Source organism: Herbaspirillum sp. BH-1, from assembly GCF_002870055.1.
Taxonomy (GTDB): Bacteria; Pseudomonadota; Gammaproteobacteria; order Burkholderiales; family Burkholderiaceae_D; genus Herbaspirillum; species Herbaspirillum frisingense.
Genome location: NZ_PKOI01000009.1, coordinates 57672 through 173014 on the forward strand (window position 1 = coordinate 57672; position 115343 = coordinate 173014).

The following is a 115343-nucleotide window of genomic DNA, read 5'->3' on the forward strand; positions in this document are numbered from 1 at the left end:
TATCCGGATCACCGCGCCGCCAAAGGCCGCCAGGTCCAGCAGGGTGCCTGGTACGATGGCGACGATCGCCTTGGCGACGTAGAACAGACCATGCGCCAGCAGCACATAACGCAATTGCACCGCGCCCACGCTGAGCGATGCGCCATGCGGTCGCAACAGGTGACTGGCGCGCAGCGTGACGGCGGCGATCATCAATGACTGCACGCCCAGCATCACCCGTGACCACCAGGGTTGCGCAGGCAGGCACAACATCACCAGCCACAGCAGTGCCAGGAGCCACCAGCGGTGCGAGAGCCGGGTGCGGGTAAACCACGCCACGCCGGCCAGGAAGCAGGCGTGCGCGGCGATCAGCATGCCATTGGCGAACCAGATGCCGATGAGCAGGTAGCCGCGCGAGCGCAGCAATGCCAGGAAGGAACCGAGGGCGATGATGGCGAAGCCGCTGCTCCAGAGCAGGAGCGAGCGTTCGCGCACTACGCCCCATTCCACCGCCAGGTAGAGTGCAGCGGCCGCCGCCAGGGCGATGGTGAGGATGAGCAGGGTGGAGGGATCGAGAGCCATGGGGTGATACGGCACCGGCAGGCAGTACGAACGATGCGAGCGGTGCAAACGGTGCAAACGGTGGGAAGGGCAGGAACAGCCGCTATTGTAGCCGTCGTCCCGCATCCTGGCCGTGTCACCTCCATAGCGGCCCGGCCCCGGCCCCGGGCGCGCCGGTCAGGCCGGTTCGGTCGATGGCCCGGTCGCCGTCGGGGAGGGGGGCGGCAGTTCGTCACCGCCGGGGATCTGCTGGGGCGAGAACAGCGGCAGCTTCTTCTTCACCAGTGGCAGGTTTTCGCGTTCGGTGCCGTCCGGCAACACGGCCTGCTCGGCCGATAACCAGTTTCCATTGTCGGTGCTCATGTCGCTCATTTTGTTTTCCTCGGGGTTGCGGAAGGGCCAGCTTGTCCGTTTTGGGTAAATGCCTCGTTGATGCAACGCAACCGGGACAGGTTTTGATGAGAATTCTTCTTGTCGCTTGGATAATACGGTCCGGCTCGCGTACTATGCTTCCCATCCGGTGGTCATGCCGGACCAGCCTTGTCAGGCGGCAATTCCAGGACGCAACAGGAACACCATGTCACACCAGCAGAACTCGCAAGCCTCTCACACTGACCCGGCCCATGCCGTGTCCCTGCGGCAACTGATCCGTTCCGATCAGCTCATGGCGCTGCGCCAGACCGTGCTGCTGTCCATGCCGGTCAACATGCTGCTGGGCGTGATCTCGACCTTCGTGGCATGGCGCTCGGGCAAACTCTCCATCGCCCTGATCTGGCTGGCCTGCTCGGGGCTGGTCAATGTGTTGCGCATCCTGGCCTGCCGCATCCCGGTGGAGCGTCTGGCAGCGGCGCTGCCGTTGCTGGGTGCTCGCACTGTCGGCGATGGCGATCGCGTCACCGAACTCAACCTTCGGCTGCACTGCATCCTGGCCCTGATGTCGGGCATCGTGTGGGCCGGCGTCCCGCTGCTGTGCGCAGGCTATACCACGCCCGAGACTCTTTTCTATCTGACCTGCGTATGTGGCATCACGGCCGGCGCGGTGACCCACGGCTTTGCATTTGCTCGCATTCCGATCTGTTTCATCACGCCGCCGCTGCTGTCCATCATCTTTTGCCTGGCCACCATCGAGACCAGCGCCACCCGCATGGCACTGGCCGCAGCGGTGCTGCTCTACCTGGCCGCGCTGATCCGGGGCTCCAAGGTCAGCGAAGGCCTGGTCTCGCACGCCAGCGCGCTGAAGAACGAGGCCACCACCGCCAAGCAGGCGCTGGAAGTGGCCCACCAGGACCTGCACCGCTTCGCACAGAAGATGCAATATCAGGCCGAGCATGACCTGCTGACCGGACTGCTGGGCCGCGCCGGTTTCATGGAAGTGGCGCCGCGCATGATGGCGCGGCAGGAGCATGCCTTGTGCATGATGTTCCTCGACCTGGATGGCTTCAAGGTGATCAACGATGCCTACGGCCACGATGCCGGCGACCAGGTGCTGGTCGAGGTGGCACGGCGGCTGCAGGCCAGCGTGCCCGAGACCGCCACGCTGGCACGCCTGGGGGGCGACGAGTTCGTGATCCTGTACCCGCTGGCGCCGCAGGCGGAACCGCCGGAACAGCTGGCCCGGCGGCTCATCGCCGCCATCCGCCAGCCCTTCGCCCGTCTGGCGCACCGGCACATCGGCCTGAGCCTGGGCATCACCATCACCCGCAGCGATGACATCAACGAGATGCTGGTCTGCTCCGATGCCGCCATGTACGAGGCCAAACGCCGTGGCCGCAACCAGTTCCATGTGTTCAACGACGACCTCAACGCACACCTGCAAATGAAGCGCGATGTGGAGCGCGACCTGGCCGATGCCCTGGCGCGGCGCCAGCTGGAGGTCTGGTTCCAGCCCATCATCCAGCATGATGGCCGCACCCTGGATGGCTTCGAAGCCCTGCTGCGCTGGCGTCATCCGCGCCACGGCGCCATCGCGCCGCCCGACCTGATCGAGATCGCCGCGCTGGCTGGTCTGTCGGAGGAGTTGCTGCGCTTCATCATCGGCGAGACCGGGGCCATGATCGCCTTCCTGCAGGCCAGCGGCCGCCCGGACCTGCGGGTATCGATGAACATTTCGCCACGGGAGATGGAGCGTATCAGCGTCGATGAACTGGTGACGGAGATGCTGAAGTCGCGCCAGCTGCCGGCCCGGATGCTGGAAATCGAGATCACCGAAGAAACCGCCCTTGACCTGCAGGCCGCCAGCCAGAGCCTGGTGGCGCTGGCGATGCAGGGCGTGAGCATCGCCATCGATGACTTCGGCGTGGGCTACTCCTCGCTGGGCTTCCTGCGCCAGATGCGGGTATCGCGCGTGAAGATCGACCGCAGCTTCGTCACCGGCCTGACCGAGCAGACCGAAAACCAGGCGCTGGTGGCCGCAGTGCTGCAGTTGTCGGGGTCTTTCGGCTTCCAGGTGGTGGCCGAGGGCGTCGAGAGCGAGGACGACCTGCGCACCCTGCAAGCCCTGCAGTGCCATGCCATGCAGGGTTTCTATTTCTCCCGCCCGATGCCGGCGGACCAGGCACGCCGCATGGTCAGTGCCCTGGCGCAGGTGTAGGCGCCCAATCCCCAATCCTCATGTGGCTCCATGCGCCGTGATGACGCGGCGCTGACAAACTTGAAGCAGATCAAGCTTTGTCCGATCAGGGCGCCGCTCCCATCCCGGGGCGGATATGCTGCGACACAACAAGCATGCCCAGTGTCTCGTCATCGCCTCCCGGAGAATGCCATGTTCCCACCCGCCCAGGCCTCGCCTGCGCAGCGCTACGACCAACTCATCCGCGACGCCCTCGGTGCCCGGCCCATGCGGGTCGCCGTGGTCCATCCCTGTTCGGTCGAGGCCTTGCAAGGGGCGCTGGAAGCGCGCGACGAAGGCCTGCTCGAGCCAGTGCTGGTCGGCCCCGAAGCCAGGATACGTCGCATCGCCGAGCAGGCCGGCCTGTCGCTGCAGGGTTTGCCTATCGAAGCGGTCGAGCACAGCCATGCGGCCGCTGCCCGCGCCGTCGAGCTGGCCGTGCAGGGCAGGGTGGGCGCCCTGATGAAGGGCAGTCTGCATAGCGATGAATTGCTGGGCGCGGTCGTCGCCGCCGGCTCCGGCCTGCGTACCGAACGTCGCATCAGCCACGTGTACGCGATGGCCATCCCCACCTATTCCAAACCGCTGGTCATCACCGACGCCGCCATCAACATCGCGCCCACGCTGGCGCACAAGCGCGACATCTGCCAGAACGCCATCGACCTGCTGCACGTGATGGGCGTGCCCCGTCCCCATGTGGCGGTGCTGGCGGCGGTGGAGACCGTCAATCCGGCCATGCCGTCCACGCTGGATGCCGCCGCGCTGACGGTGATGGCGACGCGCCACCAGATCACCGGCGCGCTGGTGGATGGCCCGCTGGCCTTTGACAACGCCATCAGCCTGGAGGCCGCCACCATCAAGGGGATAGCCTCACCGGTGGCCGGCAGTGTGGACATCCTGCTGGTGCCGGACCTGGAGGCCGGCAACATACTGGCCAAGCAACTGATCTACCTGGCGCAAGCCGATGCCGCAGGCCTGGTGCTGGGCGCACGCGTGCCGGTGATTCTCACCAGCCGCGCCGACAGCCTGCGGGTGCGCCTGGCATCGTCCGCGCTGGCCCGGCTGGTGGCGGCACGGGCCGCCGTGCAGGTATCCCCTCAGGAGGACGCATGAACCGCTGGCTGCTCACCTTCAATGCAGGCTCGTCTTCGATCAAGCTGGGCGTGTTTCGCCTGGATGACGCCCGCGCCACCAGGATCGGGCAGGGGCAACTCGACCTGCACCTGACGCCGCTGCAATTGCGCCTGGAGATCGATGGCGTCCGTTCGGCCATCGAGATCAAGGCCGACCCGGTAGCGTCGATGGACAAGGTGCTCGAAGAAGTGCTGCACCAGCTGGAAGTCGGCCATGAGCAGGGCGCCCTGTGCGCGGTCGGGCACCGCGTGGTGCATGGCGGCCTGCACCTGTCGCGCCCGGTGCTGCTGGAGCCCGCCGTCGAAGCCACGCTGGAAGCCCTGGCGCCGCTGGCCCCCTTGCATCAGCCGCAGAACCTGCGGCTGATCCGCGCCATCGAGCGTTTGCGTCCCGGGTTGCCGCAGACCGCCACCTTCGACACTGCGTTCCACGCCACCCAGGATGCGCTGGCGCGCCGCTTTGCCCTGCCCCGCAAGCTGCATGACGAAGGTGTGCTGCGTTACGGCTTCCACGGTATTTCCTACAGCTATATCGCCGATGAGCTGCGTCGGCGCGGCCTGCCCGAGGCACACGGCAACGTGGTGGTCGCGCACCTGGGCAATGGCGCCAGTCTGTGTGCGCTCCAGAACGGCCGCAGTGTCGATGCCAGCACCGGTTTCTCCACGCTGGAAGGCGTCCCCATGGGCACGCGTTGCGGCGCGCTTGATCCCGGCGTGTTGCTGTACCTGTTGCAGCAGGGGATGACCCCGGCCGCGCTGGAAGACCTGCTGTATCACCAGAGCGGCCTGCTGGGGGTATCCGGCGTGAGCGCCGATGTGCGCACGCTGCAGCAGAGCGAGTCCATCCCGGCCCGTGAAGCATTGGAGCTGTTCGCGCTGCGCTGCGCCGGCGAGGCGGCACGGCTGGCCACCACCCTGGGCGGCATGGATGCACTGGTCTTCACCGCCGGCATCGGCGAGCATGACGCCCGCATGCGCGCCGCCATCTGCCGCCGGCTTGGCTGGCTGGGCATCAGGCTGGACCCGGCCGCCAATGATCAGCATCTGGAGTGCATCAGCAGCCAGGCCAGCCGCCTGCGGGTGCTGGTGATCCCGACCAATGAGGAACAGGTCATTGCCGACGACGCGGCCAGATTGCTGATGGGGAAGGAGCGATGAGGGTGTTCGCGCAAGGCGTGGAGCCAATGGCGTCAACAGGGGTGGCGTCGACAGCGACGGCGCGCTAGTCGCCGGCCGCTGCAACTTTCTTGCGGGGACGGGGCGGCTTCTTTGCAGCGACAGCCGATGGAGCGGCCGTGGTGGCGGTCACCGCCACGGAGGCCTTCATGAACCACGCCAGTACCGACTCGGCAGTCTTGCCGTCCACGATGTGCGGCACGCAGCGGTAGGAGAAGCTGACGCCCTCGCACAGCGCCATCAGGCCGATGGCGATCTCGCGCGCCGGTGCGGCAGGGGTGACCCCGGTCAGGTCGCAATAGGCCTGCACGAAGCAGGTGATCTGGCGGTAACGCTCTTCCAGGTAGACATCGAGCTGCAGGCGGAACTTCTCGTCGCGCAGGGCTACGATGCGCGCCTCCATCCACAGCAGGCTGCACTTGTCGTCGCGATAGAGCGCCGAATACTGCTCGGCCAGCGCGTCGCGCAGGGCATCGGGATCGGTCACTGCGCCATCGAGCAGGCGCTGGAAGCCACGGTCGATGCTTTCGCCTTCGCGCCGGAGCAACTCGAAGAACAGCTCGGTCTTGTCGTCGAAGTTGGAATAGAACGCGCCCCGGGAGTAGCCCGCCGCCGTGCTGATATCCTCCACGCTGGTAAGCGCATATCCCTTTTGCATGAAGACCGCGTGCGCCGCCTCCAGCAGCCTTGCGCGGGTCTGCTCGCGACTTTGCTCGCGGCTCAGTCGTTGGCGTGGTGGGCTTGGTTCGCGTGTCATGGGGCAGGATTCTAACACTGTTGTATTCAAATACAGGATTGCATCTGAATTCATATCTGCATTAGAATCGCTGAACTTTTGTAAAGACCACCCTCGAGGATGCGGAGCGCCCGGCGATCCGACCCTACCTTCCTGAAAGGAAAGCTGTGAAGCCCGATCCGCGTCCCCGTGTCCTTCCTCTGCCTCTGTCGCTACCCCGGCGCATGCCGCTCGGCCTGGCCGCGGCGGCCCTGGTGCTGACCCTGTCGGCCTGCAGCAAGCCGGCGCCGGTGGCCGATGCCCCGCGCGAAGTGGTGATCCTGCAGCCGCAGGAACGGGACGGCGGACAGCCTTTGCATCTCCCGGCCGAGGTGCAGTCGCGCTATGTGACCTCGATGTCCTTCCGTGTCGCCGGCCAGCTGGTGGAGCGTCGCGTGCACCTGGGCGACGTGGTGCGCAAGGGCCAGGTGCTGGCCCGCCTGGATCCGTCGGATGCCGACCAGAATGCCGCCTCCGCCCGCGCCGAACTGGCCTCGGCACGCCAGCACCTGGACGCCGCCGAGAAACAGTTGCAGCGCGATACCGCCCAGGCCCGCGAACAACTGATCAGCGCCCAGCAACTGGAACAGAGCCAGGATGCGCGCGCCGCTGCACTGGCGCAGTTCCAGGCGGCCCAGGCACGTGCCTCGGTGGCCGGCAACCAGCGCGACTACACCACCCTGGTGGCCCAGCATGACGGCGTCATCAGTGCCGAACAGGCCAATACCGGCGACGTGCTCAACCCCGGCCAGCCGGTCTATTCGCTGGCCTGGTCGGGCGCGGTGGATGTGGTGACCGATGTCGCCGACCGCCAGCTGGCCGGCCTGCAACCTGGCCAGCCCGCCACCGTCACGCTGGCCGCGTTGCCGGGCAAGACCTTCAAGGGCAAGGTGCGCGAAGTCAGTCCCGCCGCCGACCTGCAGAGCCGCACCTACCGCGTCAAGGTCACCCTGGAACAACCCGACGCCAGCGTGCGCCTGGGCATGACCGGCGATGTCGTGATCACGCCTGAGCTCAAATCCGGCCAGGCCAAGGTATTGCTGCTGCCGGCGACTGCGCTGTTCCATCAAGGCGGCAAGCCGGCGGTCTGGATCGTCAGCGGCGAAGGCAAGCTGGAACTGCGTCCGGTGACGGTATCGGCCTATGGCGAGCGCAGCATTTCGCTGTCGCAGGGCGTGGCCGCGGCTGACAAGGTGGTGGTGCAGGGCGTCCATACCCTGACCGCTGGCGAGAAGGTCAAGCCGGTCGCCCCGCTGCACGCCGAGGACTTCGCCCTATGAGCGCGCCCGGCCGTTTCAATCTTTCCGCCTGGACGCTGCAGCACCAGGCGCTGGTGACCTTCATCCTGGCGCTGGTGACGCTGCTGGGCATGGGCTCCTACAACCGGCTCTCGCAGTCCGAAGACCCGCCCTTCACCTTCAAGGTCATGGTGATCCAGACCGACTGGCCCGGTGCCACCGCGCGCCAGGTTCAGGAGCAGATCACCGACCGCATCGCCCGCAAGCTGCAGGAAACGCCGGATGTGGATTTCCTGCGCAGCTATTCCCGTGCCGGCCAGTCGCAGCTGTTCTTCACCATCAAGGACACCGCGCCCGCTTCGCAGGTGCCGCAGACCTGGTACCAGGTGCGCAAGAAGGTCGGCGACGTCGCCGCCACCCTGCCGCAAGGCGTCAAGGGACCTTACTTCAATGACGAATTCGGCGACGTCTACACCAACATCTATGCACTGGCCGGCGACGGCTTCACGCCCGCACAACTGCGCGACTATGCCGACCAGTTGCGCGGCGAACTGCTGCACGTGCCGGGCGTGGCCAAGATCGATTACTTCGGCGAGCGCCAGGAACACATCTACATCGACATCGGCAATGCCCGCATGACGCGCCTGGGCATCAGCCCGCAGCAACTGGCCGATGCCATCGGCGGTCAGAACGCCGTGGTGCCGGGCGGCCTGATCACCACCGGCAACGACCGCGTCTATGTGCGTCCTACCGGCCAGTTCGACAACCTGCGGGCACTGGAAGACAAGGTCATCCACCTCAACAACCGCAATTTCCGGCTGGGTGACATCGCCACCATCCACCGTGGCTACGACGAACCCCAGGAACAGGAGATGCGCGCCAACGGCCAGCCGGTGCTGGGCATCGGCGTGACCATGCAGCCCGGTGGCGACGTCATCCGCCTGGGCAAGGCTCTGGATGCGCGTACCGAAGAATTGCGCAAGCGCCTGCCGGCCGGCCTGACCCTGACGGCGGTCTCCAGCATGCCGCACGCCGTGGAAAAATCGGTCGACGATTTCCTCGAAGCCGTGGCCGAGGCTGTCGCCATCGTGCTGGTGGTGAGCCTGGTCTCGCTGGGCATCCGTACCGGCATGGTGGTGGTGATCTCGATTCCCATCGTGCTGGCAGTGACCTCGCTGTTCATGTACATGTTCGACATCGGCCTGCACAAGGTCTCGCTGGGCACCCTGGTGCTGGCATTGGGCCTGCTGGTGGATGACGCCATCATCGCCGTCGAGATGATGGCGGTGAAGCTGGAGCAGGGCTGGAACCGCCGCCGCGCCGCCGCCTTCGCCTATACCAGTACCGCCTTCCCGATGCTCACCGGCACCCTGGTGACGGTGGCCGGCTTCCTGCCGATCGCCCTGGCCAAGTCCGGGACCGGCGAATACACCCGTTCCATCTTCGAGGTCTCGGCCATCGCGCTGCTGCTGTCGTGGCTGGCGGCAGTGGTGCTGATCCCGCTGCTGGGCTATCACATGCTCAAGGAAAAGCCGGGCGCGCTCACCGACGAACAGATCGCCGCCAATCCCCATGCCGGCCATGACGAGGAAGACCATGATCACCCCATCTACCAGACCCGCATCTACACCCTGCTGCGGCGTTCGGTGTCCTGGTGCGTGGCCTTCCGTGGCCGCGTGGTGATCGCCACCACCTTGCTCTTCATCGGTTCGCTGGCCGCCTTCGCGCTGGTGCCGCAACAGTTCTTCCCCAGCTCCGACCGGCCCGAACTGCTGATCGACATGCACCTGCCCGAGCGCGCCTCCTTTGAGGCCACCCAGCGCGAAGCCATCCGCATGGAAGCCCTGCTCAAGGACCGGCCGCAGATCGATCACTACATCAGCTTCGTCGGTGTCGGCGCGCCGCGCTTCTACCTGCCGCTGGACCAGCAACTGGCCAGCCCCAACTTTGCCCAGTTCGTGGTCACCGCCAAGTCGGTGGAAGATCGGGAAGCTCTGGCAAAGGCGCTGGAAGAGCCGCTGCGCAAGCAGTTCAGCGGCGTGCGCACCCGCATGACGCGCCTGGAAAACGGTCCGCCGGTAGGCTTCCCGGTGCAGTTCCGCATCAGTGGCGAGCAGATTCCCAAGGTGCGCGCCATCGCCGAACAGGTTGCCGCCGAAATGCGCAAGGAGACCCGTGCCACCAATATCCAGTTCGACTGGGATGAACCGGCGCAGCGTTCGGTCTCCTTCGAGATCGACCAGAAACGCGCCGGTGAGCTGGGCCTGAGCAGCCAGCAGATTTCCAACTTCCTGGCCATGCAACTGTCGGGCTATACCATCACCCAGTACCGCGAGCGCGACAAGCTCATCAGCGTCGATCTGCGCGCCCCGCGCAGCGAACGCGTCGATCCCTCGCGCCTGGCCACGCTGTCCATGCCCACTCCCAACGGCCCGGTGCCGCTGGCGACCCTGGGCAAGTTCCACAACACGCTGGAATACGGCGTCATCTGGGAACGCAATCGCCAGCCCACCATCACCGTGCTGGCCGATGTGCGAGCAGGCGTGCAGGGTATCGACGTGACCAACGATGTCAACCAGAAGCTCGACGCGCTGCGCGCCGAGCTGCCGGTGGGCTACCGTATCGACGTCGGCGGCCCGGTGGAAGAAAACGCCAAGGCACAGTCCTCGATCTCGGCGCAGATGCCGCTGATGTTCATCGCCGTACTGCTGTTGCTCATGGTGCAGCTGCAAAGCTTCGGCCGTACCCTGATGGTGGTGATGACCGCCCCGCTGGGTCTGATCGGTGTGGTCGGCGCGTTGCTGCTGTTCGGCCAGCCTTTCGGCTTCGTCGCCATGCTGGGGACCATCGCCATGCTGGGCATCATCATGCGCAACTCGGTGATCCTGGTGGACCAGATCGAGCAGGACATCGCCGCCGGCCGTGGCCGCTTCGACGCCATCGTCGGTGCCACCGTGCGCCGCTTCCGCCCGATTACGCTGACTGCGGCCGCCGCCGTGCTGGCGCTGATCCCGCTGTTGCGCAGCAACTTCTTCGGCCCGATGGCCACCGCCCTGATGGGCGGCATCACCATCGCCACCATCCTGACCCTGTTCTACCTGCCGGCCCTGTATGCGCTGTGCTACCGGGTCAAGCCGGATGAAACCCATCATCGAGACAACGCCGCGCAAGGGAGCCACTGATGAGCGCCGTCCGTTTTTCCCCCGCCCCGCGCACCCTGGCGCTGGCCGCAGCGCTGCTGGTCTCCGGTTGCGCCCTGGGTCCGACCGGCGAGGCACCGGCCTCGCCCCAGCCGGCCCACTATGCCGTTGATGCCACACCCGCCACCCTGGGGCCGCAGGAGGCGCGTCAGAAATTCGTGCTCGGCCAGCGCGCCGTGCCGCAGTGGTGGCGTGCCTATGGCTCGCAGGAGCTGTCGGCATGGGTGGAGGAAGCCTTGCGCAGCAACCATTCGCTGGCCCAGGCCGATCGCAACCTGGCCGCCGCCCGCCTGCAGTTGCGCGCCCAGATCGATGAATCGCTGTGGCCCACCATCGATGCGGTCGGCCAGGCCCAGCGCCAGCGCGCCCTGGGGCTGCCCAATCTGGGGCCGACCACCAACCTGTACAACGTCTTCGCCGGCCAGATTCGCGCCAGCTATACCTTCGACCTGTTTGGCGTGGAGCGCTTCGCCAACTCGGCGGCTGCAGCCCAGGTGGATGCGCAGTCCTACCAGTTCGACGCGGCACGCCGCTCGGTGGCGGCCAATGTGGTGATCACGGCCATCAATGCGGCTTCCCTGCACGCGCAGGTGATGCATACCGAACGCCTGGTGGCGCTGGCCGATGCCGATGTCGAGGAGATGCAGCGCCGGCTGGCGCTGGGTGCGGTGTCACAGGATGAGTTGTTGTCGGCGCAGGCCAGCGCGCAGTCGCTGCGCGCCAGCCTGCCCGCCATGAAAGCGCAGTGGCAGGCCTCGCGCCATGCGCTGGCGGTGCTGATGGGACGCACCCCGGACGCTGCGCCTGCCGACCTGGATATCTCCCGTCTGCAACTACCCGGCGAAGTGCCGCTGGCCTTGCCCTCGGAACTGCTGCGCCAGCGGCCCGATATCCTGGCCGCCGACGCCGCATTGAAGGTGGCTGCCGCCGAGCAAGCCCTGGCCACGGCCGAGATGTTCCCCAGCCTGTCCATCAGCGCCTCCTTCGGCCAGTCCGGTTTTTCCTGGGCCAAGGCGACCAGCGGGGCGGGTGCGGTGTGGGGACTGGGGGCTTCGCTGACGCAGCCGCTGTTCCACGGCGGCGCCCTCAGCGCCCGGCGTGACGCCTCCAAGGAGGCCTATCTCGCGGCCGAGGCCAATTATCGCCAGACCGTGTTGAATGCTTTCCAGAACGTGGCCGATAGCCTGGTGGCGCTGACCCAGGATGCCGACGCCCTGCAGGCCTCGACGGCGGCGCGCGCGGCCAGCGAGCAGGGCTGGCGCAATGCCCAGCGACGCGCCCAGCTGGGCGCCTACCCGGCCAGTGCCGCACGCGCAGGCGAGCGCCAGTATCTCAATGCCAGGCTGGGCGAAGTGCGTGCCACGGCCAGCCGCATGAGCGATACCGCCACGCTGTTCCAGGCCATGGGCGTGGGCATCGAAACACCGCCCCAGCAGGCAGCGGCCAAGCCCTGAACGGACAGGAAGGGAGCACCCAGCGGGCGCTCCCTTCCCTATCCCATCCTCTCCTCAACCGCCCACGTACTGCTGGAACAGGTGGCTGAACAGCCGGGTCAGGTCCTTCATCAGCATCGCCCCGCCGCGACCGGCGTGGGCTTCGAACGCGATGCTCATCGTACCGATGAAGACGGCCAGGCGCAGGGTGGTGGTGTGCATGATAGGCTCCTTGTGGTGGCGGATTGCTGTGTCGATGGAGTCATCTTGCGCCGCTACTGTCATGCCCGGATGTCAAAAAGCGACGCCCGCATTTCAGTTGAAATAATTTTTCTCCGCTGTCAGTTATTCGTCAGTCAACCGGCAAACAGCTCAGCTATATTCTCGCGTGGTGGTAGGTCTTCAGGGGTAGCGTTATCGCCGCCACGAACCACAACAACAATGAAATCCGCGCGAGCGGACAGAAGAGAATCGGGGAATCCATGTCGAGAATGCTGGTATGCCTTGCAGCACTGCTGCTGGGTGGTTGTGCCTCCATCACGGGCACGCAGACGCAACCCATTTCAGTCATTGCCAACCAGGGCAGCCAGATCATCTCGGGTGCCAGCTGCACGCTGAGCAACGACGTCGGCAAGTGGTACGTCAAGACCCCTGGCAGCGTGGCCATCAAGAAGAGCACGGGTGATTTGCTGGTGGAATGCGCCAAGGACGGTGTGAGCGGTCAGCAGAACGTGGTCTCGCGCGCCAACACCAATGTGTGGGGAAACCTGCTGCTGGGTGGCCCGATCGGCTATGTGGTCGATCGCAGCAGCGGTGCCGGGTTCGATTATCCTGACTCGGTTACGGTGACGCTGGGCAGCCGTCTCGGCGTCCTGCCTTCGGCGGGCGTCGCGGGCGGTACGGCCAGTCCCGATCCGACCCCGCCTGATGGCCGCTGGCGTGCCGTCATGTCCTGCGATGCCAACCGCTTCAACAAGGATTCCAAGCCGTTCCAGGCAAATTTCATCGCCGAGGTGGATGGCAACCGGGTGAGCCTCAAGCGCCGTACCCAGATTGCAGAGGAGGTGATGTCCGGCACCATCATGGGCGAATCGCTGAGCCTGGATGGCATGGGTTACCGCTTCGAGAATCCCGCCAACACCTGGACCTTCAAGATCGATGGCGTCTTCATGGGCAATGCCAAGATCTATAACGGCAAGGGTCCGCAACTGGCCAAGAATGGCATGGTGGCGCGACAGTGCACGGTATTGATGATCCACACCGATGTGCCGCCGCCATCGCCCAAGAGCGGGCCCCCCGAGGTGGCCGCGACGCCTGCTGCCGCCCAATAGGCGCAGCGGGCTCAGCCCTTGCTGGCCCCGAAGGTGAGGCCGGCCACGAATTGCTTCTGCATCACAAAGAACAGGATCACCGAGGGCAGTGCCGCCAGGATGGAACCGGCCGAGACCAGGTTCCAGGCGGTGGTCCACTGTCCGCGCAGGGCCGCCACGCCCACCGTGATGGGCGCCACGTCGTCCCCCTGGGTCAGCACCAGCGCCCAGAAGTAATCGTTCCAGACGAAGGTGAAGACCAGCACCGCCAGGGCCGCCAGCGCGGGCCGGATCAGCGGCAGCACGATGCGGTAGAACACGGTCCACTCGCTGGCGCCTTCGATGCGGGCCGCCTCGATCATCTCGAAGGGCAGCTGCTTGATGAAATTGCGCAGGAACAGCGTGCAGAAGCCGGTCTGCATGGCGATGTGGAACAGCATCATCCCGGTGATGGTGTTGAACAGGCCCAGCGACAGCGACAGGTCCCGTACCGGGATCATCAGGATCTGCTGCGGCACGAAGTTGCAGGCCACGAAGGTGGCGAAGAGCACCGTATTGCCCCGGAACTGGTAGGTCGACAGCGCAAAGCCGGCCATCGCCGCCAGCGAGATCGCACCGATCACCGAGGGAATGGTGATGAGGCAGCTGTTCCAGAAGTAATGCAGCATGGGCGAGGCGGTCAGCGCTTCGCGGTAGTTCTCCAGCATGGCGAAGTCCTGCGGCCAACCCCAGTAGTTGCCGGCCATCAGTTCATCGTTGGAGCGCACCGAGGTCACCAGCGCGGTCAGCATCGGCAGCAGCCAGATCAGCAGGGCCACCGGCACCGAGATACGGTACAGCGCCCGGTTGAACGGCTTCCATTTTTCTATCGGCATGGGAAACATGGCGATCCCTCTTTTCTTCGTTAGCGTTCGGCGCGCAGCATGCGGCGCAGTTGGTAGATGATGTAGATCAGCATGATGGCGAACAGCGTCACTGCCACCGCGGCCGAGTAACCCTGGCGGTAATACTTGATGGCCTGGTCGTAGGCGTAGTAGGCCAGCACGGTCGAACTCTCGTAGGGTCCGCCGCTGGTCATCACCGAGATCAGGTCGAAGCTGCGCAACGCGCCGATGATGCTGACCACGAAGGCCATGAAGGTGGTCGAGCGCAGCTGCGGCAGGATCACGTAGCGCAGCATGCTCCAGCCCCTGGCGCCTTCCATGCGCGCCGCTTCCACCTGGTCGTGGTTCAGTGCCGTCAGCCCGGTGAGATAGAGGATCATGCAATAGGCAGTCTGCGGCCACAGTGCCGCGAAGATGATGCCGAAGGTGGCGTAGCGGGCGTCACCCAGCACCGGTACGCCTTGCCCCAGGATCAGCGACAGCAGGCCGAAGCTGGGATCATAGAACCAGCTGTAGATCAGTCCCACCACCACCCCCGAGAGCACGAAGGGCGCGAAGAACAGCGACTTCACCACGCGCATGCCACGCATCTTCTGGTTCAGGTAGAGCGCGATGGCCAGCCCCATGGGCGGCGCCAGCAGGAACATCAGCAGCCATAGCACATTGTTCTTGAGCGCCGTGTAGAAGGTCGGCGCGTGGAACAGTTCGACGTAGTTGGCCAGGCCGACGAACCTGGGATCGGTCATGCCATCCCAGCTGAAGAAGCTGAGATAGATGGTGTACAGGATCGGATAGAGCACATAGACCAGCGTCATCACGCAGGCCGGTGCCAGGAACCAGAAGGCGGCACGGTTGCGACGGGCGGCGCTGCGCTGCGGGCTGCTGGCCGGGGTGGCTGATACCGCAGATGTGGCAGATGTGGCCGTTGCATCGGTCGCAGGCGGCTGCGCGGCGGAAGTGGGCGCGAGCATGGCGGGGTCTCCTTCAATTTCTGCGGGCCATTCGCGCCGCCGTCGGCGACCGGAATGGCCCGGGTGGGTCACTATCTGCCAACGCTCAGGACTTCTTGTAGATGCGCTTGCGGGCCTGTTCCAGATCGTTGAGGACATCATCGAGCTTGTTCGGATCGCTGACGAACTTCTGCATGCCCTTCATGCCTTCATCGGCCATTTCCTTGGTCATGTCGCGATCATAGAACTGCGAGATACCGCCCTTGGCATTGGACAGGATCTCGAAGCCGATGCGCGAGATCGGGTCGCTCGGTGCCGGCGACTTGCTGTTGGCCGGCAGCGATCCCAGGCCCTCGGCCAGCTTGGCGCTGATGGCGGGCGTTCCCACGAAGGCGATGAAGCGGTGCGCATCGGCCTTGTTGCGTGCCTTGGCCGGGATGTGGATCGATTCGGTCGGACCTTCCTCGGCCGTCGGCACGGCGGCATCGATGATGGGGAACTGGAAGTAACCCATCTCCGGCGCCAGCTTGGCCGGGAAGCCCTTGGCGATGAAGGTACCCATGAGCATCATGGCGGCCTTGCCCTGGAACAGGAAAGGCTGGGCGCCGTCCAGGTCGTAGGACAGGGCGTTGTCGATGAAGACCTTGTTGTCGATCAGGCTCTTCCAGGCGGTATAGACCTTTTTCACGCGCGGGTCGGTGTAGGCCACGTCGCCTGCCATCAGTTGCTGGTGGAAGGCATTGCCGTTGATGCGCAGGTCGAGGTAATCGAACCAGCCGGCCAGGGTCCAGGCGTCGCGACCACCGACGGCGACCGGAGCGATGCCGGCGGCCTTGAGTTTCTTGCAGGCCTCCAGGAATTCATCCCAGGTCTTGGGTTCGCTGGCGATGCCGACCTTCTTGAACAGGTCCTTGCGGTAGAACATGCCCCAGGAGTAGTACACGGTCGGTGCCGAATACTGCTTGCCCTGCCAAGACGAGGCTTCCTTGGTGGAAGCATAGGTGCTGTCCCAGCCGTTCTTCTTCCAGTCTTCGCTCAGGTCTTCCAGCAGGCCGCGGCTGGCGTAGAACGCCATGCGCTCGCCGTTGTGCCAGTTGATGATGTCCGGCGCCTGGGTCGACAGCCAGCCCGGCAATTGCACCTTGTAGGCCTCTTCCTCGATGAAGGAAGCCTTGATGTCCACGTCCGGGTTGGCCTTCTTGAATTCATCCATCGTCGATTGCCATACCGCCCGCTGGACCGCCCCCTTGTAGGCGATGTTGACGGCCAGGGTGCCGGCCAGGGCGGCGCTGCTCCAGGCGGATGCGGCCAGGCAGCCGGCGATCACGGTCATGCGAATCATCTTGTTCATTGTCGTCTCCGAATGTTGGTTTCAAAACAGCTGCGTTGTCGATGCTGTGACCGACCTGCGCAGTTTCTTTTCAGTTCTGCCAGGTTCTTTGCCCATCTTGCGCAGGTCTCTTGCCTGCTTGTGCGCGGCAGCCGCGGCTGCCGTGCGTTCTTCCAGAGTGAGGCCGGCGTCCTGCCTAATCGGGTTTGCTGCTGCGATAGATCGCCACGCCCTGCGGTTCCAGGCGGGCCTGTCCCACCAGGAACTGTGCGGTATCGGTCTGCGGCAGCGGTATCGGCGCATCGCTGTAGTTGAAGGCGAATTGCAGGCCGCCGCGCTGCTGCAGGCGCAGGCCTTCCGGCAGACGCTGAGGGGTCAACCCGGCGGCGCGCGCGACCTCTTCGAAATAGCGCGTGGTCAACCCGCTATCGAAGATGCCGGCCAGATAATGGGCCCGTTCCTTGCGCACGATGGCGGGATGGCCATCCCCGAAGCGGGCGATGGTTTGCAGACCATCGCCATCGGCTTCGATCAGGTCGCGCCAGTAGCGGCCCTGTCCTTGTTCGCTCCCCCATTGCACCGGTTCGCTGACGTTGGGACGCATCGATTCCACGCGCCAGACGCGCATCGGCAGCAACTCTTGCAGCGGTCCCGGCGGCAGCGTGTGGGGGATCTGCAGCGAGCCCGTCTTGGAACCGCTGCGCGGTCCGAACACCGCCTGTGCGCCGCTTTTTGCAATGCGCCCCGGCAGGTCGTCCGGCACGATGGGCAGCGGCGGCACCACGATCATGGCATAGCCTTGCAGGTCCGCGTGCAGTGGCACGATGTCCACATCCAGGCCCAGTGCGCGCAGGGTGGAGTAATAGTCGAAGGCGAAGTGGGCGTATTCGAAGTCGATGCCCTGGAAATGGATCTCGAAGAGCCACTTGGCATCGTAGTCGAACAACAGCGCCACCTTGCCGCGTGGCTGTGCCAGCGTGCCATGGGTGGCTTCGACCGCGAGGATTTCCTGGGCCACGCGCTCGGCTTCCGATCCGCCGACGTCGAGGCGATTGTCGGGACGGTTCAGGCCGGCGTGCATCTGTTCCTGTGCAAACGGGCACTGGCGCCAGCGGAAGTAGGACACGCAGCCGGCGCCGTGGGCGAAGGCTTCCCAGCTCCACAGGCGCACCATGCCCGGCAGCGGATGCGGGTTCCAATGTGCCCAGTTCACCGGCCCCGGCTGCTGCTCCATCACCCAGAAGGGCTGGGCCGACATGCCGCGATAGAGGTCATGGTTGAAGCTGGCGAAATCCGGATGGCCGGTGCGCAGCCAGCGCGCCTTGGTGTCCTGGTCGAACCACATCACCTCCAGCGCGCCCAGCGGATAGCTATCCCAGGTGGCCACGTCCAGGTCGGCCGCGACCGGATAGTGATCGAACTCCAGGAACATCTGCATGAAGTTGTGCACCATCAAGCGACCCGGCGAGAGCGGACGCAAAATCTCGACCTGCATGCGGTTGTAGCGCACCACCTCGTCGGAGGCGAAGCGGCGGTAGTCCAGGCGATGCGAAGGATGGGCTTCGGTCACCGTGCCGATGGGCGCATCGATCTCATCGAAGCTGCGATATTCCATGCTCCAGAACACCGTACCCCAGGCGCTGTTGAGCGCGTCGATGCTGCCGTAGCGCTGGCGCAGCCACTGGCGGAAGCGGCGCTGCGCCGACGGTGAATAGCTGACCACGGTCTGGTGGCAGCCGTATTCGTTGTCCAGCTGCCAGGCGGTCACGGCCGGGTGCTGGCCATAACGCTCGCCCAGCAGGCGCACGATGCGTTGTGATTCTTCGTAATAGGAGTCGGACGAGAAATCATAGTGACGACGCGAACCGAAGGCGCGCTGGCGACCCTGGGCATCGACTGCCAGCACATCGTCATGGCGGTCGATGAGCCACTTGGGAGGCGTCGCAGTCGGGGTGCACATCACCACCTCCAGACCATGCCCGGCCAGCACCTCGATGGCGCGGTCCAGCCAGTCCCAGCGCAGGTCACCGGGCGACGGTTCGATGCGGCTCCAGGCGAATTCGCCGATGCGCACCTGCTTGATGCCCAGCGCCTGCATGCGTTGCGCATCGCTTTCCCACATGGCCTCGGGCCAATGTTCAGGGTAGTAACAGACTCCCAATCGTAACGACATGGTCGTGATTCCTTAGCGGTAGTGAAGCGTGGAAGGAGAGGTGCGGCGGTGGTCGCGGCCACAGCCCGTGGTTCAGGCCGCCGCAGCCAGACCGGGAGCCGGCTGCCTGCGCGCCAGCGCCACGCCGTCCTGGTCGAAGAGATAGGTGCAGTCGGGAGACACCGAGACGCGCAGGCGTTCGCCCCGGCTGATGCGGGCATCTCCCGGGGCCTTGGCCACCAGCGGCTGGCCGGCTGGCTCATCCAGATGCACGTAGGTCTGCTCGCCCAGGCGTTCCACCAACACCACCTCGCGGGTGATGCCGTACGGGCTCTGCTGGCCAGCAGGGCTGCCATGGCCGATCTCCATATGTTCGGGACGCACGCCCAGCGTCAGCATCTGGCCCGGCTGTACGACGCCCTGCGCGCCCACCAGCACGGTCTCGTCGCTGCTGGTCAGGCGCACCAGGATGCCCTGGTCCTGCACGCCGACCACCTCCACCGGCAGGAAGTTCATGCGCGGTGAACCGATGAAGCCGGCCACGAAGCGGTTACGCGGATGGTGGTACAGCTCCATGGGTGTACCGACCTGGGCGATGCTGCCGAAGCGTTGCGTGTCGGCTCCGGCATGCAGCAGCACGATGCGATCTGCCAGGGTCATCGCCTCGACCTGATCGTGCGTGACATAGACCACGCTGGCCTGTTCGAACTGGCGGTGCAGACGGGCGATCTCGATGCGGGTCTGGCTGCGCAGCGTGGCATCCAGATTGGACAGCGGTTCGTCGAACAGGAACACGCCCGGACGTCGCACGATGGCACGTCCGATCGCCACCCGCTGGCGCTGGCCCCCCGACAATTCCTTGGGCTTGCGCTGCAGCAGTTCTTCCAGCTGCAGGATGCGTGCGGCCTCGCGCACCTTCTGCTCGATCTCGACCTTGGGCAGCTTGGCCAGGGTCAGCCCGAAGCTCATGTTCTCGAACACCGTCATGTGCGGGAACAGCGCATAGCTCTGGAACACCATGGCCACCGAGCGCTGTGCCGACGGCACATCGTTGACACGGCGCCCACCGATGAAGAGATCACCGGAGGAGAGGTCTTCCAGCCCCGCGATCACCCGCAGCAGGGTCGACTTGCCACAGCCGGAAGGGCCGAGGAAGACGCAGAATTCATGCTCGCCAATGTCGAGGTCCACATTGCGGATCACCGGCGGGGCATCGCCGTAGGCTTTTTGTGCTGCACGCAAGCTGATGCTGGCCATCACGTCTTCCTTACAGAAATGGATTGCAGGGCAGGACGCCGCAAGGGCAGGGCGGACGTCAGGTCGAGCCTAAGGTTAAGCGCTTAATCAAACTATCCAAAAAAAAGATCGCCTGAGTTTCCTGTGTGCAATCGGGGTTGTCTCCACGTCGTTGTTCTGATCGTGTTGCCGCCTTGGTGGTGGCAAATAATTTCGGTCGATCATACCCATCTTGAATCGGCCCTGCAACAACAATCCTGTAACCGCAGGCCGACAGGAAATTGTCAGCTGCCGCGCTATCGGCACGCGCCGTGATGGTGGACTGCGTTGACAAGCCCGACATAAGCGGATTGAATGCGAGGGCTTCCAACTCCATGCAGCCATGACCACCTTATCCGAAGTCGCCCGTCTGGCCGGTGTTACCTCGGCCACCGTCTCCAACGTCCTGCGCCAGCGCGGCAAGGTCGGCGAGCAGACCCGCCAGCGTGTGCTGGACGCAGTTGCCCAGCTCGGCTATCGGCCGCACCTGACAGCGCGCGCACTGGCCGAGGGACGGGCGCCGACGCTGGCGCTGGTGGTCTCCAGCATCGCCAACCCCTTCTATCCCGAGTTCGCCCTGGCCGCCGAACGTGCCGCGCGTGACCATGGCCGCTTCCTGATCGTCTGCAACACCAATGACGATCCCGATATTGGCCGCGCCTATCTGGACCAGATCGCCGGCACCTTGTCCGATGGCGTGCTGATCATGAATGCCAACCTGCCCATGGATGAGCTGCGCAAGACCGAACAGCGCGGTGCACCGGTCGTGCTGTGCATGTGGGAAAAGCCCGATGCGCCGCCGGAGCTGCCCTGCATCGCAGTGGACTTCCACGAGGCCGGCGCGATCGCCGCACGTCATCTGCTGGGACTGGGTCACCAGTGTTTCGCCGCGCTGGTGGGCAGCAAGAAAAGCGGCATCCATGCCGAACGCTATCGCGGCTTTGCCAGCGCCTGCGCGCAGGCCGGTCACAAGCACCCGCTGCAGCGCACGCGCTACATCAACGACACCGTCGAGGCCGGCTATCGCGCCACCATGGAATTGCTCAAGGAACATCCACAGGTGACCGCCATCTTTGCCAGCAATGACTTGCCGGCACTGGGCGCGATGAATGCCATCGCCGATCTCGGGCTGAACGTGCCGCGTGACATTTCCGTCACCGGCATCACCGATATCCAGTGGGCGCGGGTCTCGCGTCCGGCCTTGACCACGGTGGCAGTGCCGACCGAGGAGGCGGCGCGCATGTCCATCGATCTGCTGCTGGCGCTGATCGAGCGCCGCAGCCCTTCGCCGGTGATGCGGGTGACCGCCACGCCGCAACTGGTGGAGCGCGCCTCGACCGCAGCGCCACGCAAGCGCAAGGGCTGATCAGCGCACCTGCAGGCTCTCCAGATACGCACAGAACATGTCGGCCATGGCTTCGCCATAGGCGCGGACGGCCTTGGGCTGTTGCGCGCTGCGCGAGAGATGTTCACCCACCGAAGAGAGCGTGGTCATCACCAGTTCGCCAGCGCGCTTGCGTCGCGGTGTCGGCACGCCCGGCAGGGCCTCGCGCATGAAGGCGGCGATGATCGCATCCCACTCCTGGATCAAGGCTTCGGACTCCACCGCATCGCGATAGAGCGGCGCCGCATCGGCCAGCGCCAGCCGGACCTGGGCTTCCTCGAATTCGCTGCGGATGAAGGCATGCACCAGTTCCCGCAGCCGCCTGGCCGGCGGCTTGCGCTGGTCCTGCAGCAACTGGCGCACCATCCCGGTGGTCTGCTGCCATTCGTCGGCCTGCAGACGGAACAGGATGGCCGCCTTGTTGGGGAAATACTGGTACACCGATCCCACGCTCACACCGGCCCGCTCGGCCACCCGCGCCGTCGTGAACCGCTGCGCCCCTTCGCGTAGCAAAACCTGAACAGCCGCTTCGAGAATGGCGGCGACCAGCTCGGTCGAGCGGGCCTGCTGCGGCGTCTTGCGCAGGGAAATCTGGGGGCGGCGGGGCTTGGGCATGGTGCAGGAAGTGGTCGTAGGGAATGCGAATGGAAAACCTGACGAAATGATCGCATACTGCGAATCGACAGGATGTGACGGATTCGTCGCATTCTAGCCCGGGTGGCTGCGACCTTCAATCGGAACGGCGCAGGCCCGGCAGGCATCCTCATCTCGTCTATCTCCAAGGACACACCATGACTATCAAACCGGCTGACAAGCCTGCTTCCCTGACGCCGCTGGCCAGCACCGGCGCGCCGTCCTTCGTCGTCTTTCTCAGGCTCGCCCCGCTGACGCTGGCGGTCTTCATCGCCTTTCTCACCATCGGCCTGCAGTTGCCGGTACTGCCCCTGCATCTGAAGGATGCCCTGGGCATGAATGCCACCATGGTCGGCGTGGTGGTCGGCGCACAGTTCGCGGCAGCCCTGTTGTCCCGTGCCTGGGCCGGCAACCAGGCCGACCTGCACGGGGCCAAGCGCGCGGTGGTCATGGGCTTCATGGCCGCTGCGGTTTCGGCGCTGATCTATCTTGCTTCCCTGGCCCTGCTGGATCGACCTGCGCTGTCGGTGCTGGTCCTGCTCGCCGGCCGCGTGGTGCTGGCCCTGGGCGAGAGCCTGGTGGTCACCGGCGCCATGAGCTGGGGCTGGCCCTGTCCAGTGTCGGATTCGGCGTCATCACGGCGTTCATCGCGCTGCTGTTCGCCGCGCGTGGCTGGGGCGACTCTTCGCTGGCCTTTACCAGCTTCGGCGTGGCCTTCATCATCGCCCGCCTGCTGTTTGCGCATCTGCCTGATCGTATCGGTGGCGCCAGGGTGGCACTGGTCTGCGTGCTGATCGAAGCCCTGGGTCAGTTGCTGATCTGGCAGGCCGATGCCAGCGCGCTGGCCTATGCCGGTGCAGCGTTGACCGGCTTCGGCTATTCGCTGGCCTTCCCCGGCTTCGGCGTGGAGGCGATGCGTCGCGCACCACCCCAGACCCGCGGCCTGGCCATGGGCGCCTACGTGGCCTTCCTTGATCTGTCGCTGGGCGTCACCAGCCCCCTGGCCGGCGCATTGGCCAGCCAGGTGGGTGTGCAGGGTGTATATCTGGCGGGAGCGGTCCTGGTGGGATTGTCGATGCTGGTGGCGCTGCATCTGATGCGCTCACCCGGCGAGGGCACATGAGCACCGTCGGGTAGCGCGTCAGGTGCTAGGGCGCTGACATGAAAACGCCGCTGTCTGTGCAGCGGCGTCATTCGTTTGCAGCGGCTCCTGCAGACTTCAGGCGTTGCGCGGATTGCGGCCGTGCTTGCGTTGGTACATGGCCTGGTCGGCCGCATGCAGCAGTGCGCTGAAGTCGCACATTTCAGAGGGCGTCACAGTGGCTGCGCCCAGGCTGATCTCGATATCGGTATGCGGCCACTTCACCCGTGCCACTGCCTGCTTGATGCGATCGGCAACCTGCTGAGCGCCGGTCTCGTCGGTATCGGGCAGGATCAGCGCAAACTCGTCGCCGCCGTAGCGGGCCAGGAAATCGCTGGCACGCAGTGGCGAACGCAGCACCCCTGCCAGTTGCTGCAGCATGGCATCGCCTGCCGGGTGACCGTAGGTGTCGTTGTACTGCTTGAAATAATCCACGTCCACCATCAGCATCGACAGCGGTCGCGCGTTACGCAGGTGGCGGGTCCATTCTTCGCGCAGGCGCGAATCGAAGCTGCGACGATTGCCGATGCCGGTCAGGGAATCGGTCATGGTCTGCTGCTCCAGCTTCTGCATGGCACGATGGCTGTCGAGCAGGGCTTCGAGCTGGCGGCCCAGCTTCAGGAAGGCATCACGTTGCGTAGCGGTCAGGCCGCGTGGTTCGCGATCCATCACGCACAGCGTGCCCATGATGTCGCCATTGCCCGACACCAGCGGCACGGCGGCGTAGAAGCGCACCGGCGGGGTGCCATTGGCCAGGGCACTGACAGCAAAACGTTCGACGGTACGCAGATCGGTGATCTCGGTCACCACGCCCGGCGTGCGGGCCGCCATGTCACACAAGGAAAAGTCCACCGCATTGCGCAGCACGCCGGTCTGGCCGGGGAAGTGCCACCACTGGTTGCGGCTGTCGCCACGGCCGTTGATCACCGACAGATAGGGTTGCTGCAGGCCGATGTCGGGATGCAGCTGGCTGAACATGCCCATGGGAGTACCGCACACGCTGGAGGCCAGCGAGATGAAGTCGGAGAGTGCCGGTTCCAGCCAGGCGTCGGCATCGCTGTCGGTGTGCGCCAGTTCGACGCGGGTGTTGGTCAGTCCGCGCTGGCGGCCTTGGGTACGCTGGAAGAGGGAGCGTTCGGGAGTGTACTGGGCGTGCAAATCTCGAATGTTCATGGCGCGTTGCTCGTGAGGGTTGGGTTTCGTTTTATTTGGTTCACCGTCGGTGCTTCGTGTGAGGCAGTGGGGAGGACGGTGCAGGATGTTCTGGTGGTCTGGTGCGCGGACGGAAATATTTTTCTTCTTCATCAACCGTACATCACCGCACATCATGTTGCCCTGCGACATCAAGGTAGCAGATCACGTCCCGAAGTAAACCGCTTTGGAACATCCGCTTACAATTTATACCTCCTTGTAGCGGAAACGATGCCATTCCGATCACATAAGAACAGCTTCGCTGATCATGCCGACAATTGACGTTTTGCCAGTGTCTTCACGGCGATGCGTAACAATAAATTGCACCCTCGGAAATGCCCATCGGACAGCGCCACTTTCGCGTGTCAGCGGATTCTTATATTGCTCTGCAATAGAGCGAAAAAAGGCGACATTCAGGCGTCGCCATGAGGCGACAAAAACATGTCGCCACAAGGTGACGATTAATGCTTGCAAAGCTGCGCGGTCGTAAATAAACTCTGCCGTTCCTTGTAGTGCCTGTTCACATCCGCAATCGGATATCAGGTGTGAACAGGTCCTAGATCCGATCAACGTTTTTGAAAGCAGAGATGTCGACCCAGCCCAAAGCAGGCGCAGTCCTGTTCGCCAAAGATGTAGCCCGCCTCGCCGCGTTCTATGCGCAGGTGCTGGCGGTGGCTCCCAAGCATGCCCATGCAGAAAAGGTAGTGATCGAGGCCGAGGATTTCCTGTTGGTGATCCATGCCATTCCGCCCGCCGCAGCAGCCACGTTGGAAATCAGCGCGCCACCGGTGTTGCGTGAGAACGTGCCGGTCAAGCTGTTCCTGCCGGTGCGCTCGCTGGCCCAGGCCAGGTTGAGCACGCAACAGCTCGGCGGTGGCATGAAGCCCGCCGATGCCGAATGGAGCGGTCCGGACTTCCGTGCCTGCGACGGCTTCGATCCGGAAGGCAATGTGGTGCAATTCCGCGAAGTCGCACGCGAGCCGGCGCTGGCTTCCTGAGGGCATTGCTGCTGACCTTGCAGAAGAACAATACCGGTCAGCGCACCCTCATCGACAGCACCAAAAAAGAAGCCGTCCGGCAGACACCGGACGGCTTTTTCGTTCCTGCATCCCTGCACCCACGCAGCGCAAGGGAGCACTTCTACCCTCGCATGTCGTGAGCTGCTGCCGCGCTTACTGCACGGCAAGCTTGAAGTAGGTCTCGCGCTGCATGTCCACCACGTCCACCGTGATCTGCACCTGGGTCTGTGCTGGCCAGCTCTGGTCCTTCTGGATGGCCGCGCCCAGCAGGTCGGCGACCTGCTTCTTTTCTTCCAGCGTGCGGCCGGTCAGGATGGACAGGCGCAGTGCCACGAAGGCGCGCTTGGCATCGGCGGCGGTGCCGACGAGGTAGTCATCCAGACGCACGGCGCGCGCCTTGATGGCGTTTTCGTCAAAGTGTCCGCTGGCCACCAGTGCCTGGTTGAGCTTGAGCAGGGTGGGCTGTACGTCGAGGGTGAGATTGCCGGTGTATTCCACAACGAGATGGGGCATGGTGGTTCCAATCCTTGTTAGGTAGATGAGGGGTGTGCGGGCTAAGGCTGCCTGCGACTGTAAGCCAAAACCGCCGACGATGATATTGGTGTAAACGATTAGCCGGCCAGGTAAGCCGAAAGCTTGCCCAGGTCCACATTGCCGCCGCTGATGATCACGCCCACCCGCTTGCCCTGCAACTGGTCCTTTAACTTGCGGGCGGCAGCAAAGCCCAGGCAGCCGGTCGGCTCCACTACCATCTTCATGCGTTCGGCGAAGAAGCGCAGGCCGGCAATCAGTTCTGCGTCGCTGACGGTGTGGATGTCGTCCACCAGCTGGCGGATCACCTCGAAGGTGTACTTGCCCAGGTGCTGGGTCTGCGCGCCATCGGCGATGGTCTTGGGGGTCTCGATATGGACCACATGACCGGCGCGCAGCGATTGCTGGCCATCGTTGCCGGCCTCCGGTTCCACGCCGTAGATCTTGCAGTCCGGCGCCAGCGCGCGGGCCGCCAGTGCCGCACCCGACAGCAGGCCGCCGCCACCTACACAGACGAACAGCGCATCCAGCGGTCCGGTCTCCTGCAGCAGTTCCAGCGTGGCCGTGCCCTGGCCGGCCATCACGTGCGGATGATCGTAGGGCGGGATCAGCGTCATCTTGCGCTCGGCCGCCAGGCGCGCACCGATGGCTTCGCGGTCTTCGGTGTAGCGGTCATAGGTGACCACTTCGGCGCCATAGCCACGGGTGGCGGCGACCTTGGCCGCCGGCGCATCCTGCGGCATCACGATCACTGCGGGGATGCCCAGCAACTGCGCGGCCAGCGCCGTCCCCTGCGCGTGATTGCCGGAAGAGAAGGTGATCACCCCATGGCGACCCTGGTCTGCATCGAACTGCGACAGCGCATTCATCGCCCCACGGAACTTGAAGGCGCCCATGCGCTGGAAGTTTTCGCACTTGAAGAACAGTTGCGCGCCAAGCTCGGCGTCCGCAGTGCGCGAACGCAGCACCGGCGTCCTGTGCGCCCAGGGCTTGATGCGTTCGGCGGCCAGCAGGACATCGGCGAAGCTGGGCAATTCGGTGGCGCTGGAAACGGGGATCATGATTTTCCTTTGGAAGGCAGGGTGGAGTCGATAGGAGTCGGAGGGATTCGATAGTGCAATCAGAAGGAGGAGCCGACGTCGGTGCGGGGCGGGTCAGTCCTTCTCGTCGTTGTAGACCGTCGCACGCGAGACGCCCAGGTGCGCTGCCACGATCTCGGCCGCCCGGCGCACATCCATGCAGCCGCTCTGGCGCAGCTCGCGCATCAACTGGCGGCGGTCCTCGGCCTTGAGGCTGCGCGGCGTGGTCGACAGGCGCGTCGCAAAATCGTCGATGCGGCCGCGCAGGGCGTCTGCACCGGCCGGCTCCAGCGTCTCGGCCACGCGCACCGCGCCATCGATGCCGCCGAACTGGCGCAGCATGCCCTGCAAGGCGCCGAACAGCGTCAGGTCGATGTTCATGCACAGCGCCGCCACGTACTTGCCATCGGCGTCCTTGATGCCGATCGACGTGCTCTTGGCCTGGCGACCGTCGGGCAGGGTGTTGGCGTAGTTGGTCAGCACTTGCGGATAGCGCTCGTCGGCGATGCGCGCCAGGCCCAGTTCGGTGGTGGCGTCGCCCACTTCGCGCCCGGACAGGTTGTTGTGCAAGGCCACGATGGAGTGGTCCGCGTCGCGCAGGTCGTGCAGCACCACTTCGCAGAAGGGCGCGAAGGTCTCGCCCAGCCCAAGGGCCACCTGCTGCAATTGCGACAGCAGCAGGGCATGGTCGGGACGGTCGGGTTTCTTTTTGCGGGAGCGTGAGGTCATGCAATACATATTATCTAAAATTAGACTTTACGTATACTTCGCCGCAGCTTGCCTTGCGCAGCCCGGGCAGGCGCTTGCTATCATGAGCATCCGTTCATACGAGGTTGGCGATGCTGACGACCTCCCGTTCCGAGAGTCCGGCCCATGCGAGACCTGCCCCCCACCGCCACCTTGCGCGCCTTCGAAGTCGCGACCCGGCACGCCACCTTCACCGCCGCCTCCGAGGAATTGCACGTCACCCAGAGCGCGGTCAGCCACCAGCTGCGGCATCTGGAAGAACTGTGGGGTGTGCAGTTGTTCCAGCGTGGCAAGTCGCTCACGCTGACCCCGGCCGGCGCGGCGCTGGCGCCGGTGGTGCGGGAGTTCTTCATGAAGCTGGAAACCACCCTGGGCGAACTGCGTGAGCAGAATGGACGCGTCAGGCTCAAGGTCAGTACCACCTATTCCTTCGCGCTCAAGTGGCTGCTGCCGCGTCTTCCTGATCTGGCGCAGGCCCATCCCGACATCCTGGTCACGCTGGAGACTACCGACGCCGCCATCCGCTTCATGCCCGGCGAGCCGGACGTGGCCATCCGCTTTGGTACCGGACCCTATCCGGGCCTGTTCTCCGAGTTCCTGTTCCGCGAACAGATCTTCCCGGTGGTCAGCCCGGGCTTGCTGCAGCGCCTGGGCAAGCCGCGCAAGCCGGCCGACCTGCTGCGCTATCCCCTGCTCACCCGTGCCGGGGCCGACATGGTACCGAAGTGGGACCTGTGGTTCCAGCAGGCCGGCGTGACGGCACCGGCCCTGCGCGAGAACGTACGCCTGGCCGATACCAACATGACCATCGAAGCAGCCCTGCTGGGCCAGGGCGTGGCACTGGCCCGCAGCGGCCATGTGGAACAGGAGCTGGCCAGCGGCAGTCTGGTCAGGCTGTTCACCCTGGCCCTGCCTTCGCCCCTGGCCTACTACTTCGTCTGTCCCCAGGGCGTGGAGGCGCAGTCGCATGTGGCCAGCTTCCGCGAATGGATGATGGCGCAATCCCGGCAGGCTGCACAAGGCTATTGACCTTGATGGCCGCGTAGCATGAGCTCTTGCTCATGCCGGGATGAGGAGACTTCGCTTGGGTCCGCGCCCGGTCGTGCTTACCATGGCGCATGTCCCTGCCCATCGTATTGCTCATCCTCTTCGCCGCCTTCCTGCATGCCGCCTGGAACGCCTTGCTGCGTGCCGGCGGCGACCGCCTCTGGTCGATGACCGTAATGTGCATGGCAGTGGCGCTGGCCAGCCTCGCTGCCATGCCCTTCCTGGCTTCGCCGCTAGCGGCCAGCTGGCCCTATGCAGCCGGCTCGGCGTTGCTGCATGTGGGCTACAACCTGTTTCTGGTGCGCAGCTATCGCGCCGGTGAGCTGGGCCAGACCTACCCGATCGCACGCGGATGTTCGCCGGTGCTGGTGACCCTGGGTGCCGCCGTCTTCGCAGGTGAACAGATGAGCGCGGTGGTTCTGCTGGGTATCGTACTGGTGTCGGGTGGCATCGTGGCCCTGGCGTTTCGCCGAGGCGGGCTGGCGCTGCCGGGCCTGCCTTATGCGCTGGCGACCGGTTGTTTCATTGCTGCCTACAGCGTGGTCGATGGCATCGGCGTGCGTCTTTCGGGGGCGCCGCTGGCCTATACCGCGTGGATGTCAGCGGGCTGGGGGCTGCTCATGCCGCTGGTCTACCTCGCGCTGCGCCGTCCACGCGGACCGCGTGTGCTCTTCATGTTGCAGCCGGGATTCGCTCGCGCCTTTGCCGGTGGACTGGTCTCGCTGCTGGCCTATGGCATCGTCATCTACGCCATGGACCTGGCACCGATGGGTGCGGTCTCGGCACTGCGCGAGACCAGCGTGCTGTTCGCGGCGCTCATCGGCTACCTGTTCCTGGGCGAATCCCTTGGCCTGGCGCGCCTGCTGGCGTGCGCCGCCATCGCTGCCGGCACGGTCCTGATCGGCTGAAGCGGACATGGGCTCCAGGCACCGCCAGACAGGTTTCACGTTTTACTTTTTCGGAGAACGACCATGTCCGTCCCTTCTTCATCTCCTCTGATTCTCATCACCGGCGGCAGCCGTGGCATGGGCGCCGCCACGGCCCGGCTGGCGGCTGCACGTGGCTACGATGTCGCGCTGAGCTACCTCGCCAACGAACAGGCGGCGCAATCCGTCGCAGACGACGTGCGCAGGCTGGGCCAGCGCGCCCTGGCGGTGCAGGCCGACAGCGCCGATCCGGAGCAGGTGGCCAGGCTCTTCGCTGCCATCGATGACAGCTTCGGACGCATCGATGTGCTGGTCAACAATGCCGCGATGCTGGAGCGCCAGTCACGGCTGGAAGACCTGGGCTACGCGCGCATGCAGCGTGTCTTCGCGGTCAACGCCATCGGTCCCATGCTGTGCGCCCAGCAGGCGCTGCGGCGCATGGCCTATCGCTACCAGGGACGCGGCGGCGCGGTGGTCAATATTTCCTCGGCCTCCGCCCGGCTCGGCAGCCCCAATGAATATGTCGACTACGCTGCCTCCAAGGGCGCGCTGGAGACCTTCACCACCGGTTTCGCCAAAGAAGTCGCACGTGAAGGTATCCGCGTGAACTGCGTCCGGCCGGGACACATCTATACCGAGATGCATGCCAGTGGTGGCGAGCCGGATCGGGTCAACCGGGTCAGGGAAAGTATCCCGATGGGCCGGGGCGGCCAGCCTGAGGAGGTGGCGCGCGCAGTGCTGTGGCTGGCCGGCGAAGAAGCATCGTTCATCACCGGGACCTTTCTTGACGTCACCGGCGGCAAGTGAGCCGCCGGCCCACCGGGAAAGTGCCAGGGGGCAGGCGCTGAGGGCGGCTCGTCTCAGGCCGCGATCTTGTGCACCCGCGACAGGAAGGCGCGCGTCGCCGCCTGGGTCGGCGCATCGATGACCTGGGCCGGTGGGCCGGCCTCGACCACCACGCCATCGCGCATGAAGATCACCTTGTCGGCGACCTCCCGGGCGAAGGCGATCTCGTGCGTGACCAGGATCATGGTCATGCCACGCTCGGCCAGTTGCTTGATCACGTTGAGGACTTCCCCGACCAGTTCCGGATCCAGCGCCGAGGTCGCCTCGTCGAACAACATCACCTCCGGGTCCATCGCCAGCGCTCGGGCGATGGCCACGCGCTGCTTCTGCCCGCCGGAGAGCTTCTCGGGATACATCTCGGCCTTCTCCGCCAGGCCGACCTGCGCCAACAGCTTCATGGCCTGCGCGCGTGCATGCGCCCTGGGGCGCCGCAACACGGTCACCGGACCTTCCATGACGTTCTGCACCACCGTCATGTGCGGGAACAGGTTGAAGTGCTGGAACACCATGCCGGTCTGTGCACGAAACTGCGCCATGGCGCGGTCGCTCACCTTTGCCGGTACCGTCTGGTCGAAGTCGAAGCACTCGCTGCCGATCTTGATGACGCCATGGTTGGGTGCGGCCAGCAGGTTCAGGCAACGCAGCAGCGTCGATTTGCCTGAACCGGAAGGCCCGATCAGGGCGACCACTTCACCCCTGGCGATTTCCAGATTGATATCCTTGAGGACTTCCTGCTGACCAAAGGACTTCTTCAGGCCGCGTACCGAAATCATGATGGGTTTGCTCATGGACGCTTTCTCAGGTCTTGATCTGATGCAGTTCCAGGCGCTTGGCCAGTACCGTCGCGGGGAACAGGATGATGAAATAGAGCAGCGCCACCAGCGTGTAGATCTCCAGTGGCCGATAGGTATCATGCGCGATCAGTTGCCCCTGATAGACCAGGTCCGGCACCGCCAGTACCGACAGTAGCGAGGTATTCTTCAACTGCATGATGGATTGGCTGACCAGTGGCGGCGTCATGCGCCGGAACGCCTGCGGCAGCACCAGGCGGCGCATGACCTGCCAGCGGGTCATGCCGATGGCCTGGCCGGCCTCGGTCTGTCCGCTGTCGATGGAAACGATCCCGCCCCGTACGATTTCCGAATAGAACGCGCCGCCGTAGAGCGTCAGTGCCAACGCTGCCGCCATCCAGGGAGACAGTTCGATGCCCATGAGTACCGGCAAGGCGTAGTAGAACCAGATCAGTTGCACCAGCACCGGCGTACAGCGGAACAGCTCCACGTAGCCGCGCAGCACGCTGCACAGGATGCGGTTGGACGAAACCCGGCCCAGTCCCACGATGATGCCCACGGCCATGCCGGTGATGACGACCACGATGGTAAACAGCACCGTGGTGATCACCCCCGAGACGATGATGCTGCGGTACTGCCACAGCATCCCGAAATCCCAGCTGTACATGGGCGGCCTCTCAGAACTTGAGCTGCGGCGGGAAGGCGGTCGCCGGTACCTTGGCCAGGCTTTCCATGTTGGATACGATGATCTCGCGAATGCGGCCGGCCTTGCGTGCCTCTTCCAGCCAGCCATTGACGGCGGTCACGAAGCCCTGATCGGCCTGTTTGCGGATGCCAACGTTGGTGGGCGCGGTTTCGTCCGGCGTGGGGAAGACGATGTGGCCGATGTTGGGCAGCTTCACCAGCAGCGAGGTCGACAGCAAGACCACCAGCACCTGGCAGTCGGCACGACCCGATTGCAGCGCCATGGTGGCCGCCGCTGAAGTCTCGAAGCGCAGGATGGTGGCCTTGGGCAGGATGCGGGTGACCAGCTGGTCGTGGGAAGAACCGACATCGACCGCCACCTTGATCTCCGGCCGGTTGAGTTCTTCCCAGGTCTTGAACTCCAATCCCTTGCGGGCGACCACAGTGTTGATGTTGTTGTACAGCGGGTTGCTGAAATCGACCACCTCGCGACGTTGCGGGGTGGGTGCCATCGCCAGTTGTGCATCGATCTTGTTGGTCTGCACATCCAGGACCGCATTGCCCCAGGTGGTCTCGACCCATTCCACTTCGGCCTTCAGATGCTTGGCCAGGTCGCGCCCGAAGTCGGCACAGAATCCTTTCCATTCCTGTGTTACCAGATCCTTGTTGAAATAGGGGGTGGCGCCGTTGATCGCGCCCAGTCGCAGCTTGCCGGTACGCTTGATGCGTGCCATGGTCGATTCGATGTCTTGAGCGAAGACCTCGGGCAACGTCAGTACTGCGCTGCCGGCCAGTGCCGATTGGATGAAGTGTCTGCGGGATATGCTCATGCGGGTCTCCTGGTGGGATGGGTGGTGGTCGATGGGTACAGTGGTGCGACGTCAAGCCATGCCGATGCCTGCGGTCCGTGTTGCCTGCTGCACGGTGCAGTTCCACGCCGCTGTTGCATGCTTGCCGCCTTTCATTGCGATGAAAAAATCCGGGAAGAATTTCGCTGCACAACGTCAGGACATCTAGCGATTTTCATGCCACCGTCCGCACTGCCGAAAGCATGCCGGACACCTTGTGAATGCCTTTGCCTCGCTGCTTTGTCCTCTCCACGCCAGCGATGCTGCACCGCCATCGGTCGCGCCTGCACCAAAGTGATGGAATCGCAGCGGAAGGGGAGGCTCCATGTCTTCTTCGTTATCGTTGTGGTCGTTGTCGCCGCAGCGTGTTTCGAAAATTTTCTAAATAATTATCTCGCGTCACGGAGGGCCCAGCACGCTGCATTGCAAACATGCGTCCCGGTACATCGCGGCGACAGGTGCATTCAGGGCACATCCAGCGACCACGCGCGGCCATCATGGTGGCGTACCGGTAGAGCGGCCAGCCAGAGGCAGGCGTCGTCCACGCAGCGCACGTTGACGTTGATCTGGGCTGGCGCCGAGCGCGGATGACAATGAGTAGGCGTGCCGCACAGACGGCAGAAGAAATGGGTGGCGCGCAGCGTACCGAAGCGGTATCGGGTCAGCATTGCTGCGCCTTCCACCAGGGTGAAGCGCTGCGCATCGACGCGGTGGTGCAGTGCCGCCTTGCGCAGGCAGTAGGAACAATTGCATTGGACCACCTCCTCGATATGCGAGAGGAAACGGAAACGCACCGCGCCACAGTGACAACTGGCGTGATGCATGCGCAGACCAGGCGGGGCGCCATGCGGCAGGATGGCATCGGAATCAGGCATGGCCACCACCCGGTCCCCGGACTCAGGCGTAGACCTGGCCGAAGCGATTGGCGAGGAAGTCCGGTAGTCCGATCGCCTCCTGGCTGATGAAGCCGCGCTGCGGCAGCTTGCCGTTGCGGAACAGGTCCACGGCCGTGCAGACGCCGGCGGCGGTGGTGCTCTGGATGGCGCTTTCGTAGTGACCTTCTTCGTGGATGGCGAAGATCTTGCGGGTGAACACTTCCTGCACGAACTTGTCGCCACGCATGCCGCTGACGGTAACGAATACCAGTACCACGTCCTGCATGGTGGTGGGTACGGCCTTGCGCAGGATGTTCTTGAGCAGTTCCTGGTCATGCTTGAGACCGAGGTCGCTGAGCAGGAACTTCATGCGCTGCTGGTGACCGGGATAGCGCACCGACTTGTAGTCGAGATTGCGGATGCGTCCGGCCAGGGTCTCGCACAAGGTACCCAGTCCGCCGGACGTGTTGAAGGCCTCGTATTCCACGCCGTCCAGCGAGAAATGCTCGATGTCGGCCAGCGGATCGACCGCGACCTTGGCACCGTCACGCAGGGCTTCGCAGGGATGGCAATACTCGTTGACCAGGCCATCGACACTCCAGGTCAGGTTGTATTTGAGTTCGTTGGTGGGATATTGCGGCAGCGCGCCCACGCGCATCTTGACGTCGTGTACTTCGTCGAAGGAGCCTGCCAGGTGATGTGCGGCAATGCCGATGAAGCCCGGTGCCAGTCCGCATTGCGGCATGAATGCCACTGCTGCGTCGGCGGCCAGTGCCGCGATGGCGCGGGTGGCCTGCACGTCCTCGGTCAGGTCGAAGTAATGCGTGCCGGTATTGCGGGCAGCGCCGGCGACCTTCACTGCCATGTGATAGGGCAGGGCATTGATGACGATGTCGGCCGGACGCAGCAACTGCTCCAGTGCCTGGGCATCGGAAGAATCGACGACGGCCTTTTCGATGTTGAGTGCCGAGACCGCCTTCAGGGCCTGGGCATCGCGGTCGGCGATGGTGACGTTGTAGTCGCCGCTCTCGGAGAGCAGACGTGCAATCGTTTGGCCGATGTGGCCGGAACCCAATAGGACCGTGCGCATGATGAAACTCCTGAATGAAGACACGAAAAGTTAGTCCTCATTCTAGGGAGCTTTGCAGACGGATTAAATTGCCAAATAGTCAGAAAGCAGTGTCAATCGCGGCATTATGTATCGAAATTTCGTCAATATGCTCCATGCGCCTGTCCTGCGGCCGCTCTGCGGGACCGTCAGGAGGTCCTGGGCGCATCGCCGCGATCGATCTTGCGTGCCAGTACCACCGAGGTGGTGGTCTTGATGACGCCATCCATCTCGCCGATCTCATCGAGGATGCGATCCAGCTGTTCCGGAGTGCTCACGCGCAGCCAGGCCACGTAGTCGAACTCGCCGCTGACCGCGCACAGCTGGTGGACTTCGGGCATGCGATTGAAACGCCGCACCACATCCTTCCCCGCCTTGGGCTGCAGTGTGATGCCGACATAGGCCTGCAGGCTCGGGTCAAGCACGTCGCGTCCCAGCTTGACGGTATAGCCGGAGATGATGCCGGCCTTCTCCAGTCGCTCCATGCGGGCGATGATGGTGGTGCGCGCCAGGTCCAACCTGCGGGCCAGGTCGGCCACTGGCGCGCGTGCATTCATCTGCAGTTCGGAAATGATCTGGCGGTCGATGTCGTCCAGCTGGTCCAGTCTGATCATGGATAGTGCTCCCTGATGCCTTGCGAAAAGAGAGGAAAAAGGCGCCGACACTGCAAAAAGACGAGGCGACGCGTCATTGCGTCAGTTTAGAACAGTATTTCGACGTTCTCGCCCTTTTTTGTGTCAGCGCGAAACCCTAGACTGCGCTCTGCATGTCGATGACCTGATCGGTTCATCCTTCTCTCCCATCCTTTTGCAGGTGAACCGCACATGAAAGTCGTCATCATCGGAGGTGGCATCATCGGCACCGCCACTGCCTACTGGCTGGCCCTGCAGCGGGCCGAGGTGATCCTCATCGAGCGCGAGCCCGACGTCGCCTGCCAGACCAGCGCCGGCAATGCCGGCGTGATCGCACCCGGTTATGTGACGCCGTGGGCGGCCCCGGGTATGCCGGCCAAGGTCCTGAAGTATCTCTTCAAGGCCACTTCGCCAGTGGTGTTCCGGCCCCGCATGAGCTTGCGCCAATGGCGCTGGATCGGCCAGTGGCTGGGCAACTGCGAGCTGGAGCGCTATCGCCGCAACAAGCTGCGCATGCAGCGCATCGCCTATTACAGCCGCGACTGCCTGCATGAATTCCTGGGACGGCATCCCTTCGACTACGGTCGCAGCCAGGGCTACCTGCAGTTGTTCCGCAGTCGCTTCGACGAGCAGATGGCCGCACCCGCGCTGGCCTTGTTGCAGGAGGCCGGCATTGCTCATCGGCAGCTGACCGCAGCCCAATGCCTGGCCGTCGAGCCCGGTCTGCGCCATGCGCGCGTGCAGGTCCGCTCCGGGCTTTATCTGCCCGATGACGAGGCTGGCGATTGCGCTGCCTTCGCGCGCCAGTTGCGCCGCCTGTGCGAAGAAATGGGCGTGCAGTTCCGCTTCGATACGGTGGTCAGCGACATAGCGGTCGAAGCAGGTCAGGTACGCGGGCTGCAACTGCACACTGGCGGCTTGCGCGAGCAGATCGACTGCGCGGCGCTGGTGGTGGCCGCCGGCGTGGACAGTCATGCGCTGCTGGCTCCGTTGGGTATCCGGGTGCCGCTGTATCCGGTCAAGGGCTATTCCGCCACCATCCCCATTCTCGATACCGAGGCCGCGCCGCGCGCGGCAGTCATGGACGAATCGTTCAAGACCGCCATGACCCGCATGGATGGCGTGGTGCGCGTGGCCGGTACCGCCGAACTGGGCGACGAGGGCCTGCAGCTGCGCCAGGCTTGCCTGCGTACGCTGCGCCAGGTGATGCAGGACTGGTTTCCCCGCGCAGGCGAGCTTGGTGCGGCGCGCTTCTGGGTCGGACGCCGCCCGATGACCCCGGATGGCCCACCCTTGCTGGGGCCTACGCCGATAGGCCGACTGTTCCTGAATCTGGGCCATGGCTCGACCGGCTGGGCGATGTCGCTCGGTTCCGGCCGGGTGGTGGCCGATCTGGTGACCGGCCGTACGCCGGCCATCGACATCGATGGCCTGACCCTGGCCCGCTATCGGTGAGCAGCACGGCCAAGGTCTCAATCGAACCCAACCGAACCCAACTGAAACGGAGAAAAAATGACTGGTGCAGACGTGCTCGTGCAACTGCTGGAAGACTATGGCGTGGAGCTCATCTTCGGCGTTCCCGGCGATACCAATGTGGCCTTCTACAAGGCCCTGAGCCGCTCCGGCAAGCTGCGCCACGTGATGGCGCGCGACGAACGCTCCGCCCTCTATATGGCCGACGCCTATGCCCGCTTCAGCGGCAAGCCGGGCGTGGCCGAATGTCCCAGCGGCGCTGGCGCGATGTACTCGTTGCCGGGCATGGCCGAGGCCAACAGTTCTTCCATCCCCCTGATCCTGCTGACCAGCGATATTCCGCTCAAGGGCGAGGGGCGCGGCATGATTACCGAACTGGACAACGCCAAGCTGTTCGAGCCGGTTTCCAAGCTCTCCTTCCAGGTCAAGACCACGGCCAAGATTCCGGAGGCGGTGCGACGCGCCTTCCGTACCGCCACCTCGGGCCGCCCGGGGACGGTGCACATGACCTTTCCGGAAGATATCCTGGCGCAGGATTCCGACAGTACCCCGGAAGAGATCTACGCCGAACCGGAGTGCCGCCATTTCCCTGCCTTCCCGGTGCGCCCCGATGCGGCCCTGGTGCGACAACTGGCCGGCCTGCTCAATGCGGCCCGGCGCCCGGTGCTGGTGGCCGGTGGCGGCGTGATGCACTCCAATGCCGGCGCGCAGTTGTTGGCGCTGGCCGAGAAGGCCAATGCCATCGTGGTGACCACCATCACCGGACAGGGCGCCGTCCCCGACGAGCACCCGCTGGCACTGGGTGTGATCGGCGACAACGGTTTCCATCCGCATGCGGCACGGGCGGTCGAGGAAAGTGACCTGCTGGTCTACCTGGGCTGCAAGATGGGATCGGTGGTCACCATCGGCTGGACCTTCCCCAGCAGCAAGCAGCCGCGCCAGCGTGTACAGGTCGACATCGATCCCGCCGTGCTGGGCAATACCGGCCGTAACGATCTCAATATCGCCGGTGATGTCCGTTCGGTACTGGAGGACCTGGCGCCGCTGGTGCTGGATCATGAACCACGTGCCTGGAACGGCGAACTCAACCGCGTACGCAGCCGCTTCTGGGAACAGGCACAGGCTGACCTCTGCAGCGACGCCCTGCCGCTGAAGCCACAGCGCGTGGTGCAGGAGCTGAACCGGCGCCTGCCGCCGCGTGCCGTGATGGTATCGGACGCCGGTACCCCGACGCCGCACATGACCCGCTATCTGCGCCTGCCGGGCGACGGTTCGCGGCTGGTGATCCCGCGTGCCTTCGGCGGCCTGGGCTATGCGATTCCTGCTGTGGTCGGTGCCTGGCTGGCGCGCCCCGATGTGCGACCTATCGGTCTGTTTGGCGATGGCTCCTTCTCGATGTCTTGCGGCGAACTGGAAACCCTGGCCCGTCTGAAGGTGCCCGCCATCCTGCTGCATTTCAACAATGGCTGCTTCGGCTGGATCAAGGCGCTGCAGAAACTGCACAACGATGCGCAGTATCTGTCGGTCGATTTCACCCGGCTGGACGTGGCACGCATCGCCGAGGGTTTCGGCCTGAAGGGATTGCGTGCCGGCTCGGGTGCCGAACTGGTGAGCGCGCTGGAAGAGGCCTTTGCCAGCGAGGGGCCGGTCCTCATCGACATTGTCTGCGAATCGATCGTCGATGAATGCCCGCCGGTCTATTCCTGGATCAAGGCCATGGGCCAGGACCCGCTGGCCGTCGGCTGAGCCGGCGCGGGATTGGTTAGAATGCCGGCACCCACTCACTTTTCCAGAGGCTCCGCATGCTCGGCATCGTCATGCTCGATACCGTCTTTCCGCGTCCGCTTGGCGATATCGGCAACCCGGCCACCTTTCCCTTTCCCACGCGGCTGCACAAGGTCAGCCGGGCCTCACCGCAGAAGGTGATCTTCGAGCGTGCCAGCGGCATGGTGGACGATTTCGTCCAGGCCGCCCGCGACCTGGAATCGCAAGGTTGCAAGGCCATCGTCACCAGCTGCGGCTTCCTGGCGCTGCACCAGCAGATCATCGCCGCTGCGGTGCAGGTTCCCTTCGCCAGCTCCAGCCTGTGCTGGCTGCCCACGCTGTACCTGGCATTCGGAGGCGCGCGTCATGTCGGCATCCTCACCGCCTCCAGTGCCAACCTGGGGCCGGCGCATCTGGCTGCGCTCGGCGGCAGCATGGATTCTCCGATTGCCGGCATGCCGGTTGATTCCGAATTCGCGCGCGTGATCGTGGGTAACCAGCCCCAGGGTGACATGCAACGCATCCACGCCGAGATGCTGGCGTTGGCCGATGATCTGGTGGCCACGCAGCCGCAGGTACGCGCCATCCTGCTGGAGTGCACCAACATGCCGCCGGTTGCGCAGGCCATTGCGCAGCGCACCGGCCGGCCGGTGTTCGACCTGGTGGGACTGGCCAGGCAGTTGATGGCCTAGACCGTCCATGCCGGCGATGGCAACCCGTGCCAAGTCCGCTCATCGAGCGGCGGCGCGGCCACTGTCATCATGCGGACACAGCGTGCCATTACCCTGCGCAACTTGCCGCCTGGTGCTCCTGCACACGCGGCGTCCCTGCCGAGGATGGTTTGATGCGAATGCCCACTTGCCCTCTCTTGATACCGATCTGGCTGCTGCTGTGCAGCCAGTCCGCCATCGCAGCCGCCGATCCCCACAAGCTGTGGGAAATCACCAGCCAGCAATGTGTGCCATCCATGCAGGAGCGGGGGCAGCCGCAGCCCTGCGCCATGGTGGACCTGCAACGCGGCTTCGTGATCCTGAAGGATCTGGTGGGTCCGGCCCAGTACCTGCTGATGCCGACCCGGCGCCTGACCGGTATCGAAAGTCCGGAACTGTTAAGGGAGGATGCGCCCCGCTACTGGGCCTATGCCTGGGAACAGCGCTGGCGCGTGGCGCAGAAGCTGGGGCGCCCGCTGGAAGATGAGCAATTGGGTGTGGAAATCAACTCCGCCGCCGCGCGTTCGCAATTGCACCTGCATCTGCACATGGACTGCATGCGACGCGACGTTGCCGCCAGCCTGGCCAGGCATCGTGACGATCCGTTGAAGCAGTGGCTACCCTGGCATTTCGAGGGCCATCGTTATTGGGTCATGCGCCTGCCTGCCGATGCCCTGCAGCAGGATGATCCCTTCCGGCTGGCCGCCGCCCGCAGCACCTATGCAGCCGCCAACATGGCCTCGCAGTCCTTGCTGCTGACCGGCGCGCGCCTGGCCGACGGCAGTGCCGGCTTCTTCCTGGTCAACATGCCGGCCAACTTCGACCTGCAGGAGCCGGGCAGCGCCGAAGTCCTGATGGACCACGACTGCCGCTGGTAGCGGCGCAGATCACTCCCCCAGCCCTCAGTTCCTCAGTTCCTCAGTCGGACAGCTCCTGTACCAGCGTATCGAACACCAGGCGCAGCCGTGGCGGCACCGGGCCGCGCTGCGGGCGGTACAGATAGGTATCCCAGGGTTCCGGTTCATGTTCCCCCAGCACCGGCACCAGGCGTCCGGCGGCGATGTCGTCATCGCACAGGAAGCCGGCAATCTGACCGATGGCCATGCCATCCCTGACCAGCAGGTATTCCGCTTCCGAGTCATCGCAGACGAAGCGCGCATGGTCGGCGTTCATCTGGCGATCCCCGGCAAACATCCATGGCCATAGCCGGCCGGTGTCGCGATCGAGAATGCCGGTACAGGGCAGGGCGGGCAGGTCTTCCAGCCTGGCGGGTGTACCGTGGCGGCGCAGGAAGCGCGGGGTGGCCACGACATGAAAGCGGGTCTTGCCCAGCCGGCGCACCACGAAGCGGTTGTCGCGCAACGCCCCCACGCGTATGCCGATGTCGATCTTTTCGCCGACCACGTCGGCGCGCTGGTCGGTCAGCCGCAGGTCGAAGCGCAGGCCGGGATGGGCGTTGGCCAGCCTTTCCACGATGGGCAACAGGCGACTGCGCCCCAGTGCCGAGGGCGCGGCCAGTCGCACCACGCCGCTCATGTCGTCCGGCGGGCTGGCGGGATCCGGGGCGAACAGGCCATCAAGCTGCTGCAGGCTGCTGCGGGCGCGTTCGGCCAGTTGTTCGCCGAAGCTGGTGATGCGCACCTGGCGGGTGTTGCGGTGGAACAGCATCTCGCCTTGCAGCCGCTCCAGCTCCTGGATCGCGCGGGTGACCGCCTGCGGCGAAATGCCGAGATGGATGGCGGCATCCTTGAAGCTGCCGGCGTCGGCGGCTGCGCAGAAGATACGCAGCATCTCCAGTCGGTTGAGCATGATGATTCCTTAAATTGGAATTCTGTAATCTTATCATTTCCATTGTTTGGCATAGTCGCCGTGACCATAATCCTTCCATCGATATGCAGCAACCACAGCATCCGCAGCACCGACAGCATCAGCAACACACATTGGCAGGCATTCACACTATCCATGGAAAGGGATTCATCATGAGCAACAACATCAAGAACAAGGTCCTCGTCATCACCGGCGCCAGCAGTGGATTGGGCGAAACCACGGCGCGCCATCTGGCCTCCCTGGGCGCACGGCTGGTGCTGGGTGCGCGTCGCACCGAGCGCCTGCAGAAATTGGTGGCCGATATCACCGCCGCTGGTGGCGAGGCCATTGCGGTGACCACCGACGTCGCCCGCCGCGCCGATGTGGAAGCGCTGGTGGCGCAGGGCGTGCAGCACTTCGGCCGCATCGATGTGCTGGTCAACAATGCCGGCATCATGCCGCTGGCACCGATGGCCAAGCTCAAGGTCGAGGAATGGGACCGCATGATCGACGTCAACATCAAGGGTGTGCTCTACGGCGTGGCCGCTGCACTGCCGCGTTTCTCCGCCCAGGGCTCGGGTCACATCATCAATGTGGCCTCGGTGGCCGGGATCAAGGTCTTCGCCGGTATGGGAACCGTGTATAGCGCCACCAAATTTGCCGTGCGTGCACTTTCCGAGGGCCTGCGTACCGAAGCACCGGAGGGCGTGCGCACCACCATCATTTCCCCGGGGGCGGTGGATTCCGAACTGAAGACGCATAGCAGCGACCAGGAAACCTCGGCCGCCGTGCAGGCCTGGTACGAAGCCAACCAGATTCCCGCCGATTCGGTGGCCCGTGCCATCGCCTATGCCATCGAGCAGCCGGAGAATGTGGACATCAGTGAAGTGGTGCTGCGTCCGGTGGCCCAGGAATTCTAAGTTTTCCACAGGCCTCAGGCGATCCGCTGCCATAGAAGGCGCCGGGACGGCAGACATGCCGCCCGGCGCTTTTTGTCGTTCTGACATTGTCGCCACGGCAAGGAAATGCGCACGGCATGTTGCTTGCTTCAAACGCTGCCGGACATCCGTGCAGACAAGCACGGTGCTTTTCTATATGATTGCCGGCCGAAAAAACAAGGAGTGATCGATGGCGATGGCGAACGCGTGCGGTGTGGATTTCGGCACCTCCAATTCCACCGTCGGCTGGCTGCGCCCGGATGCCGGGGATTCCCTGCTGCTGCCGCTGGAAGAAGGCCGTGCGACGCTGCCATCGGTCGTGTTCTTCAACGCCGACGAGAACAGCTTCAGCTATGGTCGCGCCGGACTGGGTGAATACCTGGCCGGCTATGAAGGCCGCCTGATGCGCTCGCTCAAGAGCCTGCTGGGCTCCGGTGCCATCGACGGCCAGACCGAGGTCGGCGGTCGGGCGCTGCCGTATCGCGGCCTGCTGTCGCAGTTCATCGGTGAATTGAAGCAGCGCGCCCAGCGTGCCGCCGGCGCCTCGTTCTCCAGCGTGGTGCTGGGGCGTCCGGTGCATTTCGTGGACGACGATGCGGCTGCCGACCAGCTGGCGCAGGATACGCTGGAAGAGATCGCGCGTGACGTCGGTTTCAAGGACATCGCCTTCCAGTTCGAACCGATTGCCGCCGCCTTCGACTACGAGTCGCGCATCGACCGGGAAGAGCTGGTCCTGATCGTCGACATCGGCGGCGGTACTTCCGACTTTTCGCTGGTGCGCCTGTCGCCGCAGCGGGCGCAGCGCAGCGAGCGCCGTGACGACATCCTGGCCAATGGCGGCGTGCACATCGGCGGCACCGACTTCGACAAGTATTTCAGCCTGGCCTGCGTCATGCCGCTGCTGGGCCTGGGCGGCCGCCTGCAGGGCAATGCCGAGATCCCCTCCAGCTATTACTTCAACCTGGCCACCTGGCACACCATCAACCAGCTCTACACCCGCAAGGCCTGGCAGCAATTGCAGGACGTGGGGCGCGAGGTGGCCGACCGCGAGCGCTTCTCCCGCCTGCTCGATGTGGTGGAGCAGCGCTGCGGCCACTGGCTGGCCCTGCAGGTGGAAGCCGGCAAGATCGCACTGTCCTCGGCGGAGCAGACCGTGCTGGACCTGGAGCGCCTGCGCAATCCAGAGCAGCTGCAATTGCAGCGCAGCGATTTCGATGCCGCCGTCGATCACCTGGTGCAGACGGTCGAGCAGACCGTGCTGGCGCTCTTGAAGCAGGCCGGCCTGCGTGCCGACGATATCGACAGCGTGTTCTTCACCGGTGGCTCCAGCGGCGTGCGCCTGCTGCGCGAACGCATCGCGGCACTGGCGCCCAAGGCGCGCCATGTGGAAGGTGACCTGTTCGGCAGCATCGGCAGTGGCCTGGCCATCGACGCGGCGCGCAAGTTTGGTTGAACTGCGGCCTTTCGTGTCGCGATAGCTGCTATACAATGCGGCGATCCTGATAGCACCGCAGCGGGCCCGGCCCGCGCCACCATGAGACCTTCTTCCGAATCCTTCGTGCGCCGGGTGCGCAGCAAGCTGGACGAGTTGTCGAGCACCGAGCGCCTGCTGGCGGACTTCCTGCTGGAATTCCCGGGTGAACTGGCCAGCTACGCCGGCAACGAGCTGGCGCAGCTGGCCGGCGTGTCGCCCTCCACGGTGAGCCGGTTCATCCGTCGTATCGGCTATGACAGCTACGAAGAGGCCCGCCGTCACGTGCGCGAGGAGCAGGAAGTCGGCTCGCCCCTGTTCCACGGCAGCAGTGCCGGTGCGGCACGCCAGGTGCGCTCGGTGACGGCGCACTTCCAGCAGTCGCAGGCCAATCTGGCAGCCACCTTCGAGCGCCTGTCCGACGCCACCATGGCCGAGATCGCCCGCGCCATCGTCGGCGCCCCGCAGGTGCTGATCTTCGGCAGCCGCAGCAGCCAGGCCTTTGCGCTGTACCTGCGCTGGCAGATCATCCAGGTGCTGCCGCGGGTGACGGTCATCCCCGGTCCCGGCGAGACCTTGGCCGAATACACCGCCGGCCTGTCCGAGCGCGATTGCGTCATCGTCTTCGGTACCCGTCGCCAGACCAGCCAGATGGACCGCCTGCTGCAGGCGGCCGTGCGCGCCGCTGCCCCTATCCTCTACATCAGCGACCATGCCTCGCCGGATTGCACCCAGGCCCGTTGGTCGCTGCAGGCCCAGTGTCGCGGTCCCGGCCCGCTGGACAACCATGTCGGCGTGATGGCCCTGTGCGACCTGCTGGCCACCCTGGTCATCGACGCCAGCGGTGCCGCCGGGCGCAAGCGGCTGGCGGCGGTGGAGCAGGAGCATGAGGAGCTGGGGGATTTCGAGTAATCCCCGGCTTGCCGGTTTGAAATAGTGATTTCAGGGAATCCACCGGCTTGACTCCCTGTTTTCATGCAGGTGGCGCACTGGTCCGGTGCGCGGTGACTGTCGCGCCGCCTGTCGCTGCCCCGGTGGGGCGCACCCGATGCCACCCCTGAAAGGGCCCCGCCAACGGGCGACCTGGCTTCGTCTCTCTTCCGACATCCCCACTCCCGGCGGCTTTGCCGGCTACGCCGATGTTCCTGAAAGCTGGATTTCATACATTCAGCATTGCTGGCATGCAGATTGCTAATAGCCTGGCGTGAATGAAATTTGAATTTCATAAAATACTATTTATTGAAATCAAACTTCCATTTGCGGGCATGCTGGACTACAGTATCCGAACGGTGACATGCAGTAGCCGTGGTTCCACAGCCTTGATTCGACCGCAGACCGAGCAGCATTCATTTGCCATCCCTACGCACGAGGAGCAGACCATGGCTGGACCCACACTTTCGTCGCCGGACATCCCGAATTCGCCGCGCGTAGCCGAGCTGGACGGCGCGCTGGACAAGATCGGCGTGACCCGTTCGCACCACACCATCATCTTCCTGATCCTGATTGGTTGCCTGTTCGACAGTTTCGAACAGAACGCCATCGGCCTGGTCGGTCCCCTGCTCAAGCAGCAGTGGGGGCTGTCCGCCACCGATATCGGCCTGCTCAATACCGTCACCTTCGCCAGCGCGGCCATCGGTCGCATCGTCTCCGGGCTGGTGGCGGACCGCTATGGCCGTCGTGTCATGCTGAGCCTGGATCTGCTGCTGTTCACGCTGGGTGCGGGCATCTGTGCGCTGGCACCGGACCTCACCGTCATGGCCATCGGCCGCGCCATCGTCGGCTTCGGCCTGGGTGGCGAGATCGCCATTGCGGTCACCATGCTGGCCGAGTTCTGCTCCAGCAAGTTCCGTGGTACGGCGGTGGGGCTGGTCAACGTCGGTGCCGGCGGCATGGGCAACTTCCTGGCGCCGGCCTTCGGCTTGCTGGTCTTCACCCTGTTCCCGGGCGAGAACAGCTGGCGCTGGCTGTTCTTCTGCCTGATGCTGCCGGCCCTGCTGGGTGCCTTCTACCGTCGTTACATCCCGGAGACCCCGCGCTTCCTGCTGTCGCGCCATAAGATCGCCGAGGCCAATCAGGTGCTGGCGCGCCTGGCCAGCGGCAAACTGTCCGGCCCGGCGCCGCAGGGCCAGGCCTGGATCAGCGATGATGGCAAGCGCGAGCAGGCGGCACCGGTGAAGGTACGCTCGATGGAAATCTTCCAGGGGGCGCTGGCCCGCCGCACGCTGCCACTGTGCATTGCCATCTGGATGACCTATGGCGCGCAGATCTCGGTGTTGACGCTCATGCCGACCATCCTGGTAAGCCTGGGTTACACCATGTCCAAGAGCCTGTTGTTTACCATGGTGATGCAGAGCGGCAGCCTGCTGGGCGCGATTGCGGCCTCGGCCTTCGGCTTCCACCTGCCGCGCAAGCGCGTGCTGACGGCGGGGGCCATCGGCGCCTGCCTGGCGGCGCTGACCATCGGCTTCCTGGCCAAGAACATCGTGCTGATCCTGGCGGCCGGTGCGGTATTCCAGTTCTTCGTGCTGTTGCTCAACACCACCATCTGGATCTTTGCGCCGGAACTCTATCCCACCCGGGTGCGCGCCTTCGGTACCGCCTTCATCCTGGCCACCGGCACCGCTGCCGGCGCCTTCATGCCGCTGGTGGCCGGACGCCTGTTCGACGCCTTCGGCCTGGCCGGCGTGTTCGGCATGATCGCGGCCATGTATGGCATCTTCACGCTGGCCGTGCGCACCGTTCCCGAAACCTATGGCAAGTCGCCCGATGCGCCGCTGCAGGACGACGCCCCCGAAGCGCCGGTGCAGGCGGTGGCGGCGCGTAGCTGATGCATTTTCCGTCGAGACTGGCATGCCGCATATCCTGCTGATCAACCCCAACGCTTCCCGTGCCACCACCGACATGATGGTGGCCATCGCCCGCGCCGAGCTGCCGGCCGCTTATGGCATCAGTGGCGTCAGTGCCGGGCAAGGGCCGGGGATGATCGTCAATGCCGACGAGCTGGCGGCGGCTGCGCCAGAGGTGGAACGCAACTGGCGCGAGGCCGGTCGGCATAGCGTGGGCGCGATCATCAGCGCCTTCGGTGATCCGGGTATCGAACGCCTGCGCGCGTTGGATGGACGCCCGGTGGCAGGCCTGTGCGAAGCTTCGATGCTGGAGGCCGCCCAGGGCGGTCGCCGTTTCGGCATCGCCACCGTCACGCCGGAACTGGCCGGGGTGATCGGCGAGAAGGCGGTGCAGGCCGGGGTAGGCAGACTCTATACCGGTATCCGCCTGACGGCGGGCGATCCGCGTGTGCTGGCGACCGATCCGCAGGCACTGGAAGAGGCCCTGGCCCAGGCCGTGCGCGAATGCGTGGAGATCGATGGCGCGCAGGCGGTGGTGATCGGCGGCGGCCCGCTGGGCCAGGCGGCCATTGCCCTGGCACGGCGATTCACGGTGCCGGTGATCGCACCGATCCCGGCGGCGGTGCGTCATCTGCTGAAGTCCTTGCAGGCGCTGGAGGCGGCAGCCTGAAGATTGCCTGCAGGCCCTTGAGCGCAGCAGCGCTCACAGCATCGCCAGCGGTACCTTGCGGCGGGGCGGTGGAAAGGCGGCATCCAGTTCCTTGAGGTCGGTCTCGTCCAGGGCCAGCGCCAGGCAGGCGCGGTTGGCCTCGACGTGGGCGACGTCGGCCGCCTTGGGAATGGCGATCGCGCCCGGTTGTCGCACTACCCAGGCCAGCGCCACCTGTGCCGGTGTCGCGCCGTGACGTTGCGCTACGGCGTGCAAGGCCGGGTTCTTCAGGATGCGGCCCTGTTCGATGGGCGAATAGGCCATGACGGCCATCCCGCTTTCCTGCGCCTGCGGCAGCAGGTCGTATTCGATGCCGCGGCGGGACAGGTTGTAGAGCACCTGGTTGCACAGGGTGTGCTCGCCCTCCGGTTGCTCCAGCAATTCCGCGATGTCGTCGGTATCCAGGTTGCTCACCCCCCAGCCACCGATCTTGCCTTGCGCCACCAGGGCCTGCATGCCTTCGACGGTCGCGGCCAGTGGGTGGGAGCCGCGCCAGTGCAGCAGGTAGAGATCGATATGCCCGGTGCCCAGGCGCTTGAGGCTGGCTTCGCAGGCGGCGATGGTGCCGCGTTTGCTGGCGTTGTGCGGCAAGACCTTGCTGACCAGATAGACCTGCTCGCGACGGCCGGCGATGGCCTGCGCCACGATGCGCTCGGCATTGCCGTCGGCGTACATCTCGGCGGTATCGATCAGGGTCAGGCCCAGGTCGATGCCGGCCTGCAGGGCGCGTACCTCGGTGGCGGCAGTGGCGCGGGATTCGCCCATGTTCCAGGTACCTTGTCCGAGAACGGGGACCTGCGCGCCATTGCGCAGCGTGATCAGCGGGATGGGCTTCATCTGTGGCTCCAGGAAGAAGAGTGGAAAGAGTGGAGGGGAAAACATTAGAACCCATTTTCGCCATCGGTTCATCGCGCTGCGCCAATGGTGCTCATCCATGCCTGGCCGATCGCCGGTGATGCTGCCAGGCAATATGGCCGCAGCGCGCCGATTGTGGCGGCGTCCAACTACTGGCATGATCGCAGCCAATCAAAAAGGGAATCCGGGGGAAAGTCCATGCTGCGTCGTTTGCGTACCGCCTTTGGCAAATACTGGGCGCGTTGGTTGCTGGCGCTGGTACTGACCGGCGTGGCGGGTGCACAGGTCATGGGCATGCTGCCCAACCGCCTGGTGGAGCGACTGGACCTGTTCTTCTACGACCTGCGCATGCGGGTGGCCAAGCCCGATCTGGACCCGCGCATCGTCATCATCGACATCGACGAGAAGAGCATCGGCGAACTCGGCCGCTGGCCCTGGAGCCGCGACGTGGTGGCGCAACTGGTGCGCCAGATGACGCAGACCTACCAGGCGCAATCGGTGGGCTTCGACGTGGTGTTCGCCGAGCCCGATACCAGCTCCGGTTATGGTCGCCTGGAACAGCTGGCGCAGGGACCGCTGAAGGATGTGCCGCAACTGGCGCGACAGCTGCAGGTGCTCAAACCGGAGATGGACTACGATGCACGCCTGGCCGAGGCCCTGCAGGGACAACCGGTGGTGATGGGCTACAACCTCTCCAATGAGTCGGGTGCCATCGCCAAGGGGCAGTTGCCACCGCCGGCCTTCAGCGTGGCCGACCTGGGCGGTCGTGCACTGGATGTGACCCACTGGCAGGCCTACGGCGCCAACCTGCCGCAGTTGCAGGCAGCGGCCCGCGCGGGCGGCTTCTTCAATCCCATCCCGGATGACGACGGCCTGATCCGCGCCGTGCCGCTCATTGCGCAGGTGGGTGATCATTTCTACGAATCGCTGGCACTGGCGACCTCGCGCGTGGCGCTGGGTGGCAGGCGCATCAAGCCGGTCTTCCTGCAGCGCCAGGATGTGCTGTTCGAGGGGCAGTTGCGCGACTACGGCGCACTGGCCGGCATTGCCGTGGAAGCCAGGCCGCAGCCCCTGTTCATCCCGGTGGAGCGGCACCTGACCACGCTGGTCACCTATCGCGGCGCGGGCGGCCCAAAGGGAGGCGCCTTCCGCTACGTGCCGGCGGTGGACGTGATCCGCGGCACCTATCCGCATGACCAGCTGGATGGCCGCATCATGCTGGTCGGCACCACCGTGCCGGGCTTGAACGACCTGCGGGCCACGCCGGTCAACCCGGTCTACCCGGGGGTGGAAATCCATGCCAACCTGATCGCCTCCATCATCGATGATGATTTCAAGGCCCGGCCCGATTTCGCGCAGGGTTACGATACCCTGCAGGTGCTGCTGGTGGGCTTGCTGCTGGGTCTGCTGTTGCCGATGCTGGGTCCGCTGGCATCGATGCTGCTCACCGTGGGGGCAGCGGCTGCCCTGGGCGGGCTCAACTTCTGGCTCTACGACAGTGCCGGCATGGTGCTGCCACTGGCCACCGCGCTGCTGCTGGTGGCCATGCTGTTTATCTCCAACCTGGCCTGGGGCTACCTGTTCGAGTATCGCAACCGCAAGGCCATCGTCAACCTGTTCGGTGAATATGTGGCGCCGGAACTGGTGGCCGAAATGGCCGCCAATCCGGAAAGCTACAACATGGAGGGCGAGATCCGCGAGCTGACCGTGATGTTTTCCGACGTGCGCGGTTTCACCACCATCTCCGAGAGCCTGCAGCCCAATGAGCTGCGCGAATACATCAACGTCTACCTCACGGCGATGTCGGAAGACATCCGCGGCAATCGCGGCACCCTGGACAAGTACATCGGCGACGCCGTCATGGCCTTCTGGGGCGCGCCGCTGGAACTGCCCGACCACGCCGCCCGGGCGGTCGCCACGGCGCTGAAGATGCAGCAGACCACGCTGCTGCTCAACGAGGAATTCATCCGTCGCAACTGGCCGCCGCTGAAGATCGGTATCGGCCTCAACAGCGGGCAGATGCGCGTGGGCGACATGGGCTCGAAAATCCGCAAGGCGTATACGGTCATGGGGGACGCGGTGAACCTGTCCTCACGGCTGGAATCGATCACCAAGGTCTATGGCGTGGGCGTGCTGGTGGGCCAGGCCACGCGCCTGGCGGCGCCGCAGTTCGCCTACCGCGAGCTGGACCGGGTGCGGGTCAAGGGCAAGAACGAGCCGGTCCCCATCTATGAACCGCTGGCACCGGAAAACGAACTCGACGCCGTCCTGCGCGCCGAGGTCGAACACTGGCATGCGGCACTGGCGCTGGTGCGCGCCCAACGCTGGGACGAGGCCGAGGCCGCCTTGCTGGCCCTGCAGCAGGAGCAGCCGCGTGGTCTGTACACGCTCTACCTGGAGCGCATCGCCCACTATCGTGTCACGCCGCCGGCAGCGGACTGGGATGGCGTGACCACCTTCGAGACCAAATAGACGCGCCTGAAGGACGACGACATCCGGGGCGACCCTCGCATCCTGGCGGTCGTTGTCGGGTGGGGTGCGAACCGGATTTGAAGGTGCAATGGACAGTTGCTCTCACCCCCTGAGGCGGCTTGAAATTCTTTACATCTGGCCGAAGAAATTCATTTCCGCACGGAAATTAGTGTCGACTAAAAGTGGCGCAAACGCCCACTGGAGGCGGTTAAACGACGATTATTGTCGACTCGGTCAGGACTAGTCAGTATACTTTACAAGCATCAATAAGCGGTGCCGCCTGGAAAGGCGGCAGCGTATCCGGCAGCGATCCATCCCTCCCTCAAGAAGGGGAACATCGGTGTCCGGGTGATTCTGCTTCAGGGGTTCCTTCTCGTATTCGTATTTCGCTGTGGGGCGTCATCGCCGTGGACAGGGCATCGTCGTGTCGTCCACGGGCGCGTGCCTGCGCGCCTGCACCATTGATCGGGGTGATCAGTGGTGTAAGGACATGGCGGGAGGGAGCAGGGGGTGCGTCGCGCGGGCGATGCACATCGCAAACAAGAAAACAGGGAGAGCCTTGCCGCAGGCATGGCTGTTGAGACGATGAAACGATGCTTGCCGCATTATGTAATGGGGATGGCGCTGCTGGGCGCAGCCGCGGGTGCCATGGCGCAAACGGCCACGCCCGCGCCGGGTGTGGCGATGTCGGCGCCCAGGGATGAGCGCTTCGATATCCGCCGCTATGACGTGCAAGGCAACAGCCTCTTGTCGCAGTCCCGCATCGATGCCGTCGTGACGCCTTTCACCGGCCCGGGCCGGGTCTACGGCGATATCCAGCAGGCCCTGGAGGCACTGGAAAACGCCTACCGCAGTGCCGGTTACAGCGCCGTCCAGGTCAGCGTACCGGAACAGGAACTGACCGGTGGCGTGGTACGCCTGCAGGTGGTCGAGGCGGTCATCGGCAAGGTGGTGGTGAGTGACAACCGTTACTTCAGCGAACAGAACATCCGCGCCAGCATTCCCGACCTGCGCGAGGGCAGCGCCCCCAACCTGCGCCGCATTTCGGAATCGGTGCAACTGGCCAACGACAATCCGGGCAAGCAGATCAACGTCAACCTGACGGCTTCCGAGACCAGCAACCAGATCGATGCCGCCGTCGGCGTCAAGGATGAAAACCCGCTGCGCCTGTTGCTCAACGTCGATAACACCGGCAGCGGCGATACCGGCCGCTGGCGTACCGGCGTCGCCCTGCAGCACGCCAACCTGTTCAATCGCGATCATGTGGCCACGGTGGCCTACACCACCTCGCCGGACTCGCCCTCGGGCGCCAAGGTGGACCTGTATTCGCTGGGTTACCGGGTGCCGCTGTACGCGCTGGGTGACAGCCTGGATTTCATCTACGGTAAATCCAATGTCAGCTCGGGTCAGACGCTGGCGCTCAATTCCACCCTCAACATCACCGGCCGTGGCGAAGTCTATGCACTGCGCTGGAACCACTTCTTCGCCCGCAGCGGGGAGTGGAGCAGCAAGCTGGTCTTCGGGGCGGACTACAAGAAGGTCGAGTCGTCCTGCGCCATCGCCGGCGGCCTGCTCAATGGCGCCAACATCAACACCTGCGTGCCTTATTCCACGCTGCCGCTGTCGGTCAGCTACAGCGCGCAGCGCCAGAGCGTGGGCCAGATCATCGACTACAACCTGGGCATCGCCCGCAACCTGGCCACCGGCCAGGCGCGGCGCAACGATAGCCTGAATGTGACGGACCGCTATTCGCTCTTCACCGGCTCGCGCCGGTCGATGGACAATTTCATCGCCATCCGTGGCGGCGCGTCCTGGTTCAAGGGCTTCGAGAACGACTGGCAGGTGCGCCTGGCCAGCGCCCTGCAAATCTCACCGCACGCCCTGCCGCCAGTGGAACAGTTCGGCATGGCGGGCGCCAATACCGTGCGCGGCTTTACCGAACGTGCGGTGGCCGCCGACAGTGGCGTGATCCTCAACAGCGAAGTCTATACGCCCGACCTGCTGGCCAAGCAGGAGGTGCGCGGCAACATGCGCCTGCTGGCCTTCTTCGATGCCGGCCGGGGCGCCAACAACAACGTGACCTCCGCTTCCACGCTGCCTTCCACGGTGACGCTGGCCAGCTTCGGTGCCGGCGTACGCTACACCCTGGGCCGTGATTTCAGCCTGCGCCTGGACGTGGCGCGCGTACTGCTCAATGGCAATTCGGTGACCGAACAACGCGGCGATCTCAACGCCCATCTGAGCGCAATCCTGGGGTTCTGACATGACTTCGACATCCACCTCCGCTTCTGCTTCCACGCAACGCCCGGTCCGGCCGGCCATCGAATTGCTGCCGCCGTCGATCACGGTGCGGGTGGGCAGGCGCAAGCTGACGCTGTCCTGGCGTCCCAGCAAGCCGCTGCCGCAATTGCTGTCGCGCCTGCTGCGTCGCTCCTGGCAGCGTCTGCTGGCGCCGGGGCTGCGCATCTCGCTGGTGGCGGCCGCCGTCTGCGGCGCGTGGCAGGCACCGGTACTGGCGGCGGCACCCGCGCCGGGGACCTTGCCCAATGGCTGGAGCGTGGTCAATGGCAATGTCACCTTTACCCAGAACGGCAACACGCTCAACATCAACCAGCTCTCGCCGCAGGCCATCGCCAAGTTCGCCTCTTTCAGCATCGGCGCCGATGCGGCGGTCAACGTGAACCAGCCCAATGCCGCGGCAGCGCTGCTGGCCAAGGTGACGGGCGCGGATATCTCGCAGATCTACGGCAAGCTGTCCGCCACCGGCACCGTGGTGTTATACAACCCCAACGGCGTGGTGATCGGCCCCAGCGGTACCATCGATGCGGCGCGTTTCATCGCCACCTCGCTGGCCATCAGCGACAGTGATTTCCTGGCCGGCAAGCTCAACTTCGCCAAAGAGGGTACGGCCGGTCTGGTGGACAACCAGGGCAAGATCGAATCGGCCACCGGTGGCAGCGTCTACCTGATCGGCAGCAGCGTCTCCAACAGCGGCATCATCAAGAGCCCGCAGGGCGAGGTGATCCTGGCTGCCGGCCAGACCGTGACCCTGGCCGATACCGCTACGCCGGGCGTGACGGTCAACGTCACCGGTAGCGCCGGCAACGTGACCAACCTGGGCAGCATCACCGCCGAAGCCGGGCGCATCGGCGTGGCTGCGGGCCTGATCACCAACAGCGGCGTCATCAGCGCCTCCAGCGTGGTACGCGAAGGTGGTCGCATCTTCCTGCGCGCCTCGCAGGACCTCACCACCACGGCCAGTTCCAGCATCACCGCCGATGGCACCAAGGGCGGCAACGTCACGCTGTTCGCCAGCAACAAGGCCTTCATCGATGGTGATGTCTCGGCCACCGGCGCGCCGGGGCAGGGCGGTTTCGTCGAAACCTCGGGCCTCAAGCAACTGGACGTAGTGAAGGTGCCCACGGTCGGTTCGGGCGGCACCTGGCTGATCGATCCGTATGACCTGGAGGTGGTGGACAATGGCACCCTGACCGGCAGTGGTGGCAGCTGTGGCACCTCCTATGCCGTGTATTCCGGTGAAGACGGCTCGCAGATCAGCGCCAGTACCATCAGCAACCAGCTCAACAACGGCACCAGCGTGCGCCTGAGGACAGGCACGGATGGCGGCGACCAGGCCGGCAACATCACCGTCAGTGCCGCCATCGAAAAGACCAGCGGTGGCGACAGCACGCTGACGCTGCAGGCGGCCAACAACATCACCATCAACGCCAACATCACCAGCACGGCTGGCACGCTGGACCTGAACCTGGAAAGTGGCTATCAGGAAGTGCAGACGGAGAGTTTCAGGGTGGCAGTGGTCAGTTCCAGTCACCAGACGACCATCGGCAATAACGCCCGGGTGGTGCTCAACGGTGGCCAGATGACGGTCAAGGATGGCTCCAGCAACGGTGACCTGCTCATCAGCAATGGCACGGTCGATCTCGGCACGGGGGGGCTGCTGACTGCGGCTGCCCTGCAGCTGGGCAGTGCCGGCGTGTTGACGATGAGAGGCAGCCAGCTCAACGTCGATTCGGTGAACAACAACGGCACCGTGAACCTGTTGGCCGGAGGCCCCAACAGCCTGTCCGTGGGCAGCGGCGGGATCAGCAACAACGGTACCATCAACGTCAATTCCAGCGGTTCGGTCACCTCCAGTGGCGATGTGGTCAACAATGCCAACGGCAAGATACTGTTCAATGCATCCGGCACGACCCTCAATACCTCGGGCAATGCCACCTGGACCAACAATGGCACGCTCAACATCAGCGGCCTGAACCAGAACCTGAGCCTGGATGGTTCCAACGGACTGGTCAACAATGGCCAGATGAACCTGGGCAACCAGACCTCCATCATCAGCGTCAGCAATAGCGTGACCAACAACGGCACGCTGACCATGGCCGGCGCCACGATCAGCGTCAAGCAGATCACCAATGCGGCCAACGGCACCATTTCCGGAAACGGCACGCTCACCGCCAATGGTTCGGTCATCAACAACGGTACGCTGGCGCCGGGTGGCGATGGCACGGTGGGTAACCTCACCATCAATGCGGGCAGCTTCGTCCAGAATGCGACGGGCAAGTTGCTGATCGATATCGCCAGCGCTAGCAGCTATGACCGCGTCACCTTCAACACCAGCTCGGTCAACCTGGACGGTACCCTCAAGACACGACTGCTCGGCAACTATGTTCCGACGAGCAACGCCAGCTTCGGTGTCTTCGATTTCGGTCAGAGCGAATCCGGCCTTGATGACAGCTATTTCCGCTACGTGACAGGCGATGTGGTCAAAGTCGGTAGCGACGAGAAGATGATCAAGGCGGTCTACGGCACGGACGGCCCGCTCAGCCTGCAGTTCAGGGGCGCCGAGACCTTCTACGCGGCTAACAGCGAGAGTGGTTGGGGCAGTCGCTACAGCTGGGTCGACAGCCAGGGTGAGCGCACCAGCGACACCTATCTTCCGACCCAGATCGATACCGTGATCATCGCGGCCAACACCAGCCTGCGGCATGACAGCGGGGATGACGTGATCGGCAGTCTGCAGATCGCCCAGGGTGGCCAGCTGTATCAGCAGAGCGGCAACCTGACGGTGCGTAATAGTTCCAGCATCCAGGGCACGGCCAACATCAGCGTCAACTCATCGGCGAGTGCCGATACCACGACGGCCCTGATTCTCAATGGCACCACCAGCGGCAATGGCACCCTCAACATCGGCGGTACTGACATGATCGAGGGGGAGACCACGCTCCTGAAGGGCAGCGTGACCATCGCCAATGCCTCGCAGTCCGGCATGACGGTCAATCTGACCGCCGGTAACCTGACACTGGGTGGCGATGTCCGCCTGTCCAACCTGACCGTCTCCAACGGCACCGTGACCGGCAATACCGGCTCGCGCCTGGTGGTGGCCGAAGGCTTTACCCAGACCGGTGGCAACCTGACCCTGGCCGACGCGGCGCTGTCGCAGGCCAGCGGCGCTCTGGCCGTAGGCAATATCACCGCCAACAATCTGGTACTGGAAGCGCAGAGCGGCAACGTCAGCCAGAACAGCGGTACTTCGCTGCGGGTGACGCGGCAGTTGATCGCGGCGGCCACCACCGGCATCAAGCTCAGCAATTCGGGTAACCAGGTGGCGGGCTTCGCGGCCAACAACAACGGCACAGGTGACATCAGCCTCACCAATTCGCTCAATACCAGCGACGCCAGCGTGGTCAGCATCAATGGCGTGAGCACCACGCGCGGCAATATCAGCATCGACAATACGGGCGGCGCGCAGACCGTGGCCATCGGCAGCAGTGCCGATTTCCTCGGCAGTCTGCCCACCAGCGCCAATGGCACGGTCACCAGCGCGGCCAGCAAGCTGTCGCTGCTGGGCATCAACACCACCGGCCAGGTCAAGAGTTCCAACGGATCCGTGAGCCTGGTCACGCATAGCCCGCTGACCATCGGGTCGGGCGGCGTGAGCGCCACCGGCAGCATCACGTTGACCGCGGGCGCCTCCTCGGGCAGCAACGACACGCTGATCGTCAATGGCGTGCTGGTCTCCACCGGTGGCAACATCACGCTCTCGGCCGGTGATTCGATGACCATCAACGCCAACATCTCCACCTCGCCGCCGGGCGTGGCGCTGCTGTCGGTGGATTCCGGCGCGGTGATCGGCTACGCGCAAGGGGTGACCATCACCGACGCCAACGGTACCCGTACGCCGGTGGCGGCCAGCAGTAGCAGCACCAGTAGCAGTTCGGCCAACAGCCAGACCGCGCAGGCGGTGCAGCAACAGCAGAACCAGCAGAGCCAGAACCTGCAGACCACGCTGAACAATGCGCAGCTGTCGGATTCGGCGGCCTACCATACCGGCGATGTCCTGCAGCAGAACAATGCCAACGGCCAGACCGTGGGCGGCACCGCCGACAATTTCGGCGATGAGGGTGGCGATCGCAAGCAGGCCAAGAAACCGCTGCCGATGTGCACCTGATGAACCGGATCAAATCACGCCTATGAACTCCTTCAAGCAAAACCTGCCGGGACTGGTCCGGCAACAAGTGGCCGCGCAACTGCTGGCGTTGAGCCTGGCGCTGTGGCTGCTGGTCCTGGCTGCCCCGGCCCATGCGCAGGCGCAGCCGGTGGTCGGCCAGGTGACCCACCTGTCGGGCGTGCTCACGGCGCGTCATGCCGATGGTTCGCGCGTGGTGCTGGCCGTGAAATCGGCCATCCTGCAGGGCGATACCCTGATCACCGAGCGCGAGACCTATACCCGCGTCAAGTTCCTGGACAATGCCGAGATCGTCCTGCGTCCGGGGACCGAAGTGGCGGTCAACAAATACATCTACGACGAGAAGGAACCGAAGAACGACTCGGTGGCCATCGGCCTGGTCAAGGGTGGCCTGCGCGCCGTGACCGGACTGGTCGGCAAGCGTAATCACGAAGCCGTCAATTTCGATACGCCCACAGCCACCATCGGTATTCGCGGCACCCACTTCGGCGCGCTGTACTGCCAGAACGATTGCGGTGGCGTGCCGACCCCCAGCGGCCAGCCGCCAGACAACGGTCTGCACGTGGATGTGGTGAGCGGCGCCATCGTGGTCAGCAACCCGGGTGGTTTGCAGGTCTTCAGTGCGGGCCAGTTCGGCTTCGTGCAGTCGAGGAACGTGCCGCCAGTGATCGTGCCGCAGTCGCAGGGCGTGCAGGTGACCATGCCGCCGGCCATCAGCAGCAACGGCAACAACGGTACGCAGAAGATTGGTGCGGCCAAGCTGGATGCCTGTGTAGTGCAGTGATGCATTCGCTGCAGCAAGCCTGAAAAAAGGGCGCCGACACTTGTGTGCGGCGCCCTTTTTGATGAAGCCGGCCGGCTTCAGAAGTCGAGCACGGTCCCGGTGGCCAGCATGCGCGGACGGTGCATGCCGGTGCCGGCGACAATCTCGCTGGCAATTTCCTGCAGTTGGCCGGGTTTGGCGTGGGTGACCAGTACCTCGGGCGTGCTCTGCAGTTGTTGCAGCTCCTGCAGCAGCAGGCTGGGGCAAAGGTGTTTGGAGAGCAGCGCCAGTTCGCGATCGCGGTTGGCGAAGGCGGCTTCGATGATCAGGTAGCGCAGGGTGTCGATGCGGTTGAGCGCTTCCCACAGCGCCGGGCAGATCGAGGTATCGCCACTGAAGGCGAGCGAGGCGCCGCTGTGTTCGTTGCGCAGGTGGTAGCCCACCGCCGGCACGGTGTGCGTGGCCGGCAGCGGCGTGATAGTGCGCTGGCCGATGCGGACGGCCTGGCCTTGCTCGACGGTGGCAAAGCGCAGGAAGGGTTGCTCGGCATTCGGGATGACGCTGAAGTCGGGCCAGATGTGCCAGTTGAAGATGTGCTTGCGGATGATCTCCAGGGTCTGCGCCGTGGCGTGCATGGTCAGCGGGGTGCTGCGCTGGTCGCCGACGCTGTCGATCATCAGCGGCAGGCAGGCAATGTGATCAAGATGGGCGTGGGTGATGAAGACGTGGTCGATGGCGGCCAGTCGCTGCAGCGACAGGTCGCCCACGCCGGTGCCGGCGTCGATCAGGATATCGTCATCAATGAGCAGGGAGGTGGTGCGCATGCCATTGCCACCGATGCCGCCACTGCAGCCGAGAATTTCTACACGCATCGTCGTTGCCGCTTTCAGGGTGTTAAGGTCCCTGCAAGATCATGGAAGCTCGTCAGGGATGCGCGTTGCAGTCCGGAAACCCGCGCCGGGACTGACTTTGCGGAAAATGTGGCAAATTATGCAACAGATTGTGATGGTAAGGGATTCAGCGCGGTAGTGCAATCAGGATATCCCTGAGCTCAGCAGTTGCGGCGCGGCATCGGGAAATGCGCCGCACGCCGTCGGCGCGGCCGTGACAAGCGTAGAATTGGCGCCCAAATCCCCCCAAGTTCGCTGCAAGACGGCGTGCGCCGTCGTTCTAGAATCGACAAGATGCCCGAAAAGCATCTGAAGAAAACGCGGGTTTGCCGGCCGGCAATCACCGGGTCATGTCCATACGCCAACGCATCAGGGAGCAGCATGTCGCCAGCAGTCCATCCAGCAGCCCGAGCCTGCCACCACGGCCCGTGCCACCACTGCCGCGCTGGGGAGATGGCAGCATGAATATCCACGACCTCAGTCCCAGTGCCGGCCAGCATCGCGACATCGCACACCGGCTGGAGCGGCTCACCGAACTGTGCCGCGAGCTGGGTAGCAATCGCGATATCCCCCTGTTGCTTGAACGCATCCTGCTGACCGCGCGCGACATCACCCGCGCCGACGGCGGCACCCTCTATCGCATCACCGAAAGCGGCGACGCGCTGAGCTTCTACATCTCGGTCAACCAGACCCTCAAGATGCACCAGGGTGGCAGCAGCGGTCAGCCGATCTCGATTCCCGATATCGCCCTGACGCTAGCGGACGGCCAGCCCAACCTGGCGGCGGTGGCGGCCTATTCCGCCAATACCCGCAATTCGGTCAACATCCCGGACGTCTACCAGGCCAGTGGCTTCAACTTCAACGGCATGCGCCTGTTCGACGAGAAGTATGGCTATCAGTCCAAGTCCATCCTGACGGTGCCGATGCAGGACCACGAGGGCGAACTGGTGGGCGTGTTGCAGCTCATCAATGCCATCGACGCCGACAGTGGCGAGCCGGTCCCCTTCTCCGAGACCGACCAGCGCTTCATCGAGGCGCTGGCGTCGCAGGCGGCCATGGCGATGACCAACCAGCAATTGATCGGTCGCCTGGAAAACCTGTTCGAAAGCCTGATCAAGCTGATCAACATCGGCATCGGCGAAAAATCCCCGCATACCGGCCGCCATTGCGAGCAGGTGCCACAGCTGGCGATGATGCTGGCCGAGGCGGCCCACAATGCCACCGAAGGCCCGCTGGCTGATTTCAGCATGACCGACGCCGACCGTCGCGAGCTGTGGCTGGCGGCACTGCTGCACGATTGCGGCAAGATCGGCTCGCCCAGCCATATCGTCGAGAAGGCCACCAAGCTGGAGACCATCTTCGACCGCATCCACCTGATCGATACCCGTTTCGAGGTCCTCAAGCGCGATGCCGAAATCCGCATGTTGCAGGAAAAGCTGGCGCTGGGCGCGGACCTGAGCGCGGACAAGTCGGCTGCGCTGGAAGCCGCCCTGCAGGCCGACGTGATGCAGATGGATGAGGAGCGGGCCTTCCTGCGCAAGATCAACTATGGCAACGAAGGCATGCGCGCCGAAGACCAGCAGCGCGTGCTGGATATCGCCGAGCGGACCTGGCGCGGCCCGGATGGCCAGCTGCGCAAGCTGCTCGACGACGAAGAGGCCGGCAACCTGCGCATCCGCGCCGGGACGCTCAACGATGCCGAGCGCGCCATCATCAACAACCACATCGTCATCACCATCCGCATGCTGGAGTCGCTGCCCTGGCCCAAGCAACTCTCGCGGGTCACCGAATTCGCCGGCGGCCACCACGAGCGCATGGATGGCAAGGGCTACCCCAAGGGACTGACACGGGACCAGATGTCGGTGCAGGCGCGCATCATGGCGGTGGCCGACATCTTCGAGGCCGTCACTGCCGCCGACCGTCCCTACAAGCGCGGCAATACCCTCAACGAGGCGGTGGAAATCCTGGCCGGTTTCAAGGCGCGCGACCATATCGACCCGGACCTGTTCGACCTCTTCGTGCGGGAACGCATCTACGAAAAGTATGCCGAGCAGTTCATGCATCCCAGCCAGATCGACGAAGTCGACCTGTCGCGCATTCCCGGTCACGGTGGCTGAAAACCGACACCCGGGCCAAGCTGGGTTATGCTCACGGCTGCATAAAGTCACCCGTCATTGAAGACGAGCCCGCTGCACGCGGGCTCGCATCGAGGAAAAGCACCACGTGTCCCAGGCAGTAAACCGATCTTCCGTTTCCGTCAGCCCGCCCGCCAGCTTCCTGCGTCGCCATTGGCGCGGCGATTATTCGCTCGGCCGTTCCTACTGGCTGCACACCGTCCTGCTGACCTCGCTGGTGCCGGCGCTGGCCATCTCGGTCCTGGCGCGCCTGACCAATGACATGCCGGCACGCTATGGCATGGCCGGCGTGCTGGGGATCGCTGCCTTCAGCTACCTGGCCTGGACCTGGGGCGTCTGCGGCTGCTGGCGTTCGGCCAGCAAGCACGTGGCGCGGGGCGGACGCCGCTGGGCCGAGGTGGTGGTCAAGTTCCTCATCATCTGTGGTGCCATCAGCATGGCCACCAGTACCTGGCGCGCCGCGCCCTCCTTGCGCGAGCAGTTCGAGATCGCCCTGGGCAAGCAACTGGGGCCACCGGTGGTCTACCAGTTGCGAGTGGACGGCAAGTCGCTGCTGCTGCAGGGTGGCATGAACGATGGCGCGGCCGATGGCCTGCAACGCCTGCTGCAACAGCATCCTTCGGTGCAGACCGTGGTGCTGTATTCGGCCGGGGGCTGGGTGCGCGAGGGCAAGCTGGTGGGCGAGGTGATCCGTCGCCACCGGCTCAACACCTATGTGGAGCAGGAGTGTTCCTCTTCCTGCACGCTGGCCTTCCTGGCCGGTCGCGACCGCGCCATGGACCCGCGTGCACATATCGGTTTTCATACGCTCTACACGGTGGGTGGTGACGACCGCATCAACAAGAGCTTCGACCGCAAGCTGACCTTCGACACCTACGGCAAGCTGGGTCTGCCGCACGATTTCATCGAACACATTGCCGATACCCCGGCCGCACGCAGCTGGTATCCGGAACTGGGCCAGTTGCTGCAGGCTGGTGTCCTGACACGGCTGGCGCCAGGGGGCGAGACCGCGCAGATCGCCACCATCGCCAGCTCGCGCGACATCCTGGAAGCCGAGTTCAAGAAGGGCGCGCTGTTCGACATCATGGCGCGCTACCATCCTGCCGACTTTGCCCACACCATCGACCTGGCCTGGGCCAAGGTCCAGGCGCATGCGTCGGACGCCGACATCCTGGCTGTCGGCCGCGAGCAGGTCGGCCTGTTGAGCCGCCGCCTGCTGCCGATCGCCTCCGACGAATCCCTGGCCGAGTTCCAGCAGCTGCTGCTGGATGAAGCGGTCGCCCTGCGTGGCATCAGCACGGCGGCCTGCACCGAACTGATCTATCCACGCTCGCGCGCGGACGCCGCCGCCGGCCGCGAGGCGCCGCAGGCCGTGCTGCCGCAGGAATTCGCCAACCGCGAGCAGCAGATGACCCAGCGCCTGTTGCGCGATGCCGATCCGGCCAATGCCGGTCGCTACACCCTGGCCGAGCGCACCCGCGTCTTCCGCAAGGCGCTGGCGCCGCTGACGCAGGAACAGTTGAAGCTGCTGTCCTCGGCGCTGCGTCGCCAGGCCGATCCGGATGCCACCTGTGATGCCTCCATCGCCTACCTGCGCGCAGTCAACCAGCTGCCGCCGGAAGAGCGCAGGGTGGCGCTACGGGTCCTGTACTCGCGCAACTGAGGCTGGCCATGACCCCATCTATCCCTCTACGTCCGCTGGCCGCCATGTTCCGCAGCCTGCTGTCGGCACTGCTGTGTGGCGTGGTCTATACGCTGCTGGCCAGTCCTGCCGCCAACCTGCAGGACAGCACCACCCTGGCGCCGATTGCCGCCCCGGCCCCCGCGCTGATGATCGCGCTGCTGTGGCGCAAGCCGGCGCGCGACTGGTTCCCGTATCTGCTGGCGGTGTTCGTGGCCATGCTGGTGGTGGGTGACCGGGATAGCCTGCCAGTGCAGGTCGACGCCGGTTTCGCGCTGTTGAACGTGGTGCAGATCGTCGCCTGCATCTGGCTGGGACGACGTTTCGTCAGTCGCGACGGGCAGTTCGACGGTCTGTACAAGCTGGGCCGCTTCGTGGCGCTCCTGCCCTTGCTGGTGGTGGCGCTGGTGGCGGCCCTGGGGGCAAGCCTGGCGGCCGATGTGATGCCGGCCGGCTGGTGGGCCGAATGGCGCACGCTGCTGGTGGGCAATGGTCTGGCGATCCTGGTACTGACGCCGACCTGGCTGGTCTGGTCGCAGCTGCACTGGCGCAGCCTGCGCGGCGACCGGCCCTCCTTGCTCGGTGCCGCGGCCGTGGTGGGGGTATTGCTGGCGTGTGCCGCCTGCGATTGGTCGGGCGAGGTGCAGCGTGTGCTGCTGTCGCTGGTGCTGGCCGGGGCCGCCCTGTACGGCGGCATGCGCAGTGCCACCCTGGTGACCAGCCTGGCCGCGGTGATGGCGGTTTTGCTCACGCTCTACGATATGGGCCCCTATCGCCAGGAAGGGCTGGACAGCACCTGGAGCCTGCAGGTCGACCTGGCCGGCCTGGCCATGCTGACCTTCTTCATCGCCGTGGCCATGCGCGAGCGGCAGGCGCTGGCGGCACGGATGGAACAGATGCGCCGCTTCGAATCGCTGGGATTGATGGCCGGTGGCATCGCCCATGACTTCAACAACGTATTGGGCGCTGCGGGTGGCTATGCCGAACTGGCCCAGGAACAACTGGACCCGGCCGCGCCGGCCCAGCGCCCGCTGTCGGAGGTGGTATCGGCAGTGCGTCGGGGGCGCGAACTGACGGAGCAGATCCTGCTGGCAGGTCGTCGCGGAGATCGCCAGCGCAGCCTGCTGGACCTACGCGAGCCGGTGGCCGAGGCGGTGCGGCTGGCCCGTCCCTTGTGCCGGGCCGGCGTGGTGATCGAATTCCAGCCACCAGCCCGGCCGCTGGCAGTGCAAGGCCATGCCGGGCAGCTCTCGCGCGTGGCCCTGAACCTGATCCGCAATGCCAGCCAGGCTGCGCGCAGCCGGGTGGTGGTCAGCCTGCATGCCGGAGAGGCGCCAGCCGAAGCGCCCCTGGCCGGCGACTTGCCGCAACAGCAGGCGGTGTGGCTGGAGGTGGTGGATGACGGCAGCGGCATCGCCCCGCAGCACCTGTCGCGGCTGTTCGAGCCCTTCTTCACCACGCGCGACGGTCCGGGCGGCAAGGGAACCGGACTGGGTCTGGCCATCGTGGCCGGCATCGCCATCGAACACGAAGGCGGCGTGGCCGTTGCCAGTGATGCCGGAGGCACGCGCTTCCGGCTGTTGCTGCCGGCTGCGGCCGCCACTGACCTGGCGTCGCCTGTGGCAATGCCGGAACCGACGTCCGACGCCGACCAGCTGCACGATGAGCAGGTCGCCAGCGGGCAGGGCCAATGCATCTTTGTGGTCGACGACGATGCGGGCCAGCGCACACTGTGTGCGCAATGGCTGGATGCGCTGGGCTATGCGCCCATCGTCTTCGACGACCCGCTGCTGGCGCTGGAGGAATTCGCCCTGGAGCCGCTGGCGGTGGATCTGGTGATCACTGACCTGGACATGCCGCAGATGCAGGGTGATGCCCTCATCGCGGCCCTGCGCGAACTGCGCGCCGATCTGCCGGTGGTGTTGTGCTCCGGTCAGGCCCACGTGGTGGACCTGGCGAGGACGCTGGGCGTTGCCGGCCTGGTCAAGCCGCTTGAGCGAGCTGCATTGCGACGCGCTATCATGACCGCGCTGCCCGATACCGAACAAGGAACTCCATGAGCACTACCCCTCCCATCCGGGTGCTGGTCGTCGATGACGACCAGGCCATGCGCCAATTGCTGGTCGACTACCTGAGCGGCCACGGCCTCTCGGTCGACAGCGCCGCCACCGGCGCCCAGGCCCAAAGCGCCGTGCAGGAATCGGTCTATGACATGGTGCTGCTGGACCTCGGCCTGCCCGACATCGATGGCGCCGAACTGGCGCGCCGCTGGCGGGCCGAGAGCAGCATGTCCATCATCTGCGTGACCGGGCGCAATGAAGAGGCCGACATGGTGATGGGCCTGGAGCTGGGGGCTGACGATTACATCACCAAGCCGTTTTCGCCCCGCGAAGTGCTGGCCCGCATGCGTGCCGTACTGCGCCGCACCGCCACGCCAGCCGCCCCCGCGGCGCCGGTGACCCGCAGCAAGCACCCGCGTGCCTACCGCTTCGCCGGCTGGGACCTGAACCTGAACACCCGTCGCCTGACCGCGCCGGACCAGCGCCAGGTGAGCCTGACCAATGCCGAATTCAGCCTGCTGGTGGCTTTCCTGGGCGCGCCGGGGCGCATCGTCTCGCGCGAGCACCTGCTGGAGAGCACGCGTGCCTTCGACGAAGTCTACGACCGTGCCATCGATGTCCAGATCCTGCGACTGCGCCGCAAGCTGGAAGCCGATCCCAAGAACCCGACCCTGCTGCGCACCGAGCGTGGCGCCGGTTATTTCCTGGATGCCGAGATCGAGACCCTGTGGGGCTAGCGCGGGACGGTCGGTGCGTCCCTCCCTGACGCATTGCGGTTCCTGCGGCGCAGCTGCGCGCCTGTCCAATTCCTGTTCCATGTTTCTTCCATGACCACCCTCACCCCTCCGTCATCGCGCCTGCGCGAACTCCGCCAGAACGTGCTGGCCGGCCTCACCACTTCCTTCGCCCTGGTGCCGGAATGCATCGCCTTCGCCCTGGTGGCGCAGTTGAATCCGCTCATGGGGCTGTATGGCGCCTTCTTCATCTGCACCATCACCGCGCTGTTCGGTGGACGGCCGGGGATGATCTCGGGTGCCGCCGGCTCGATGGCGGTGGTCATCGTGGCGCTGGTGGTGCAGCACGGATCGCAGTATTTCCTGGCCACGGTGGTGTTGTCAGGCCTGATCATGCTGGCCTTCGGTGCGCTCAGGTTGGGCAAGCTGGTGCGCATGGTGCCGCATCCGGTGATGCTGGGTTTCGTCAATGGCCTGGCCATCGTGATCGCGCTGTCGCAGCTGGAACATTTCCGTACCAGTACGCCGTCCGGGCCGCAGTGGCTGCAGGGGACGTCGCTGTGGTTCATGATCGGCCTGACGCTGGCGACCATGCTGGTGGTGTGGCTCCTGCCGCGCGTGACCAAGGCCATTCCGCCGGCACTGGCAGCCATTCTCGGAGTGGGCCTGCTGACCTATGTCAGTGGCCTGCACACACGTACCCTGGGCGACATGGCGCAGATCGCCGGTGGCTTGCCGCCGCTGCATCTGCCCAGCGTACCGCTGACCCTGGAGACGCTGCGCATCATTGGCCCGTATGCGGTGCTCATGGCCATCGTCGGCCTGCTGGAAACACTGCTGACCTTCAACCTGACCGACGAAATCACCGCCAGCCGTGGCCAGCCCAACCGGGAATGCCTGGCGCTGGGCGCGGCCAATGTGGTCTCGGGCCTGTTCGGCGGCATGGGTGGTTGCGCCATGATCGGTCAGACCATGATCAACCTCGGCTCAGGCGGCCGTTCGCGACTCTCGGGCGTGGTGGCGGGGGTGATGATCCTGTTGTTCATCCTGTTCCTGTCGCCGGCCATCGAGCGCATCCCGCTGGCGGCACTGGCCGGTGTCATGTTCGTGGTGGCGCAGGAGACCTTTGCCTGGGGCTCGCTGCGGGTGCTGGGCAAGGTGCCGAGGAACGATGCGCTGGTCATCATCGCCGTCACCGTCATTACCGTCTTGACCGACCTGGCGGTGGCGGTGTTGTGCGGCATCGTGATCGCCGCGCTCAACTTTGCCTGGGAACACGCACGCGAAGTGCGTGCCGAGGTGGTCGATGAAGAGGATGGCAGCCGTACCTACCTGCCGCATGGCACCCTGTTCTTTGCCTCGACCACACGCTTCCTGGAACTGTTTGCGACCCAGGACGACCCGCAGCAGGTCACGCTGGATTGCCGCCACCTGCGCCTGGCCGACCATTCGGCCATTGCCGCCGTGCAGACGCTGGCCGAGCGCTATGTGCGGCTGGGCAAGGACTTGCGCGTGGTGGCACTGTCCCAGCGATGCCGCCAGTTGCTGCAGCGGGCGGGTGTGCCGCATGTGGACTGAGCCATGAAAAAAAACGCCCGCCCTCGATAAGGAGGCGGGCCAAAGTACCACGGGAAACTGGTCTGGAAAGCGGCTCGCATCGCAGGATGCGGGCCGTTTTTGTCTGGGTGTGCCGGGATTACAGACCCAGGAAATCCATCTTGCCCAGCTTGACGCCCTGGTGACGCAGGATGTCGTAGGCGGTGGTGATGTGGAAGAAGAAATTGGGCAGGCCGAACACCAGCAGGTATTCGCGCGCGCTCATGCTGCGCTCTTCGCCGCGCAGCTTCATGGTGATGACACGGTCTTCCTGGCCGTTGACCGCATCGGCGGGAATGGATTCGAGGAAGACGATGGTCTTGTTGATGCGGGCCTGCAGTTCGTCGAAGCTGGTCTCGTCATCGCTGAAGGCCGGCGCGGCCACGCCCGAGAGGCGGCTGGCGGTGGCCTTGGCGGTGTCGCTGGCGCGCTGTACCTGCGCTGTCAGCGGGAACATGTCTTCGTACAGGCGCGCCGACAGCAGCTGCTGCGGTTCCAGCTTGTGCTGGTCGGCATGCTGCTCGGCCTTGTCGAGCAGGGAGGACAGATTATGCAGGGCGCGGATCAGCGGGGTGATGCCGACTTCGTGCAGGGTGATGGACATTTTTTTTTCCTGGGATGAAGGTGGATGACAGTCTCCGGGTGCGCTAGCGCATCCGGAGACTGGAACATTACTGCCGTGAAGATACCTGCGTCGCAGCCGGTTGCGGCGTACTCCAGCCGCCGCCGAGGGCGCGGATCAGGTTGACCGTGGAGCGGGCGCGCTCGCCATCGAGGGTGACCGAGGCGCGCTGCAGTTGCAGCACGGTGCGGTCGGCATCGATGACGTTGAAGTAGCTGACCGCGCCTTCGCGATACTGGGTGTGCGAGAGCCGGGCCGCACGCGAGGACGAGGCGACCGCTTCGTCCTGGGCACGGTTCTGGTCGTCCAGGATGCGCAGGTTGGCCAGGTTGTCTTCCACTTCGCGGAAGGCATTCAGGACCGTGCCGCGATAGGTGGCGACCTGTTCTTCATAGCTGGCGCGGGCGCGATCGACCCCGGCCTGGCGACGGCCGCCATCGAAGATCGGCATGGTCAGGGCAGTCCCCACCAGCGGGCCGAGCAGGAAGGTACGGCTGGACCAGTTGAAGAGATCACCCAGTTGGGCCGACTCGTAGCCCAGACCACCGGTCAGGTTAAGGGCCGGGAAGAAGGCTGACTTGGCCACGCCCACGCGGGCATTGGCGGCGGCCATCGCACGTTCGGCGGCGGCGATGTCGGGACGGCGTTCCAGCAAGGCCGAGGGCAGACCGGCCGGGACCGAGATCGCCAGTCGCTTCAGCGGTTGCGGCGGCAACGCGAACTCGGCCGGGGTACGGCCCAAGAGGATGGCCAGGGCGTGTTCGGCGGTGGCGCGCTGGCGGGCAATGCCCAGCGCTTCCGATTGGGCCGAGGCCAGTTCGGTGCGGGCGCGGGCCACGTCGACTTCGCTGATGTCGCCTTCATCGAAACGGCGCTGCACCAGCCGCAGCGATTCCTGGCGCAGATCGACGGTGCCGCGATAGAGCTCGGCGGCGGCATCCAGTTCACGCACCTGGAAATACTGTTGCGCGACGTCGGCCTGCAAGGCCAGCAGCACCGAATGGAACAGCGCTTCGCTGCGCTGGGCATCGGCGGTGGCGGCATCGACCGTGGAGGCCACGCGGCCGAACAGGTCCACTTCATAGGACACACCCAGTTGCGCCCGGTACAGGGTGTTGGGCTGGGTATTGGCATCGGCCGGCAAGCCTTGCGAGGCAGGCGAAGGGCGTTGACGCGTGGCGCCCAGGCCGGCGTCGATCTGCGGGAAGTAGCCGGAGCGCGCATCGCGGGTCAGTGCGCGTGCCTGGCCCAGCCGCGCGGCGGCCGCCTTGAGGTCCTGGTTGGCTTGCTGGGCGCGGTCTTCCAGGGCGTTCAACTGGTCGTCGCCAAAGATCTTCCACCATTCGCCGCGGGCGATGTCTTCGGCGGGTTGGGCGGCCTTCCACTGGCTGCCGTTTTCACCAGTCTGGGTGGCGGGGGCGGCTTCCTTGAAGGCGGCCGGGGTATCCACCGAGGGGCGCTCGTAGGTGGGCGCCACCGAGCAGCCGGCCAGCACCAGCAAGGTGGCCAGCAGGGCCGAGCCGATGCGCACGGGGCGCAGCAGGCGGGTCATCGATTGAGTCATCATTTTTCTTGCTCCATTCATGGGCTGATCCGGGGATCAGCGATCATCCTGCGGGCCGGGGGCGGCGTGGCTCACCTGCGGCACATGCGAACCGGCGGTCATCGGGGCTTCATGATGCGAGGCCGAGTGCAGCTGGCGGCGGTCGATGGTGCGCAGCAGGACGTAGAACACCGGGGTCAGGAACAGACCGAACAGGGTCACGCCCAGCATGCCGAAGAACACCGCGATGCCCATCGCATGGCGCATTTCCGAACCGGCGCCGGAGGAAGTCACCAGCGGCACCACACCCATGATGAAGGCGATCGAGGTCATCAGGATCGGGCGCAGACGCAGGCGGCTGGCTTCGATGGCGGCTTGTACGGCGGTACGGCCCTGCATCTCCAGTTCGCGGGCGAATTCCACGATCAGGATGGCGTTCTTGGCCGACAGGCCCACCAGGACCATCAGGCCGATCTGGGTGAAGATGTTGTTGTCGCCACGGGTCAGCCAGACGCCGGTCAGGGCGGCCAGGATGCTCATGGGGACGATCAGGATCACGGCCAGCGGCAGGGTCAGGCTTTCATACAGGGCAGCCAGCACCAGGAACACCAGCAGCACGCTGATCGGGAACACCCACACGCCGGCATTGCCTGCGAGGATCTTCTGGTAGGTCAGGTCGGTCCATTCGAACTTGATGCCACGTGGCAGGGTTGCTGCTGCCACGCGTTCGGCGGCGGCCTGGGCCTGGTCCGAGGAGTAACCCGGGGCCGGGCCACCGTTGATGTCGGCGGCGGTATAGCCGTTGTAGCGCACCACCATTTCCGGGCCGAAGGTCTGCTTTACCTTCACCACCGAGGACAGCGGCACCATTTCGCCGGCAGTGTTGCGGGTCTTCAGTTGCGCGATATCCTCGGCCTTGGCGCGGAAGGGCGCGTCGGCCTGGGCACGGACCTGGTAGACACGGCCGAAGCGGTTGAAGTCGTTCACATACAGCGAACCGAGGTAGATCTGCATGGTGTTGAAGACGTCGGTCACCGGGATGCCAAGCTGCTTGGCCTTGACGCGATCCAGTTCCACATCCAGTTGCGGTACGTTGATCTGGTAGCTGGAGAACATCGGACCCAGGGCCGGTTCCTTGGCGGCCGCCTTCATGAAGGCCTGTGCGGCCTTGTCCAGTTCGGCGTAGCCCAGTGCGTCACGGTCTTCGATCTGCATCTTGAAGCCACCCAGGGTACCCAGGCCCATCACCGGCGGCGGCGGGAAGACGGCGGTGAAGGCTTCCTTGATGCCGCCGAACTTCTTGTTCAGCGAGGCGGCGATGGCATTGCCCGACAATTCCTTGCTCTTGCGTTCCTCGAAGGGCTTCAAGCCCACGAAGACGATACCGGCCGAGGAACTGTTGGTGAAGCCGTTGATGGACAGGCCGGGGAAGGCAATGGCGCTGGCTACACCGGGTTCCTTCAACATGATGTCGCTCATCTTGCGCATCACTTCTTCGCTGCGATCGATCGATGCGCCGTTGGGCAGTTGCGCGAAGGCCACCAGGTATTGCTTGTCCTGGCCCGGCACGAAGCCGCCGGGGACGATGTAGGAAACCCCCAGGGTCGCGGCCAGCAGCACCACGTAGACACCCATGGTGGCGCCCTTGCGCTTGATCACGCCGGTCACGCCGGTACCGTAGTTGTCGGAGGCGCGGTTGAAGAAGCGGTTGAAGCGGATGAAGAAGCCACCCAGGAAGCGGTCCATCTGGCGCGTCAGCCAGTCCGGCTTGTCACCATGACCCTTGAGCAGCAGGGCGGCCAGGGCCGGGGACAGGGTCAGCGAGTTGAAGGCCGAGATGACAGTGGAGATCGCAATGGTCATCGCGAACTGCTTGTAGAACTGGCCGGTCAGGCCGGTCATGAAGGCCAGCGGCACGAACACCGCGACCAGTGTCAGGGCAATCGCGATGATGGGGCCGGACACTTCCTGCATGGCGCGATAGGTGGCGTCGCGCGGCGAGAGACCGGCGCCGATGTTGCGTTCGACGTTTTCGACCACCACGATGGCGTCATCGACCACGATACCGATGGCCAGCACCATGCCGAACAGCGACAGCGCATTGATGGTGTAGCCAAAGCCCAGCATCAGCGAGAAGGTACCGATGATGGACACCGGCACCGCCAACAGTGGAATGATGGAAGCACGCCAGGTCTGCAGGAAGATGATCACCACGATCACCACCAGGGCGATCGCTTCCAGCAGGGTGTGGACCACTGCTTCGATGGAGGCACGCACGAACTGGGTCGGGTCATAGACGATGCTGTAGCTGACCGAGCTGGGGAAGTCGGCCGACAGTTCCTTCATCGCTGCGCGCACCTGGGTCGAGACATCCAGCGCGTTGGCGCCGGGGGCCTGGAAGATGGGGATGGCGACAGCCGGCTTGTTGTCCAGCAGCGAGCGCAGGCCGTATTCGGAGGCGGCCAGTTCCACCCGGGCGACATCGCCCAGGCGGGTGGTGGCGCCGTCCGGCGAGGCCTTCAGGATGATGTCGCGGAATTCGCCTTCGGTCTTCAGGCGGCCTTGCGCGTTCACCGACAGCTGCAGCGGGGTATCCGGCGCGCTGGGCGAGGCGCCGATCACACCGGCAGCCACCTGCACGTTCTGTTCGCGGATGGAGCGCACCACGTCGCTGGCGGTCAGGCCGCGCTGGGCCACCTTGTTGGGGTCGAGCCAGACGCGCATGGCGTAGTTGCCCGAGCCGAACAGGCCCACTTCACCCACGCCCTGGATGCGTGCCAGGCGGTCCTTGACGTTCAGGACCGCGTAGTTGCGCAGGTAGGTGGTGTCGTAGCGGTTGTCGGGCGAGGTCAGGTGCACCACCATGGTCAGGGTGGGCGAGGACTTGAGCGTGGTCACGCCCAGGCGCTGCACGTCTTCCGGCAGGCGTGGCAGGGCTTGCGAGACGCGGTTCTGCACCAGTTGCTGGGCCTTGTCGGGGTCCACGCCCAGGCGGAAGTTGACGGTGATGGTGAGGTTGCCGTCGCTGTTGGCCTGCGACTGCATGTAGAGCATGTTTTCCACGCCGTTGATCTGCTCTTCCAGTGGCGAGGCCACGGTTTCGGCGATCACCTTGGGGTTGGCGCCGGGATATTGCGCGCGCACCACCACCGAGGGCGGCACCACTTCGGGATATTCCGAGATGGGCAGCTGCAGCATGGCCAGCACGCCGCCCAGCAAGAGCAGTACCGACAGCACACCCGCGAAGATCGGGCGGTCGATGAAGAATTTAGAGATATTCATGTAGGTTCCTTGTCAGCCGTCGGGGTGCAACCGCCCTTGCGGGAGGGCGATGCGCCCCCGCGGCTTGTTCTTCCTTGAATGCGAATGAGGTCCGTGCGGGATCAGGCCTTGTCGGCGTCGCCAGCCTTGGCAGCCTGGGCCTGCATCGGCACCACGGTCGGGGTGATGGCGTCACCCGGACGGATGCGTTGCAGGCCGTTGACCACGATGCGTTCGCCCGGCTGCAGACCCTTCTCGATGACCACCAGACCGTCATGGCCGGCACCCACCACCACCTGACGGTAGTTGGCGTGGTTGTCCTTGTCAGCCACCATCACGAAGCGCTTGTCCTGGTCGGTGCCGACGGCCTTTTCATCGATCAGCACGGCCGCATGCGGCTCGCCGCCACCCAGGCGTACGCGGGCGTACAGACCCGGGACCAGTTGGCCGTCGGCGTTGTCGAACACGGCGCGCACGCGGATGGTGCCGGAGGCGGTGTCGAGCCGGTTGTCCACCGAGCCGACGCGGCCCTTGCGGGAGTAGGCGTCTTCATTGGCCAGGCCCAGTTCCACCGGGACGGTGGTGCCGGCGGCGCGGGCCGGGTTGACGTATTTCAGGAAGCTCTGTTCATCGACGTCGAAGGAGGCATACACCTTGGCCACCGAGACCAGGGTGGTCAGCGGGGCATTGGCCGCACCCGGGGTGACCACGTTACCCAGGGTCACTTCGGCGCGCGAGATGCGGCCCGAGACCGGGGCGGTGATGCGGGTGTATTCCAGGTTCAGGCGGGCGGCGCGCAGGGCGGCGCGGGCGGCGGCGACATTGGCCGAGGCTTCGCGGGCGGCGTTCTGCTTTTCCTCGAAGTCGCGCTTGGCGATGGCGTTGTCGCCCAGCAGGCGCTGGCCGCGTGCCAGGTCGGTGGCGGTATAGCCGGCACGGGCTTCGGCGCCGGCCAGTTGGGCTTCGGCGCGGGCCACTTCGGCTTCATAGGGACGCGGGTCGATGGTGAAGAGCACATCGCCCTTCTTGACCAGCGCGCCATCCTTGAAATGCACGGCGGTCAGCGTGCCGCCGACCAGGGGGCGCACTTCGACGCGGTCGACCGCTTCGATGCGGCCGGAGTAGGACTGCCAGTCGATGATCTGGCGCTGGACCACCTCGGCCACATCGACCGGCGCGCCGGCAGCAGCTGCAGTGGGGGCGGTGGAGGCATTGGCCGACAGGCCGACCACCGAGATGGCGCCGCCGACCGACAGGGCGATGACGGCCAGGACGGTGGCGGTAAGGGCGAAGCGCTTGCGCAGGGGAGCAGGAGTTTGCATGTTCTTATCCTCAGAATGGAGTGGAGGGGTGGAGCTTGAAGGGCATGAAGTCGTGAGCGGATTCGTCGCGTTGCAGGCTGGCGAAGCGACAGCGCAGGAAATTGACGATTTCCTTGAGCAGCGGCAGGTGCGTGCGCAGGGCGCCGTGCGTGATGCCGGCAAAGCGCGAGACCTGTGTGGGCACACCGGCGCGGATCAGGCTGGAGGCGTACTTCTCGGCCTCCGGGCAGAGCACGTCGCGCTCGGCAGTGGCAATGAAGGCCGGTGGCAGGCCGGCCAGGCGGCTCACCTCCAGCGGTGCGGCATAGGGGTGCAGGCGCTGCATGGTCTGGGGCAGGTACTGGCGATAGCTGGCGGCGCAGGTTTCGGCGGTGAGGTCCGATTGCAGGCGGCCGGCATCGCCCAGCAAGCGCATGCTCGGGTCCAGCATGGGGCTGATCAGCACCTGCGCGGCCAGCGGCTTGCCGCAGCGGTCGCGGGTCATCAGGGTGAGGCTGGCGGCCAGGCTGCCACCGGCATCGTCACCGGCCACCACCATGCGGTCGAGGTCGACATTGAGTTCGTCGGCGTGCTTGCAGGCCCAGCTGGCGGCGGCGAAGGCGTCTTCCGGGGCGGCCGGGAAGGGTTTGGCCGGCGCCAGCGCGTAGCCTACCGACAGCACCACGGCCTGGCCATGATGGGCGATGAAGCTGGCGGGGGCGTCGGCGTCATCCAGCGAACCACTGGTGAAACCGCCTCCGTGGAAGTACATCACCAGCGCCCGCTGCTCGCCTTTGGCGGCGGCCTGCACCGGCTGGTAGAGGCGCACGGGGATGCGTCCCAGCGGGCCGGGAACGAAGAAATTGCGGATATCCAGCGAATGCGAGGCTTGCATGATGTGCGCCCGGGCCGAAGCCACTTGTCCAAGAATGAGACGGATTGTGCGGCACAGCAGGGTCGCGAATAAACACATATAATCCAACAACACTGTTCGGTAGGTCTGAACAATCGCGATGACAAGTTCGGTCATGGCGGGGCTCCTTTCTGGGATGTCTGAGGCTGCCAAGTACGGATTTCCTGACTGATCGCACCAATGTTTTTCTGGTGCAATAGCGCGGGGAAGCGCGTAGTTGCCGCGTAGTTGCTGTGTAATTGGCGGTTATTTGTTGTAAATTGATTCAATTCGAGCGTGCCTGGCCGTATTGGCGGGGCCGCCCGGACCAGGGCAATCGGCGCGCCGGGGGCGGTGCCAGCTCTTGCCTGTGCTTGTCCTGCCCCCGCTTGCCGCTCCGGTGTCTTCCGGACGCCGGCACTTAGGAGAGAGCGATGGACCGTTTCCAGGCCATGCAAGTCTTTACCGCTGTGGTTGATGCCAACAGCTTCACGCGCGCTGCGGACAACCTGAACCTGCCGCGCACTACCGTCACCACCCTGATCCAGGGCCTGGAGAGCATGCTGCGGGTGCGTCTGCTGAATCGCACCACGCGCCGCATCAGCCTCACGCCCGATGGCGCGGCCTACTACGAGCGCTGCGTGCGCATCCTGGCCGACGTCGACGAGACCGAGCAATCCTTCCGCAATGTCACCCGCGGACCCCAGGGGCGCTTGCGCATCGATGTGCCGGGCTCGGTCGGGCGCCTCATGCTGTTGCCCAACCTGTGCGACTTCTATACCAAGTACCCCGACATCGAGCTGGTCATGGGCATGGGCGACCGCCCGGTGGACATGGTGCAGGAGGCGGTGGACTGCGTGATCCGCATCGGCGAGCTGCAGGATTCATCGATGGTGGCGCGCCGCATCGGCACCTTCCAGACCGTCACCTGTGCTGCACCGTCCTACCTCGAGCGCCACGGCGTGCCGCATACCATCGAGGACCTGCAGCAGCACAAGGCGGTGCACTACTTCTCCAGCCGCACCGGCCGCACCATCGACTGGGACTTCGTGGTCGACGGTGTCACGCGCGAGGTGAAGATGGATGGCAAGCTCTCGGTCAACGAGGCCGATGCCTACGTCGAATGCGCCCTGCAGGGCTTCGGCATGGTGCAGGCACCGCTGTACATGGTGACGCGCCACATCGAGGAAGGCCGCCTGGTCGAACTGCTCTCGCAATGGAAGCCGGCGCCCATGCCGATCTCGGTGGTGTACCTGCACAACCGTCACCTCTCGCCCAAGGTGCGTGCCTTCGTCGATTGGGTGGCCGAGCTGTTCGCCACCTGCCCGCTGCACAAGGCCTGCACCATGGGTATGGAAGAGAGCGAGTGCAGCTTCGTCAAGAAGCCTGAAGTCAGCACCGTGCGCACCGTGGTCGAGCAGTACAACATCGCCGAGAGCGTGTTCTGACGTTTGCCTGGTGATCTGTTCGGCGAGGATTATGCAGGTGGGTCGCAGGTTTTGGCGTGCCGAAAGCTGCCGATTTTCTGCCTGATTCTCTGTTCCTGTTTTTTGTGTCGTCGCACCGGGTCGCCTGTGTGTGCGGCATGCGGGCCGATGTTGCCGTGACGACCTCATCATGATCGCGCCCAATCGCTGCCGGGCATACCTGATTCTGCAAACTTCTTGCCTGATCCTCCGCGTGTGATTGCCGGAGAATCAGGCAGCGCTGCGCAAGCGTTAAGCTGCCGCTTGTCCCTTGTTGAGAGAACACCATGGATCTCGATCTGCACGCTGTCCAGGATTCCGCGCCCCTGCTCTTGCTGGAGCATGACAGCTCGCCCACCGCGGTGCTGCCCACCCGGTCCGAGGCCGACCTGGCCGCCGATGCGCGTTTCCACGCCATGCAGCAGGAGTTGCTGCAGCTACTGGAGCGCTATACCGCCGGCAGCGAAGGCATGCTGGCCACCGCCATCCCCGACCTGGAAATCTATCGCATCACCTGCCCGACCGGCCCCAAGCACGCGGTGCAAAAACCGGTCTTCGCAGTGATCGCGCAGGGTTCCAAGCGCATCTTCGTGGGGGATGAAATCTACGAATACGATCCCATGCACTACCTGGTGGCTTCGGTGGATCTGCCGGTGGTGGGCAAGGTGATGGTGACCAGTCCCGATGAGCCCTATCTCGGCCTGCGGCTGGAACTGGATACCCAGGAGATCGGCGAACTGATCGGTGACGAGAACCTGCCGGCGGCGGCCCATCTCACTGAAGGCGCAGCCCGCGGGCTGTACGTGAACCGGCTCGACGTCGAACTGCTGGATGCCGTCTTGCGACTCTTGCGCCTGCACGAGTCACCACGTGACGTGGCCATCCTGGCGCCGATGATACGGCGTGAAATCCTGTACCGGCTGCTGATGAACGGGCAGGGCGCGCTGTTGCGCCAGACCGTGCTGCAGGACAGCCAGATGAACCGCGTGGCCAAGGCCATCCGCCTGATCAAGGATGGTTACGACCAGGCCTTGCGCATCGAGGACGTGGCGCGCGAGGTGCACATGAGCGTGTCGTCGCTGCATCATCACTTCAAGATGGTGACGGCCATGAGTCCCTTGCAATACCAGAAGAACCTGCGGCTGCAGGAAGCGCGCAAGCTGATCCTGACGGCTGACGCCAGCGTGGCGACGGCGGCGCATCGGGTCGGTTACGAGAGCTCGTCGCAGTTCAGTCGCGAATACAGCCGTCTGTTCGGTGCGCCGCCCTTGCGCGACAAGCGGCGCTGGCAGGAAGAAGAAGCGCCGATGCTGTGAGTCCCCGGCAGGGGCGGCGGCACGGCGCTAGAATGATCGGCTGCATTTAACTTATCCACACCCATTTTTCGATTCGGAGACAGCATGCACTATCGTCGCCTCGGCAAGAGCAACCTCAAGGTATCGGCCCTGTGCCTGGGTTCCATGATGTTCGGTGACCAGACCGACCTGCAGGAATCCGGCCGCATCGTGGCCTCGGCCCGCGAACACGGCGTCAATTTCATCGACACGGCCGACGTCTATACCAAGGGCAAGTCGGAGGAGATCGTCGGCAAGCTGCTGGCCGGCCAGCGCCATGAGTGGGTGCTGGCCAGCAAGCTGGGCAATCCGATGAGCAACCGGCCCAATGAGTCCAACTATTCGCGCAACTGGATCGTGCGCGAGACCGAGAACATCCTCAAGCGTCTCGATACCGATTACCTGGACATCCTCTACATGCACCGCGACTACCAGGACGAGAACCTGGAAGAGGCGGTGCAGGCCCTGGGCGACCTGATCCGCGCCGGCAAGATCCGCGGCTTTGGCGTGTCCAACTTCCGTGGCTGGCGCATCGCCGAGATTGCGCGCCTGTGTGAGAAGAACAATGTGCCGCTGCCGCTGGTCTGCCAGCCTTACTACAACCTGCTGAACCGCCAGCCAGAAGTGGAAATCCTGCCGGCCTGCGCCCACTATGGCCTGGGCGTGGTGCCGTACAGCCCGATCGCGCGTGGCGTGCTGACCGGCAAGTACCAGCCGGGCCAGAAGCCGGCCGAGGATACCCGTGCCGGACGCGGCGACAAGCGCATGATGGAAACCGAATTCCGCGAAGAATCGCTGCTGATCGCGCAGCGCCTGCAGCAGCACTGCGAGCAGCGCGGCATCAAGCTGGGCCAGTTCGCCACCGCCTGGGTACTGGGCAATTCGGCCATCAGCAGCGTCATCGCCGGCCCGCGCACGCTGGCGCAGATGGAGGATTACTACGATGCGGCCGAGCTGAAGATCACGGCCGAGGAAGAGGCGCTGGTAGACAGCCTGGTCACACCGGGGCATGCGTCCACGCATGGCTACAACGATCCCAACTATCCGTTCTTCGGTCGGGTGGTGCGGAGCTGAGGTCACGGACGCGCGAGACGCAAAAAGCGGATCAGGGCAAATGTCCTGATCCGCTTTTTCTTGTTGATGTGGATCCCCGACAGTCCTTCGATTTAGTCGGCGGCCGGGTCTTTTCGCAAGATCGTTTCAATGTCCTGGCCACCGTAGAAGATGCCGATGATGGCGACCTCTTCCTCATCAACAGCAAAGGCGATCACTGTCCGCTTTTTGTAGTTCGTCAGGCGTAGACCAGGCCGGACGTCATCACGTTGTGTCCCGCGCAGGGGGAGGGTGCGTAGGCTTTCGCAGTAGCTGACGATGGCGTCGGTATATCCCGCCGCTATGTCAGGCGACGCCGCTTGCGCGATGTAGTGGTAAAGCTGAGCGAGTTGTTCCAGTGATTCCGGAGTGAAGACGATGCGATGGTTCATCTTGCCTTGGCGTGCTCGGCCGCTAGGCGGGCGCGTACCTGGTCTGCGGTGACGGCGCGGGAAGGATCACTTTTCAACGCGTCATAGGCTGGCGCTACCTGGTTGTTCAGCCAGCTCTCCATCGCCCGATCACGGGCCAGCAAGGTGCGCAGTCCGTCGCGGATCACTTCGCTTTCGCTGGCGTACTCGCCGCTACGTACCTTGCTTTTCACCACATCTGCCATTTCGTTAGGCAGGGTAATGCTCATCTGCTGTGTGCTTCGCATGGCTGGCTCCTTCGGGGGATGGGATTTAATCCTACTGCTGACGGGTCTTGCTGTCCAGCCCTGCCACCGGCGGTGTTGGAATCAGCGCAAGGCGCTGATACGTCTCGCCCCTTCGGCCTTGATCTGCTGGATGTCGGTGCCTGGCACCACCAGGTCCATGCCGATCGCCTTCATGCGCTGCGCCATGTCCATGGTGCCGGCGAAGATTCCCACGTACTTGCCCAGCTTGCGCGCCAGCGCCAGCAGATGATCGATGGCGTCGTTGAGGCGCTGGTCGCCGTAGGCGTCCGGGGGCAGGCCGAGTTCGATGGCCAGGTCGCTGGGGCCGATGAAGATGCCGTCCAGGTTCGGTACCTGCAGGATCGCTTCGGCATTGGCGTAGCCTTCGCGGGTTTCGATCATGGCCAGCGTGAGGATGGTCTGGTTGGCGTGGGCGAAATAATCGGCCCCGCCATACAGGAAGCCGCGCGCCGGGCCATAGCTGCGGCCGCCGCGGGGTGAGTAGTGACAGGCGCGCACGAAGCGTTCGGCGTCATCGGCGGTGTTGATCAGCGGGCAGATGACGCCATAGGCGCCGGCATCGAGGAGCTTGTTGATTTCGCCCAGGCTGTTCTCGGAACAGCGCACCACCGGCACGGCCGCGGTGCTGGAGATGGCCTGCAGCATCGGCAGGGCCGACTCGATGGAGAAGGGGCCGTGTTGCAGGTCCACCGTGACCGCATCGTAGCCGCTGTGCGCGACCACTTCGGCCAGCAGTGAATTGCCCATCGAAATCCAGCCCGAGAGGGCTAGTTGCTGTTGCGCGAAGAGGGTGCGCAGCCGGTTTTCCCGCATCGTTCGTCTCCCATGGATCAGGCCAGCAAGGCACTGGCGAGGCTCCATGTTAATTCCGATTGCGGGGACCTCGCATGAAACTTCTTCAGGCCCGGTACTGGAATGGCGTGTCGTCGATGGCGCGGGTGCGGCCGGCGATCTGGTCGGCCAGCAGCGCCGCGCTGCCGCAGGCCAGGGTCCAGCCCAGCGCACCCTGGCCGATGTTGAGATAGAGGTTGTTCACCGGTGAGCGGCCGACGATGGGGACTCCGCTCGGGGTGGCGGGGCGGAAGCCCATCCACGGCGAGAGCGTGGCGTCGTCGCCGAGTCGGCAGGCGGGGAAGAGTTCGCGCATGCCGTTCTTGAGTTCTTCGATGGCACGGCGCGGGATGCTGCGGTCCTGGCCGACCAGTTCGATGCGACCGGCCACTCTCAGACGCTGCCCGAGACGGGCGTAGACGATCTTGCGGGCGATGTCGGTGATGGAGACCTGCGGCGCCGCTGTGCGGCTGGTGTCGTCCTCCAGCGGTACGGTGATGCTGTAGCCCTTAAGGGGATAGAGCGGCAGGCGCAGGTCGAGCAGGCGGGCGAAGTCGGTGCTGTCGGCACCTAGCGCCAGGACGAAGTGGTCGGCCTCAAGCCATTGGCCACCGGCCTGGACGGCGCACAGGGCCTGGCCTTGACGGTCGTCACGCCGTACGGCGTCCACGCGTGCGCCGCCGATGAAACGGAAATTCGGGTCGGCCTGCATGACGTCCACCAGTGCGCGGCAGAACTGTGGGCAGTCGCCGGCTTCCTCGCTTGGGGTGTAGACGCCACCGGCCCAGTCGCGTTGCGAATGACCCAACGCGGGCTCGATGCGGATGCATTCGGCCGCGCCCAGCACTTCCTGCTGGCAACCGTATTGCGCCTGGAAGCGTACCTGGGCGGCGGCGGCCTCCAGTCCCTGGTCATCCGTGAACATCACCAGCTTGCCGGAGCGCTGATAGTCGAAGGACAGGTTCAGGCCGGCATTCCACTGGGTCAGCTGGTCGCGGCTATAGAAGGCCAGTTGCAGCAGGTCGAGGGTGGTGTGGCGCACGCGCTCGGCGTTGCAGCAGCGCAGGAACTGGGCCAGCCAGCGATATTGCGCGCCGTCCAGGGTGGGTTTGATGGTCAGCGGCGATTCCTTGCTGAACATGTAGTACGCCCATTTGGTCCAGACCGAGGGGTCGGCCAGCGGCGCCACGTAGGAGTAGCTGAGCTGGGCGCCATTGCCCTGGCTGGTGCCGGCGCCGGGCTGGTCGTGTGCATCGATCAGGCTGACCTGGTGGCCATCCTGGAGCAGGCGGTAGGCAGTGGTCACGCCGATTACGCCGGCGCCCAATACGCAGATATGCATGGTGTTTCGTGGAAGTCAGTCAAGAACCGCGCAGCCGTAGCGGCAGCGGATCAGCAGGAGACTACCTAAGAGGCGCCCGGGTGTCACATGCCGAATCGGCATGAACTTGTGCGCTCGCGCACAAGGGTTTTGCACCGGCGATCTCCGGCGCCGGGCGATGCTGCGCTACAATAGCGCCCGATGCAGGCCAGACAGCCGCTGGCCGCCTTCGCAAGGAGGCGGCGGGAGGAAGGTCCGGACTCCACAGAGCAGGGTGACGGTTAACGGCCGTCCGCTGAAAGCCGGCGCAAGCCGGTATAAGGCGAGGAACAGGGCCACAGAGACGAGCGTATTAAGTTACGGTGAAACGCGGTAACCTCCACCCGGAGCAATTTCAAATAGGCACGCGTTGATGTGGCTCGCGGAGCGTGCGGGTAGAAAGCTTGAGCGGCGGAGTGATCCGTCGCCTAGAGGAATGGCTGTCATAGCGGGTTTCCCGCCGTAACAGAATCCGGCCTACCGGCCTGCTTCACTGAATTTCCTTCCATTAAAACACTGCGGCCCGCGGGCACTGCGGGTTCGCGCAAGAGACCCCAGGAGACCCATGAACCAAGTAGCCGCACCCGTGCTGTTCGAAGAACTGACAGCCGCCAACGGCCGCCGTATCGGCATCGCCACCCTCGCTTCCGAAAAGACCCTGCATGCCATCTCGCTGGAGATGGTCAGCCTGCTGACGCCGCAACTGCAGCAGTGGCAGGCCGATCCTGAGGTAGCGATGGTGCTGCTGCAGGCGCAGGGCGAGAAAGCCTTCTGCGCCGGTGGCGACCTGCAGCAACTCTATCGGTCCATGCGTGAACATCACGCCTCACCCGAGCGCGAGGACATCCGCGCCAATCACTACGCGGCCGAATTCTTCGAGCAGGAATATCGCCTGGATTATCTTATCCACAGCTTCGCCAAGCCCATCCTGTGCTGGGGGCACGGCATCGTCATGGGTGGTGGCATCGGTCTGATGGCCGGTTGCAGCCATCGGGTGGTGACCGAAAAGTCGCGTCTGGCGATGCCGGAGATCACCATCGGCCTGTACCCGGACGTGGGGGGCAGCTGGTTCCTGGCACGCATGCCGGGCAAGACCGGAGTGTTTCTGGCGCTGACCGGGGCCAACCTGAACGCCAACGATGCGCTCTTCGCCGGTCTGGCCGATTACCGAGTGGCGCAGGCGGCCAAGCAGTCGGTGATCGATGCGCTGCTGCTGCAGCCGTGGGGCCAGGGGTGTGATGCGGAGTTGCTCGATCGCGTACTGGCGGCTGCGCAAGGCGCATCGGTACAGGAGGGGGCGGCGGTGTTTGCGCCGTCCAACCTGCGGACGCATTACGACCAGATCGAGGCCCTGTGCCGCCGTCCCAGTCTGCCGGAGATCGTGGACGGCATCCTCGCGCTGCAGACCGATGATCCCTGGCTGACCAAGGCCATGGCGACCCTGCGCGCCGGGTCGCCTGGTTCGGCGTGGCTAGGTTACGCCTTGCAGAAGCGGGTGCGTCCTTTGTCGCTGGCCGAGGTATTCCGGCTGGAATTCGTGGTGTCGCTGCATTGCGCGGCGCGTCCGGATTTCGTCGAGGGTATCCGTGCGCTGATCATCGAGAAGGACCAGAAGCCGCAATGGAATCCGGCTTCCCTGGGCGCTGCCACGCCGGAATGGGTGGAGGGCTTCTTTGCCGATCCCTGGTCGCCAGACCAGCATCCGCTGGCCGACCTGGGCGTCTGAACCAGCAAGCAGCCCTGGCCGCACCTCTGCGGATTAGAGGCCCAGTGTGCTCAGGCCGGGGTGGTCGGCCGGGCGCGGGGCCGAGCGGTCCCAGTGGAACTTGCGCTCGGACTCCTTGATGGGCAGGTCATTGATGGAAGCATGGCGGGTCCGCATCAGGCCATGCTCGTCGAATTCCCAGTTCTCATTGCCGTAGGAACGGTACCAGTGTCCCGAATCGTCGTGCCATTCATAGGCGAAGCGCACGGCGATGCGGTTGCCTTCGTGCGCCCAGACTTCCTTGATCAGACGGTAATCCTGTTCGCGGGTCCACTTGCGGGTGAGGAAAGTGACGATCTCGGCGCGGCCGGTGATGAAGTCGGCACGGTTGCGCCAGCGGCTGTCCTCGGTATAGGCCAGCGAAACGCGTTGCGGGTCGCAGGAATTCCAGGCGTCCTCTGCGGCGCGAGCCTTCATGGCTGCGGTCTCACGAGTGAAGAGTGGTAGCGGCGGGCGTTGCTCGGGGCTATTCATCGACGGTCTCCTCGGGTGCGCCGGACCAGCCGGCAGGTCATGGGATGTGGCGGAAGACGGGAACAAAACGCGGGTGCAACGGCATTCAGTTCATATGAAACCGAAAAAATTCTAGGCGCTACGCTCTGCCTTGGCAAACGGAGATGAGGGACGGACCGGACTTGCGAGGCGGTATGGGCAGCGCGTGCGGAGAACTGTGCTGACGATGCGGGTTACTGCGGGGAGGTCACTGCGGGGCTGTACTGCGGAGGGAAGGCGGTGGAGGGGGGAAGACGGCCGATCCGAACGGATCGGCCTCGATTTGAATGCCATGAATCTGTTTCATGGCATTCAAATGCGTGAAATTATTTCTTCTTCTTGTTCACGGCTTCCTTGAAAGCCTTGCCAGCCGAGAACTTCACGGTGGTAGCAGCGGCGATCTTGATTTCTTCGCCGGTTTGCGGGTTGCGGCCGGTACGGGCAGCGCGCTTGCCGGTGGAGAAGGAACCGAAGCCGACCAATTGCACGGTATCGCCCTTGGTCACGGCCTTGATGATGTTCTCGATGACGGAGTCCAGCGCGCGCTGAGCTGCTGCCTTGGAGATTTCGGTGTCGGCGGCGATAACGTCAACCAATTCAGATTTGTTCACTTTTAAATTCCTTTCACTGTTAAGGTGCCCAGATTTTAGCACTGGAATGAGGCGGATTCGCAAGCCCTATCTGCGTTTTCAGCCGATTTGACCTGGTCTTGACCGACCTTGATTGAAAAAAATCGACCTGCTTTTCAGCACCGTTGAACGGACCGTGGAGGCCCCGTTTTGGTGTATCGATCTCCCCAAAGACACGGATAGTAAAAGGTGGTCGGCGCCGAAGTCAAAACAAAAACGCGTCAGGGCATTCATTTGATGAAGAATTTGATCAAGAACGGTGCTCACGCGCCGGCACGTCCGCCATTTCGTCGCCCATTTCGTCGGGCATTGGCGACCCTGTTTTCTTCATCGGCTGTTCGTGTCTGATCGCGGCCGACGTCCTGGATTGGCTTTTTTATCGTTTCAGTGCACGATCGGCGAGCTTCCGGGGAACTAAAGTTGCAGTGCAAAATCCATGTCGCTTTCTCTTTGCACTCGCAAAATCGGAGGGTGGCAAGAGCTCTTTTCGAGCGCCCCGGTCACCGCCCCGAAATCGCGCACGCCAGCTCTTCCATGCCGCGCAAATCCGCGCCGTTACGCAATTCTGACGATAAACACATGTGTAAAGCTCAGGTTGCACCTTCAATGTAAATGCTAAGTCCTTCATTTTCTTCGAAAAACTTCTGAAAACGCTGTTTTAAGGAAGTGCGCTAAGTCTTTGACTTTATTAGCAAAATCCCCGTTTTTCCCTGTGTATACCGCTTGACCTGCAATAGTGCATCCTCTAAAGTGGGCGGCAGTGTCAAAAAGTGTTTTTTTGTGGGGCATTTTGTGGATTCATTTGCATTTGCCTAAGGTGACACCACACCCGATCAGCAATCTCACTCGCCAGAGGCGAAGGAAAAAACAGTGTTCCAGGGCGCGTCAGCACTCAATCTCGATGCCAAAGGACGGATGACCATTCCGGCCAAGCATCGTGACGCCCTGATTGTGCAGTGCGAAGGGCGCGCCACCGTGACGCGCCATCCGCATGGCTGCCTGCTGTTCTTCCCGCGCCCGACCTGGGAGACGCATCGCGAGCAGATCGCCAACTGGCCGATGTCGGCCCGTGCCTGGCAGCGCATCTTCCTGGGCAATGCCCAGGATGTGGAGCTCGACAGTGCCGGCCGCATCCTGATCGCGCCGGAGTTGCGCGCCGCCGTTGGTCTGCAGCGCGACGTGATGTTGCTGGGCATGGGTAGCCATTTCGAAATCTGGGATGCCGTCAAGCTGGCTGAAAGTGAAGCCGAGGCTGTGGCGGGCGGTATGCCGGATGTGTTGAGTAATTTTTCCTTCTGACGGCCGGACAAGATGAATCTGCAACCGGTGCCCGAGCTGCAGCACCGCACCGTGCTGTTGGAAGAAGCCGTGGACGCGCTGGCCATCGAGGGCGAGCGCGCCAATGGCGTTTATCTGGACGGTACCTTCGGTCGCGGCGGTCATAGTCGCGCCATCCTCTCCAGGTTGGGCCCGCAGGGCCGTCTGATCGCATTTGATAAGGACCCGTTGGCCATTGCCACGGCGCAGAAGATCGATGATGCACGCTTCGAGATCGTGCACGACAGCTTCGCGACCATGGACCAGGCGCTTGCCGAACGCGGCATCGCGCAGGTCGACGGGGTGTTGATGGATTTGGGTATTTCGTCGCCGCAGGTGGATGACGCCGCGCGCGGCTTCAGCTTTCGCTTGGATGGCCCGCTGGACATGCGCATGGATACCACGCGTGGCGTGTCGGCAGCGGATTGGCTGGCAACGGCAGACGAACAGCAGATTGCAAAGGTGATACGTGATTATGGGGAAGAACGGTTTGCTCTTCAGATTGCAAAGAAGATTGTTGCTGGCCGGGCAATCCAGCCAATTTCAAGCACACGACAGCTTGCCGCGCTCGTGGCACAGGCCGTCAAAACCCGCGAGAAAGGCAAAGATCCGGCCACTCGCACATTTCAGGCTGTACGGATTTTCGTCAATCAAGAGCTTGAAGAACTCGAGGTAGGACTGGAAAAAGCGTTCCGTCAGATGGCGCAGCACGGGAGATTGGTTGTGATCAGCTTTCACTCGCTGGAAGATCGCATCGTCAAGCAGTTCATGGCATCCAAGGCCCATGCACCGCAGCCCGACCGCCGCCTGCCGATTCGTGCGATCGACCTGCCGCAGGCCCCTGCACGCCTGCTGCCGCGGATCATGCCCAGCGCGGCTGAAGTCGAATCCAATCCGCGTGCGCGCTCGGCGGTGATGCGCGGCCTGGAGCTGATCGTGGCACCTGCCGCTGGAGTGGCTGCGTGACCGGCCGCCTGTGCCTGCTGCTGACGGCCCTGCTGGTGGCGTGCGCGCTATCGGTGGTGAGCGCCCAGTACAAGGCACGCAGCCTGTTCATCGAGCTTGAGCGCGCCCAGAGCGCGGCTCGCCAGCTTGATGTCGACTGGGCGCAATTGCAACTGGACCAGTCCACGCTGGGCAAGAACGCCCGCATCGAGGAACTGGCCCGGCGTGACCTGAACATGATGCCGGTCACCGCCGCCCGCACCCAATACCTCACCGTGGGGGCGCAATGACCAAGATGCCTCCGCGTCCCAACCTGGCAGGCAGCCGCGTGGCGGCTTCCAAGGGCGTGGCCTTCTCCTCCAATCCCATCCTGCAGGTCAAGTTGCCGGCATGGCGCTCGCGCTTCGTGCTGTTCGTGCTGTTCGTGGCCTTTGTCGCCCTGATCGTACGGGCCTTGTGGCTGCAGGGCGTGTCCACCGACTTCCTGCAGAAGCAGGGCGCCTCGCGCTACGCCCGTACCCTGGAACTGCCCGCCACGCGCGGCAAGATCACCGACCGCAATGGTCAGGTGCTGGCCTCGTCGGTGCCGGTCAAGGCGATCTGGGCCATTCCCGACGACGTCCAGGCCGCGCCCAAGGACAAGCTGGTGCAACTGGCCAAGCTGCTGGAAATGAGCGATGCCGAGCTGCGCAAGAAGCTGGATTCGGATCGCAGCTTCGTCTACCTGAAACGCCAGGTCGAGCAGGATACCGCCGACAAGATCGTCAAGCTGGGCATCCCCGGCGTGGAAACCCGCAAGGAATACAAGCGCTTCTACCCCGAGGGCGAGGTGATGGCGCACGTGGTCGGCTTCACCAACATCGAAGATGCCGGGCAGGACGGCATGGAGCTGGCCGCCCAGAAGACCCTGGCCGGCATGACCGGCAGTCGCCGCGTCATCAAGGATCGCCTGGGCCGCGTGGTGGAAGACATCGAATCCATCCGCGAGCCGCATGATGGCCGCGACCTGACCCTGTCCATCGACAGCAAGATCCAGTACATCGCCTTCACCCAACTGAAGGAAGCGGTGGAGAAATTCAAGGCCAAGGCCGGCGGCATCATCGTGGTCGACGCCAAGACCGGCGAGGTGCTGGCACTGGCCAACCTGCCCACCTACAACCCCAACGACCGCTCGGTGCTGACCGGTGCGCAGCTGCGCAACCGGGTGGTGACCGATACCTTCGAACCGGGCTCGACGCTCAAGCCGTTTACGGTGGCGCTGGCGCTGGACACCCATCGCGTCACGCCCTCCACCGTGTTCCAGACCGCGCCCGGCAAGATGACCATCGGCACCGCCACCATCGGCGACTCGCATGCCCATGGCCCGCTGACGGTGGCCCAGATCATCGAGAAATCGTCCAACATCGGTACCGCCAAGATCGCCCTGGGCATGCCGCCTGAAGAGATGTGGGAAATGTTCACCACGGTCGGCTTCGGCCAGCAGCCCAAGTTCGGCTTCCCGGGCGCCGTGGCCGGCCGCGTGCGTCCGTACAAGTCCTGGCGTCCGATCGAACAGGCCACCATGAGCTATGGTCACGGTATCTCGGTATCGCTGATCCAGCTGGCGCATGCCTACCTGATCTTCGCCCGCAATGGCGACATCATTCCGCTGTCCTTCACCAAGGTCACCGACTCGCCCATCGGCCAGCGCGTGATCTCGGCCGATACCGCCCTGCAGATGCGCCGCATGCTGGAAACCGTGGTTGCCCCCGGTGGTACCGCGCCCCAGGCCCAGGTGCCGGGTTATCGCGTGGGTGGCAAGACCGGTACCGCCTACAAGATCGAGGGCGGCAAGTATGTGCGCAAGTATGTGGCGTCCTTCTCCGGCATCGCCCCCATGTCGGACCCGCGCCTGATCATCTCGGTCATGATCGACGAGCCGCAAGGCCAGCACTATGGCGGCCCGGTGGCCGGCCCGGTGTTCGCCAACGTGGCCGCCAATGCCTTGCGTGCATTGAACGTGCCGCCGGACTCCAGCGTGACCAACATCATCATTCCCAAAGAACCGCTTGAGGAGAGCATGTAATGTCCAAGCGCGTTCTGAGCCTGCAAGAGATACTCGCCTGGCTGCGCCAGGCGGCGCCGTCTGCGCAACTGACGTCCGATTCGCGCCGCGTGGCGCCGGGCGACATCTTCTTCGCCTACGTGGGCGACGCCGACGGACGCTCCTATATCCCCGATGCCGTCGAGCGCGGTGCGGCTGCGGTCGTCTATGAAGCCGAGGGCTACACCTGGCCACAAGAGATCGACGAACCGCACCTGGCCGTGCCCGACCTCAAGGCGCAGGCCGGCGAGATTGCCGCCGCCTGGTATGGGCAGCCCGACCAGGGCATGCTGACCGTGGCCGTCACCGGTACCAATGGCAAGACCTCCTGCGCCTGGTGGCTGGGGAGCGCCCTGTCGCGCCTGCCGGGCATCAGCAATGCCGGCGTGATCGGCACGCTGGGCGTGGGCAGCTTCATCGGCGGCAAGCAGCAGGGCTTTGATGTGACCGGCTATACCACCCCGGACGCGGTGCTGCTGCAGCGCAGCCTGTCCCGGCTGGCCCAGGGGCGCGTCACGGCGCTGGCCATCGAAGCTTCCTCGATCGGGCTGGCGCAAGGGCGCATGAACGGCATGCATGTGGATGTCGCCCTGTTCACCAATTTCACGCGTGATCACCTGGATTTCCACGGTGACATGCAGACCTACGAAGACGCCAAGCGCAAGCTGTTCCAGTGGCCGGGCCTGAAGCACGCCGTGCTCAATCTGGACGATCCCATGGGCCTGCGCCTGCTGCCCTTGCTGGCGGGTCGCCAGGTGCCGGTGATCGGCTACGCGCTGGCCGAAGAGGCTGACGCCCAGGCGGACCGTATCCCCACGCTGCGTGCCAGTCAGTTGCGCAGCAGCCATGCCGGTACCGTGTTCCATGTCGATTCGCCTTTCGGCAGCGGCCAGGTCAAGACCCAGCTGGTGGGCCGCTTCAATGTCAGCAATGTGCTGGGCATCATGGGCGTGTTGCTGACGCAAGGACTGGCCTGGGACGCCGTCGTGGCGGCCGCTGCCGCCTTGACGCCCGCGCCCGGCCGCATGCAGCAGTTCGGCGGGCCGGACGTGCCACTGATCGTGATCGATTACGCCCATACCCCCGATGCGCTGGACAAGACCCTGTCCGCGCTGCGTCAGGTCGCTACCCAGCGCGGCGGCCAGCTGTGGTGCGTGTTCGGCTGCGGGGGCGATCGCGATCCGGGCAAGCGCCCGCAGATGGGCCAGATCGCCGAGCAGGCCGACCATGTGGTGCTGACCAGCGACAATCCGCGCAGCGAAGACCCGCAAGCCATCATCGAACAGATCCGCGCCGGCATGAGCCGCGTGGAACCGGTGCTGCTGGCCGACCGCGCCGGCGCCATCCTGTGGGCCATCCGCCACGCCACCAAGGCGGACGTGGTCCTGCTGGCCGGCAAGGGCCATGAGGTCTACCAGGAAATCGCCGGCAAGAAGTTGCCCTTCCTCGACGCCGACCATGTCGCCCTGGCGCTGGCTGCGCGCTCCACCATGATGGGGGGCGCATGATGCGGTTCGACTTCAGCCAGATGCTGGAATGGATCCGCACCGCCGAGGCGGCGGCCTCGGCCCATACGGTGCCTGGCGTAATCAATGCGCCGGCCGGTGAGCTGATCCTCAACGACGTCGTCACCGACAGCCGGGCGGTCAAGCCCGGCAATGTGTTTGTGGCGCTGCGCGGCGAGCGTTTCGATGCGCACGACTTCCTTGATGCCGTGGCCGCCCAGGGCGCCTCCGCCGTGGTGGTCGAACACGTACCGCCAGGCCTGACACTGCCGGCCATCGTGGTGCCGGACAGCCGCGCCGCGCTGGGCCAGATCGCCCATGGCTGGCGTCACCGCCGCGCGATCCCGGTCATCGGCGTGACCGGCAGCAACGGCAAGACCACGGTCAAGGAAATGATCGCCGCTATCCTGGCAGCCGCCTTCGGTGAAGACGGCTACCTGGGCACGCGTGGCAACTTCAATAACGAGATCGGCGTGCCGCTGACCCTGTTCCGCCTGCGCGACCAGCATCAGGCTGCCGTCATCGAGATGGGCATGAACCATCCGGGCGAGATCGCGGTCCTCTCGCGCATTGCCGCGCCGACGCTGGGCCTGGTCAACAATGCCCAGCGCGAGCACCAGGAATTCATGGCCAGCGTGGAAGCGGTGGCGCGTGAAAACGGCGCCGTGATCCGCCACCTGCCGGCCGATGGTGTGGCGGTATTCCCGGCCGACGACGACTTCACCGCCCTCTGGCGCGAAGAGGCCGGCACGCGGCGCGTGCTGAGCTTCGGCCTTACGCCGCAAGCCGATGTCAGCGCCACCTATCAGGCCGGCACGTTCGGCAGCAGCCTGCAGGTCACCGTCAAGGGGCTGGCCGTCCCCCCGGCACAGTTCAATCTCGAACTGGCCGCCGTGGGTGAACACAATGTCCGCAATGCGCTGGCAGCAGTTGCCTGCGCACTGGGTGCCGGCATCGCGGTCGAGGCCGTGGTGCGCGGGCTGGAAAGCTTTGCCCCGGTCAATGGCCGCCTGCAACGCAAGCAGGCCGTCAGCGGTGCCCTGGTGATTGACGACACCTACAATGCCAACCCCGATTCGGTGCGCGCCGCCATCGACGTGCTGGCCGCCATCAGCGGTCCACGCGTGCTGGTGCTGGGCGACATGGGCGAGGTCGGCGACCAGGGGCCGCAATTCCACGCCGAGATCGGCGCCTATGCGCACAGCCGCGGCATCCCGCTGTTGTTCGCGTTGGGCGAACTGAGCAGGCACGCCGTCGCGGCCTTCGGCGCACAGGCAAGGCATTTCGACGATATCGCTGCCCTCAATGCAGCGGTGGAGCAGGCCACACCGCAAGGTGCGACCGTTTTGGTAAAAGGTTCACGCTTCATGAAGATGGAGCGAGTTGTACAGCATCTGGTCAACGTTGAATCCAACACGCAACATCAACAGGAGACCCATTAGCATGCTGGTCTGGCTCGCACAGAATTTTCAACAGGATTTCGGCTTTCTGCGCCTGTTCAACTTCATTACCTTCCGCGCGGTGTTCGCCACGCTGACGGCGTTGTTGATCGGCATGATCGCAGGCCCGGCCGTGATCCGCATGCTGACCCGCATGAAGGTCGGCCAGGCGGTGCGCACCGATGGTCCCCAGACCCACCTGATCAAGTCCGGCACCCCCACCATGGGCGGCGTGCTGATCCTGATCGGCATTGGCATTTCCACGTTGCTGTGGGCCGACCTGTCCAACCGCTTCGTCTGGATCGTGCTGATCGTCACGCTCGGTTTTGGCGCCGTCGGCTGGGTCGATGACTATCGCAAGGTGGTCTATCGCGACCCGCAGGGCATGCGCTCGCGCGAAAAGTATTTCTGGCAGTCGCTGATCGGCCTGGTGGCAGCGTTCTACCTGGCCTTCTCGGTCTCGGAAGTGAGCAACATGAAGGTCTTCGACCTGTTCGTGGCGTGGGTACGTTCCGGCTTCAGCCTGGACCTGCCGCCCAAGGCCGACCTGATCGTGCCGTTCTTCAAGACAGTCACCTATCCGCTGGGTGTGTGGGGCTTCATCGCGCTGACCTATTTCGTCATCGTCGGCACCAGCAATGCCGTCAACCTGACCGACGGCCTGGATGGCCTGGCCATCATGCCCACCGTGCTGGTGGGTGCCGCGCTGGGCCTGTTTGCCTACCTGACCGGCAATGCCAGCTACGCCAAATACCTGTTCATCCCGCACATCCCGGGCGCCGGCGAACTGCTGATCTTCTGCGGCGCCATGGGCGGCGCGGGCCTGGCCTTCCTCTGGTACAACGCCTACCCGGCGCAGGTGTTCATGGGTGACGTCGGTGCGCTGGCGCTGGGTGGCGCGCTGGGCACCATCGCCGTGATCGTGCGCCAGGAGATCGTGCTCTTCATCATGGGTGGCATCTTCGTGGTGGAGACCCTGTCGGTGATGATCCAGGTGGCCTATTTCAAATATACGAAGAAGCGTTTCGGCACCGGCCGCCGCGTGCTGCTGATGGCGCCGCTGCACCATCACTACGAGCAGAAGGGCTGGAAGGAAACCCAGGTGGTGGTCCGTTTCTGGATCATCACCATGATGTTGGTGCTGGTGGGCTTGTCGACGCTGAAGCTGCGTTGAAGTCTGCTTCACCCCGTAGCAGGAAAGAAATCACGGCGCCCTTGCCGACCATGTCAGGGGCGCCTTTGTAGCAAGCAGGTTCTAGAGAAGTGAGTTTGGAAACAACGATGAATTACTCGGGCAAACACGTTCTGGTGCTCGGACTCGGTGAGTCCGGCCTGGCAATGGCGCGGTGGCTGGTCTACTGCGGCGCCAGCGTGCGCGTGGCCGATACCCGTGGCGAAGCGGCCCTGGCCGAGCGCCTGGCCGCCCTGCGCGGTGACGCACCCGAGGCCCAGGCCGTGTTGGGCCAGGCCTTGTCGCCCTCCCTGCTGGAGGGCGTGGACTTCGTCGCCGTCAGCCCGGGCCTGGCGCCCGATGGCGAACTGGCCCCCTTGATGCCGGCCATCGCCGAGCGTGGCCTGCCGCTGTGGGGTGAGATCGAACTGTTCGCCCAGGCGCTGGCCGCCTTGCGCGAAGAAACGCTGTACCAGCCCAAGGTCCTGGCCATCACCGGCACCAACGGCAAGACCACGGTGACGCGCCTGACCGGTCTGCTGTGCCAGCGCGCCGGCCTGTCGGTGCAAGTGGCCGGCAATATCAGCCCGGCCGCGCTGGATGTGCTGCGCGAAGCGGTGATCCGGGACAAGGTCTTCCTGGCCGAACTGGCCGAGCAGGATGCGATCGCCGCAGCCCAGGCGCAGGCCGAAGCCGAGGCGCAAGCCGCCCAGCAAGCCGTGCTGGATGCCCAGCAGGCGGCCGAGGCCGAAAAGCATCGTCGCGCCGCCGCCCGTATCGAAGAAGCGGCAGCGATTGCCGTGCCGGTGCTGCAGGCCGATCTGCCGGCTGATTCGTCCGCCGAACCGTCCGCAGATTCGTCTGCTGATCTGTCGCCTGATGCATCCGCTGCCCCGCAGCTGGATCTGCTGGCAACGGCCGACGACGGCGAAGCGACCGGACCGGTGCAACAGCCGCACGAGGCTGTCGAAGCAGACCTGCCCGCCGCTGAGATTACTGAGGCCGCTGAGACCACCGGGGCGACCGAAGCCCCTGAAAACGCTGAGCTGGCCGAAGCGCCGGTCGCTGCAGAAACAGTCGATCCCACCGTCGCCGCCACCCTGGAAGTGGCTTCCGACGTCGTGCCGCAGGCCGATCCCGATATGCCCGCCACGACTGGCGAAGCCATGAACCTGGGCGACTTCATGGAAGTCTCGCGAAAGGCTGAAGAAGACGCGCTGGTGGAAGTCCCGCCACCGCCGCCGCCCGAGCCGACCTACCGTGGCAGCATGCCGCAGGCCTGGGTGCTGGAGCTGTCCAGCTTCCAGTTGCATACCACGCACAGCCTGCAGCCGCATGCGGCCACCGTGCTCAACCTGACCCAGGACCATCTGGACTGGCACGGCAGCATGGAAAACTATGCCGCCGACAAGGCCCGCATCTTCGGTCAGGGCACGGTGCGCGTGCTCAATCGTGACGATGCGCTGGTGATGGAGATGGCCTCCGGCGCCGCGCCGCTGTCGACCTTCGGCCTGGACGAACCGACCGCGCCCAACAGCTTCGGCCTGGTCAACGACAATGGCATGCAGTGGCTGGCCAATGCCTTCGTGCATGAAGACGACGAGGTGCCGGAAGGCAAGCGGCGCCGCAAGCAGAAGGACATGCTGCCGCCTCCGGTCACCCTGAAGCGCCTGATGCCGGCTGATGCCCTCAAGATCCGCGGCGCCCACAACGCCATGAATGCACTGGCCGCGCTGGCCCTGTGCCGCGCCATCGACCTGCCGATGGCGCCGCTGCTGCACGGCCTGCGCGACTACACCGGCGAGCCGCACCGGGTGGAGCTGGTCGGCGTGATCCAGGAAGTGGATTACTACGACGACAGCAAGGGCACCAATGTCGGCGCCACCGTGGCGGCCCTGAACGGCCTGGGCCTGGGTGGTCGTCCGAACCGCATCGTGCTGATTGCCGGTGGCGACGGCAAGGGCCAGGACTTTTCGCCGCTGGACCTGCCGGTGCAGAAATATGCACGCGCCGTGCTGCTGATCGGTCGTGACGCTCCCGCCATTCGCGCCGCGCTGGCCGACAGCGGTGTCGAGCTGATCGATTGCGTCAGCCTGGAAGCCGCCGTCGAAAAAGCCGGCGAGATCGCGCGCGCCGGCGACATCGTGCTGCTGTCCCCGGCCTGCGCCAGCCTGGACATGTTCCGCAACTACGCCCATCGTGCCGAGGTCTTCGTGGACGCGGTGCGTGAGCTGGCGCTCTCGCGTGGCGAGGTACTGGCATGAAACTGAACCTGTCCTCGATGCGCAGCTTGCTGGGTGGCCTCAAGGAGGCTGCGCCGGTGGCCGCCGGCCGGGTCCGTGCCGGTCGCGGCAGCGCATCGGGCAGCATCGGTCTGGAGCAGCGTTCACGCATGATGGAATACGACCAGCCGCTGATCTGGGTGGTCCTGCTGCTGATGCTGTTCGGCATGGTGATGGTGTATTCGGCCTCGGTGGCCTTGCCGGATTCGCCCAAGTACGCGTCCTATTCGAACTACCATTTCCTGATGCGCCAGGCGATCTTCATCGTGCTCTCTATCGTCGCCGGTGCGCTGGCTTTCCGCGTGCGCATCGAGACCTGGCAGAAGTGGGCGCCCTACCTGTTCGGCATCACCCTGATCCTGCTGCTGATGGTGCTGGTGCCGGGCGTGGGCAAGGGCGTCAACGGCGCCAAGCGCTGGCTCTCGCTGAAGATCATCAACCTGCAGCCTTCCGAACTGATGAAGCTGTTCATCGTCCTCTATGCGGCCGATTACACGGTGCGCAAGCAGGCGGTGATGCACAAGCTGGTCAAGGGTTTCTTCCCGATGGCCGCAGCGGTCGGCCTGGTGGGCCTGTTGCTGCTGCTGGAACCCGACCTGGGCGCGTTCGGCGTGATCGTCTGCATCGCCATGGGCATCCTGTTCCTGGGCGGTATCAATGGCGTCTGGTTTGGCGGCATCGGCGCTACGCTGGTGGGCGTGTTCTCGCTGGTGATCGTGACTTCGCCCTGGCGGCGCGAGCGCATCTTCGCCTATCTCAATCCCTGGGAAGAAGAAAATGCGTTGGGCAAAGCCTACCAGCTGTCGCACTCGCTGATCGCCTTCGGGCGGGGCGAGCTGTTCGGCGTGGGCCTGGGCAGCAGCGTGGAAAAATTGCATTACCTGCCGGAGGCGCATACCGACTTCCTGCTGGCCGTGATCGGCGAGGAACTCGGTTTCGTCGGCGTGCTGGTGGTGGTGCTGCTGTTCTACTGGCTGGTCAAGCACGCCTTCGAGATCGGCCGCCAGGCCATCGCGCTGGACCTGACCTTCGCCGGCCTGGTGGCCAAGGGCATCGGCATCTGGCTGGGGGTGCAGGCTTTCATCAACATGGGCGTGAACCTGGGTCTCCTGCCCACCAAGGGCCTGACCTTGCCGCTGATGAGCTACGGCGGATCGGGCGTGCTGTTGAACTGCGTCGGTCTGGCCATCCTGTTGCGCATCGATTACGAAAACCGGGTCCTGATGCGCGGAGGTCGCCTATGAGCGCGCCACGCAAGTTGCTGATCATGGCGGCCGGGACCGGTGGTCATATCTTCCCCGGCCTGGCCATTGCCGAGACCATGCGCGCGCGTGGCTGGCAGGTATCCTGGCTGGGCACCACGCACGGTATGGAGCGCGATCTGGTCCCGCGCCACGGCGTGGAGATGGACAGCATCGTCTTCGCCGGTCTGCGCGGCAAGGGCCTGATGCATACGGTCAAGGGCGTGTGGCGCCTGGCGGCGAGCTTCTTCCATTGCTTCCGCATCCTCGGCCAGCGTCGCCCGGACGTGGTGCTCGGCATGGGGGGCTACGTCACCGTGCCGGGTGGTGCGATGGCACGCCTGCGCGGCAAGCCGCTGGTGCTGGTCAATGCCGACGCGGCGCTGCTGCTGTCCAACAAGACCCTGACGCCGCTGGCCGACAAGGTGCTGTTCGGTTTCCCCGCCGATTTCGGCCGGGCCGCCGGCAAGGCCGAGGTCACCGGCAATCCGGTGCGCAAGGAAATCATCGCCCTGCCGCAACCGGGCGAGCGTTATGCCACGCGTACCGGCCCGCTGAAGATCCTGGTGGTGGGTGGCAGCCTGGGTGCCAAGGTACTGAACGACAACGTGCCTGCTGCACTGGCCCGGCTGCCTGCCGAGTTGCGCCCGCAAGTCACGCATCAGTCAGGCAAGCAGCATATCGTCGCGCTGCGCGCGGCCTATGACGCTGCCGGCGTACAGGCCGAGGTGCTCGATTTCATCGACGACATGCCGCGTCGCTACGCCGAGGCCGATCTGGTGATCTGCCGTGCCGGCGCGATCACGGTCTCCGAGCTGACCGCCGCTGGCGTGGCCAGTGTGCTGGTACCGCTGGCGGTCTCGACGACCTCGCACCAGATCGACAACGCCAGGTGGATGGCCGCCAACAAGGCGGCGATCCACCTGCCCCAACGCGAACTGACGCCGGAACATCTGGCCGGTTTGCTGCAGAAACTGGACCGCGCTGCATGCCATGAAATGGCGCAGGCGGCATACGAACAGGGCCGGCGCGATGCCAACGAGGCAATCGCGCGCGTGCTGGAAGGACTGGTAACACCATGAAGCATCGCGTCAAGAACATCCACTTCGTCGGTATCGGCGGCTCCGGGATGAGCGGCATCGCCGAGGTTCTGCTGAACCTGGGCTATGGCGTCTCCGGCTCCGATCTGGGCAGCAACGCGGCCACCCAGCGCCTGGCGCAACTGGGTGCCTGCATCCGCTACGGCCATGCGGCCGAGAACATCGAGGGCGCCGACGCCATCGTCACCTCCACCGCCGTCAAGGGCGACAATCCGGAAGTGCTGGCAGCGCGCAAGAAACACATCCCCATCGTGCCGCGTGCGGTGATGCTGGGCGAGCTGATGCGCCTGAAGAAGGGCATCGCCATCGCCGGCACCCATGGCAAGACCACCACCACCAGCCTGGTGGCCAGCGTGCTGGCGCAGGGCGGTCTGGACCCCACCTTCGTCATCGGCGGTCGTCTCACCAGCGCCGGCGCCAATGCCAAGCTGGGTACCGGGGAATTCATCGTGGCCGAGGCCGACGAGTCCGATGCCTCGTTCCTGAACCTGATGCCGGTCATCGAGGTGATCACCAATATCGACGCCGATCACATGGAGACCTACAACCATGACTTCGCGCGTCTGAAGCAGGCCTTCGTCGAATTCACCCAGCGCCTGCCGTTCTACGGCGTGGCCGTGCTGTGCCTGGATGATCCGCACGTGCGCGAGATCATGCCGATGGTCTCCAAGCCCATCCTCACCTACGGCTTCCATGAAGACGCCGACGTGCGTGCCATCGACGCCAAGGCGGTGGACGGCAAGATGGAATTCACCGTAATCCAGGACGGTTACGCTCCCATGCAGGTGAGCCTGAACCAGCCCGGCATGCACAACGTGCAGAACGCCTGCGCCGCCATCGCCATTGCCCGCGAGCTGGACGTGGATGACGCCGCCACCCAGAAGGCGCTGACCGAATTCAATGGCGTCGGTCGCCGCTTCACCCGCTACGGCGAAGTGCCGATCACCGATGCCCAGGGCAAGCCGGCCGGCCACTTCACGCTGGTGGACGACTACGGTCACCATCCGGTCGAAACCGCCGCCACCATCGCCGCCGCCCGTGGCGCCTATCCGGGCCGCCGGCTGGTGCTGGCCTTCCAGCCGCACCGCTATACCCGCACCCGCGATCTGTTCGAGGACTTCGTCAAGGTGCTGTCCTCGCCGGACGTGCTGGTGCTGGGTGAGGTCTATGCGGCCGGTGAATCGCCCATCGTGGCCGCCGACGGCCGCTCGCTGGCGCATGCCCTGCGTGCTGCCGGCAAGGTGGAGCCGGTATTCGTCGATGACATCGGCGACATGCCCGAGACCATCCGCAACGTGGTGCGCGATGGCGATGTGGTCATGACCATGGGTGCGGGATCGATTTCCGCCGTACCGGCGCGCCTGGTGGCGCAGGCCGGCGGCAAGAACGAACAGGGGGCCGCATGATCAGCCAGGACCAGATCAAGGCCTTCGGCCGCGTCGGCGTGCTCTTCGGCGGCCGTTCGGCCGAACGCGAAGTGTCGATGATGTCGGGCAACGGCGTGCTGCAGGCCTTGCGCAGCAAGGGCGTGGATGCGTATCCCTTCGACCCCGCCGTGCGCTCGCTGGGCGAACTGCAGGCCGAGAAGTTCGATCGCGTCTTCATCGCCCTGCATGGCCGCTATGGTGAAGACGGCACCCTGCAGGGTGCGCTGGAACAGATGGGCCTGCCCTATACCGGCCCCGGTGTGATGGCTTCCAGCATCGCCATGGACAAGGTCATGACCAAGCGCATCTGGCTCTCGCACGGCCTGCCCACGCCGCGCTTCCTGACGCTGGATGCCAAGGCCACCGGCCGCGAGCAGCTGCGCCTGGTACCGGACGAACTGGGCCTGCCGCTGATGCTCAAGGCCCCGCACGAAGGCTCGACCATCGGCATCGCCAAGGTCAACGGCTATTCGGACATGCAGGAAGGCTTCGACCTGTGCGCCCGCTATGACAGCGTGGTGCTGGCCGAAGAATTCATCCGCGGCCGCGAGTTGACCGTGCCGGTGCTGGGAACGGGCCGTGAGGCGCGTGCCTTGCCGGTCATCGAGATCCGCGCACCGGAGGGTAACTATGATTACCAGAACAAGTATTTCACCGATGACACAAAATATTTGTGTCCGGCCCCGCTTGACGAGGAACTGACGCGCCATCTGCGTGATCTGGCGGTACAGGCTTTCAATGCGCTGGGTTGCCGCGGCTGGAGCCGGGTCGATTTCATGTTGCGCGAAACCGATGGCAAGGCCGAACCCTATCTGCTGGAAATCAACACCTCGCCCGGCATGACCGGTCATTCGCTGGTGCCGATGGCGGCCAAGGCGGTGGGCATGAGCTATGAGGACCTGTGTTGCGAAATCCTGCAGATGGCGGCGCTGGACATGACGCCTTCCAAGGACTGGACGCCGCAGGCGGGCCAGTCGTGATGGTTCGGGTCTAAGGGAGCGCGCGCGTCGATGTGGCAGGACGTCAAGATGCTCAACGCCATCAGCAGTGCGCTCATTGCGCTGGTGCTGCTGGCTCTGGTGGCATCCGGTTTGTGGTGGGTGGCGCAGCGGCCGATGTTTACGCTGCACACGATACGTATCGAGTCCGCCGGCGAGTTGCCGCTGGAAAAGGTCAATGCGTTGACGGTGCGGGCGACGGCGGTGCCGCGCATCCACGGCAATTTCTTCACCGCCGACCTGACGGCGGTGCGGGCGGCCTTCGAAGCCGTGCCCTGGGTGCGCAAGGCCATGGTGCGGCGCGAATGGCCGGACCGGCTGGTGGTGAAGATCGAGGAACACAAGGCCCTGGGCACCTGGGGTGAAGATGGCAAGTTGTTGTCGCAGAAGGGCGATGTGTTTACCGCCAACCTGGCCGAGGCCGAGGACGACGGTGACCTGCTGGAATTCGATGGCCCGCCCGGCAGCGAGCAGCAGGTGGTGGCGCGGCTGGCGCTGTTCCGCCAGTGGTTCGCACCGATCAAGCTGGAGCCGGAGTCGCTGGTGCTGTCCAATCGCTATGCCTGGACGGTGCGCCTGGACAACGGCATGACGGTCGAACTGGGGCGCGACCAGGGCGATGCGGTCCTGAAGGAACGTGTGGCAAGGCTGGTGGCGGTGTATCCGCAACTGCTGGAAAGATTGCAGGGCAAGATAGAAAGTGTCGACTTGCGCTATCCCAACGGGATGGCGTTGAAGGCGGATGGCATGGTGCTGGCGGCAATGAACGGGAAAAAGAAATAAGCGGAACGCTATGACAAAAGACGCAAAAAATCTGATCGTCGGCCTGGACATCGGCACCTCGAAAGTGGTGGCGGTGGTGGCCGAGGTGCTGCCCGACGGCCGCCATGAAGTGATCGGGCTGGGGCAGTCCGAATCCAAGGGGCTCAAGAAGGGGGTGGTGGTCAATATCGAAGCCACCGTCGAATCCATCCAGCGCGCCCTGGAAGAGGCCGAGCTGATGGCCGACTGCAAGATCCGCAATGTCTATACCGGCATTGCCGGCAGCCACATCCGCAGCTTCAACTCCAGCGGCATGGTGGCCATCAAGGACAAGGAAGTCACGGCGGCCGACGTCTCCCGCGTGATCGAGACCGCCAAGGCGGTCAACATCCCGACCGACCAGCAATTGCTGCACACGGTGCCGCAGGAATTCATCGTCGACAACCAGGAAGATGTGCGCGAGCCCATCGGCATGAGCGGCATCCGCCTGGAAGTGAAGGTCCACATCGTCACCGGCGCGGTGTCGGCGGTGCAGAACATCGTCAAGTGCGTGCGCCGCTGCGGCCTGGAAGTCTCGGACCTGATCCTGCAACCGATGGCCTCGGCCGATTCGGTGCTGACCACCGACGAGCGCGAGCTGGGCGTGGTGCTGGTCGATATCGGCGGCGGCACCACCGACGTGGCGGTGTTCACCGAAGGCGCGATCCGGCACACCGCGGTGATTCCGATTGCCGGCGACCAGATCACCAACGACATCGCCATGGCCCTGCGCACGCCGACGCTGGAGGCCGAAGAGATCAAGCTGCGTTATGGCGTGGCCAAGCAGATCCTGGCTGATCCGACCGAGACCCTGGAAGTGCCGGGCCTGGGCGATCGCAATCCGCGCACGCTGTCGCGCCAGGCGCTGGCGGCGGTCATCGAGCCGCGTGTGGAGGAGCTGTTCGCGCTGGTGCACCAGGTGGTGCGCGAGTCGGGTTACGAAGAGGTGCTGTCCTCCGGCATCGTCCTTACCGGCGGCTCGGCGATGATGCCGGGTATGACCGAACTGGCCGAAGACATCTTCTTGAAGCCGGCCCGCCTGGGAACGCCCGAATACAGCGGCCAGCTGGCCGACGTGGTGCGCAGCCCGCGCTACTCGACCGTGCTGGGCCTGCTGCAGGAAGCCAAGAAGCAATACCTGCGCGGCTACATCGTGACCCGCCAGGAAGGCTCGGTGAAGGCGGTCTGGCAGCGCATGAAGGAATGGTTCCTCGGCAACTTCTGAGGACCGCATCCCGCAGGCTATACGGGCGGGCTGTGGAATGCATCAGGATGTAAAAGCATTGGTGGGCGCTGGCGTAACGGCTGTAGGGTTCAGGCAGTCGAGATGGACGGGACGCCAGCAGATGGGCAGGACGGTTTTGTTGGGATAGGTAGCAGGCATGACTCGCAACATGCATTCGTGGCATTCGTAGCATCGGCAGTATTGGTTTCAAAAGTTAAAGCAGCAACAACAGGGAATTGAACGTATAGACAGCAGTGATCAGTTGCTAGTCGTCACACCGCGTGATGCCTATCAACTGCCAGCTGCAGGACACATATATTTAAAGGAGTCATCATGGAAATCGATATGGTCGACAATGCGACGCTGGGGACGATCATCAAGGTCGTTGGCGTTGGCGGTGCTGGCGGCAATGCCGTGCAGCACATGATTAACAAGGGTGTCTCTGGCGTCGAATTCATCGCCGCCAACACGGATGCCCAGGCGCTCAAGCAATCCAAGGCGCATAACGTCATCCAGATCGGTGATACCGGTCTGGGCGCCGGCATGCAGCCTGACGTCGGTCGCCGTCTGGCCGAGGAAACCCGTGCCCGCATCGAAGATTCCCTGCGCGGTGCGCACATGGTCTTCATCGCCGCCGGCATGGGTGGCGGCACCGGCACGGGTGCTGCACCGGTGGTGGCGCAGGTGGCCAAGTCGCTGGGCGCGCTGACCGTAGCCGTGGTCTCCAAGCCGTTCTCCTACGAAGGCCAGAAGTGCATGGACATCGCCGACGCCGGTCTGGAAGAGCTGACCCAGCACGTCGATTCGCTGATCATCATTCTCAATGAAAAGCTGGAAGAGATCTACGAAGACGACAGCATGATCGAATGGCTGTCCCATGCTGACGACGTGCTCAACAACGCCGTGGCCGGTATCGCCGAGATCATCAATGTCCCGGGCCATATCAACGTCGACTTCAACGACGTCAAGACCATCATGGGCGAGCAGGGCAAGGCCATGATGGGTACCGCCACCGCTGCCGGCGTGGACCGCGCCCGCGTGGCCGCCGAGCAGGCCGTGGCCTCGCCGCTGCTGGATGGCATCGACCTGTCGGGCGCCCGCGGCGTGCTGGTCAACGTGACCGCCAGCCGTGGCCTGAAGGGTAAGGAAATCAAGGAAGTGATGGCGACCGTGCGCGCCTTCGCTGCCCCTGACGCTTCCATCGCCCAGGGTATCGCCTACGACGACAGCATGGGCGACGAGATCCGCGTCACCGTGGTGGCCACCGGCCTGGGCCGTGCCCGCAAGGCCGTGCAACTGGTGCAGACCCCGGTCATGCGTACCGGTACCCACAACGAACCGATGATGGCCGTCGGTGGCGTCATGCCGCAAGGCGCAGCGCAACCGGCTGCTGCCTTCGGTGGCCTGAAGGCTCCGGCCGTGTGGCGTCGCGAGTCGGCTTCCGACACCGTGCGCGCGCTGGAAAAGAACGGCATGGAAACCTACGACATCCCGGCCTTCCTGCGCAAGCAGGCGGACTGAGTCGGGTGTTCGGCGCTGGCCTGCGCAGTCGAAGCAGGCCGGCCGGTTCCGAGGCATACTAACGCCGCGCCTGGTGCGCGGCGTTTTTTCGTGCGTCGCCTGCGGGCAACTCATCTGTCCGATCGATCAATCGGGCCAGATTCATCACCTAGATCACTTATACAACCAGACGAGGAAACACCATGACCATCAAGATCGGCGACCGCCTGCCCGAAGGCACCCTGACCGAATTCATCGAGACCGAGACCGAAGGCTGCAGCCTGGGCCCCAACGCCTTCAAGGTGTCCGACCTGGTCAAGGGCAAGAAGATTGCCTTGTTCGCCCTGCCCGGCGCCTTCACCCCGACCTGTTCGGCCAAGCACGTGCCGGGCTACATCGCCCTGGCGGACCAGTTCAAGGCCAAGGGTGTGGACGAGATCTGGTGCCTTTCGGTCAACGACGCCTTCGTCATGGGCGCCTGGGGCCGCGACCAGAAGGCCACCGGCATCGTGCGCATGTTCGGCGACGGCAGCGCCACCTTCACCAAGGCACTGGGCATGGAGTTCGACCTGACCGAACGCAACATGGGCGTGCGTTCGCAGCGCTATTCGATGCTGCTGGAAGATGGCGTGGTCAAGCAGCTGAACCTGGAAGCACCGGGCAAGTTCGAGGTGTCCAACGCCGAGACCCTGCTGGGCCAACTGGGCTGATTTCCTCCGGGAATCCTGCGACGGCATGCTGCGGCATGCCGTTTTGCTTTGTGGAAATGGCAAGTCGTGCAAGAAGTCGTCGCGAGACCGCACTGACGGGTCGTTGCAGATGGGAACGATTTGCAACAAAGCCGCGCCGTAGCGGGGCGACGAGCGGGCATCTTGGCTATAATGGCCGGATGTTGAAACAGCGCACAATCAAGAATCTGGTCAAGACCACGGGCGTCGGTCTGCACTCCGGCACCAAGGTCGAGCTGACCCTGCGCCCGGCCGCGCCCGATACCGGCATCATCTTCCGTCGCGTCGACCTGGACCCGGTGGTCGAGCTGCCGATGATGGCCACCGGCGTGGGCGACACCCGCATGGCCTCGACCCTGACCAAGGATGGCGCCAAGGTTTCCACCGTCGAACACCTGCTGTCGGCCTGCGCCGGTCTGGGCATCGACAACCTGTATATCGATCTGACCGCCGAAGAAATCCCCATCATGGATGGCTCGGCCTCGTCCTTCGTCTTCCTGCTACAGCAGGCCGGCCTGCAGGAACAGAATGCGGCCAAGAAATTCATCCGCGTCAAGAAGCCGGTGGAAGTGCGCGAAGGCAGCGGTGACAAGGAAAAATGGGCGCGCCTGGAACCCTATGACGGTTTCCGCCTGAAGTTCTTCATCGAATTCAACCACCCCGCCGTGGATGGTACCGGCCAGGTCGCCGAAGTTGATTTCGGCATCGACTCCTACGTCAAGGAAATCGCCCGCGCGCGCACCTTCGGTTTCATGCAGGACGTCGAAACCCTGCGCGGCATGGGCCTGGCGCGGGGCGGTTCCTTCGAGAACGCCATCGTCATGGACGAGTACCGCATCCTCAACGCCGACGGCCTGCGCTACGACAACGAGTTCGTGCGCCACAAGATCCTGGACGCCATCGGCGACCTCTACATCATCGGCCATCCCTTGCTGGCCAGCTACGACGCCCACAAGTCCGGCCACGGGCTCAACAACCTGTTGCTGCGCGAACTGCTGTCGCAACCCGACGCCTATGAAATCGTCAGCTTCGACAAGCTGGAGCAGGCGCCGCAGACCTACGTCATGCAGGCCAAGCAGGAGTGGGCGCTGAACTGATCGCTTAACCGCACAGCAGCAGCCCTGAATGCAGACGCCCCGGCCAGGACCGGGGCGTTTCTTTTTGGCGCTGCAGAGTGGGCTGGTAAAAAATCTTGTAAATCTTTTATCAGGACAGGGGCGGGCGGGTCTAGCTTCCCTCGGGAAATGGCGACGATTCCCCTGCCTGCTTGGACGATCTGCGACCGTCGCGACGCCGTATCATGGCATCGATCGCTTCCTTCAGACCCTGACTGCGCGGGTCGCTGGCCAGCGTACTGCTGAGCTCGGCGAAGGAGGAGAGGGCGCCCTCGGTCAGCTCCAGCACCCGTTTGGGCGGAGGCGGAGGGGCAGTTTTGCCAACTTGCACTTTGATTCGGATTGAATTAACCTGCCATCCGTCCTTCAGCAGGCGGTCCTGCAGCCTCGGGGTTTGCTGCTTCAACCGGGCCGCCAGCGCTGCATTGGGTGCGCTCATGACCAGCACGCCAGCTTCGAACTGCAAGATCTGACACGCGGCAAACATCGCCGGCAACGACGCGGCGACCGACTGCTGCAGCGTGCCCATGCGAGCCAGGGCGGGCAAGAGCGCCGCCATCGTCGAATTCGACCGCAAGAAATCCGCGGCTCCCTTCGTGCTCTTCGCCATGCGTTGGGCGCTCGTGGGGGCAGGCCGATAAGGGGTGAACGTAGATGGGTACTTCATCTTTAAACCTTATCACATCCGGTGTCTGACCGGCCGGAGACCAAGGAGCAAAGATGCAAATTATCCTGCTGCACCCCCGTTTCACCAAAGCCCGTTCCGTCACGCTGGGCAGCAAGCACCTGTTCATCCTGATGTTCCTGCTGGTCGGCCTGATCGCCGGCTCCTCGACACTGATCACCTACTTCCTGCTGCGCCAGGCCGGAGACCCCGATGCCTCCCCGCTGCTGCACAAGCTGGCGGTATCGATGAGCCAGGAAGAGGACGGCCGCAACGAAAAATTCCTCAAGGAAAACCTGGCCATGATGGCCGTCAAGGTCGGCGAGATGCAGGCCCAGATGATGCGCCTGGATGCGCTGGGCGAGCGGGTGCAGGGCCTGGCCGGCATCCGTCCCGAGGAATTCAACTTCAAGGAGTCGCCCGGTCGCGGCGGCGCCGAAGTCTCCAGCCTGGCCGGTCCGGGCCGCGATGTCGGCCTGGACGAGTTGCGCCGCATGCTGGACAACCTGGCCGTGGATGCCGGGCATCGCACCGATTACCTCAACGCCGTCGAATCCACCCTGATGGGGGACAAGATCAAGTCGCGCCTGTTGCCGACCAACCAGCCGGTCAACGTCGCCTACAATTCGTCCAGCTTCGGCTGGCGCCTGGACCCCTTCACCGGCCACAACGCCTTCCATGAAGGCCTGGACTTCCCCGCTGCGGTCGGTACGCGCATCGTCGCAGCGGCGGCCGGCGTGGTGATCGCCTCGGAATATCATTACCAGTTTGGCAACATGCTGGAAATCGACCACGGCAACAACATCATCACCCGTTACGCCCACGCCTCGCGCCTTTATGTGAAGGTGGGCGACATCGTCAAGCGCGGCCAGCATGTGGCCGATGTTGGCTCCACCGGCCGTTCCACTGGCGCCCACCTGCATTTCGAGGTACGCATCCGTGGCATCGCCCAGGACCCGCGCAAGTTCCTGGCGCTGGGAGCCAATGGTGGCAACCAGCCCAAGCAGATGCCGGTGTTCGTGGCCGGTCGCTGAGCCCTGGCCTCTGGCCGGGCGCGCCGGCCTGAATATTTCTTCACGCGCCCCTTCCATCTTGAAACCTTGCAAACCTGCCCGATCTAAGGCTTTACCGCCTCGGGCCGGGCCGTAAAGCCATTGGCGCGGGCCTGCGTGCTAAAATCCATGGTTTATTTTCGGGCGTTGTCGGCCGGAACCCCACGGCCGGGTGCCAAACGTCTATCTGCCGGATCATTCATCGGCGCTTTTATAGAATCCAAGCATGTCATTCCTGACCAAGATTTTCGGCAGCCGTAACCAGCGTCTGCTCAAACAATATCAAAAAATCGTCCGCCAGATTAACGCGCTGGAGCCCTCGGTCGAGAAGCTGACCGATGCTGAACTGCAAGCCAAGACGCCCGAATTCAAGCAACGCATCGCCGGCGGCGAAGCGCTCGACGCGATCCTGCCGGAAGCCTTTGCGGTCTGCCGCGAAGCCAGCCGTCGCGTGCTCAAGATGCGCCACTTCGATGTCCAGCTGATCGGTGGCATGGCCCTGCACTTCGGCAAGATCGCAGAAATGCGCACCGGCGAAGGCAAGACCCTGATGGCGACCCTGCCGGCCTACCTCAATGCCCTGGCCGGCAAGGGCGTGCACGTGGTGACCGTCAACGACTACCTGGCCCAGCGCGACGCCGACGACATGGGACAACTCTACAGCTGGCTGGGCCTGACCACCGGCGTGAACCTGTCGCAGATGGAGCACGATGTCAAGCAGGAGGCCTACGCGGCCGACATCACCTACGGCACCAACAACGAATTCGGCTTCGACTACCTGCGCGACAACATGGTCTTCGATGCCGACGACCGCGTACAGCGCGCCCTGAACTTCGCCATCGTCGACGAAGTGGACTCGATCCTGATCGACGAAGCGCGTACCCCGCTGATCATCTCCGGCCAGGCCGAGAACCACACCGAGCTGTACCACAAGATGAACGCCGTGCCGCCGCTGCTGACGCTGCAGATCGGCGAGGAAACCCCGGACGGCAAGGGCAAGATCGAAGTCCCGGGCGACTACACCAAGGATGAGAAGAGCCACCAGGTGCTGCTGACCGAATCCGGTCACGACAAGGCCGAGGAAATCCTCACCCAGATGGGCTTGCTGGCCGAAGGCGCCTCGCTCTACGACGCCGCCAACATCACCCTGATCCACCACCTGTACGCCGCCCTGCGCGCCCACACCCTGTACCACCGCGACCAGCACTATGTGGTGCAGAACGGCGAAGTGGTGATCGTGGACGAATTCACCGGTCGTCTCATGACCGGCCGCCGCTGGTCCGACGGCCTGCATCAGGCGGTGGAAGCCAAGGAAGGCGTGAAGATCCAGAACGAGAACCAGACCCTGGCCTCGATCACCTTCCAGAACTACTTCCGCATGTACGGCAAGCTCTCCGGCATGACCGGCACGGCCGATACCGAAGCCTACGAATTCCAGGAAATCTATCACCTGGAAACCGTGGTGATCCCGCCCAACCGTCCCAATGCCCGCAAGGACCGCCAGGACCAGGTCTACAAGACCGCGCAAGAGAAGTACATGGCGATGGTCAAGGACATCCAGGACTGCTACGAGCGCGGCCAGCCCGTGCTGGTGGGCACCACCTCGATCGAGAACTCGGAACTGCTGTCGGGCATCCTGACCAAGTCCAAGCTGCCGCACAACGTCCTGAACGCCAAGCAGCACGCCCGCGAAGCCGAGATCGTGGCCCAGGCCGGCCGTCCCAAGATGATCACCATCGCCACCAACATGGCCGGTCGCGGTACCGACATCGTGCTGGGCGGCAACATGGGCAAGCAGATCCAGCTGATCGAGGCCGACGAATCCCTGTCGGACGCCGACAAGGCCGCCAGGTCGCAGCAGCTGCGCGATGAATGGCAGTCCCTGCACGACCACGTGGTCAATGCCGGCGGCCTGCACATCATCGGTACCGAACGTCACGAATCGCGTCGCGTGGACAACCAGCTGCGTGGCCGTTCCGGCCGCCAGGGCGATCCGGGTTCTTCGCGCTTCTACCTGTCGCTGGACGATGCGCTGCTGCGCATCTTCGCGGGCGATCGCGTGCGCGCCATCATGGACCGCCTGAAGATGCCCGAAGGCGAACCGATCGAGGCCGGCATCGTCAGCCGCTCCATCGAATCGGCCCAGCGCAAGGTGGAAGCCCGCAACTTCGACATCCGCAAGCAACTGCTGGAATACGACGACGTCGCCAACGACCAGCGCAAGGTGATCTACCAGCAACGTAACGAGCTGCTGGAATCGGTGGAAATGGCCGAGATGATCGCCTCCCTGCGCGATGGCGTCTTCACCGACCTGTTCCGCCAGTACGTGCCGGCCGAGTCGATGGAAGAGCAGTGGGACATCCCGGGCCTGCAAGCCGCGCTGACCGGAGAATGGCAGCTCGACGTCTCGCTGGAAGCGATGCTGGCGGCCGAGCCGGACCTGTCCGACGAAGACCTGCTGGAGCGCCTGCTGACCGCTGCCAAGGATGCCTACGACGCCAAGGTCGCCGTGGTCGGCGTGGATGCCTTCGCCGGTTTCGAGCGCAGCGTCATGCTGCAGAGCATCGACAACCACTGGCGCGAACACCTGGCCGCGCTGGATCACCTGCGCCAGGGTATCCACCTGCGTGGTTATGCGCAGAAGAACCCCAAGCAGGAATACAAGCGCGAAGCCTTCGAACTGTTCGCCCAGATGCTGGACCTGATCAAGAACGAAGTGATCAAGGTGGTCATGACGGTCCGCATCCAGAGCCGCGAGGAAATCGAAGCGGCCGAGGAAAGCATGGCTGGTGGCTCGCCCATCAACGTCAACTACCAGCACGCCGACTTCAATCCGGAAGCCGCGCCCGAGGAACTGCTGGCACCGACCGCCCTGGCCGACAGCGACGATGGTTCGGAGTACCCCAAGGTCGGTCGCAACGACCCCTGCCCATGCGGCAGCGGCAAGAAGTACAAGCAATGCCACGGCAAGCTGGCCTGATCACCTGATCGTCCGCCCGCTGTCGAAGAGAAGGCCGTTCCCCCGCCCGGGTGAACGGCCTTTTTGCTGGTGGCTGGCGCTACGCGCGGCTGTGCTTCAGGCCTTATGATGAGCGCACCGGCCGCCAGGCCCCGCCAGATTGTCCGCCCTCCAGGAGAACAAGAAGATGATATCCGCCACGTCTTTCCGTCCCGCCCTCTGCGGCGCGCTGGCTGCAGCCCTGCTGCTGGCCGGCTGCGCCTCGTCGCCGCTGCCGCAATGGCGCGACAGCGACAACGCCGGCTATGCCCCGGTCACGCCCGCCATCCCCGTCACCAACACCGGCGTGCCGGCGGTGGCCATCAGCACTGCCGCGCCCACCCGCGCGGCGCTGGTGGCGGCGGCCAGGGCCGAGTGGGATTTCTTCGGCAACCAGCAGATCGACATGCGCCACGAGCCCTTCAGCGCCCCGCGCCTGGGCCTGCTGGAAGATGAAGGCGAGGCGGTGCAGCGCGTGGCCGAATACTGGCATGCGGTCGGCAAGAACCTGACCGGTGCCGACTGCCAGCAGGCCTGGTCGGCGGCCTTCATTTCCTGGCTGATGGTCAGCAGCAATGTGGCGCCGCAGGACTTCGCGCCCAGTGAAACCCATTTCAACTACCTGAGCTTCCTCAAGGACCGCCAGTCGCGTCCCTCGCCGCAATTCGTGCTGCGCCCACCCGAGAGTGAACCGCTCACGCCCGGGGACCTGATCTGCGCTCCACGCGGCAACAACAATGCGACCTCCATCGACGAGATACGCCCCGGCCTGGCAGGCCATTGCGACATGGTGGTGGAAGTCCATGCCGAGGACGGGTGGGCCGGGGTGATCGGCGGCAATGTCTTCAACTCGGTGTCCGAATCGCTGATTCCGGTCGATGACCAGGGCCGGGCGCAGCCGATCGCGCAGCGGCCCTGGCTGGTGGTGGTCAAGAACCTGCTGCCCTGACCGGCACATCGCATGTTGATTCTGGCCAAGATCCTGCTCGGACCGCTGCTGTTGCTGCAGGGCAGGCGCCTGCGCAAGACCGCATTGCGCCTGCCCGAGGCCAGCGGCCCGCGCAGCGGCGTGGAGATACCGGCCAGCTATGTCAGCGCCAGCGCTGCCACCGCGCCGCTGCGGGTGCTGGTGGTCGGGGATTCCTCGGCCGCCGGTGTCGGTGTGGAACATCAGGAGCAGGCGCTGGCCCAGCCGCTGGCGCGCCAGCTCGCCGCCCGCAGCGGCCGGCCGGTGGCCTGGCAACTGGTGGCGCAGAGCGGCGTCAATTCGCTGGAAGCCCTGGACCTGCTGACGCGTCACGAGATCGGCCCGGCCACCGTGCTGGTGGTGGCGCTGGGCGTCAACGACGTGACCTCGCAGATGTCGGCCCGCCGTTATGTCGCCAACCTGCGCCGGCTGAGCGAGCGCCTGATGGCGCAGGCCGGTGTGGAACACATCGTCTTTTCCGGCTTGCCCCCCATGCATCTGCTGCCGTTGGCGCCGCAGCCGCTGCGCTGGTACCTGGGGCGCTGCGCCCGCAAGCTGGATGGCGCATTGCGCGCCTGGATAGGGCGCGACCCGGCGTTGCGCTACTGCTCGCTGCAATGGACGCTGCCGCACGACATGGCGCTGGACCGCTTCCACCCCGGTCCCGGCCAGTATGCCCAATGGGCAGTGATGTGCGCCGAGATCGTCGAAACAGGCTTCCTGCGTCATCAGCCGGTGACGGAAAGTGTTTAAAATACGCGTTCCGATTTTTACGCTGAAAGCTCGCCATGGCCGTCAATTCCCCGATCCCCGTCCCTTCCGACCTCAAAGCCGTTGCCGGCATCGAACTCGGCCATGCCGAGGCGGGCGTGCGCAAGGCCAATCGCAAGGACGTGCTGGTCATGAAGCTGGCCGAGACCGCCACCGTGGCCGGCGTATTCACCAAGAACCGCTTCTGCGCTGCACCGGTGCAGATCTGCCAGGCCAACCTGGCCCAGTTGAGCGCCGCAAAGCCCATCCGTGCGCTGGTCATCAACACCGGCAATGCCAACGCCGGCACCGGTGAAGAAGGCCTGCAGCGCGCCAGGTCGGTCTGCGCCGCCCTGGCCCAGCAGATGGGCGTGGAGCCGCAGCAGATCCTGCCGTTTTCCACCGGCGTGATCCTGGAGCCGCTGCCGGCAGAGCGCATCATCGCCGGCCTGCCGCAGGCCATCGGCAACCTCAAGGCCGACAACTGGTTCAATGCGGCCGAGTCCATCATGACCACCGACACCCAGCCCAAGGCCGCTTCGCGCACCCTGAGCATCGGCGGCAAGCAGGTGGTGATGACCGGCATCAGCAAGGGCGCCGGCATGATCAAGCCCAACATGGCCACCATGCTGGGCTTCCTGGCCTTTGACGCCAAGCTGCCGCAGGCGCTGCTGAACCAGCTGGTCAAGGATGCCGCCGACCACTCCTTCAACTGCATCACCATCGATGGCGACACCTCGACCAACGATTCCTTCATCCTGATGGCCACCGGCGCCGGCGAACTGGAGATCACCAGTGCCGACAGCGACGACTACAAGCAACTGGCCGCCGCCGTCACCGACCTCTCGCAGCATCTGGCGCACCAGATCGTGCGTGATGGCGAAGGTGCCACCAAGTTCATCGAAGTGGCCGTGGAAGACGGCAAGAGCGTCGAGGAATGCCGCCAGATCGCCTATTCCATCGGCCACTCGCCCCTGGTCAAGACCGCCTTCTTCGCCTCCGATCCGAACCTGGGTCGCATCCTGGCCGCCATCGGCTATGCCGGCATCGACGACCTGGATGTGTCCAGGATCAACCTCTGGCTGGACGATGTCTGGGTCGCCAAGGACGGCGGCCGCAACCCCGACTACCGCGAGGAAGACGGTCAGCGCGTCATGAAGAAGGCCGAAATCGTGGTCCGTGTGAAGCTGGCGCGCGGCACGGCCAAGGCCTCCATCTGGACCTGCGACCTGTCGCACGATTACGTGTCGATCAACGCCGACTACCGTTCCTGATCTCCTGACAGGACCTGTCACCGCGCGCCCGCCAGCCCACCATCCCCGGGCCGGCGGCGCGCCCGGGATGGTGGCGGCAACATGAATGCCCGCGCCCTCGGAACAATTTAATTCACGCCGGCCGCTGCCGTGTTGCGCCACAATGTGGCGTCGCATCTACTCTCAAGCCCATCCCAGGCACTGATCACCATGACCCAGTTAGACCAATTCCTGCAGCGTGCCGAAGCCTTGCTGGCGCGCGTCGAAGCCATCCTGCCCAATGCCGCCGCCCGCGAACCGGACTGGAACGCCGCCGTCGCCTTCCGCTGGCGCGGTGCCACCGCCCAGCGCGCCGGCTACCTGCAGGCCGTGGGCCAGATTTCGCGGATCGGCCTGTCCGACCTGCACAATATCGGCCCGCAAAAGGAACAGATTGACCAGAATACCCGCCAGTTCGTCGAAGGCCGCCCGGCCAACAACGTGCTGCTGACCGGTGCACGCGGCACCGGCAAGTCCTCGCTGATCAAGGCCTGCCTGAACCAGTACGCCGAGCGTGGCCTGCGCCTGATCGAGGTGGACAAGGACGACCTGCACGACCTGCAGGACATCGTCGAACTGGTGGCGGCGCGCCCGGAGCGCTTCATCGTCTTCTGCGACGATCTTTCCTTCGAGGAAGGCGAGGGCGGCTACAAGGCGCTGAAGGTGGCGCTGGACGGCAGCATCGCGGCCCAGTCCGACAATGTGCTCATCTACGCCACCTCCAACCGCCGCCACCTGATGCCGGAGCGCCTCTCCGACAACAGCAGCTATACCCACACCGAGGATGGCGACCTGCATCCCGGCGAGACGGTGGAAGAAAAGATTTCGCTCTCCGAGCGTTTCGGCTTGTGGGTGACCTTCTACCCCTTCAAGCAGGACGACTTCCTCGACATCGTCGCCCACTGGCTGCGCCACTTCGGTTGCACCGACGCCCAGATCGCCGAAGCCCGTGCCGACGCGCTGCGCTGGGCGCTGCAGCGCAGTTCCCGCTCGGGTCGCGTGGCCTGGCAGTTCGCCCGTGATTACGCCGGCAAGGCGCAGGCCTGATGAGCCAGGACGCCAAGCCGATCGACGTCGCCGTGGGCATCCTGATGCAGCCCAACGGTGACGTGCTGCTGGGCCAGCGCCCGGAAGGCAAGCCCTATGCCGGTTACTGGGAGTTCCCGGGCGGCAAGGTGGAACCGGGCGAAGGCATCTTCGCGGCCCTGCAGCGGGAGTTCAAGGAAGAGCTGGGCATCGAGGTGCTGGACGGCGAACCCTGGTGCGGCGTCGAACACGTCTATCCGCATGCCCATGTGCGCCTGCACTTCTACATCAGCCGCCAGTGGCGCGGCGAGCCGCAAAGCCTGGAAGGCCAGGCCTTTGCCTGGCAGGGGAGCGTGGGCGTGCAGCCGCTGCTGCCGGCGACCATTCCGCTGATCCAGTGGCTGGACCAGTTGCGCTACGGCGAGCCGGCGTGAGCGTGCTCAAGCCTTGGCCCTGGCCTTGCCAGCCATGCAGGATTCAAAAGCGGGGATTTGAGCAAATGTGAAGGAAAAAGCCCGTCATCACTGTACGGGCTTGTCCCCTTCGTCTTCCAGCGGCAGGTTCACTGCGGGGATGGTGTACTTTTCTTCCGCCCAGGCTCCAAGGTCGATTTGCTTGCAGCGCTCGGAGCAGAACGGCCGATACTTGTTCTTTTCACTCCACTCCACCTTGGTGCCACAGGTCGGGCAATCCACTATCGTCGCCATACGCGTTACTTCAATTCGTTCGTTACAGGTCAAAAGCCGCACAGGGCCAGTTCGAAGGGGACTTCACCCTCGAAGGAGCGAGGCTTCTCGTCGCCATCCTGCTGGGTGAAACGCACCCACAGCATGTACTTGTTGGCGGAAATCTCGGGGATCGCGCCCAGTTCGATATCCAGCGACAGGCGCAGCATCTGGTAGACCTTGCCTTGCAGCATCTGCTGGTAACTGCCGCCTTCGGCGTTGATCTTCACTGCATGGCCCGATTCGCGCAGCAGACGCATGACGATGCCGATGGCGTCGAACAAGGGGATCAGCGGGGCGAACCAGTTGGAAATGTCCTGGAAGCGGCGCTCGAAGGAATGCTGTTGCCAGGCGTAATAGGCCGGCAGGTCGAACTCGCAGGCGCCGCCCGGGATGATGGTGCGGCCACGGATGCTCATCAGCCATTCGTTGTCGCGGATGTTCTGGCCGGTCTTGCCTTGCGCGGCCGAGAGGGCAGTGCTGGCCTGGTCCACTTCGGCCAGGATGGCGTTGAGCATCTCCGGCTCGACATTGGGATTGGACTGATAGGCCAGCAGGATCTGTTTCTGCCGTTCCAGCTCTTGCAGCAGGTCGGACTTGAGGTCGGCGCGTCCGGCTACCTCCAGCATTTCGAAAATGGTGGCCAGGGCGATGTGATGCTGATGCGGGCTTTCCTGGTGCAGGAAGAAGACGAATTTCTCGTAGAGGTCTTCCAGTCGCAGCAGCGTGCGAATACGCTCATTGAAAGGGTATTCGTAGACGATCAAAGCATGATCCCTTTATCGGTGAACCGGACTTGTTGAAGGCCGCTGACAGGCGCGCTGGTGCAAAAAACCTCGTCAACATTGCAAT

Annotated in this window: 95 protein-coding genes, 1 other RNA gene and 2 pseudogenes (1 of these 98 only partly in view); 60 read left to right on the forward strand and 38 right to left on the reverse strand. The window is 64.5% G+C overall.

Annotated features, from left to right (window positions below):
- Both HBH1_RS13825 and HBH1_RS13830 read right to left on the reverse strand, forming a co-directional pair.
- On the reverse strand, nt 1-561 hold the beginning of the coding sequence (locus tag HBH1_RS13825; RefSeq protein WP_102663228.1) for a GGDEF domain-containing protein. 591 nt of this gene lie to the left of the window's left edge; the window shows 561 of its 1152 coding nt (coding positions 1-561); its start codon is at nt 559-561; its stop codon lies off the left edge, out of view.
- Nucleotides 562-717: 156 nt separating this feature from the next.
- Complete coding sequence (locus HBH1_RS13830) at nt 718-912, reverse strand: hypothetical protein (RefSeq protein ID WP_077235857.1); 195 nt, start codon at nt 910-912, stop codon at nt 718-720.
- Nucleotides 913-1117: 205 nt separating this feature from the next.
- On the opposite strand from HBH1_RS13830, the gene HBH1_RS13835 reads away from it, so the two are divergent.
- From HBH1_RS13835 to HBH1_RS13845, 3 genes and pseudogenes are all read left to right on the forward strand, one after another.
- Nucleotides 1118-3130 (forward strand): putative bifunctional diguanylate cyclase/phosphodiesterase, encoded by a 2013-nt coding sequence (locus HBH1_RS13835; RefSeq protein ID WP_102663229.1) that lies wholly within the window; start codon nt 1118-1120, stop codon nt 3128-3130.
- Nucleotides 3131-3334: 204 nt separating this feature from the next.
- A pseudogene (locus tag HBH1_RS13840) lies at nt 3335-4261 on the forward strand (bifunctional enoyl-CoA hydratase/phosphate acetyltransferase); the annotation flags it as partial.
- A complete protein-coding gene (locus HBH1_RS13845; protein WP_102663231.1) occupies nt 4258-5439 on the forward strand; it encodes an acetate/propionate family kinase in 1182 nt (393 codons plus the stop codon). The pseudogene HBH1_RS13840 and the gene HBH1_RS13845, both read left to right, overlap by 4 nt.
- A 64-nt stretch (nt 5440-5503) precedes the next feature.
- On the opposite strand, the gene HBH1_RS13850 is transcribed toward HBH1_RS13845, so the two are convergent.
- Nucleotides 5504-6214 (reverse strand): TetR/AcrR family transcriptional regulator, encoded by a 711-nt coding sequence (locus HBH1_RS13850; protein ID WP_233207610.1) that lies wholly within the window; start codon nt 6212-6214, stop codon nt 5504-5506.
- 203 nt (nt 6215-6417) lie between these two features.
- Between HBH1_RS13850 and HBH1_RS13855 the strand changes: the two genes are divergently transcribed.
- Genes HBH1_RS13855 through HBH1_RS13865 form a run of 3 tightly spaced genes read left to right on the forward strand, consistent with a single transcriptional unit; the run spans nt 6418 to nt 12124 of the window.
- Nucleotides 6418-7512 carry an efflux RND transporter periplasmic adaptor subunit gene (locus HBH1_RS13855; RefSeq protein ID WP_233207611.1) on the forward strand — a complete coding sequence of 365 codons (1095 nt, stop codon included), beginning with the start codon at nt 6418-6420 and terminating at the stop codon, nt 7510-7512.
- On the forward strand, nt 7509-10652 hold the full coding sequence (locus tag HBH1_RS13860) for an efflux RND transporter permease subunit (RefSeq protein ID WP_102663233.1): 3144 nt from the start codon (nt 7509-7511) through the stop codon (nt 10650-10652). Before HBH1_RS13855 ends, HBH1_RS13860 begins: the two co-directional genes overlap by 4 nt.
- Entirely contained in the window at nt 10652-12124 is a 1473-nt protein-coding gene (locus tag HBH1_RS13865; protein ID WP_102663234.1) for an efflux transporter outer membrane subunit, read from the forward strand. Before HBH1_RS13860 ends, HBH1_RS13865 begins: the two co-directional genes overlap by 1 nt.
- Before the next feature lie 54 nt (nt 12125-12178).
- Here HBH1_RS13865 and HBH1_RS25095 read toward each other — a convergent pair whose 3' ends face one another.
- Nucleotides 12179-12325, reverse strand: a complete 147-nt coding sequence (locus tag HBH1_RS25095) for a hypothetical protein (protein WP_158243296.1) — start codon at nt 12323-12325, stop codon at nt 12179-12181.
- Between the two features lie 260 nt (nt 12326-12585).
- On the opposite strand from HBH1_RS25095, the gene HBH1_RS25430 reads away from it, so the two are divergent.
- Nucleotides 12586-13434 (forward strand): hypothetical protein, encoded by an 849-nt coding sequence (locus tag HBH1_RS25430; protein ID WP_233207612.1) that lies wholly within the window; start codon nt 12586-12588, stop codon nt 13432-13434.
- Nucleotides 13435-13445: 11 nt separating this feature from the next.
- Here the strand turns inward: HBH1_RS25430 and HBH1_RS13880 are convergent, their stop codons facing one another.
- From HBH1_RS13880 to HBH1_RS24930, 6 genes are all read right to left on the reverse strand, one after another.
- Complete coding sequence (locus tag HBH1_RS13880) at nt 13446-14297, reverse strand: carbohydrate ABC transporter permease (protein WP_006464096.1); 852 nt, start codon at nt 14295-14297, stop codon at nt 13446-13448.
- A 20-nt stretch (nt 14298-14317) separates the two neighbouring features.
- Nucleotides 14318-15268 carry a carbohydrate ABC transporter permease gene (locus HBH1_RS13885; protein WP_102663235.1) on the reverse strand — a complete coding sequence of 317 codons (951 nt, stop codon included), beginning with the start codon at nt 15266-15268 and terminating at the stop codon, nt 14318-14320.
- 85 nt (nt 15269-15353) lie between these two features.
- Complete coding sequence (locus HBH1_RS13890; RefSeq protein ID WP_102663236.1) at nt 15354-16598, reverse strand: ABC transporter substrate-binding protein; 1245 nt, start codon at nt 16596-16598, stop codon at nt 15354-15356.
- Between the two features lie 175 nt (nt 16599-16773).
- Nucleotides 16774-18750, reverse strand: coding sequence for a beta-galactosidase (locus HBH1_RS13895; RefSeq protein WP_102663237.1), 1977 nt, complete (start codon nt 18748-18750; stop codon nt 16774-16776).
- Between the two features lie 72 nt (nt 18751-18822).
- On the reverse strand, nt 18823-19986 hold the full coding sequence (locus HBH1_RS13900; protein WP_102663238.1) for an ABC transporter ATP-binding protein: 1164 nt from the start codon (nt 19984-19986) through the stop codon (nt 18823-18825).
- A 58-nt stretch (nt 19987-20044) separates the two neighbouring features.
- On the reverse strand, nt 20045-20341 hold the full coding sequence (locus HBH1_RS24930; protein WP_146012858.1) for a hypothetical protein: 297 nt from the start codon (nt 20339-20341) through the stop codon (nt 20045-20047).
- Between the two features lie 6 nt (nt 20342-20347).
- Here HBH1_RS24930 and HBH1_RS13905 point away from each other — a divergent pair, with 6 nt between their 5' ends.
- On the forward strand, nt 20348-21370 hold the full coding sequence (locus HBH1_RS13905; RefSeq protein ID WP_102663239.1) for a LacI family DNA-binding transcriptional regulator: 1023 nt from the start codon (nt 20348-20350) through the stop codon (nt 21368-21370).
- Here HBH1_RS13905 and HBH1_RS13910 read toward each other — a convergent pair whose 3' ends face one another.
- Nucleotides 21371-22003, reverse strand: coding sequence for a TetR/AcrR family transcriptional regulator (locus HBH1_RS13910; RefSeq protein WP_102663240.1), 633 nt, complete (start codon nt 22001-22003; stop codon nt 21371-21373).
- Between the two features lie 176 nt (nt 22004-22179).
- Between HBH1_RS13910 and HBH1_RS13915 the strand changes: the two are divergent.
- Nucleotides 22180-23144 (forward strand): annotated as a pseudogene (locus HBH1_RS13915) (MFS transporter).
- A 96-nt stretch (nt 23145-23240) separates the two neighbouring features.
- Here HBH1_RS13915 and HBH1_RS13920 read toward each other — a convergent pair.
- On the reverse strand, nt 23241-24335 hold the full coding sequence (locus tag HBH1_RS13920; protein WP_233207613.1) for a GGDEF domain-containing protein: 1095 nt from the start codon (nt 24333-24335) through the stop codon (nt 23241-23243).
- A gap of 605 nt (nt 24336-24940) precedes the next feature.
- Between HBH1_RS13920 and HBH1_RS13925 the strand changes: the two genes are divergently transcribed.
- Nucleotides 24941-25351, forward strand: coding sequence for a VOC family protein (locus HBH1_RS13925; RefSeq protein WP_102663242.1), 411 nt, complete (start codon nt 24941-24943; stop codon nt 25349-25351).
- 174 nt (nt 25352-25525) lie between these two features.
- On the opposite strand, the gene HBH1_RS13930 is transcribed toward HBH1_RS13925, so the two are convergent.
- The 3 genes from HBH1_RS13930 to HBH1_RS13940 form a co-directional block, all read right to left on the reverse strand.
- Entirely contained in the window at nt 25526-25885 is a 360-nt protein-coding gene (locus HBH1_RS13930) for a 5-carboxymethyl-2-hydroxymuconate Delta-isomerase (protein WP_077235840.1), read from the reverse strand.
- 98 nt (nt 25886-25983) lie between these two features.
- On the reverse strand, nt 25984-26964 hold the full coding sequence (locus HBH1_RS13935; protein WP_102663243.1) for a threo-3-hydroxy-L-aspartate ammonia-lyase: 981 nt from the start codon (nt 26962-26964) through the stop codon (nt 25984-25986).
- 93 nt (nt 26965-27057) lie between these two features.
- The gene (locus tag HBH1_RS13940) at nt 27058-27720 is read right to left on the reverse strand and encodes a helix-turn-helix transcriptional regulator (protein WP_102663244.1); all 663 of its coding nucleotides are present in this window, start codon (nt 27718-27720) and stop codon (nt 27058-27060) included.
- A 135-nt stretch (nt 27721-27855) separates the two neighbouring features.
- Here HBH1_RS13940 and gcvA point away from each other — a divergent pair, with 135 nt between their 5' ends.
- The 3 genes from gcvA (at nt 27856) to HBH1_RS13955 (ending at nt 30509) form a co-directional block, all read left to right on the forward strand.
- Nucleotides 27856-28758, forward strand: coding sequence for a transcriptional regulator GcvA (gene gcvA / locus HBH1_RS13945; RefSeq protein WP_102663245.1), 903 nt, complete (start codon nt 27856-27858; stop codon nt 28756-28758).
- Nucleotides 28759-28847: 89 nt separating this feature from the next.
- Nucleotides 28848-29684 (forward strand): DMT family transporter, encoded by an 837-nt coding sequence (locus HBH1_RS13950; protein ID WP_102663246.1) that lies wholly within the window; start codon nt 28848-28850, stop codon nt 29682-29684.
- Between the two features lie 63 nt (nt 29685-29747).
- Nucleotides 29748-30509, forward strand: a complete 762-nt coding sequence (locus tag HBH1_RS13955; protein WP_102663247.1) for a glucose 1-dehydrogenase — start codon at nt 29748-29750, stop codon at nt 30507-30509.
- A gap of 53 nt (nt 30510-30562) precedes the next feature.
- Here HBH1_RS13955 and HBH1_RS13960 read toward each other — a convergent pair whose 3' ends face one another.
- The 6 genes from HBH1_RS13960 to HBH1_RS13985 form a co-directional block, all read right to left on the reverse strand.
- Nucleotides 30563-31336 carry an amino acid ABC transporter ATP-binding protein gene (locus HBH1_RS13960; RefSeq protein ID WP_102663248.1) on the reverse strand — a complete coding sequence of 258 codons (774 nt, stop codon included), beginning with the start codon at nt 31334-31336 and terminating at the stop codon, nt 30563-30565.
- 10 nt (nt 31337-31346) lie between these two features.
- Nucleotides 31347-32006, reverse strand: a complete 660-nt coding sequence (locus HBH1_RS13965; RefSeq protein ID WP_102663249.1) for an amino acid ABC transporter permease — start codon at nt 32004-32006, stop codon at nt 31347-31349.
- 10 nt (nt 32007-32016) lie between these two features.
- A complete protein-coding gene (locus tag HBH1_RS13970) occupies nt 32017-32853 on the reverse strand; it encodes a transporter substrate-binding domain-containing protein (RefSeq protein WP_102663250.1) in 837 nt (278 codons plus the stop codon).
- A 482-nt stretch (nt 32854-33335) separates the two neighbouring features.
- Complete coding sequence (locus HBH1_RS13975) at nt 33336-33746, reverse strand: GFA family protein (RefSeq protein ID WP_233207614.1); 411 nt, start codon at nt 33744-33746, stop codon at nt 33336-33338.
- Nucleotides 33747-33768: 22 nt separating this feature from the next.
- Entirely contained in the window at nt 33769-34836 is a 1068-nt protein-coding gene (locus tag HBH1_RS13980; RefSeq protein WP_102663251.1) for a saccharopine dehydrogenase family protein, read from the reverse strand.
- Between the two features lie 167 nt (nt 34837-35003).
- Nucleotides 35004-35468, reverse strand: coding sequence for an Lrp/AsnC family transcriptional regulator (locus HBH1_RS13985; protein ID WP_102663252.1), 465 nt, complete (start codon nt 35466-35468; stop codon nt 35004-35006).
- Nucleotides 35469-35678: 210 nt separating this feature from the next.
- Here HBH1_RS13985 and HBH1_RS13990 point away from each other — a divergent pair, with 210 nt between their 5' ends.
- From HBH1_RS13990 to HBH1_RS14005, 4 genes are all read left to right on the forward strand, one after another.
- Nucleotides 35679-36941 carry a D-amino acid dehydrogenase gene (locus HBH1_RS13990; RefSeq protein WP_102663253.1) on the forward strand — a complete coding sequence of 421 codons (1263 nt, stop codon included), beginning with the start codon at nt 35679-35681 and terminating at the stop codon, nt 36939-36941.
- A gap of 57 nt (nt 36942-36998) precedes the next feature.
- The gene (locus tag HBH1_RS13995) at nt 36999-38705 is read left to right on the forward strand and encodes a thiamine pyrophosphate-binding protein (RefSeq protein ID WP_102663254.1); all 1707 of its coding nucleotides are present in this window, start codon (nt 36999-37001) and stop codon (nt 38703-38705) included.
- A gap of 56 nt (nt 38706-38761) precedes the next feature.
- The gene (locus HBH1_RS14000) at nt 38762-39415 is read left to right on the forward strand and encodes an aspartate/glutamate racemase family protein (protein ID WP_102663255.1); all 654 of its coding nucleotides are present in this window, start codon (nt 38762-38764) and stop codon (nt 39413-39415) included.
- 152 nt (nt 39416-39567) lie between these two features.
- Nucleotides 39568-40311 carry a CDP-diacylglycerol diphosphatase gene (locus HBH1_RS14005; protein ID WP_166758431.1) on the forward strand — a complete coding sequence of 248 codons (744 nt, stop codon included), beginning with the start codon at nt 39568-39570 and terminating at the stop codon, nt 40309-40311.
- A gap of 40 nt (nt 40312-40351) precedes the next feature.
- Here HBH1_RS14005 and HBH1_RS14010 read toward each other — a convergent pair whose 3' ends face one another.
- On the reverse strand, nt 40352-41242 hold the full coding sequence (locus tag HBH1_RS14010) for a LysR family transcriptional regulator (protein WP_077235832.1): 891 nt from the start codon (nt 41240-41242) through the stop codon (nt 40352-40354).
- A gap of 170 nt (nt 41243-41412) precedes the next feature.
- Here HBH1_RS14010 and HBH1_RS14015 point away from each other — a divergent pair, with 170 nt between their 5' ends.
- The 5 genes from HBH1_RS14015 (at nt 41413) to HBH1_RS14035 (ending at nt 47164) form a co-directional block, all read left to right on the forward strand.
- The gene (locus HBH1_RS14015) at nt 41413-42159 is read left to right on the forward strand and encodes an SDR family oxidoreductase (protein WP_102663256.1); all 747 of its coding nucleotides are present in this window, start codon (nt 41413-41415) and stop codon (nt 42157-42159) included.
- A 214-nt stretch (nt 42160-42373) separates the two neighbouring features.
- Nucleotides 42374-43630: an Hsp70 family protein gene (locus HBH1_RS14020; protein WP_102663311.1), complete on the forward strand. Its 1257-nt coding sequence runs from the start codon at nt 42374-42376 to the stop codon at nt 43628-43630.
- 81 nt (nt 43631-43711) lie between these two features.
- Complete coding sequence (locus HBH1_RS14025) at nt 43712-44560, forward strand: MurR/RpiR family transcriptional regulator (protein WP_039875801.1); 849 nt, start codon at nt 43712-43714, stop codon at nt 44558-44560.
- A 467-nt stretch (nt 44561-45027) separates the two neighbouring features.
- Complete coding sequence (locus HBH1_RS14030) at nt 45028-46476, forward strand: MFS transporter (protein ID WP_077235829.1); 1449 nt, start codon at nt 45028-45030, stop codon at nt 46474-46476.
- Between the two features lie 22 nt (nt 46477-46498).
- Nucleotides 46499-47164: an aspartate/glutamate racemase family protein gene (locus HBH1_RS14035; protein ID WP_102663257.1), complete on the forward strand. Its 666-nt coding sequence runs from the start codon at nt 46499-46501 to the stop codon at nt 47162-47164.
- 33 nt (nt 47165-47197) lie between these two features.
- Here the strand turns inward: HBH1_RS14035 and HBH1_RS14040 are convergent, their stop codons facing one another.
- The gene (locus HBH1_RS14040; RefSeq protein ID WP_102663258.1) at nt 47198-48040 is read right to left on the reverse strand and encodes an aldo/keto reductase; all 843 of its coding nucleotides are present in this window, start codon (nt 48038-48040) and stop codon (nt 47198-47200) included.
- Nucleotides 48041-48256: 216 nt separating this feature from the next.
- On the opposite strand from HBH1_RS14040, the gene HBH1_RS14045 reads away from it, so the two are divergent.
- The 4 genes from HBH1_RS14045 to HBH1_RS14060 all read left to right on the forward strand — a co-directional run bounded on the left by HBH1_RS14045 (nt 48257) and on the right by HBH1_RS14060 (nt 57798).
- Complete coding sequence (locus HBH1_RS14045) at nt 48257-50530, forward strand: CHASE2 domain-containing protein (protein WP_102663259.1); 2274 nt, start codon at nt 48257-48259, stop codon at nt 50528-50530.
- 612 nt (nt 50531-51142) lie between these two features.
- Nucleotides 51143-52792 (forward strand): ShlB/FhaC/HecB family hemolysin secretion/activation protein, encoded by a 1650-nt coding sequence (locus HBH1_RS14050; RefSeq protein WP_233207615.1) that lies wholly within the window; start codon nt 51143-51145, stop codon nt 52790-52792.
- A gap of 1 nt (nt 52793) precedes the next feature.
- Nucleotides 52794-56996 carry a beta strand repeat-containing protein gene (locus tag HBH1_RS14055; protein WP_102663261.1) on the forward strand — a complete coding sequence of 1401 codons (4203 nt, stop codon included), beginning with the start codon at nt 52794-52796 and terminating at the stop codon, nt 56994-56996.
- A 22-nt stretch (nt 56997-57018) separates the two neighbouring features.
- Nucleotides 57019-57798, forward strand: coding sequence for a FecR family protein (locus HBH1_RS14060; protein WP_102663262.1), 780 nt, complete (start codon nt 57019-57021; stop codon nt 57796-57798).
- A gap of 77 nt (nt 57799-57875) precedes the next feature.
- Here HBH1_RS14060 and HBH1_RS14065 read toward each other — a convergent pair whose 3' ends face one another.
- Nucleotides 57876-58649, reverse strand: a complete 774-nt coding sequence (locus tag HBH1_RS14065) for a 3',5'-cyclic-nucleotide phosphodiesterase (RefSeq protein WP_102663263.1) — start codon at nt 58647-58649, stop codon at nt 57876-57878.
- 479 nt (nt 58650-59128) lie between these two features.
- On the opposite strand from HBH1_RS14065, the gene HBH1_RS14070 reads away from it, so the two are divergent.
- The 5 genes from HBH1_RS14070 to HBH1_RS14090 all read left to right on the forward strand — a co-directional run bounded on the left by HBH1_RS14070 (nt 59129) and on the right by HBH1_RS14090 (nt 66855).
- On the forward strand, nt 59129-60784 hold the full coding sequence (locus HBH1_RS14070; protein WP_102663264.1) for an HD family phosphohydrolase: 1656 nt from the start codon (nt 59129-59131) through the stop codon (nt 60782-60784).
- Nucleotides 60785-60890: 106 nt separating this feature from the next.
- A complete protein-coding gene (locus tag HBH1_RS14075) occupies nt 60891-62465 on the forward strand; it encodes a COG3904 family protein (RefSeq protein ID WP_102663265.1) in 1575 nt (524 codons plus the stop codon).
- Between the two features lie 8 nt (nt 62466-62473).
- Nucleotides 62474-64543 carry an ATP-binding protein gene (locus tag HBH1_RS14080; protein ID WP_102663266.1) on the forward strand — a complete coding sequence of 690 codons (2070 nt, stop codon included), beginning with the start codon at nt 62474-62476 and terminating at the stop codon, nt 64541-64543.
- Nucleotides 64540-65280 (forward strand): response regulator transcription factor, encoded by a 741-nt coding sequence (locus HBH1_RS14085; protein ID WP_006464062.1) that lies wholly within the window; start codon nt 64540-64542, stop codon nt 65278-65280. Before HBH1_RS14080 ends, HBH1_RS14085 begins: the two co-directional genes overlap by 4 nt.
- A 90-nt stretch (nt 65281-65370) precedes the next feature.
- Nucleotides 65371-66855 (forward strand): SulP family inorganic anion transporter, encoded by a 1485-nt coding sequence (locus tag HBH1_RS14090; protein ID WP_102663267.1) that lies wholly within the window; start codon nt 65371-65373, stop codon nt 66853-66855.
- A gap of 118 nt (nt 66856-66973) precedes the next feature.
- On the opposite strand, the gene HBH1_RS14095 is transcribed toward HBH1_RS14090, so the two are convergent.
- The 5 genes from HBH1_RS14095 to HBH1_RS14115 form a co-directional block, all read right to left on the reverse strand.
- Nucleotides 66974-67477 (reverse strand): DUF1993 domain-containing protein, encoded by a 504-nt coding sequence (locus HBH1_RS14095; protein ID WP_102663268.1) that lies wholly within the window; start codon nt 67475-67477, stop codon nt 66974-66976.
- A gap of 67 nt (nt 67478-67544) precedes the next feature.
- Complete coding sequence (locus HBH1_RS14100; protein ID WP_102663269.1) at nt 67545-69062, reverse strand: efflux transporter outer membrane subunit; 1518 nt, start codon at nt 69060-69062, stop codon at nt 67545-67547.
- A gap of 33 nt (nt 69063-69095) precedes the next feature.
- Nucleotides 69096-72320, reverse strand: coding sequence for an efflux RND transporter permease subunit (locus tag HBH1_RS14105; protein ID WP_006464058.1), 3225 nt, complete (start codon nt 72318-72320; stop codon nt 69096-69098).
- 101 nt (nt 72321-72421) lie between these two features.
- Nucleotides 72422-73621, reverse strand: a complete 1200-nt coding sequence (locus tag HBH1_RS14110) for an efflux RND transporter periplasmic adaptor subunit (protein ID WP_102663270.1) — start codon at nt 73619-73621, stop codon at nt 72422-72424.
- Between the two features lie 10 nt (nt 73622-73631).
- Entirely contained in the window at nt 73632-74495 is an 864-nt protein-coding gene (locus HBH1_RS14115; RefSeq protein WP_369878622.1) for an alpha/beta hydrolase, read from the reverse strand.
- Between the two features lie 431 nt (nt 74496-74926).
- Here HBH1_RS14115 and HBH1_RS14120 point away from each other — a divergent pair, with 431 nt between their 5' ends.
- From HBH1_RS14120 to HBH1_RS14130, 3 genes are all read left to right on the forward strand, one after another.
- Nucleotides 74927-75940, forward strand: a complete 1014-nt coding sequence (locus tag HBH1_RS14120; protein WP_006465501.1) for a LysR family transcriptional regulator — start codon at nt 74927-74929, stop codon at nt 75938-75940.
- Nucleotides 75941-76245: 305 nt separating this feature from the next.
- Complete coding sequence (locus HBH1_RS14125) at nt 76246-77274, forward strand: AraC family transcriptional regulator (RefSeq protein ID WP_102663272.1); 1029 nt, start codon at nt 76246-76248, stop codon at nt 77272-77274.
- Between the two features lie 84 nt (nt 77275-77358).
- Nucleotides 77359-78366: an aldo/keto reductase gene (locus HBH1_RS14130; protein ID WP_102663273.1), complete on the forward strand. Its 1008-nt coding sequence runs from the start codon at nt 77359-77361 to the stop codon at nt 78364-78366.
- Nucleotides 78367-78458: 92 nt separating this feature from the next.
- On the opposite strand, the gene HBH1_RS14135 is transcribed toward HBH1_RS14130, so the two are convergent.
- From HBH1_RS14135 to HBH1_RS14150, 4 genes are all read right to left on the reverse strand, one after another.
- Nucleotides 78459-78776: a type II toxin-antitoxin system RelE/ParE family toxin gene (locus HBH1_RS14135; RefSeq protein WP_102663274.1), complete on the reverse strand. Its 318-nt coding sequence runs from the start codon at nt 78774-78776 to the stop codon at nt 78459-78461.
- A complete protein-coding gene (locus HBH1_RS14140; RefSeq protein ID WP_006465505.1) occupies nt 78773-79042 on the reverse strand; it encodes a ribbon-helix-helix domain-containing protein in 270 nt (89 codons plus the stop codon). The genes HBH1_RS14135 and HBH1_RS14140 overlap by 4 nt, the downstream gene beginning before the upstream one ends.
- Nucleotides 79043-79123: 81 nt before the next feature.
- Nucleotides 79124-79876 carry an HpcH/HpaI aldolase family protein gene (locus HBH1_RS14145; protein ID WP_102663275.1) on the reverse strand — a complete coding sequence of 251 codons (753 nt, stop codon included), beginning with the start codon at nt 79874-79876 and terminating at the stop codon, nt 79124-79126.
- Between the two features lie 85 nt (nt 79877-79961).
- The gene (locus HBH1_RS14150) at nt 79962-81236 is read right to left on the reverse strand and encodes a D-amino acid dehydrogenase (RefSeq protein ID WP_102663276.1); all 1275 of its coding nucleotides are present in this window, start codon (nt 81234-81236) and stop codon (nt 79962-79964) included.
- A gap of 179 nt (nt 81237-81415) precedes the next feature.
- Here HBH1_RS14150 and rnpB point away from each other — a divergent pair.
- Together rnpB and HBH1_RS14160 are read left to right on the forward strand one after the other, a co-directional pair.
- An RNA gene (gene rnpB / locus HBH1_RS14155) (RNase P RNA component class A) lies at nt 81416-81750 on the forward strand.
- A gap of 69 nt (nt 81751-81819) precedes the next feature.
- Nucleotides 81820-82980: an enoyl-CoA hydratase/isomerase family protein gene (locus HBH1_RS14160; RefSeq protein ID WP_102663277.1), complete on the forward strand. Its 1161-nt coding sequence runs from the start codon at nt 81820-81822 to the stop codon at nt 82978-82980.
- Between the two features lie 33 nt (nt 82981-83013).
- Here the strand turns inward: HBH1_RS14160 and HBH1_RS14165 are convergent, their stop codons facing one another.
- Nucleotides 83014-83493 carry a nuclear transport factor 2 family protein gene (locus tag HBH1_RS14165; protein ID WP_102663278.1) on the reverse strand — a complete coding sequence of 160 codons (480 nt, stop codon included), beginning with the start codon at nt 83491-83493 and terminating at the stop codon, nt 83014-83016.
- Nucleotides 83494-83837: 344 nt separating this feature from the next.
- A complete protein-coding gene (locus HBH1_RS14170; protein ID WP_006465510.1) occupies nt 83838-84122 on the reverse strand; it encodes an HU family DNA-binding protein in 285 nt (94 codons plus the stop codon).
- An 888-nt stretch (nt 84123-85010) separates the two neighbouring features.
- On the opposite strand from HBH1_RS14170, the gene mraZ reads away from it, so the two are divergent.
- The 17 genes from mraZ to lpxC all read left to right on the forward strand — a co-directional run bounded on the left by mraZ (nt 85011) and on the right by lpxC (nt 104999).
- On the forward strand, nt 85011-85439 hold the full coding sequence (gene mraZ / locus HBH1_RS14175; RefSeq protein WP_006465511.1) for a division/cell wall cluster transcriptional repressor MraZ: 429 nt from the start codon (nt 85011-85013) through the stop codon (nt 85437-85439).
- Nucleotides 85440-85451: 12 nt separating this feature from the next.
- Nucleotides 85452-86423, forward strand: coding sequence for a 16S rRNA (cytosine(1402)-N(4))-methyltransferase RsmH (gene rsmH / locus HBH1_RS14180; protein ID WP_102663279.1), 972 nt, complete (start codon nt 85452-85454; stop codon nt 86421-86423).
- Nucleotides 86420-86692 carry a cell division protein FtsL gene (gene ftsL, locus HBH1_RS14185; RefSeq protein ID WP_077235811.1) on the forward strand — a complete coding sequence of 91 codons (273 nt, stop codon included), beginning with the start codon at nt 86420-86422 and terminating at the stop codon, nt 86690-86692. The genes rsmH and ftsL overlap by 4 nt, the downstream gene beginning before the upstream one ends.
- Nucleotides 86689-88467 (forward strand): peptidoglycan D,D-transpeptidase FtsI family protein, encoded by a 1779-nt coding sequence (locus HBH1_RS14190; RefSeq protein WP_006465514.1) that lies wholly within the window; start codon nt 86689-86691, stop codon nt 88465-88467. Before ftsL ends, HBH1_RS14190 begins: the two co-directional genes overlap by 4 nt.
- A complete protein-coding gene (locus HBH1_RS14195; RefSeq protein WP_102663280.1) occupies nt 88467-89993 on the forward strand; it encodes a UDP-N-acetylmuramoyl-L-alanyl-D-glutamate--2,6-diaminopimelate ligase in 1527 nt (508 codons plus the stop codon). Before HBH1_RS14190 ends, HBH1_RS14195 begins: the two co-directional genes overlap by 1 nt.
- Nucleotides 89990-91432 (forward strand): UDP-N-acetylmuramoyl-tripeptide--D-alanyl-D-alanine ligase, encoded by a 1443-nt coding sequence (gene murF, locus HBH1_RS14200; RefSeq protein ID WP_102663281.1) that lies wholly within the window; start codon nt 89990-89992, stop codon nt 91430-91432. The genes HBH1_RS14195 and murF overlap by 4 nt, the downstream gene beginning before the upstream one ends.
- Nucleotide 91433: 1 nt before the next feature.
- Nucleotides 91434-92603, forward strand: coding sequence for a phospho-N-acetylmuramoyl-pentapeptide-transferase (gene mraY, locus HBH1_RS14205; protein WP_006465517.1), 1170 nt, complete (start codon nt 91434-91436; stop codon nt 92601-92603).
- A 107-nt stretch (nt 92604-92710) separates the two neighbouring features.
- The gene (murD, locus tag HBH1_RS14210; protein ID WP_102663282.1) at nt 92711-94864 is read left to right on the forward strand and encodes a UDP-N-acetylmuramoyl-L-alanine--D-glutamate ligase; all 2154 of its coding nucleotides are present in this window, start codon (nt 92711-92713) and stop codon (nt 94862-94864) included.
- Nucleotides 94861-96126: a putative lipid II flippase FtsW gene (ftsW, locus tag HBH1_RS14215; protein WP_102663283.1), complete on the forward strand. Its 1266-nt coding sequence runs from the start codon at nt 94861-94863 to the stop codon at nt 96124-96126. Before murD ends, ftsW begins: the two co-directional genes overlap by 4 nt.
- Complete coding sequence (murG, locus tag HBH1_RS14220; protein WP_102663284.1) at nt 96123-97205, forward strand: undecaprenyldiphospho-muramoylpentapeptide beta-N-acetylglucosaminyltransferase; 1083 nt, start codon at nt 96123-96125, stop codon at nt 97203-97205. The genes ftsW and murG overlap by 4 nt, the downstream gene beginning before the upstream one ends.
- Nucleotides 97202-98629 carry a UDP-N-acetylmuramate--L-alanine ligase gene (murC, locus tag HBH1_RS14225; RefSeq protein WP_102663285.1) on the forward strand — a complete coding sequence of 476 codons (1428 nt, stop codon included), beginning with the start codon at nt 97202-97204 and terminating at the stop codon, nt 98627-98629. The genes murG and murC overlap by 4 nt, the downstream gene beginning before the upstream one ends.
- The gene (locus HBH1_RS14230) at nt 98626-99630 is read left to right on the forward strand and encodes a D-alanine--D-alanine ligase (RefSeq protein WP_102663286.1); all 1005 of its coding nucleotides are present in this window, start codon (nt 98626-98628) and stop codon (nt 99628-99630) included. The genes murC and HBH1_RS14230 overlap by 4 nt, the downstream gene beginning before the upstream one ends.
- Before the next feature lie 30 nt (nt 99631-99660).
- Entirely contained in the window at nt 99661-100431 is a 771-nt protein-coding gene (locus HBH1_RS14235; protein ID WP_006713162.1) for a cell division protein FtsQ/DivIB, read from the forward strand.
- 10 nt (nt 100432-100441) lie between these two features.
- Entirely contained in the window at nt 100442-101674 is a 1233-nt protein-coding gene (ftsA, locus tag HBH1_RS14240) for a cell division protein FtsA (RefSeq protein ID WP_008334543.1), read from the forward strand.
- Nucleotides 101675-102007: 333 nt separating this feature from the next.
- Nucleotides 102008-103195, forward strand: coding sequence for a cell division protein FtsZ (ftsZ, locus tag HBH1_RS14245; RefSeq protein WP_006713164.1), 1188 nt, complete (start codon nt 102008-102010; stop codon nt 103193-103195).
- 182 nt (nt 103196-103377) lie between these two features.
- Nucleotides 103378-103884, forward strand: coding sequence for a peroxiredoxin (locus tag HBH1_RS14250; protein WP_006713165.1), 507 nt, complete (start codon nt 103378-103380; stop codon nt 103882-103884).
- Nucleotides 103885-104063: 179 nt separating this feature from the next.
- The gene (lpxC, locus tag HBH1_RS14255) at nt 104064-104999 is read left to right on the forward strand and encodes a UDP-3-O-acyl-N-acetylglucosamine deacetylase (RefSeq protein WP_006713168.1); all 936 of its coding nucleotides are present in this window, start codon (nt 104064-104066) and stop codon (nt 104997-104999) included.
- A 130-nt stretch (nt 105000-105129) separates the two neighbouring features.
- Here the strand turns inward: lpxC and HBH1_RS14260 are convergent, their stop codons facing one another.
- Nucleotides 105130-105684: a DciA family protein gene (locus HBH1_RS14260; RefSeq protein WP_102663287.1), complete on the reverse strand. Its 555-nt coding sequence runs from the start codon at nt 105682-105684 to the stop codon at nt 105130-105132.
- A gap of 53 nt (nt 105685-105737) precedes the next feature.
- Between HBH1_RS14260 and HBH1_RS14265 the strand changes: the two genes are divergently transcribed.
- The 7 genes from HBH1_RS14265 to mutT all read left to right on the forward strand — a co-directional run bounded on the left by HBH1_RS14265 (nt 105738) and on the right by mutT (nt 114200).
- Nucleotides 105738-106715 carry a M23 family metallopeptidase gene (locus tag HBH1_RS14265; protein ID WP_006713171.1) on the forward strand — a complete coding sequence of 326 codons (978 nt, stop codon included), beginning with the start codon at nt 105738-105740 and terminating at the stop codon, nt 106713-106715.
- Nucleotides 106716-106959: 244 nt separating this feature from the next.
- On the forward strand, nt 106960-109713 hold the full coding sequence (secA, locus tag HBH1_RS14270) for a preprotein translocase subunit SecA (RefSeq protein ID WP_102663288.1): 2754 nt from the start codon (nt 106960-106962) through the stop codon (nt 109711-109713).
- 166 nt (nt 109714-109879) lie between these two features.
- The gene (locus HBH1_RS14275) at nt 109880-110680 is read left to right on the forward strand and encodes a DUF2272 domain-containing protein (RefSeq protein WP_102663289.1); all 801 of its coding nucleotides are present in this window, start codon (nt 109880-109882) and stop codon (nt 110678-110680) included.
- Between the two features lie 12 nt (nt 110681-110692).
- Nucleotides 110693-111451 carry an SGNH/GDSL hydrolase family protein gene (locus tag HBH1_RS14280; protein ID WP_102663290.1) on the forward strand — a complete coding sequence of 253 codons (759 nt, stop codon included), beginning with the start codon at nt 110693-110695 and terminating at the stop codon, nt 111449-111451.
- A gap of 35 nt (nt 111452-111486) precedes the next feature.
- Nucleotides 111487-112722 carry a bifunctional glutamate N-acetyltransferase/amino-acid acetyltransferase ArgJ gene (gene argJ / locus HBH1_RS14285; protein ID WP_006713178.1) on the forward strand — a complete coding sequence of 412 codons (1236 nt, stop codon included), beginning with the start codon at nt 111487-111489 and terminating at the stop codon, nt 112720-112722.
- A gap of 189 nt (nt 112723-112911) precedes the next feature.
- Nucleotides 112912-113787 carry an ATP-binding protein gene (locus HBH1_RS14290; RefSeq protein ID WP_102663291.1) on the forward strand — a complete coding sequence of 292 codons (876 nt, stop codon included), beginning with the start codon at nt 112912-112914 and terminating at the stop codon, nt 113785-113787.
- On the forward strand, nt 113787-114200 hold the full coding sequence (gene mutT, locus HBH1_RS14295) for an 8-oxo-dGTP diphosphatase MutT (RefSeq protein WP_102663292.1): 414 nt from the start codon (nt 113787-113789) through the stop codon (nt 114198-114200). Before HBH1_RS14290 ends, mutT begins: the two co-directional genes overlap by 1 nt.
- A gap of 87 nt (nt 114201-114287) precedes the next feature.
- Here mutT and yacG read toward each other — a convergent pair whose 3' ends face one another.
- Nucleotides 114288-114473, reverse strand: coding sequence for a DNA gyrase inhibitor YacG (gene yacG, locus HBH1_RS14300; RefSeq protein WP_034336666.1), 186 nt, complete (start codon nt 114471-114473; stop codon nt 114288-114290).
- A gap of 29 nt (nt 114474-114502) precedes the next feature.
- Nucleotides 114503-115258: a cell division protein ZapD gene (gene zapD / locus HBH1_RS14305; RefSeq protein WP_006713184.1), complete on the reverse strand. Its 756-nt coding sequence runs from the start codon at nt 115256-115258 to the stop codon at nt 114503-114505.
- Nucleotides 115259-115343 lie beyond the last annotated feature (85 nt).

Excerpts from the sequence above, each read along its gene's own strand:
- HBH1_RS13830 (WP_077235857.1), bottom strand. The coding sequence starts at position 912 with ATGAGCGACATGAGCACCGACAATGGAAACTGGTTATCGGCCGAGCAG.
- HBH1_RS13835 (WP_102663229.1), top strand. The coding sequence starts at position 1,118 with ATGTCACACCAGCAGAACTCGCAAGCCTCTCACACTGACCCGGCCCAT.
- HBH1_RS13845 (WP_102663231.1), top strand. The coding sequence starts at position 4,258 with ATGAACCGCTGGCTGCTCACCTTCAATGCAGGCTCGTCTTCGATCAAG.
- HBH1_RS13850 (WP_233207610.1), bottom strand. The coding sequence starts at position 6,214 with ATGACACGCGAACCAAGCCCACCACGCCAACGACTGAGCCGCGAGCAA.
- HBH1_RS13855 (WP_233207611.1), top strand. The coding sequence starts at position 6,418 with ATGCCGCTCGGCCTGGCCGCGGCGGCCCTGGTGCTGACCCTGTCGGCC.
- HBH1_RS13860 (WP_102663233.1), top strand. The coding sequence starts at position 7,509 with ATGAGCGCGCCCGGCCGTTTCAATCTTTCCGCCTGGACGCTGCAGCAC.
- HBH1_RS13865 (WP_102663234.1), top strand. The coding sequence starts at position 10,652 with ATGAGCGCCGTCCGTTTTTCCCCCGCCCCGCGCACCCTGGCGCTGGCC.
- HBH1_RS25095 (WP_158243296.1), bottom strand. The coding sequence starts at position 12,325 with ATGCACACCACCACCCTGCGCCTGGCCGTCTTCATCGGTACGATGAGC.
- HBH1_RS25430 (WP_233207612.1), top strand. The coding sequence starts at position 12,586 with ATGTCGAGAATGCTGGTATGCCTTGCAGCACTGCTGCTGGGTGGTTGT.
- HBH1_RS13880 (WP_006464096.1), bottom strand. The coding sequence starts at position 14,297 with ATGTTTCCCATGCCGATAGAAAAATGGAAGCCGTTCAACCGGGCGCTG.
- HBH1_RS13885 (WP_102663235.1), bottom strand. The coding sequence starts at position 15,268 with ATGCTCGCGCCCACTTCCGCCGCGCAGCCGCCTGCGACCGATGCAACG.
- HBH1_RS13890 (WP_102663236.1), bottom strand. The coding sequence starts at position 16,598 with ATGAACAAGATGATTCGCATGACCGTGATCGCCGGCTGCCTGGCCGCA.
- HBH1_RS13895 (WP_102663237.1), bottom strand. The coding sequence starts at position 18,750 with ATGTCGTTACGATTGGGAGTCTGTTACTACCCTGAACATTGGCCCGAG.
- HBH1_RS13900 (WP_102663238.1), bottom strand. The coding sequence starts at position 19,986 with ATGGCCAGCATCAGCTTGCGTGCAGCACAAAAAGCCTACGGCGATGCC.
- HBH1_RS24930 (WP_146012858.1), bottom strand. The coding sequence starts at position 20,341 with ATGGAGTTGGAAGCCCTCGCATTCAATCCGCTTATGTCGGGCTTGTCA.
- HBH1_RS13905 (WP_102663239.1), top strand. The coding sequence starts at position 20,348 with ATGACCACCTTATCCGAAGTCGCCCGTCTGGCCGGTGTTACCTCGGCC.
- HBH1_RS13910 (WP_102663240.1), bottom strand. The coding sequence starts at position 22,003 with ATGCCCAAGCCCCGCCGCCCCCAGATTTCCCTGCGCAAGACGCCGCAG.
- HBH1_RS13920 (WP_233207613.1), bottom strand. The coding sequence starts at position 24,335 with ATGAACATTCGAGATTTGCACGCCCAGTACACTCCCGAACGCTCCCTC.
- HBH1_RS13925 (WP_102663242.1), top strand. The coding sequence starts at position 24,941 with ATGTCGACCCAGCCCAAAGCAGGCGCAGTCCTGTTCGCCAAAGATGTA.
- HBH1_RS13930 (WP_077235840.1), bottom strand. The coding sequence starts at position 25,885 with ATGCCCCATCTCGTTGTGGAATACACCGGCAATCTCACCCTCGACGTA.
- HBH1_RS13935 (WP_102663243.1), bottom strand. The coding sequence starts at position 26,964 with ATGATCCCCGTTTCCAGCGCCACCGAATTGCCCAGCTTCGCCGATGTC.
- HBH1_RS13940 (WP_102663244.1), bottom strand. The coding sequence starts at position 27,720 with ATGTATTGCATGACCTCACGCTCCCGCAAAAAGAAACCCGACCGTCCC.
- gcvA (WP_102663245.1), top strand. The coding sequence starts at position 27,856 with ATGCGAGACCTGCCCCCCACCGCCACCTTGCGCGCCTTCGAAGTCGCG.
- HBH1_RS13950 (WP_102663246.1), top strand. The coding sequence starts at position 28,848 with ATGTCCCTGCCCATCGTATTGCTCATCCTCTTCGCCGCCTTCCTGCAT.
- HBH1_RS13955 (WP_102663247.1), top strand. The coding sequence starts at position 29,748 with ATGTCCGTCCCTTCTTCATCTCCTCTGATTCTCATCACCGGCGGCAGC.
- HBH1_RS13960 (WP_102663248.1), bottom strand. The coding sequence starts at position 31,336 with ATGAGCAAACCCATCATGATTTCGGTACGCGGCCTGAAGAAGTCCTTT.
- HBH1_RS13965 (WP_102663249.1), bottom strand. The coding sequence starts at position 32,006 with ATGTACAGCTGGGATTTCGGGATGCTGTGGCAGTACCGCAGCATCATC.
- HBH1_RS13970 (WP_102663250.1), bottom strand. The coding sequence starts at position 32,853 with ATGAGCATATCCCGCAGACACTTCATCCAATCGGCACTGGCCGGCAGC.
- HBH1_RS13975 (WP_233207614.1), bottom strand. The coding sequence starts at position 33,746 with ATGCCTGATTCCGATGCCATCCTGCCGCATGGCGCCCCGCCTGGTCTG.
- HBH1_RS13980 (WP_102663251.1), bottom strand. The coding sequence starts at position 34,836 with ATGCGCACGGTCCTATTGGGTTCCGGCCACATCGGCCAAACGATTGCA.
- HBH1_RS13985 (WP_102663252.1), bottom strand. The coding sequence starts at position 35,468 with ATGATCAGACTGGACCAGCTGGACGACATCGACCGCCAGATCATTTCC.
- HBH1_RS13990 (WP_102663253.1), top strand. The coding sequence starts at position 35,679 with ATGAAAGTCGTCATCATCGGAGGTGGCATCATCGGCACCGCCACTGCC.
- HBH1_RS13995 (WP_102663254.1), top strand. The coding sequence starts at position 36,999 with ATGACTGGTGCAGACGTGCTCGTGCAACTGCTGGAAGACTATGGCGTG.
- HBH1_RS14000 (WP_102663255.1), top strand. The coding sequence starts at position 38,762 with ATGCTCGGCATCGTCATGCTCGATACCGTCTTTCCGCGTCCGCTTGGC.
- HBH1_RS14005 (WP_166758431.1), top strand. The coding sequence starts at position 39,568 with ATGCGAATGCCCACTTGCCCTCTCTTGATACCGATCTGGCTGCTGCTG.
- HBH1_RS14010 (WP_077235832.1), bottom strand. The coding sequence starts at position 41,242 with ATGCTCAACCGACTGGAGATGCTGCGTATCTTCTGCGCAGCCGCCGAC.
- HBH1_RS14015 (WP_102663256.1), top strand. The coding sequence starts at position 41,413 with ATGAGCAACAACATCAAGAACAAGGTCCTCGTCATCACCGGCGCCAGC.
- HBH1_RS14020 (WP_102663311.1), top strand. The coding sequence starts at position 42,374 with ATGGCGAACGCGTGCGGTGTGGATTTCGGCACCTCCAATTCCACCGTC.
- HBH1_RS14025 (WP_039875801.1), top strand. The coding sequence starts at position 43,712 with ATGAGACCTTCTTCCGAATCCTTCGTGCGCCGGGTGCGCAGCAAGCTG.
- HBH1_RS14030 (WP_077235829.1), top strand. The coding sequence starts at position 45,028 with ATGGCTGGACCCACACTTTCGTCGCCGGACATCCCGAATTCGCCGCGC.
- HBH1_RS14035 (WP_102663257.1), top strand. The coding sequence starts at position 46,499 with ATGCCGCATATCCTGCTGATCAACCCCAACGCTTCCCGTGCCACCACC.
- HBH1_RS14040 (WP_102663258.1), bottom strand. The coding sequence starts at position 48,040 with ATGAAGCCCATCCCGCTGATCACGCTGCGCAATGGCGCGCAGGTCCCC.
- HBH1_RS14045 (WP_102663259.1), top strand. The coding sequence starts at position 48,257 with ATGCTGCGTCGTTTGCGTACCGCCTTTGGCAAATACTGGGCGCGTTGG.
- HBH1_RS14050 (WP_233207615.1), top strand. The coding sequence starts at position 51,143 with ATGGGGATGGCGCTGCTGGGCGCAGCCGCGGGTGCCATGGCGCAAACG.
- HBH1_RS14055 (WP_102663261.1), top strand. The coding sequence starts at position 52,794 with ATGACTTCGACATCCACCTCCGCTTCTGCTTCCACGCAACGCCCGGTC.
- HBH1_RS14060 (WP_102663262.1), top strand. The coding sequence starts at position 57,019 with ATGAACTCCTTCAAGCAAAACCTGCCGGGACTGGTCCGGCAACAAGTG.
- HBH1_RS14065 (WP_102663263.1), bottom strand. The coding sequence starts at position 58,649 with ATGCGTGTAGAAATTCTCGGCTGCAGTGGCGGCATCGGTGGCAATGGC.
- HBH1_RS14070 (WP_102663264.1), top strand. The coding sequence starts at position 59,129 with ATGAATATCCACGACCTCAGTCCCAGTGCCGGCCAGCATCGCGACATC.
- HBH1_RS14080 (WP_102663266.1), top strand. The coding sequence starts at position 62,474 with ATGACCCCATCTATCCCTCTACGTCCGCTGGCCGCCATGTTCCGCAGC.
- HBH1_RS14085 (WP_006464062.1), top strand. The coding sequence starts at position 64,540 with ATGAGCACTACCCCTCCCATCCGGGTGCTGGTCGTCGATGACGACCAG.
- HBH1_RS14090 (WP_102663267.1), top strand. The coding sequence starts at position 65,371 with ATGACCACCCTCACCCCTCCGTCATCGCGCCTGCGCGAACTCCGCCAG.
- HBH1_RS14095 (WP_102663268.1), bottom strand. The coding sequence starts at position 67,477 with ATGTCCATCACCCTGCACGAAGTCGGCATCACCCCGCTGATCCGCGCC.
- HBH1_RS14100 (WP_102663269.1), bottom strand. The coding sequence starts at position 69,062 with ATGATGACTCAATCGATGACCCGCCTGCTGCGCCCCGTGCGCATCGGC.
- HBH1_RS14105 (WP_006464058.1), bottom strand. The coding sequence starts at position 72,320 with ATGAATATCTCTAAATTCTTCATCGACCGCCCGATCTTCGCGGGTGTG.
- HBH1_RS14110 (WP_102663270.1), bottom strand. The coding sequence starts at position 73,621 with ATGCAAACTCCTGCTCCCCTGCGCAAGCGCTTCGCCCTTACCGCCACC.
- HBH1_RS14115 (WP_369878622.1), bottom strand. The coding sequence starts at position 74,495 with ATGCAAGCCTCGCATTCGCTGGATATCCGCAATTTCTTCGTTCCCGGC.
- HBH1_RS14120 (WP_006465501.1), top strand. The coding sequence starts at position 74,927 with ATGGACCGTTTCCAGGCCATGCAAGTCTTTACCGCTGTGGTTGATGCC.
- HBH1_RS14125 (WP_102663272.1), top strand. The coding sequence starts at position 76,246 with ATGGATCTCGATCTGCACGCTGTCCAGGATTCCGCGCCCCTGCTCTTG.
- HBH1_RS14130 (WP_102663273.1), top strand. The coding sequence starts at position 77,359 with ATGCACTATCGTCGCCTCGGCAAGAGCAACCTCAAGGTATCGGCCCTG.
- HBH1_RS14135 (WP_102663274.1), bottom strand. The coding sequence starts at position 78,776 with ATGAACCATCGCATCGTCTTCACTCCGGAATCACTGGAACAACTCGCT.
- HBH1_RS14140 (WP_006465505.1), bottom strand. The coding sequence starts at position 79,042 with ATGCGAAGCACACAGCAGATGAGCATTACCCTGCCTAACGAAATGGCA.
- HBH1_RS14145 (WP_102663275.1), bottom strand. The coding sequence starts at position 79,876 with ATGCGGGAAAACCGGCTGCGCACCCTCTTCGCGCAACAGCAACTAGCC.
- HBH1_RS14150 (WP_102663276.1), bottom strand. The coding sequence starts at position 81,236 with ATGCATATCTGCGTATTGGGCGCCGGCGTAATCGGCGTGACCACTGCC.
- HBH1_RS14160 (WP_102663277.1), top strand. The coding sequence starts at position 81,820 with ATGAACCAAGTAGCCGCACCCGTGCTGTTCGAAGAACTGACAGCCGCC.
- HBH1_RS14165 (WP_102663278.1), bottom strand. The coding sequence starts at position 83,493 with ATGAATAGCCCCGAGCAACGCCCGCCGCTACCACTCTTCACTCGTGAG.
- rsmH (WP_102663279.1), top strand. The coding sequence starts at position 85,452 with ATGAATCTGCAACCGGTGCCCGAGCTGCAGCACCGCACCGTGCTGTTG.
- HBH1_RS14190 (WP_006465514.1), top strand. The coding sequence starts at position 86,689 with ATGACCAAGATGCCTCCGCGTCCCAACCTGGCAGGCAGCCGCGTGGCG.
- HBH1_RS14195 (WP_102663280.1), top strand. The coding sequence starts at position 88,467 with ATGTCCAAGCGCGTTCTGAGCCTGCAAGAGATACTCGCCTGGCTGCGC.
- murF (WP_102663281.1), top strand. The coding sequence starts at position 89,990 with ATGATGCGGTTCGACTTCAGCCAGATGCTGGAATGGATCCGCACCGCC.
- mraY (WP_006465517.1), top strand. The coding sequence starts at position 91,434 with ATGCTGGTCTGGCTCGCACAGAATTTTCAACAGGATTTCGGCTTTCTG.
- murD (WP_102663282.1), top strand. The coding sequence starts at position 92,711 with ATGAATTACTCGGGCAAACACGTTCTGGTGCTCGGACTCGGTGAGTCC.
- ftsW (WP_102663283.1), top strand. The coding sequence starts at position 94,861 with ATGAAACTGAACCTGTCCTCGATGCGCAGCTTGCTGGGTGGCCTCAAG.
- murG (WP_102663284.1), top strand. The coding sequence starts at position 96,123 with ATGAGCGCGCCACGCAAGTTGCTGATCATGGCGGCCGGGACCGGTGGT.
- murC (WP_102663285.1), top strand. The coding sequence starts at position 97,202 with ATGAAGCATCGCGTCAAGAACATCCACTTCGTCGGTATCGGCGGCTCC.
- HBH1_RS14230 (WP_102663286.1), top strand. The coding sequence starts at position 98,626 with ATGATCAGCCAGGACCAGATCAAGGCCTTCGGCCGCGTCGGCGTGCTC.
- HBH1_RS14235 (WP_006713162.1), top strand. The coding sequence starts at position 99,661 with ATGTGGCAGGACGTCAAGATGCTCAACGCCATCAGCAGTGCGCTCATT.
- ftsA (WP_008334543.1), top strand. The coding sequence starts at position 100,442 with ATGACAAAAGACGCAAAAAATCTGATCGTCGGCCTGGACATCGGCACC.
- ftsZ (WP_006713164.1), top strand. The coding sequence starts at position 102,008 with ATGGAAATCGATATGGTCGACAATGCGACGCTGGGGACGATCATCAAG.
- HBH1_RS14250 (WP_006713165.1), top strand. The coding sequence starts at position 103,378 with ATGACCATCAAGATCGGCGACCGCCTGCCCGAAGGCACCCTGACCGAA.
- lpxC (WP_006713168.1), top strand. The coding sequence starts at position 104,064 with ATGTTGAAACAGCGCACAATCAAGAATCTGGTCAAGACCACGGGCGTC.
- HBH1_RS14260 (WP_102663287.1), bottom strand. The coding sequence starts at position 105,684 with ATGAAGTACCCATCTACGTTCACCCCTTATCGGCCTGCCCCCACGAGC.
- HBH1_RS14265 (WP_006713171.1), top strand. The coding sequence starts at position 105,738 with ATGCAAATTATCCTGCTGCACCCCCGTTTCACCAAAGCCCGTTCCGTC.
- secA (WP_102663288.1), top strand. The coding sequence starts at position 106,960 with ATGTCATTCCTGACCAAGATTTTCGGCAGCCGTAACCAGCGTCTGCTC.
- HBH1_RS14275 (WP_102663289.1), top strand. The coding sequence starts at position 109,880 with ATGATATCCGCCACGTCTTTCCGTCCCGCCCTCTGCGGCGCGCTGGCT.
- HBH1_RS14280 (WP_102663290.1), top strand. The coding sequence starts at position 110,693 with ATGTTGATTCTGGCCAAGATCCTGCTCGGACCGCTGCTGTTGCTGCAG.
- argJ (WP_006713178.1), top strand. The coding sequence starts at position 111,487 with ATGGCCGTCAATTCCCCGATCCCCGTCCCTTCCGACCTCAAAGCCGTT.
- HBH1_RS14290 (WP_102663291.1), top strand. The coding sequence starts at position 112,912 with ATGACCCAGTTAGACCAATTCCTGCAGCGTGCCGAAGCCTTGCTGGCG.
- mutT (WP_102663292.1), top strand. The coding sequence starts at position 113,787 with ATGAGCCAGGACGCCAAGCCGATCGACGTCGCCGTGGGCATCCTGATG.
- yacG (WP_034336666.1), bottom strand. The coding sequence starts at position 114,473 with ATGGCGACGATAGTGGATTGCCCGACCTGTGGCACCAAGGTGGAGTGG.